Genomic DNA, 83071 nt, shown 5'->3' with positions numbered 1-83071 from the left:
TCGGACAGACAATCAAACCAACCGAAGTGACAATATCCATTGACAAAATCAGCTTAAATCAGAAGAATGTGATTGAATTAAAGGAATTTAATGCTGAAAAGGGAATTCAGGAATTAAATCACAAAGCAACGTCTGGTGCATTTCTTACAACCGATCCAAATAAAACCACAACAATTTTAGGTACCTATATTGATGATACTCAATATATTATAAAAGAACTAAATTTAGAAAAATCGACTAACTTTGGTGCTAGAAAAGGAGGATTTAATTTACTTAATACACCAGATGAGCTATACAAAAACCCAATGCAATTTTGGAATGAGTATAATAAGCCTTGGTTAGATAATGTGATAAAACGAGGAGATAATATTATTTTGGCTACCAGCCCTATCGATTCTAAACTATACAAAACAAATAGAATAACAGGTACCAAAGAGCTTACTGGATTTGGTAGGGAATATTATTATTTGCTTGAGAATGGTTATAAATTTGATAGTAAAACTAACCAAATGATAAAAGGAAAATAGATTATGACATATCACTTTGATTTGATTATTAAAGAAATTTTTTTTGATTTAATTAAAAAGAAAAAATTAGAGGTCACTCTGGTTGATAATCAAACAGTTATGTTTAAGTCAAGAATTACACAGAATTATGTTGAATTTATTATGAGTCGAGATGGCGTCGATGTACTTTATATAATGCCAATTAATGAAATAAATGAAATACAGTATAATATTGGAGAATATATTTCCAATAAAATTTTACCTCAAGATAGGTTATATATTGATTTACATTACGAAACCTTTTTTGACAAAATAATTATTGAATTGAAAATACTAAATAATACTTTTAAAAGATTGGAAGGATTTATTTTTTCAACAGATAATTCTTGGTTAGAAGATTATAAAAATTCTCCTTATTTTGAAGAGCCTAGGATAATGAATTTTAACAATACCCAATAGGCAAATTAAATGAAAAATATAACTTTATGGTTAGAGAAAATAGAAAGTTTTTTAATAAATAATGGTGGTTCGGAACTTTATTATTTATTGAAGGCTATGTGTGAAACAAATAAAATAAATTTCTTAGAACTTATTTCTGATGCCTCAAAAGGATTAGGTGAAACTGTCTCTGAAGACATAGCTTATGTGTTAGATCAAGATTTAGATGACCCTAAAAAGTTTGAAGGAGCTATCTTTATTTTTGGAGACAGTGAAGGTTTTCCTATGCCTATAGAATTATTTATTTCTCTAATGCAAAAAGTATCGGAAGTACATATTCAAACACATCCTAATGAAAAAGATTCGATAGAATTTTATATGAATAAATTAAGAGAACGTTATTCAAAATAAGGGATAAATCCTCATATAGTAGTGGGAAAAATCAACCATTTATTGTTAAACTTGCAAATCAAGTTCAACAATCAACTTGCCCTGCTCAATCTTAATGATAACAGGGCTCCCCATATAAAATCCCATTTGCTCCAGCCACATGCCTTTAATGGTCAGTTGCGGTCTGGGGTTGGGCTTTGTGCCTTATGGAGCTGGTGCGTTGTTTGTGGTTGATTTAGCATAAATACTAGATAATTACTTTTACGGTGACCAGATTAAAGAAACGGTGCAGCACAGGTTGTGAGTGGTATCATGAGTCTTTGCGTCGCAGCGGCAGTTGGTAGAGCGGGGGTGGGGGCGCCATTAGCGGCGGTAATTGGCCTTGTGGCATTAGATAATATTCAGGCTGGTGCGCGTTTAATGTGGAGTAACGAGGTTACCGCGACCCACGGTGGCGAGTTGATAGAATGGTCAGGCTTATTGGCTAAAGGTTATGGTGAAATCGCCTATACACTGATTGATATTGGTTTAATCACCAAAGCCTCATCGGTAGTCAAAATGGCAACACAAACCGAAAATGTGATTAAACTGAACACAACAACCGCCGTAAAAGTCGGACAGACAATCAAACCGACCGAAGTGACAATATCCATTGACAAAATCAGCTTAAATCAGAAGAATGTGATTGAACTAAAGGAATTTAATGTTGGAAAGGGGAATATTAGTTCAGAAAAAGCTTTAAGTGTCAGTGAAAAAAGAGCTATAAAGGCACTTGAAGAACAAATACAGTTGCATGAAAAAAAATTAAAGGAATACATAAAAGATCCTTATTCTTTTGATAATAAAGACTTTTTAAAAAATGCTCCAAATGATGAAGTTAGGCAAAATATTATAAATAGTAGAATTAAACATTTAGAACATGAAATAAACACTTTTAAAAAGAATATAGATAAAATAAAAAAAGGGAAAGATTAGTTATGGGTATTGATTTAAATAAGATTGAAATTATATTTAATTTAATTATTGATAAATTGAAAAAAGATGGCATTCATAAAATATCTCTTGATGATGATTTTTATTGGAATATTCCATCAGATTTACTATATGACCCTTATAACAAACCAAATCAATTTGATATGGGACAACTAAGTGAAGATTATGATTTTTTATTAAATTCAATTGAGAAAGATATTATCATAAATGGAGATTTGAGAAAATTATCTTATCTTTTAAGATACATAGCAGATAAATTAGATCAATAAAACTAGATTTTCAGTAATGTTTAATCTTTTATTTCAATGTGTTCAACTATGCACAAGAAAACACCATAAAAAGATTGGATTATTATAGGTTATCTATATAACTAATAGTCAATGAATTGCAAATTCAATAATCAACTTGCCCTGTTCAATCTTAATGATAACAGGGTAGCCGACATAAAACCCTATCTGTTCCAGCCACCTGCCTTTAATGGTCAGTTGTGGTCTGGGGTTGGGTTTTGTGCCTTGTGGCATTAGATAATATTCAGGCTGGCGCCCTTACACCGGTTCTACTAACTGCCGCTGTGACGTAAAGACTCATGATACCACACTCACAACCTCAGCGGCACCGGTTATTCTCGGCAGATTTTCCACCACCGTTTCTTTAATTTGGTCACCGTTAAAGCAATTACCTAGTATTTACACATTAAAACGATTAGCGGTTGCTTTGAATGTCACCAGCAATTATTGCCTTGAAGGCACTCAAGGTGAAGCGGCTAAAGCCAGATTTGAAGATAGCGAGTTTTTAAAACTGTTTCAGAAGATTAAATCGTGATTAAGCTATTTTTAGATACTTTTTTACCAAGAAACAGATTCAACAGCTGACTGAATAAAGCACTGAAGTATAACAACAATCAACTACTATTGCTGTTCACAATTAACAATTAAGGGCAGATTGCTTTGAGCAATTTGGCTTTTATGTAGGCTGCCTGTTAGTTATCATTAAATCAAGCAAGGTAAGCTGGTAATAGAGATTGATTTGCAAATTTAAAAAAATGGTAGATTTCCCCCATTACTATGTGGTGATTATTCAAGGAATAAATATGAACAAACAACTAGATAAAATAAGTAAATTTTTAAGCTATATTTTGAGACATCAACCAGAAACTATTGGTATCACATTAGATTCTGATGGTTGGATCAATATTGATAATTTAATCATGCAAGCTAATCAACATGGAAAACCACTTACCAGAAAGTTGATTGAGCAAGTTGTTAAAACAAATGATAAAAAACGTTTTACGATTTCGGATGATGGTCTAAAAATACGTGCAGCACAAGGACATTCAACTCAACAAGTAAAGATAAGCTATATAGAACAGATGCCACCAGAGATTTTATATCATGGCACTGCAACCCGATTTATTGATTCCATTAAAAAACAAGGATTAGTCGCTGGCAGTCGCCATTATGTCCATTTATCTGGTGATGAGAAGACAGCTAAAAAAGTAGGAGAAAGACATGGTAAACCAGTAGTATTAAAAGTAAATACTCTGCAGATGTATCAACAAGGCTTTAAATTTTACTTGGCTGATAATGGTGTTTGGTTGACTAATGCTGTTCCTAATACTTTTTTAATATTTGACTAAATCTTATCTAACACTGATCGTTCTATTTAATATGTTGGGATGATTCTTCTTTGGCTAATTTAAACCAAGTTGAAAAGTTATCTAAACGGTAACGTTTCTTCAAAGATGGTTTTTACTCACGACAGCCATTAATCACCGGCAACTGAACTAATACCACCTGTTCTTGATATAATGCGGTTTTTAACGTATCCGAGACTTTAGCCGGGATTTTTGTCATAATAACTTTGATAAGGCAGACCGACTTGCTGTAGGATAGGTAAAAGTCTTTACAACTTTGGGGGCTGATAAGAGAAGGTTCTTGATGCCTGATCTCCCTCCCACATTAACCACTGCTTTTTTAACATCAGTTGATAAAGATTCATAGGCTTTGCTATTCCTTAGCGCGTTTATTATTAGAATGGTAGTTATGACTCTTTATACACGAATTCGGTTAGTTATAGTATGCCGCTTAGTGAAGGGCAAGCAAAAGACAGGCGCGACTCTACTTTTACCCTAATTACATAAAGTTATTTTATATGATCTGCTCCCATTTTAACGGAGATTTTTTAATAATAAAAAAGTGTCTCTGATGGGGCAAAATAGGATCGCCAATTTAAACAAGCTACAATTAACTTAGCAGAATAACGACATTTAATCCCATTGAGCTTAAAATATCGATAGCGTTCAAGTTTTTTGGTGGAAGCTAAAACAATCAAAATCACAGCAACGAATCATTATATTAGAATTTTATTTGATAATAATCATGAAATAATGATAACGAGAGAATGTATTTTGTTCATCGGACACCCATTTTGTTAAAATGAATGTCGATGCATAATAAGTAGCTTTCAGATTCAACTTAAACTTCTACAGTCAAGTACCGAAAAGGATTATTCCGCGACAACTGTAAAACGTTGTTTGATATGCTTAGCATTTTCAGCTTCGTCGATCATGGCAATGGCATAATCGGCATAGCTTATTTGGCTTTGTCCTTGCGAATTGAATAAGGCCTGCTCACCACCTGCTTTGTAGCGACCGGTTCTTGCGCCATCAGCAATAAACTCAATGGCTGGGCTTAAATACGTCCAGTTCACATCCTGACATTTTTTTAATTCATCTAGTGCTTTAGCCATATTATTGGCTAATGGTTTGAATTCATCAGGAAATTCTGGGGTATCAACTAAACGAATAGTATGTTCTGGATTAACATATAAACTACCCGCACCGCCAACAACTAATAAACGATTAGGTTTACCGCTTAAAATATCAGTAAGATGTTTTAAACTGGTTTGATGTTGAGGCAGTGATTCAAGACTCCATGTGGCAAATGCATCAACAATCACATCAAAAGGTTTCAAATCTTCATAAGTAAGTTCGAACAGATCTTTAACGAGAACTTTTGCATTAGGATCGACATGCGAATTTGGATTACGAACAATCGCCGTCACATCATGCCCACGCGCAATTGCTTCTTTAACGATTAAACTACCTGATTTACCACTCGCACCAATGACCGCAATTTTCATGGTCTACTCCTTTAATATTATCAAAATAAAATTTTGGTTAACACTTTTTGACTTAACATGTTGATCAAAAAATGAATATATTTAGATTAATATTCAAAGTTTCCATTGTAAAGTAGGTACCATATAGTAATATAGTATCTATTTAGTAACTATTGCTGAATTTTAAGGAAATTATCAGCGTGTTAAGTAATGAAAATTTACCACCTTGCCCCGTAGAAACCACATTAATGCTAATGGGCGATAAATGGAAAGTCTTAATTGTTCGTGATTTATTAACAGGTACAAAACGTTTTGGTGAATTAAAAAAATCACTTAATGGCGTGTCACAGAAAGTATTAACGCAACATTTACGTGCTATGGAAAAAAATGGTTTAATTACTCGCAAGGTTTATGCCCAAGTACCACCTAAAGTGGAATATACTTTAACCGATGTTGGACAAAGTTTAAAACAGGTTCATGATGCTATGTTAGAGTGGGGGAAGGCTTATAAATTAAAAAAAGAGTATTAAAAAGGGGAAATCAACTTTGTATTTTACCCATACCAAAATATCAGTTAAGACTGATTGTTTCACAACCTATTTCCCGCGATAATATTAATAATATAGGTAACAACCAAAATTAAATTCGCCTGGTTTGGAGTCTGCTTCTCGACCAATAAGGAAGATACGTCTAAAATATTCCTGATCAGTTGTTGAAGTGAAATATTTTACATATGGACTCTTCCAGCGAAAATCGTTAAATTCAGCCGGAGTGGGTTTAGCTCCGATTGATTTGGCAAATTTCTCCATATCACCTTTAGCAACGGCAAAGAAATCAAAGCCATAATGATAGTTTCCTAAATATTTAACAGTTTGAAATGTCACATTCAACATTTTCAATGGTTTGGCAAAGTGATATATATAATTTGGATTGTACTCACTAATTTTAGTAACCGTAATCCCTTCTTTAGCAAACGCCCCAGGGGAAGTATTAAATATTAAAGATTCTGGAGACTGATGACATAGCAAAGTATCTTTAAATTGATTCATGATGGATTTAGCTTTATCTGCCACTATGCTATAGCCTGATACCGTAAACATGAGAAGTGTATAGACTAAAAATTTATTTTGTGATTTCATGTTAAATTCTCAATAGTTAATTAAGCATAAAGAAATTTTTATTATAAAAACAAGTTTTTCGTTCGGTTTAAAATAGCATTTTATTTGTTAATGCGACTATACAAGGTATCTAATACTTCTCAAGTATATTCAGCTTTGTAATTTTGTATTCGATAATTTTTAAATGCATAAATAAAAATCTAACCCAGATTTTTTAATAAATCTTTTAATATTAAATGAAATTCAAGTGATTCTATATCTATCCAAAATGTTATCTTTAAGTAAATTTTCAATTTGTTTGAAAATTTTATTTTAGTATAAATTTGATGAATAGCATTTAGATGTTAATTTTTAAACTTATTTATTATCAATTAAAAGAGCATTGTTGAAGAATATTTCTCTATTAAAATTTAATTTATGAAAGAAACTATAAGGCATAGCATATTTTTCATCTAAAAAAGTAAATCGCATTAATGTTAAAATCATCGTAGATACTCAGTATTTTTTCAGAGTTTCTCTTAATTTATTGAATTTTAGTATTCATAATGACAATTTTTTGTTTTCCTCTTTTGGATCATTGATAACGGTGATGCTAAAGTAAATGAATTAAATAATCTAAGCAGTTATAATCAATTGATATAATGCTGATTTAGATTCGACTGTCAATCAGTTAATAACTAATCCCTAACTGACAACATATTATATGTATTCGATAAGATCCTACACCAGAAACACAAAATAGCTGTTTATTATGTCAAAAATGGTTAGATTATTAGTGAAAATCATTATTGTCACAATAACTGGAATAATTAAACTTTACAAAAGTAATAGTATTCGTTAAATAATGCAGGGTAAATAAGAGTTTAATTACAAACCATTAGCAACCAAGTTATAAGAATGTCAATGCAGGGGAATTGTTTATGATGACTTAGCGGTTAGAAAAATAAAAACAGCTTGTTATATATTCAAGATTGCCAGACTATACACCTCAATTATCATTACCATGTAATTGAAAACATCACATAACTTCACAAAAGTAATAGTATTCGTTAAATAATGCAGGGTAAATAAGAGTTTAATTACAAACCATTAGCAACCAAGTTATAAGAATGTCAATGCAGGGGAATCGCTTATGATGACTTAGCGGTTAGAAAAATAAAAACAGCTTGTTATATATTCAAGATTGCCAAACTATACACCTCAATTATCATTACCATGTAATTGAAAATATCACATAACTTCACAAAAGTAATAGTATTCGTTAAATAATGCAGGGTAAATAAGAGTTTAATTACAAACCATTAGCAACCAAGTTATAAGAATGTCAATGCAGGGGAATTGCTTATGATAACTTAGCGGTTAGAAAAATAAAAACAGCTTGTTATATATTCAAGATTGCCAGACTATACACATCAATTATCATTGCCGAGCAATTAAAAAACCCATACAACTTCACAAAAGTAATAGTATTCGTTAAATAATGCAGGGTAAATAAGAGTTTAATTACAAACCATTAGCAACCAAGTTATAAGAATGTCAATGCAGGGGAATTGTTTATGATGACTTAGCGGTTAGAAAAATAAAAACAGCTTGTTATATATTCAAGATTGCCAGACTATACACATCAATTATCATTGCCGAGCAATTAAAAAATCCATACAACTTCACAAAAGTAATAGTATTCGTTAAATAATGCAGGGTAAATAAGAGTTTAATTACAAACACTCAGCAACCAAGTTATAAGAATGTCAATGCAGGGGAATTGCTTATGATGACTTAGCAGTTAGAAAAATAAAAACAGCTTGTTATATATTCAAGATTGCCAGACTATACACCTCAATTATCATTGCCGAGCAATTAAAATCTTCATATAACTTCACAAAAATAATAGTATTCGTTAAATAATAAAGGGTGAGCAAGTGGTTTAGAGATACCAAAACAGCTATTTATCCATTAAAGATTATAAAACTATAAACATCAATGATAATGTCACACGAAAAAAACATGTAACTTTACAAAAGTAATACATTTAGTTAAATAATAAAGAACTATTTATGAGTTTTGATATTAATAATCCAGTAACCAATCCAGAACTTAACGATGCATGGCAAAGATATGATGAACAACCGACATCTGAAAAAATAAAACAGCTCTTTTTAATACGTTAAAAGCTGCTAAATTATTAGTGCCAATTATTATGGAATTACCTGATAATATTAAACGCAATAAAGATAACTCCCTTACCTTACAGCAAGGTACGATAATTTCATTTGTGGCAATCAATATTGTTAACAATGAATCCTTTTTTCCAATATTTATGAACTGGGATGAATTAAGAAAATGGCAAAATGTTGCAGATCAACAAACTCCAGTCGTCAACTTAACCGATTACCAAGCAATACTTGACGAATCAAACGGATATCATGGTATTGCAATTAATCCGTTTGGTAAAAGTTTCATTATTGATCGTGCTATGTTAGCGTGGGGAAGTGCTTATAAATCAAAACAAAGTGCTAATAAATAGGTTTATACATAAGTAATGTTAGTAAACTAATAGCATGATCTTCATTAAGCAAAAAAATTATGGCTAATTAGCCTCAAATTTAGAACATATGAAATAAAATTCATCCGGCTTTGAATCTTTATCCTGACCAATAACGATTGTATCTGGGTAGAGATTATTGTCGGTAATCGGGGTAATTTCCTTTCGGAATATGTCGGTATCATCCAAAGGAATGGGTTCTTCACAGCTGCGTAATATAGGGTTAACCTCAGTCAATTTAGCGAACTTGTACATATCACCTTTGGCTTTAGCATAAAAAGATGTGACAAAATTATCGCTTTCATAACGAATCATATTAACCCATACATTCTTAACTTTGATAGGTTGCTCAAAATAGTATTCGATTTCATTTATACTATCTCGTTTTTTTATAGTAATTTTTTGTTTTGCAAGTTCAGCAATGATCTTTTTATCTTCTATGGCAAAAGGCTTTGACTGACATAATAAAGCTGATCTAAATTGTTCTGTTATAGTCTTCGTGTCATCACTAGACGCATAGCCAGATAAACTCAAAAAAAATAGCGTGTAACCTAAAAGTAAATATGATTTTTTCATAATTCATTGTCTATATGAGGTTATTAATGCTTTGTTGATTCTGTTTTATTCCTCTGTCAAATCTCAATCTAATTATAAATGAAGAATAAGTAATAGTTAATAATTTTGATATTAACTTACTAGCCACCCTATCGCCATTTTGTTAAAACTATATTACTATGATTTAATTGATTTTCATTATAAAAATTGATTATGAATAAGCCATCACCGAATTTAACCATTAAAGATATTGCCAAATTGAGCGGGGTGAGTAAATCCACTGTTTCGCGAGTTATTAATCACGACCCAATGGTGAAGGAATCGACACGTAATAAAGTGATGGCAATTGTTGAACAATATCAATTTACCCCATCCAAATCAGCTAGAGCAATGCGTGGTTATGGTAATAAAGTGATTGGTATAATTGTTACTCGCCTTGATTCCATATCCGAAAATCATGCAGTTCGAAACATGTTACCTGTTTTTTATGCAAATGGTTATGATCCGATTATCATCGAGAGCCAATTTAGCCCGCAAAAAGTCGAAGAACACCTGACAATGTTAAAAGAAAAGCAAGCTGACGGTGTAGTGATTTTTGCTTTTACAGGATTGAATAGCTCTCGACTGACATTTTGGCAAGATAAATGTGTGGTTATTGCTAGGCCTTTTTCTGATTATACTTGCATTTGTTATGATGATGTAGGGGCGGTAAACAAAGCATTAACCTATTTATATCAAAAGCATAAAAAAATTGGCTATATTGGTATTACTAAACAAGATCAGACTACTGGCGAATTACGCTACCAAGCGTATACTAATTTTTGTCATACTCATAAACTTAAGCCAAATGCGGTGCTTGGCAAATTAAGCTATTATTCTGGTTATGAGCTTGCCGAGTCAGTATTGGTTGATTCACCAACAGCAATCATTTGTGCTACCGATTCAATTGCTTTAGGCCTAAATAAGTTCTTATCTGAAAAAAATATCAATAATATTGTTGTTATTAGCATTGGTAGTAGTGAGCTGCTTAAATTCTTGTTTACCAAAACGATTACTGTCGATCTTGGTTTTGATAAAGCTGGTACTTATGCTGCAAACGAGTTATTGCAAATACTACAAAGTGGAGCAAAACCTAAAATTATTACGGTTCCTTCCCAAATACTCATTTAACTATTTTTGAGTGATATATTGCCTAAATTGTGAGGTTTATCACAAAAAGGGAACGTTCCCATTTATTTAAATAATAATTCAATTTATGCTTAATTGTTACCAAATTAGGGTCGAAATAATTAAAAAATTTTGGCTTAAATTGAAAATAAGGAGACTTAACAATGGCAAAAGCACCTAAAGTTTCAACAAAATCAATTATGCAATTGATTGAACTTGTTGGAGGAAAAGAAAACATTGCTAGTGTTACCCATTGTTTGACAAGATTAAGGTTTGCGCTTGCTAATCCCAAATTAGCCAATGTTGAAGCGATTGAAGGATTGTCTTTTGTCAAAGGATGCTTTAATAATGCCGGGCAGTTTCAGGTTATTATTGGAACGGATGTTGATAGTTATTACAAGTTATTGATTGAACAATTAAATATTGACGAAGCGACCAAAGAGCAAACAAAAGCCGCAGCTAAACAAAATATGTCATGGTTTGAACGGTTAATCTCAAATTTAGCTGAAATTTTTGTACCATTATTACCTGCAATGATTGCGGGTGGTTTATTACTCGGCTTGCGTAATGTAATTGGTGAAATGCCAACTATTAACGATAAACCGCTTACTGACACGTATACTTGGTTGGTACCTATACATAGTTTCCTTTGGTTACCGTGTGAAGCGATTTTCCACTTTTTACCGGTGGCTATTTGCTGGTCTACAGTCAAAAAAATGGGCGGTTCTCCTGTGTTAGGGATTGTTTTAGGCATAACATTGGTTTCTCCACAACTGATGAATGCTTATAATCTAGGGAAAATCGTTCCTGACGTGTGGGATTTTGGTTGGTTTACGATTCAAAAAGTCGGCTATCAAGCACAAGTGATTCCATCTATTTTTGCCGGTTTGGCATTGGGATGGATCGAAACTCGATTACGTAGAATTGTCCCTAATTACCTAACTTTAGTGATTGTCCCAATCGTATCACTACTATTAGCCGTCGTCCTTGCACATTTTCTTTTAGGACCAATCGGACGAATGTTAGGCAATGGTATTGCTTATGTGGTTAAATATTTAATGACTGGTGATTATGCCTTCATTGGTTCGGCAATTTTTGGATTCTTTTATGCACCGTTGGTTATTACTGGAATTCACCATACTACATTAGCTATCGATATGCAGATGACAGAAAGTATGGGCGGTACACCGATTTGGCCAATCATTGCTTTATCCAATATTGCTCAAGCTTCAGCCGTTGTTGGCATCATTTTGATCAGTCGAAAACATAATGAGCGCGAAGTTTCCATTCCTGCTGCTATATCCGGCTATCTAGGTGTTACTGAGCCAGCTATGTACGGTATAAACTTACGCTATAAATTCCCAATGTTTTGTGCCATGGTCGGTGCGGCTAGTGCTGGATTAATCTGTGGTTTATATGGTGTATTATCTAATGGTATCGGTGTGGGGGGATTGCCCGGTATCTTATCAATAAAACCTGTTTATTGGTCAATTTATGCCTTAGCAATGCTAGTAGCGATTATTGTTCCAATCGCATTAACTATCATTGTTTATAAAATAAAACAGAAAAAAGGCACACTAAATATCCAATAATGATTATAAATAGTAATTCACCCATTTTATGTGAATTTAATTTTACTGATTAAAAATAAAGAGTAAGCAATGAATAAAATAGATATCCCGTGGTGGCAAAATGGTACTATCTATCAAATCTATCCCAAAAGCTTTCAAGCCAGTGGCGCGGGTTCAACGGGGGATTTATTAGGCATTATCAGCCGATTAGATTATCTGAAAAATCTGGGCATTAGTGCGATTTGGTTAACGCCAATTTATCCCTCTCCGCAAGTTGATAATGGTTATGATGTATCGGATTATTATGATATTGATCCGGCTTATGGCACGATGGACGACTTTGAATTATTGGTGAAGCAGGCGCATGAACGTGATATCCGGATTATGATGGATATGGTATTTAACCACACTTCAACAGAGCATCCATGGTTTAAATCGGCCTTAGATAAAACCAGCCCATTTCGATCGTTTTATATTTGGAAAGACGCCAAAGCTGACGGATCAGAACCCAACAATTGGCGATCTAAATTTGGCGGCAAAGCCTGGCAGTGGCATGAGCAATCAGGACAATACTATTTACATCTATTTGCAAAACAGCAAGCCGATCTCAATTGGGAAAATCCAACCGTCCGCCAAGAGATTAAAAACGTCTGTCAATTTTGGGCGGATAAAGGGGTTGATGCATTAAGGTTGGATGTGATCAATTTGGTTTCTAAACAGCAAGACTTTCCGGATGACGTACAAGGTGACGGACGAAAATATTATACGGATGGCCCGAAAATACACGAATTTTTACAAGAGTTAAGTCGGGATGTTTTTCAACCTAATGGTTTAAAAACAGTGGGTGAAATGTCGTCTACTACGCTTGAAAACTGTCAAAAATATGCCGCATTGGATGGCAAAGAGTTGACCATGACGTTTAATTTTCATCATTTAAAGATTGATTATCCAAATGGGGAAAAATGGACGCTGGCTAAACCCGATTTACTTGAACTCAAAAAGATACTTGGCTATTGGCAAATGGGTATGCACGGTAAGGCGTGGAATGCGATTTTCTGGTGTAATCACGATCAACCTCGCATTGTGTCACGTTTAGGTAACGAAGACCAATACCACAGCGAATCGGCCAAAATGCTGGCAATGATTCTTTATGGACTACAAGGCACGCCGTATCTTTATCAAGGTGAAGAAATTGGGATGACCAATCCCCATTTTACCGATATTTCGCAATATAAAGATGTGGAAAGTCTTAACATCTATCAAGAAAAAATTGCCGAAGGGATGTCAGAGTCTGATATGTTAGCGATTCTTGCCAGTAAATCCCGAGACAATAGCCGAACGCCAATGCAATGGGACAACACCGCCAATGCCGGATTTAGCCAAGGTAAACCTTGGATTGAGGTGGCAAACAATTACCCGAAAATTAATGTGATGGCAGCGCTTGACGATCCTAATTCCATTTTTTATTGCTATCAAACTTTAATCAAATTACGAAAAACATACCCGATCTTTATTTTCGGTGACTATCAAGATCTAACGCCTGATAATGCTGATTGTTGGTGCTATGTCAGACATTGGAATAATCAAACGTTACTTGTGATAGCCAATCTGACCGAAAATACGGTTAAATGGCAATTGCCTAAAGCATTGGAAAATAGTTCTTGGCAAAAGTTGTTGAGTAATTACTCAAATCAAACAGTGCTCGAAGGTGAAATGGTATTACAGCCTTATGAAGCAACGTATTTGTTGCACGAAAATAATTAGCAATTTTTAACATACTAAAATTAACGCAGAATTGAATGGTTCAGCTGGGTCTGGTGAGTTATTTTTCTGCTGGCTTATGCAAACAATAAATATGTTTACCATGTTTATTGTTTGGCAATTTTTGATTATAAATTAACGCTCGTTTCAGCTCTGAGGGTCTTAATCCGAAACTTGCAACACAAGTTCGGCTAAAGTGAGCTGAATCGGCAAAGCCCATATTATTAGCTAACGTTGTTAAAGTTGCCGATGCGTCAAGCGTGTTAATAACATCACGCAATCTTTTCCATAACAGGTAGCCTCGGAAATTGATACCTAGATTTTCTCGAAATAGATGTAAAAAACGACTTTCGGATAAATAAATTTTATCAGCAATTTCTTTTGAGGATATCTGTTTTACCGGCAATAACGAAATTATTGAGGTCGCTTTAACTATGCGACTATCTTGCCGACAAAGACAACTTGTATTAGGGCGATATAATAAATTAACAATATGCTCGATATCGAATACCTGTTTATTTTCAATAGTATGTATAAAATATTTTGCCAGTATTGAGGCTTCTTCACGCGATAAACGATAAATAGGATCGTTTTCGGTAAAATGTGACAACAAATGAAAATAAGGCGCGTCGGGTTCGAGTAAAAAATTGATAGCGCAAGTTGTATTTAATTTATGTGACAGATTTGAACGAATAATAAAACCAAATTCACGATACTTTTTATCTTCTGTTTCTAAACTTAAAAAAATATCGTTTAGTGATATCGTTAATTGTAAACAAGGATGGCGATGAAAATCGGTATTAACGTTATGGAGAAAGTACAAAGTTGCTGAGTCTTGTTCATCTAATTGAATCACTGAATCAATATGCAAAATCCGCTCTCCTGCTTATTTTATATCTGAATACTATACCACTGATTGATACTTTACTCCTGCCACAAAATAAAAATCACGTTGATTTAATTAGCCAAGTATCAATTAACCTTCACCGAAGATTTTGCTAACCATACTATACCAATTAAACCTAAAAATATCATACCATATAGCCAAAAAATTTCATTAATGCCAATTAATAAACCTTGATTGGTAATCTGTTGTGCCAACATAGCTGATACTTGCATGTTAGATAAATCTAGTTGATTGAATTGTTGATAAGTGTAATTTAATGTTTGGGAATTTTGATAAATTATATCAGTCAATTGACTATGATGAATCACTTCACGACGCTCCCATAAAGTAGCGGTTAACGAGGTACCAACTGATGTCGACAACGTTCTAAAAAAGTTAAAAATACTGCCGGCAATTGCTAATTTATGAATGGGAATATCAGATAAAATAATAATATTTAAGGGCATAATAAAACACGCTATCGCAAAACCTTGATAAAACTGCGGCCATGCTGCATCAGCAAAAGTCATGTTTGATTCAAATGTATATGCTCGCCAAAAAAAACAGAGTGCAAACACAATAAAGCTAAACGTCACCACTTTACGCATATCAACATTTGAAGCAAATCGGCCAATTATTGGCGCAAGAAAAATAGGAACCAAACCAATTGGCGCCAACACTAAACCGGCGTAAGTTGCAGTATAACCAAACACACGTTGTAATAATTGTGGTTGAATAACCAGCGTGCCAATATGGAGTAAAAATGCCAAACTGATACAAATTGTGCCAATGGTAAAATTTCGGGATTTAAAAACGGATAAATCAATAATTGGATAATCTGTTGTTTGTTCCCAAATAATAAAATAACTAATAAAAACAACAGCTAATACAGAAAGAATAATAATCTGATTAGAATTAAACCAATCAAGCTCTTTTCCTCTATCTAATACCAGTTGTAAACATCCCACGCCAGCTATAAATAAAACTAATCCAATCCTATCAATGGGTAATTTGCTGGTAGCCGTTTCACGATCTTTTAATAAAAGGTGAACACCAAACCAAATGATGATCCCGAAAGGAATATTGATTAAAAAGATCCATCCCCAAAAATAATTATCACTAATCCAACCACCTAGAATTGGACCACAGATTGGCGCAATAATAATTGTCATTGACCATATGGCTAATGACATATTTTTTTTGGCCGGCGGGCAATACGCTAATAGCAAGCTTTGCGATAGAGGGATGATTGGTCCAGAAACCATACCTTGCAATAATCTTGAAAAAATCAGCATTGCTAAACTATTTGAAATACCACAAAGCCAAGAGGTGACTACGAAAAATAAGATAGAATAAGTAAATAATTTCACTTCACCAAAACGCTGAGCTAACCATCCCGTTAAGGGGATCGAAATAGCATTAGCAACGGCAAAAGAGGTGATAACCCACGTTCCTTGCGAATTTGAAGCACCAAGATTACCCGTAATGGTTGATAACGCCACATTAGTAATTGTTAAATCCAAAATCTGTAAAAACGCGATTACCGCTAATAAAATAATTAGTAAGATAAATCTGATGCCAGTTAAAGGCAATGAGGACGCTTTACTTTGATTCATTGAATAATCTGCGTAGCGTAGAAATTGGTTTTTACAATATCCTCAACGAGCTGCTCAAATTCAGTTTCATCAAAAGAAAGTGAATCCGTTTGATATTTTATCGTCTTCGCTGGAATATCGGTTAAAAGCTTACCTGACGTATCATGCGTATCCACATTAACATTCATTGATAAGCCTATACGTAATGGAAATTGTTTAAGTTGCGCTTTGTCTAATTCAATCCGTACCGGTAAACGTTGAATCACTTTGATCCAATTTCCTGTCGCATTTTGTGCAGGTAGCAAAGAAAAAGCGCCACCGGTGCCCATCGCAATACCACTTATCTTTCCTTTATACTCAACTTTTTCACCATAGTAATCACTTTCTAAGGTAACTGGTTGACCGATACGAATATCGTTTAACTGTACCTCTTTAAAATTTGCTTCTACCCATACTTGATCTAATGGAACAATAACCATTAAACGCTCACCTTTAGTCACTTGTGTACCAACTTGGACACTTCGCCTCGCGACATACCCAGTTACAGGTGCGGTGATTTTGGTTCGCTTTAAGTTAAGCCAAGCTTGTTTTAATTTAAAAATTGCTTGCTGAATACTTGGTTGTTCTAATAATGGCGTTTTCATTAGTAGCGCATTATTAATGGCTAATTCATGCTGAGATATCTTTAAATCATTAATAGCAAAATCGACATCTTGCCTTGCATGAATAATCTCTTCTTTTGAAATGACTTTTCGTGACCAAAGATTCTCCCGGCGTACAAGATCTTGCTTAAGTTTGTCTAACGTGACTTGTTTTAACTGAATGCTGGCTGAAAGTTTTTCATTTGTGATCTGAATTTGATGCAACTCTCTAATCGCTTTGATTAACGCATTTTTGGCATAACCAAATTCATTTTCTGCATCAACTGCATCAATCGTTGCTATCACATCATTTTGTTGAATAAAATCGTTATTATCGACATTAATCGTTAATATTCCACCATTTACTTGCGCATCAACCGGGACCTGATTACCCATAACATAGGCATTATCCGTTGATTGATTAAATCGACTAAACATAAACCAATAAACGCCATAAGCCAAAGCAAAAAAAAGAAATAATAGCGTTAATATAATCAGCTTCTTTTTACGTTTAATTGGGTGCGGTGGCGAATCTATCTCTTTATCCATACTTTTATCCGTCTAACTACAACATAATTGAGGGTAGAAAACAGTAGTATTAGATAGATAATTGGCTTTGTCTTGAATAAAGTAGCTAACTTGATTTTAAATTGATATAGCTGATTTATTTGAATGAATCTTGGTTAATATATCGACTATAGGATGTAGAAAGCAAAAACAGCAGTTAAAATTCTATAATTGCGATTTTAAAGAGAAATCATTTAACGTGCTTATTGAAACGGTATAGACTCCTCAATATTTTTTACAAATTAAATAGTTTGGGTTATTTGTGTTTTTTCTTTTTCTGTCATCTTGGTAATTTCCTCTAAGATAAAACAATTAGTATTCGAATTGCATGCATTACTGTAAAACAATTATGGAAATTGATACTAAAGAAGTTCAGAAGATTCTTGGAAAGAAAACGGTAAAAGCTCAAAAGTAATAAGTATCAAAAATGCGAGCTTGCTCGTAAAATAATAAACTTATTATTGTTATGTATATAAACACAGTTATAATGTTTGGCACTTTTAGTAGTAAGGAATACATATATCATGAAATATGCTTATGAAGATATGAGTGATGAACAATTTGAAAGATTAGTTGTTATTATTTGCCAGCATATAATGGGTATTTCTACACAAGGATTTGCTAAGGGTCCTGATGGTGGGAGAGACGCTAAATTTATTGGTACTGCCGAATTATTTCCCAGTAGAAGTTCACCTTGGGTTGGAACAACAATTATTCAAGCCAAACATACTAATGGCTATAATCGTAATTGCTCTGAATCTGATTTTTATAATAAAGAAAAGAAAACTAACCCCAATACCGTAATTGGTGGTGAACTGCTTCGTATCAAAAAGTTAAAAGATAAAGGTGAGCTGGATAATTATGTCTTGTTTACTAATCGTCGTTTAACTGGTAATGCAGAGAGTGAAATATGTAAAACGATTTCAGACTATATTGAAGTCGATATAGCATCAGTAAAGATCATAGATATTAATCAGATAGAACTTTATCTTAAACGATATCCTGAAATAATGAGAATCGCTGAGCTAGATCCTATCGATAGTCCGTTAATTGTTAGTCCTGACGATTTAGCAGAAGTTATCCAGGCATTTGCAAATCAAGCGCGAACACTAGAAAGAAGTATAACCAATATCAATATAGAGCGAACCACTTACGCTAGAAAAAATCAGCTAAATAATATGACTGAGGCTTATGCTAATGAGCTTAAGCGGCGTTACTTAAAAGACGTTAATGAAATTGAATCTTTTCTATCTTTAGCTGAAAATACTGCACTACGTGAACGTTATGAACTTGCAGCAGAAGAGTTTTGCTTAAATATTATTGCAAAAAGAAAAGATTATCAGACTTTTGATCACATAATGAATTACTTATCAAAGTTATTAGTTGATAGAGAGCCAATTTTGAGGCAAGCTAAACACAAACGATTAGTGAATGTCATGTTGTTTTTTATGTATTGGAGTTGTGATATAGGTGAGAATGAAGATGCTAAGACCCAATAAACATACTCACCCGGATAAGACTATTATTAACATGTCTTTTTTATTACTTTATTATATTAAGAAAAAGAGACTAGAAAAATATGATGGTTTATTAGAATATGCTAAAAAGTCAGTTGAAGGTGGTCAATTTTTATTTCTACCTGCACTTAATCTTCTTTTTTTATTAGGGTTAGTTGAGTATCATGCAAAAACTGACTCAATCGAATATGTGGGGATAAATGAAACTATCTAAATTATATTCAAATAAACCAGATTTATTTGAAACTATTATTTTTTCATCAGGTTTGAACGTAATTCAAGCTGAAATTCGCTTTCCTGAAAATAAGAAAAAAGATACCCATAATTTAGGTAAATCGATATTAGGCAAATTACTTGATTTTTGTTTTTTATCTCAAAAAAAATCAGAATTCTTTTTATTTAAACATGAACAACTATTTAAGCAATTTGTGTTTTTTTTAGAGTTGGTATTAGAAGATGGTTCTTACCTCACTATTCGTCGCAGTGTTACAGATGCAACACGTATCAGTATAAAGAAACACACCGATTCACACCAAGATTTTACGCAATTAGCACATTGGGATCATGAAAATGTACCATTTGATAAAGCGAAAGAGATTTTAGACAGTATATTAAATTTTTATTTGATTAAACCATGGCAATATCGCAAAATTTTAGGTTATTTATTACGTTCTCAAGATGATTACCGTGATGTTTTTCAATTAAGAAAGTTTGCCTCTAAACATAAAGATTGGAAACCTTTTCTTGCTCATATTCTTGGTTTTAATTCTGATTTAATTGTAAAGCATTATGAACTAGAAGCTAAACTTAAAGATGCACAAGATAGAGAAACGATAGTAAAACAAGAGTTAGGTGGTTCAATTGAAGATATAAGCCGGATTGATGGGCTTTTATTATTAAAACAGCAGGATGTTAATGAGCGGCAACGCCTGTTGGATAAGTTCGATTTTCACTCAGTGGATCAAGCAAAAACTAAAAAACTCATTGATGAATTAGATTTGCAAATAGCTACATTGAATAAAAATCGCTACTCATTGGATTTTAATCGAAAAAAGATAGAATTATCTTTACAAAAACAACAAATATTATTTGATCCTGATGAGGCTGAAAGCTTGTACAAAGAAGCCGGTATTCTTTTCCCTGAACAATTAAAAAAAGATTTTAATCAACTTATTAAGTTTAATCGCGCTATTACAGAAGAACGCCATAAATATTTAAAAGAAGAACTATCATCAATAAAAAAAGAGCTAACAAATATTAATCAAAGATTATTGCAATTAGGTGAAGAAAGAACACAAACTTTATCATTTTTAGGTGAAACAGATATTTTTGATAAATATAAACAAATATCTAATGATTTAATTACCTTAAAAGCTGATATTGCTTTTTTAGAAAAACAAAAAGAATTTATTCACAAATTGCAAGCTCTTAAGACCGAAATTAGATTATTAGATAAGCAATCTCAAAAAGTTCGGATTGATATGGAAAAAGATTTAGATACGCAAAATAAACAGGAAACAAGTTTATTTTCCGAGACTAGGTTGTATTTTAATCGCATTGTTGAAGATGTTATTTCTCGTAAAGCGTTACTCAGCGTTAATATTAATCAAAAAGATCATCTCGATTTTAATGCTGATATTTTAGATGAAACGGGTCGCTCAACAAGTGCTGATGATGGTCATACTTATAAAAAATTGTTATGTGTCGCTTTTGATTTAGCTATAATACGTAGTCATCTTAAAGATAATTTTCCTCGTTTTGTTTACCACGATGGAATATTTGAATCTTTAGATGACAGAAAAAAGATAAATCTTCTTAATGTGATAAGACAATACTCTAATTTAGGTATTCAACAAATTATTACTGTAATTGATTCAGATATTCCGCTTGATAGCGATATTTTCTTTGATAAGAATGAAATTGCATTGATATTACATGATGAAGGGATACAAGGACGATTATTTAAATTACCATCTTGGTAATTAAATTAATACGAAACATCATTGAATAAATTTAATTACCACTGTTTTTTGTTTACATTGCTTTGAGTATTTACTAATCAAAATATAATATAATTTAGCTTTTTTATAGCTTCTCTTATTAAAAAACTAGGGCTTGTAGTTAATTACATCTAATTTCGAAAAAAAATTTTTTTTATTTTTTTTTCATTTTTTATCATTTCTCTAATGGTAATTTTAATGGATTCATTCAATTTTTTAAACTTTTATTATTTCTTATTTACTAGAAATATTAAATAAAAATAAAAGATAACATTTTTTCTGTACAACCATGGGATAGATGATTCTCGCTAAAAAAGTGGACATATATCACCGCTATCATATGTCTAAAAAATCATAGAAGAAAAAACATCATGGTCAAAAATGTCAACGCTGAGTTCAAACAACAAGCGATCGATTATGTTCTATCAAATACATATCTTTCTATCAGTAAGCTAGCCAACCACCTTGGTGTGAGTAAATCCACCCACGATAAATGGGGTAGTCAATTCACAGCAAATAAAACTAGTCACCGAAAGCTAATCGCAGAGCAGCAACGGAATATTGGGTTAGAAAAAATAAGTAAAAGAACTGAAAATAGCGAATGAACTCCTGAAAAAGGCGCATGTTTACTTCCTTAATCATCCAAGTCGATGAATAGCGTTATATGAAAACCATTTAGTACACTATTCAATTAAACCAGTCTGCCTGTGAAAAATGTAAGTTGGTCGGGTTTTCACGCTTGGTTAAAAAAGAAGCAAAACCGGTAGCGCTAAATGGATATATCAAAAGGTATATTGGCCACACAAAGCGCGTTTAGATGCTCCAAGTGTCGTTCATGCTGCAAGGGATAGTGGCTATCCCGTACTAAAAAGATCATAAGTTGTGTTTTACACTGAATCGGCTTAGATAGTAAAGCTACTCGCAAATGTAAGTATAAAACCGAGGATGGAACTTATCATGATGTTGCACCAAATACATTAGATAGAGTATTTAATCGAGATAAGACTTATATTGCCAGAGTGACCAATAATAAACGAAGTTAACGTAATGAAATCATTCTATTTTGCATTATCGTTATCAGTAATAAATTAATATCAGAAAATAAATTTTAAAAATTTAAAGCCAATTTTAGGGTAAATATTAATGATTAAATACGTTTTATCCAATATTGGCTTTTAAGAAAACAATTATTTTTAAGTTTTAATCAGATGTTTTTAATGCATGTTTAACATCTGATAACAACGGAAAGGAACTTTGACCGCCATATTTTTGAATCGAATAAGCACTAATTTCAGCAGCAAAAGGCATAATTTGCGCAATCGGTCTATTGTGAATAATTCCCCATGCAATTCCGCCAATAAATGAGTCACCGGCGCCTGTTGTATCAATAACTTGCGGGCAAAATACCGCAGGATAATGAAGAGCTTTGTTCTCATCAGCATGAATGGCACCTTGTTCTCCTAACGTAATAATAACATTTTTAATATTATGATTACGACATAACGTATAGGCACAGCTTTGAGCATCATCAATACTGACAATATCTTGATTTGACATAAATGTCGCTTCGGTTTCATTAATAATAAGATAATCTATTTTGGCTAATATTTCGGTTGGAATATGTCTGGCTGGAGCATTATTTACAATGATTTGGCTGCCATAGAATTTTGCGCGCTCAATAGCATATTCAACCACATCGACAGGAACTTCGGATTGAAAAATCACTAATTTAGTATGTGTAAAAAAGGTATCTTTAATATCATTTTTAGTTAGTAAATAGTTAGCTCCTTTTATGATCGTACTACAATAATCGCCAGATGCTAAGATTTGGACAATCCCAATTCCTGAATTCGGACCTCTTTGATAAATATCATCTGTTGCGATATTATTATTTATTAGTGATTTTAATAGTTCACCTCCATATATATCATTACCAACACAGCCAATAAATTTTACGTTAAGACCCAGTTTTGCACATTGAACCGCTTGGTTTGCACCTTTACCTCCTGGCATCATTAATAATTCATTACCAATAAAAGTTTCACCGACATAAGGTAACCTATCTTGCTGAATTAAAATATCATAATTTAAACTACCAATTACTACTACATCATGTTTCATGGCAACTCCTTACTTAAATTGTTTTTATTCTCAGCAGAATTTGTATGTATTTTCAGATTTATACTGTTATTTACTAGTCAATGTTTCTAATTAAAAATTCAGCTGAATGATGTTTAAATCACCATTTTTTTAACGTTTTAAAATAAAAAAACATCGTTAAATTTAAATCTGAATGAGTACTCCTTTACATAATATGTAAAGAGTTAACCAATCACAAAACCTAAAAGTTTTTAAACAAAAATGTTACTAGAAATAAAATATCGACAAGATTTTAGCCGGGTTAATTTTATTTTTAGTAACATCTAACAACCTTCATTTACCTCCATAAAAATATTGGTTATAACAAAAAAAACACATTACAAGAGGTAATATAACTATGAAATTTTCTTCGCGTATCAATTCATTTCGATCTCGTCCAGATCTTTATCAATCACAAAACACTATGACAACTTGTGATCTTATAAATCGCATGGGTCAAGTAGAAGGTTTGACACATATTGAATTAAATTATCCTGAACATTTTATTAATCAAGATAAACAAGCTATCAAAAAGTGTATTGAAGATAATAACCTTAAGATGGGGGGGATCGCATTACGTTACAATAAAGAATTTATTGACGGTGAATTCACCAATCCTAATGAAACGATCAGAGAAAAAGCTATACAAATTACATTAGATGCTGTAGATATGTGCCGTTTCTTGGGCGGAAATACAGTGACATTATGGTTTGGTTATGATGGTTATGACTATTGTTTTCAACAAGATTATTTTTGCGCTTATGAATTACTTGTCGATGCGTTACGTCGGGTAACTTTACCTAATCCTGATATGCAATTCAGTTTTGAATACAAGCCATATGAACCGCGAACTTTCTCATTTATTGGCGATTGTGCGGCAACACTGTTATTAATAGAAAAAGTCGGCTCACCGAATTTAGGCGTTACTTTAGATTTTTGCCATATGATTATGAAAAAAGAAAATCCTGCTTTTTCTCTGTTTTTAACTTCAATGCAAAAACGTTTAGTTGGATTTCATCTGAATGATGGATATGGTTATTGCGATGATGGTCTAATGCTGGGTTCTGTGCATTTAATGCAAACATTAGAATATATCTATTATGCTAAACGCGTTAATTTTTCCGGTCTTATTTATTTTGATACTTTTCCAACCCGTGAAGATCCTGTGGCCGAATGTACACAGAATATCAGAATGTATCAGAAAATATCACGTTTTATTGATCAAATCGGTATGGACAATATTGCTGATATTATTCGCCATCAAGATGCAATAAAAGTACAAAAATTATTAATGACATTAATTGGTGATAAATAACGCTATACCAAATTATTCTCAAGGTGCAAAAGAGATAAAGGGGATGAATTTGAAGCGTCCCTTAAAGCAAGTAGTCTGTCATAAAAATAATAATATTTGAAATACTTAAATATTAGGCATCTTAGAAAAGAAATTAATATTACTATTTTTAGTTTGTCAAAATAAAGTGATGGAATCGCACCTGAATATAACTTGTGTATAAACATTTTATCTCGTTTTATATGATACAACCAAGTTGCTTGGAGATTACTATGTTTGATAAGTTAGGATTACCCAAAAATTTGCTATGGGGTTATATTGGGTTAACAATATTTATGATTGGCGATGGCTTGGAACAGGCTTGGATATCTATTTGGTTGGTTGAAAAAGGACTTTCTGTTGCTAAAGCTTCCTATCTGATTACGGCTTATGGTGTGACAGTTACGCTGGCAGCTTGGATTACAGGAGTGCTAGTACAAACACTTGGTCCGAGAAAGGTGATGTTTTTTGGCGTTATTGCTTTTGTAATTGGTAGTATTGGTTTTATTGGTATTGGTTTACGCAATATGGAAATGATGGTGATGCTACCTTTTTATGCTATCAGAGGAATTGGTTATCCGTTATTTGCCTATTCATTTCTTGTCTGGATTAATTACAGTTCACCAATTAATCGTCGTTCAACGGCGGTAGGCTGGTTTTGGTTTACTTTTTCTTTAGGGTTAAGTGTTATTGGACCTTGGTTTTCAGCCATGGCACTACCAATCATGGGTGAGAAATCTTTACTCTGGACTGGGATGATTTTTGTCATTATTGGGGCAATATTAGCGATTTTAATCAATAAAGATACAGTGGCCGCAGAGGAGATTCATCCATTTAGTATCGCAGAACTAGTAAAAGCAATAACTATTTTAAAACGTCCAGTGATGTCAATTGGATTAGTCGTTAAATCAATTAATGGAATTGCACAATATGGATTGGCAACATTTTTGCCACTTTACTTAATCAGTTTTGGTTATTCCAAAACGGAATGGTTACATATGTGGTCATCAGTGTTTTTAGTCGCGATTTTTGCCAACTTATTTTTTGGCTTTTTCGGCGATCGTTTTGGTTGGCGAAATACCATAATGTGGGTGGGAGGCGTTAGTTATGCTATCGTTTTAATTTTTGTTTGGTTAGTTCCGCAAATTTTAGGTCATAACTTTTATATCATGGCGGTTGTACTATGCTTATGTGGTGTCACCATGGCTGGCTATGTACCGTTATCTGCTTTATTCCCAATGTTAGCCCCTGATAACAAAGGCGCGGCTATGTCAATTCTTAATTTAGGTGCAGGATTAGGAGCATTTATCGCACCAGCTATCACAGCGGTTTTTTATCCAATAATTGGGGCTGGCGGCGTTATTGGTATCTATTCGGGACTTTATATTCTTAGTGCAATATTGACACCATTACTTAAAACACCAGATGAATTGGTAGCAAAAGAAGACGTCGCCGTAAAATAATATAATTTGAAAATTGGGTAGTAAATAGTTTTATTAGCATAATACTAGATTTAACAACCAATCTAAAAAACGACGATGATTTACTGTCGTAAAGTTTAAAAAAATTGTCAGCTGGATTAATACATAATCCAGCCCGAGATGCGCCATAAATATATATAAATGGGGATTATTCTGAATTAAAAAGGGTATTAGAATAAATTCCCTAGGAACAGATTTATCGATAAACAGTTATGACTTTTAAACAAACACATAAATACATAGTGAATATTGGGTGGACTTAATGTTTGTTTTCAGGATAACTATTTTATTATGCCTTTTATGTTTTGATTATATTGACTTTACTTGTATGTAATCAGTGTTATTGAATATATCACTCATCAATAAAACTAGGAAATGTTATTTTAAAGTTCGATCGGTAGCAGAAGGGATTTGAAATTTGTCAATATTATTGCGATGGTTTTATACCAATATTGAAAATAATTAACATGGTTAAACCATCATTCTCGATGATGGATAACTAATTATAATCTTTTATTTTTTACCGCATTTTGAGTTTTTAATAAATTATTTTGAGTACTTGAATTTTTTTGCATGGCTAATATGGTAAATATAGCGTCTAGTATATTTAACAATACAATTCTGGTAGTCGCATTTTCACCAGTAATAGGATGATTTTTTACTGAACATATCAAAGGATGGTCTGAAACAAAAGTGATTGGACTATTCACATAATTGGTCATACATATTGTTGTAGCACCATTATTCTGGGCAATTTCTAACATATTAACGATATCGGCTGTTTTTCCTGAGTGCGAGATACCTATCACAATATCACCTTTTTCTAATAACGATGCTCCCATTTGTTGCAAGTGGGAGTCATGGTACACAATAGAGAAAATACCAATTTTTAACAGCTTGTGGCAAAAATCTTCACATATGGCGCCAGAACCACCACATCCAGCCATAACGATTTTGTTATTATCTTTAATGTTTACTAATAATGACACTATCTGTTTAAATTGTTTCATATCAATTAAGGATAGTGATTCTTGCAATGCTAAGATTGAATTCAAAAAAGTTTGTTCTAAAACATCTTCATAGCGAGTGATTGATTCGGATTTTTGCTGTTCTTGCTCACTCAGTGAAATGGCTTTTTTTAGATCATAAAAACCGCTGCATCGTAACTTTTTCGCAACTTTAGTAATACATGCCGTACTTACTTTTAACTGTTTTGATAGTTCAATAATGCTTATGGCTTTTAAATTTTCATAATTATTTACAATAAAATTCGCCACTAAACGTTCTTTTTTACCTAAAGAAGGAATGAGAATTTTAGCATATATAATAATATCATTACCTTTAAGATTTTTAGTCATATAGATAAACCATATTGTAATATTGACCTATTATGATAAAGCCAAGGCAATTAACCTTACTATTGCATGTCATCTAATTGTTATTAAGTAATAACTTGTTTATAAATATATCAAACTAAAAATACTTTTAACGGTTAATAATGACATAATGATGATGTCTGATTTAAGCATTAAAAATGATTATCACTCTAACTAAAATGCCAATTATCTAAAAAGTAAGTTATTTATAATTCAAAAATATTGAAAAAGAAAATATTTAATTTATTTATTACTTAAAATTAAATTTAACCTAATACTTCATAATAAAAAAATTTATTTTTGGTAATATTTTAAGTAAAAATGGCTATTACGCCTTTATCTGATTAAATGATAAAAATAATCACCAAATTTTATTCAGGTAACGTTCTTATTTTCGTTGCTATATGACATATTTATAGATGGCGAATTCATTAACTAATGGCTAAAGGATTATAAATTGATATTTATATGAGAATAAAATGATATTAAATATTAATACACCTTAACTTTCGCCATTTTTATTCATCGATGGCAGATTAGGGAAATCTTGTCAATCGAGATACCATGTTTTACATATCGAAACCAACAATGCAATCGCTTGTGTAGTATTGGGTTGTTATAGGTAAGGTTGAGGATAGTAATGCGGTTTCAATGTCAGCAAATAATGATTTGGCCATATTTATAATCTCATTATAGCTTAATTGACCATTTTTAATGGCGAGCAGTTCATCACGACTTACGCATTTATTGGTAATGGTGCCTTTGGTCATTATTTCGTGAGCAACTTGTAATAAGCGAATGGTATGCATCATATTTTTAGCATCAAAATCATTACCGTTTTCAATATTGCTACGATAACGCTGTTCATTACGTTTAGCAACCCATTGCCAGTAAGCCTTATAATCACGACAATGCGATGAAAAACCATCACGATTAAAACTTAAGTAAGCATTTACTGGGGGGCCTACTTTTACCGACGACGAGCACAGTTCGGTCGAATCATCATGCTGAATAATGCCATGATAATCACAATCCCCAGATGCATCTTAAAAAAGCGCATATAAATCTCGACTATGTGGCACATTCACTAAACCACATAAGTGTTGTTCAAGTTGCTTTTCATTAACCAATTGGTGAGAGGGTAAGCATGCTGACCTTGAATGATATAACAAAAATCAAGGACAGTTTAACGTTTCACCTCGACGGGATTATTAATCTTTTTATTCAATTCTTTAGCTTTTTTAATTTGTTGTACATGTTAAAAATTCTATTTTGACATTATATCATTAATACTGAATAAGGTAAATTTAATTAATTTAACCAATTAATCGTAATTTAATTCATTCACGTGAACCGCGACTAGCAATACGATATCGTATTACGAGTTTAACAATTAATAATGATGTACATAAAAACCTATTTTTTATTAATATCAAAAATTCTTTACTGTGTTGATGAATTCCTATTCCAATCCTCTGCGGGCAATATACTCAAACCGGTATTGGAATCCTCTTAAATATTGAACGCTATATTCAAATATTTCACCATTTATTAACTCACTGGTAGAACGTTGACGTATTACAGGATGATTGGTTTTAATATTTAAATGCTTGGCTATCACATCAGTAGCTAAAACCGGTTTTAAATCTTGTCGACTATGGGATATTTGGTAGCCTTTTTGTTTTTCAATATAGTGATATTTTGATGTTTGCATCACTTCCACACTTAAATCTGGAAAGAGTGAAAGAGGCATATAACTTTGTTCCAATATTTCTGGTTCATCATCGATTGTTCTAATTCGTATAATTGAGAATATCATCGTACCCGCTTCAATTTTTAGATGTTCTGCGATAGCCGATGGTGCTGGTTCTAATTGAAAATGTATTACTTTTGTACCAGCTGTACGTCCTTGGGCGGTAATATTTTCGTCGAATCCCTTTAATTGAAAACTATCATATTTGGCCGGATTATATTTTACATACGTGCCACTTCCTTTGATACGCTGAACTAAACCTTGATTTTCAAGTTGTTCAATAGCTTTTCGAACGGTGACTCGACTTACATTATACATATCTTGTAAAGATTGTTCGGTTGGTAATACATCATCAACATCTAATTCACCGGAGCGAATTTTTTGTTCAAAAGCTTCAGCAATTTGTCGGTAAAGTGGTTTACTCACGGTATTTTCTCTAGTATTAAATTTGTATTATTTTAACATTGAATAATTCAAATAGCATATACAAAATAGCCTCATCTTATTAGCATTTCTTACTTTACCATATACATAATTTCCTAGCTTATAACTTATAACAAATGAAAAAATTTTGTGATCTTTTTCACATTTGTATTAAATTGGTATTATTTAGTTAGATACTTATTGGTAACATATTGAGTGTGAGTTTTATTTAACAAGTATAATTTAGGAAGCATACTATGAAAAAGATTAATTTAACTGTTGTCGGCGCTGGTAGTACTTATACATTAGGTATTATGCGAAGTTTGGTTACAGAGAAAGAAAGCTTTCCATTAAAAAGGGTAGTTTTTTATGATATTGATGCTGCTCGACAAGAATTAAATGCAAAAGCAACGGAAATTATGTTTAAAGAACTCTATCCCGAAATTGAAGAGTTTATTTATACCACTGACAAAAAAGTTGCTTTTGAAAATTCTGATTTCTTTTTTATGCAAATTCGTTCTGGCGGTTTAAAAATGCGTGAACGTGATGAGCAAATTCCTTTGTCACATCAATGTGTCGGTCAGGAAACTTGTGGAGCAGGTGGTATGGCTTATGGATTACGGTCAATTGGCGATATGATTGAATTAGTTCGTGAAATTCGCTCTTATCAAAAAGAAGCTTGGATTTTAAATTATACTAATCCAGCCGCAATCGTCGCAGAAGCCTTAAATAGGGAATTTCCGGATGATAAGCGAATCTTAAATATCTGTGATATGCCAGCGGCGATCATGGTGAGTTATGCTAATTTGCTCGGCTGTGAAATTTGGGATTTTGTACCTGAATACTTTGGTTTAAATCACTATGGTTGGTTTACTAAAATTAAAAATAAACAAGGTGAGGATTTAACTCAACGTATTAAAGATATTATTTTAAAAGATGGTATCAAAGCAGTTGATGCGGTGATTGCTAACGATGCCTCTTGGCAAGCAACATTTAAAAACATGGAAACCATGTTAAGAGATAATCCTGAGTTTTTACCAAATACTTATTTACAATACTATTTATATCCAGAAAAAATGGTAAGTAAAGAAGACATTAACAATACCCGAGCCCGCCAAGTCATTAATGGTCGTGAAAAAAACGTATTTGCAATGTGTAGACGCATTATTGAAAAAAATTCCATTGCTGGTGAAGATGTTCATGATGACATCCACGGCCGTTATATGATTCGAGTTGCTGCATCACTTGCCTATAACAAAGGTGATATCTATCTGGTGATTGTGCCAAATAATGGTGCTATTCGTAACCTACAAGATGATGCGATGGTAGAAGTACCATGTATGCTGACTTCAGATGGTCCAAAAGCATTTGCAATTGGTACTATTCCTACATTCCAAAAAGCCATGATTGAAATTCAATTAGGTTATGAAAAATTAGTGGTTGATGCGTGGTATGAAGGTTCTAAACAGAAATTAATCAATGCATTAACACTTAATCGAACTGTTGTAAATGTTCCGAAAGCCAAAGCCATTGTTGAAGAGATTTTAAACGAAAATAAAGACTATTTGCCACAGTTCTTTAAATAATTTTTATATCATTACTGGGAGTAACACTAAGGTTGAAATCAATGCTTAGTGTTATTCTTAAAAATGCACATCACTATTTCCAAAATAATAAAATCAATATATTAATAAAAGGTTAATGTATATGAGAAATACAATTCAACGTTTTGGTGCAGCAATGTTTGTTCCTGTTTTACTTTTTCCCGCTGCGGGCATTTTATTGGGACTAACGGTTGTTTTACTTGATCCTCACTTATTTCCTTTTGCAGTAGAAGGCTCTACTTATGTGAAAATTGTTGGTATATTTCAAAAAGCATCTATGGTTTTGTTTCAAAATATGCCAATGTTATTTGCTCTTGGTTTACCAATTGCATTAGCTAAAAAGGCATCCGGCCGTGCGGTATTGGCTGCTTTTATCTCTTATTTAACATTCAACTATTTTATTGGTGGAATCATTGATGTTTGGTCTGAGCAGCTCGGTATCAATTATCAAGCTGGTCAAACAGGATTAACCGAAGTTGGCGGCGTATTAACTTTAGATACTTCTATTGTTGGATCGATTATGACTGCTGCTTTTACCGTTTGGATGCATAATCGTTTTTTTGATTTACGTTTACCTGATTGGGCGAATATCTTTACTGGGACACCATTAATCGTAATTTTTTGTTTTCCTTTAATGCTTATTTTAGCAATTTTGACGGTGTTGGTGTGGCCGCCTATCCAAAGTGGAATTCAAAGTTTACAGATTATTATTTTAGATTCTGGTGCGATCGGCGTTTGGTTGTTTACCTTTTTAGAACGTATTTTAATTCCGACTGGTCTACATCACTTTGTCTATGGTCCGGTCTATTTTGGTCCAATTGTTACCGATGGTGGTACTGTCAATTATTGGATTTCTCATATTTCTGAATTTGCTAACAGCGATGCACCATTAACCGAATTATTCCCACAAGGTGGATTTATGTTAATTGGAATGGGAAAAGTATTCGGTTGCTCTGGTATTGCTATGGCTATCTATGCTACGGCTAAGCCAGAAAATAAGAAAATGGTTGCCGGACTGTTAATCGGTGCAACGCTAACGGCTGTGTTGACGGGGATCACGGAACCAATTGAATTTACCTTTATCTTTATTGCTCCGATGCTATTTTTGGTACATGCCATTTTGGCAGCAACGATGGCAACAATTATGTACCTATTTGGTGTATCAGGAAATTTCTATTTAGGTGTTGTCGATTTTCTTTTCCAAAACTGGTTACCACTAGGGGCAAATCATTGGGTAACGTATGTTATTCAAATTGCTATTGGCTTAACTTTCACTGTCATTTACTTCTATGTGTTTAAATTCCTCATTGTTAAATTTAATCTTATGACGCCAGGTCGTTCCGATGCTAAGATCAAACTCTTTACAAAATCTGATTACCAAAAAAGTAAACGCGAGGATGCGCATCATGCTGAGTCTGACACAAATGAGCATGATGTCGTGACACAAAAAGCCATCGCCTTTCTTGAAGGATTGGGTGGTAAAGAAAATATTAAACACATAACTAACTGCGCAACACGGTTACGTATCCAAGTAGATAATCCTGAATTGGTTGAGGAAACCGCTTATTTTCAAAGCCATGGTGCGATAAATGTTGTCTACAAAGGTCAATCATTACAAATTATTGTCGGTTTAACGGTACCGCAAGTTAGGGAAGAAATGAATATCTTAATGAAATAAACAATGTTAAGCAATTAAGTCAATGAAAATGTATTACACGATACAGTAAATAGTTAGCCGGAACTAAAATAAGAGGCGTTTTTAGTTCCGGTTAAACAAGAAGGGAGGTGGGTTATTTTTTATTTAAATCATTTTTTGTTGTATTTCGTTGTGGATGTTAAAAATTCCCTTTCAGATGAGATTATTATCATCAATAATTAGATTTTAGCTAGTTTATTTTTTACTCAAATAGTGAGTCAGCATATTCTCCATGCCCTGAATCGTAATATTATTTAGCACAAAACGAGGTTGAAGATTCGAGAAAATAATAACTTTAAAAGAAAGCACCACCCTAATCAGATGATAAGTAAGATCATTATTCAGAAAAATTAAAATGATGTTTAATCAGTACTGATACTTGAAATTAGTACTAATAGTGATATTATAAGTGCACATATAATATTTGCACTTACATATAATAATATCGGAACATTCTATGAATAAAAATAACATTTGGAGTAAATCTTTTGAGTTAAATGTCAATAATACGCCAGAACAAATTTGGCAGGTATTTGTCGATACTGCTAACTGGAAACAGTGGAATCCAGGGGTAAAATCAATCAAGATTGAAGGGCCATTTGTGTCAGGAACATGGTTTTCAATGGAACTTCCTGATGGTGAGATCGTCCGTAGTCAGCTTGTTGATGTAGCTGAAGAAATACATTTTATTGACGAAACCTTAATAGGTGAAACACGGGTCCGAGTCGAACATCGGATAGAAGTAGTGAACCCAGGTCAGAGCAAATTTATCTATGCTATTCATACACAAGGTCCCGATGCGCAGGCTTTCGGAGAAGGTATTAGCTCAGACTTTCCAGATGTGATGGCTGGTTTAGCAAAATATCTAGCTGATAAGATGGTTTGATTGTATGTCATCTAAATCTAACAAGCCTCTTCCAAGTTGTTTTGAAGGACCATATGACAGCCCTGGTTTTTTGCTATGGAGAGTGTCAAATAGTTGGCAAAGGGAACAGCGAAATGCTTTGCAACACATTGGACTGACACACACACAATTTGTTGTTTTAGCTGTAGCTAGTTGGTTTTATGAAAAGGAGCCACTGACACAAGCTCGGTTATCACAATTAACCGGTAGTGATCCAATGACGACTTCTCAGGTTGTTCGTGTGCTTGAAAAAGCGGGATATTTTGAGCGTATTCCTCATCCACAAGATACCCGAGCCAAAGCGATTTCAGTAACAAAAGCAGGCCTAAACATTGCGGCTAAGGCAACGTTAGTTGTTGAAGAGACAGATAAGAAATTTTTTATGCGACTAGGTGAAAAGAATTTATCCTTGATTGCATTATTCAAAAAACTTCTTTAAATCTCCATAGTTAAATTGTTTTCAAGTTGGCATATACGTGCCAACTTCGACTTGTACTCAAAGTAGTTTGTTTGATTTTGACTGTTAAAAAAGTTTAACTGTGGGCGATTTTCCGTTTACTTGGTCGCTTTTATAACAAACCTTCTTCATGCTAGACACCAGATTGCTGGAAATCATCACAATATGCGCTTTAGCAGTAAGTCAATAGAGTCACAATACGTTAACTATCTAATTCGTAAATTATTTTATGTCTAAAAAATAATATTTATTTGTTCCCTAATGAAAAATCAGTTCTTATTGAACATTTTCAAACTCACTATTACCAGAATTTTTTCTGGCTATGTTTTTTGCTATGGATTCTCATGGGATGGTAGAACTATTGTTATTGCAACCTTAAGCAATATAATAATTTGGTGATGTTTAGACTAGTGACTAAATGAATCAATTACATAAAATATTATTTATCAACTTGTATTATCTGTTTTGATTTACAAGAATCTTAATTAATAATTAAAACGGTATAGACTTCTGAATAATTGTAACAAAAATACAGCCCAAAAAGTCAGCTTGCGGAATTGTTTATTTAATAACAGGCCAGCCTAAACAGAAAAGGCTGTAATTGATTTTACAAGGTGATAATATGGATATTAAATTAACCAAGCATGACAAACGCTATTATTGAAGGCACAGACGATGTCTACAGTATTATGCAACGTGTGTTATTGCGTGATAACCAAATTGACCACCTAATCATCACCCCTAAATCCTATATCAGCTTTCGCAGTACCAAACTTATGGACGAGTTAGAACAAAGCCTAAAATACGTCCCAACTTATCAAGTGGTTGAACGCATCCGCAAGGAAGAAAAATTGATTGCTAAAGAGAAGTTGGCGGTTGAGAAGGATAAGACAAAAACAGCTCAACAAAAAGCAAAAGAAATAAAAGGAAAAGCTGAGACTGAAAAGAAAATATTGATTAATGCTTTGTTGGATAAAGGTGTTTCGGTTGAAGATATTGCTAAAATTTTGGGGATTAAGGTGAAGGCGGTGGAGAGGCTTATAAAAGATAAATAACATTCTAGAACCTTATAATAAAAGATTCAGAATGTTATACAAAACAATCATTAGTACTAAATATTAATTCTAACTTGTTGCTTAATCTTTATAGGGGATAACGTCTGATATCTTTGTACAATGTTATTATATAGCTCAGGTGTGTTATCAGCTTTTACGCTCACAACTAATACGTAAGGCAATGGTTCTAATTGCTTAGTATCAATAGACATTCCAGCCTCTCTTCCATAATAAATAACATCAAAACAAGGATTATTAAGAGTACCTTTTAGAAAAGTCTGTGTTTTATGTAGGGTTGTTTCCCATTTATGCGCATCTTCACGAAGCTCTTGCTCTGTAGAATATACACCCTTTAAATTGAAAAAAGATTTAGTACTATTTTGTATATCCTTATCCGTTCTGAAAACTACCACTAACCCATTTCTTGTATAATTTAGTGGATGTTCAGCATCTACAGCAGATGAAAAACAAAAGGTTGCTTTAATATGAACTTTGCCATTTATCGGAATACTTGGAAATGGTATAGGTATTCTCACATGTTGTGATGGCGCTAATTCATCTTGATATATTACTTTTACTTCATCATCACCACAATACAACATTTCATCTAGATTAGTTGGAAATCTCCCCCATCCAACCTCTTTTTTATCATGAGAACTATTAGAGGTATGATGAATTAATAATGTTTTAGCTGTTAAAGGAGTAATATTATGTTGTAAACTCGCAGCTAAACCAATTGCTTGCCGTAAAACAAATGGAGAGGCAAAACTAGTGCCAGCTGTTTGAGAAACACCGCCTAAATAAGGATTATAAACCGTGAAAGGTTCTTCTACCGACCCTCCAAATGCAACGCCATCTGGTTTAACGTATCCAGGGCTTCTTCCTGGCCCAACACAACTGTAATCACAGCGATTCCAGTTATCGGCTAGTGAATCTGCAGCACCAACAGCTAACGCGTTAACTAGATCAGAAGGTGGTTGAATTCTATTTAAAGATGTTGGTAATGATCCATCATTCCCTACCGCAACAGTACATAATGTTTTACCATCAGAAAAATATTGTTCGAGAACTGATGTCCAAACATGCACATCATCATCGTCAACGGGTAATCTTGGACCTAAACTTAAATTTACATATTGGTAATCATTCTTTTCCAATACCGATTTAATTCGAATTAATACATCAAATAAATCAGAATCAGTACTAATTGAATCATCTAAGACTCTATAATGGTCAATATTCGCATATGGTACAGATAATTCTTTTTGACCATTAACAATAGGTCCAAATAAAACGGTAGATGTCACATCTTGACCATGATTTAACAAATCAGAAGACGCGTTTGCGATCGGATTACACTTAATTTCATTAACCCATTTATTATAATCATTACAACCAATTCCTCCATCAAAAATAGCGACTTTAATACTCTTATCTAAAGCAGAGGAGTCAGGTAATAAAAACTTTTTCGTTGTATCGGTAGTTCTGGTAAAAACAGGATTATTGATTCGAAGAGATGGAAGATCTCTCACAGTACGCAAAAAAGTAAATTCAGCAACATGATTAATAACTTCTGGTGTAGCAATCATCGGCAAAAAGGATAATCCTTTAACGGATAAAACCCGATTCATATCGACTTTAGCACCACATAATCCTGCATAACTTGCAAAAAGTGGCAGGATATTTTGATAATCATCAGGTGTATGAATCGCAACCTCAATCTTTCTCTCTATTTGAGATGGATCAATATGTTTAATCTTATCGTTATTATTAAAAAGCTCTATTTTTTCTATTTTTTTTATTTCATTCTTTAATTTTTCGGTTAAATCATTCGATTCTAAGTGATCGTGTAAAGTTTGGAATGACTTAACGGAACCTGCAATATATAAACAAGCACTAGATAATTCACCAGTTTCATTTGATTTTTTTATTTTTTTAGAATAGCCCCTTGGTACTATATTTACAGATTTACTACCAATCATATTTAAAGAAAATGATCGTAACAACGCTTGAGGAAAATAAGTTTTAGAAAGGAACGCAGGGTGTAATAGTAATTTAGCAACAACGTTATTGTTTGGTTTAGCTTTATCCAAAATTTTGTTCGATACATTTATAAAATCATAAAGTTCTTTTAATATAATTGGTCTATTTTCCTCATAAGTATAAGGACAGTTTTTATCACCACCACCATGTTTTAATTCAACAGGTGAAGACAAAGTCTCACCATAACCTAATAAAAGATTTTTATTATTCATAAACTATTCCTTACTATTTTTAATTATTTTACTAACAGTAACTCTTGCAATTTTTAGTTCTTTGGCTATTTGTCGTTGAGAAAAACCATCAGCATTCATCTCTAATACAATATGTTCTAAAGCTCCATCCAAATTAAGTTCTTTCAATAAACCTCGATAGATAGATATACCTTCCAAAACCGCATTTCGTTTAGCATGATTAATAGAACGTTCAACTACTGCAAAAGATTGCCCTACATACTTGTCGCTTATAGAGTTTGAAATATATGCGGGAATATCATGAAATAATAAATATTCAGTAATTAATTCTTTTGAGGGCAAATCAAAATGGATAATTTGATCAAATCGTCGCCAAACAGCTAAATCTAATAACTCACAATGATTTGTTGCTGCAACAAGAATAGACGTTGTAGGCCAATCATCAATAGCCTGTAGTAGGACTGTTACTAACCTTTTTAATTCACCAACATCCGAATAATCATCTCTTTTTTTAGCTATTGAATCAAATTCATCCAATAATAAAATACACGGAAATGATCTTGCGTAATCTAAAACGGCTTTTATATTAGAGCCTGTTTTACCTAAAAAGCTACTCATGACATTAGCAAGATCTAGAGTTAAAAGTGGTAAATTCAAGTTTTGAGCTAGCCATTTTGCTGCTAATGTTTTCCCTACACCAGGAGGACCTTCCATCAATAAAGATTTTGAAGGAGAAAGCCCATTTTTAACTAAATCTTCCCTTTTCTCCCATTCTAAAATAATTCTTTTTAGCGAAGTTTCTACATTATCAGTCCATAGTGGCTTAGTCTCCAAAACTACTGGATAGTTTTCTACTAATAATTTTTGCCTACTATCAGCATCAACAGGAACTGGCGGTTTGTTAGATGAAAGCCCTTTTAAAGGCGTGACAGATATATTTTTGACCAACAATTCATCTAAATTTTTTGCTAACTCAGGAGAACTTGATTTAACTTTTCGAATAAGTACACGAATTCTCATCGTTAAGCTGTCTCTATTTCCCTTTAATCCATCAGTTAACAAATCTAAGAAAATATCATCTTTTATATTAATCATACAGAACCACTCTTAAGCCGAATTTGAAATAATTTTATACCAACTAGAAGAAATATAAAACCAAAATAGGCTAAATAAATAAATAAAAGTACCATTTTTTTATATATTGAATCCATTTAAACAAAATATGATTGAATTTCGAACATCATATTAACTGTCTAATATATATTCGTGTTCATCATTATTTATTTTAATAAATAAATTGCAAATTACATCACAAAAAAATCTCATCCCTTAATCTTTACCTCAATAATCCTATTAGCATATAAATCAACTGACATACCTCAAATCTGTCAAATATCCGCCATTACGCCCCACGCGCAGTGGAACGGGGAGCCGGAGGGATTGGTCTGAACCCCTCGCTCGCCTGAACACCTGAACTTCAATATTGCACGGTGGCTTTCAAGGCGAAATCCATTGCAATAACCTAAAGGGAGGATCTGTAAGGATCTTATTGAACAGAATACTAATGCAATTACAGTGCTTAGTAAGTTTGGCAATTTAAAGTTGATAGTAGTAAAGATTAAATAAAATCGAGGATCGCTCCTCGATCATTTTTACCCCTTCACACCCACCACTTGCCTTAATTGATGCATTATCTCGACCAATGCATTTTGCGCAGCCATAACAGCATCAATATCTTTGTATGCCATTGGGATTTCATTAATCACATTAGCATCTTTTCGACATTCGACATGTGCCGTTGCTTTGATTTGATCTTTAATGGTAAATCTGTTTCTCGTCGCTGTTGGGCTTATCACTCACTACACAATATGAAAAAACTATCTGCTTTGACCAGTCATTGTTAAATATAGCTTTTTGCGATTTCGAGAACCAAAAAACAGAAGAGTAATGATGCCGACAGGCTGAAAAAATATTTGGTGGGCTGAGTTGGGATGAGATTCAACAGCCCCTAGAGCAAATTAGAGATCATGCATTAAAGACCAAATAATTGCTTCACCATTTGTTGATTGTATTTATCCTGACCACGCCAATAAGTGGCATATACCCAATCGTGTTTTCCCCTTGTTGGGCGTTCATAAGAAGCGGGTTGTAAAATTCCCACACAAGCCAAAATCTCAATAATGGTATTACGTTCATCCTGATTGGATTTAAAGTTAGGTACATCCGTCAGTTTATCACTCAGTGAACCCGGATAATCATCTTGCTGACAAGATGCAATAATGGCTAATATCCCTTTTAAAATAGCTATATCATCTTTGGTCGGTTCAGAGATTGCCTGTTTGGTGAATTGCATGAGATCAAAGTAGGTATAAAGTAAATCACCATGACGCACTCCCCCCCACTTTATTCGTTCAAAGTTTAAGATATTTAAATCTGCTTTGACGTAGTTTTCATTACCTATCATGCCATATTTGAGATCTCGGCAGACCTGACACGTATAGGATGAATGACTCATTTGGCCATCTTGATAAGATTGACCAGACACGACTGGCGTATATTGATGCGCTGTCATTAATTTGGCGATAAAGTATGATGCAATACCTGAGCGCCAATCAAGTCGTCGCGTTGATAAGCTGCTCAAAAAGGCCTTGGCAACGTGTTCAAGTGTGATTGTGGCGACGATGTTTATGATTTTATTGACACAATCATCGTGTGATATGGTAATGGGATCAAACATTAATCCTTTTTCTTTCGCATACGCGAAGTCGCTAGGCTCTGTTTTTATCTCTTTTCTGTCTTTCCAGCCATTTTTCCAATAGGTTTGAAACAGAATCTTTTTTGCTTTTTTGTCCATTTAATCACCGTATATTATCTATTTTATATTGAATTAGCACGAGTAAGCCCTCTAGCCATTGAGTTTAACTCATTGCGATAAATGATCAGATTCAGCAGTGATGTGATGTTTTTTACTGCAATTAGCTTCGAACCGTCATTCAAAGTCACGTGCTAATCTTTAGCAAGCAAATAGTGTGTTAACACTTGCCTAAGCCCAAAGCCAAATTTCGAAAGCATAGGAAAACCTTCCCAATATTTGGATTGAAAAATACAAATCATCACCCAAAATGATCTGCTGTTTTTTGCATATCAATCTGCCAAGGTTGACCATCAGTAACACCTTTTAAAGATTTAAATAAACTTCATCAATTTATCGGTGAGTTTGCTATTTTAAAGCAAATGAGCGAGTCATAAAAATAAATTTATCAGACTTACTATATCAATTTTGTCCTTTACAAATAAATAATCAGCGTATAGAATTCATCCGCTTTCCTGAATAGTGCTGCTGCAGGAAAACAGTAATTATCTTCTCAATTTGAGGAGACGCTTTTTTATTGTTTTCTAGGTGGCTATTATGTCTACATTTTCCCGTTTACAAAAACGTTTGTCCCGTCTTGGGATTGAAAGTCATTTTAATAATGATATTTATACTTTAAATAAAGAAAATACTTCTGCTCAGATTTTGTTACCGAGTCCATTGCCATTAGAGCAAAAAGCGGTAGAACAGCTACTGAACTTTGCATCTGTGAGCGTTCCTAATAGTGTAGGGAAAGTTTGCATGGCTCGTGCTACACCTGATTTTCATCCGGGTGCGGTTGCGCCTGTTGGTAGTATTGTTGCAACTACTCAGGATTTAATTATCCCGGCAGCAATTGGTACCGATATTAATTGCGGTATGCGTCTTTTTACCACGGGTTTAAGCTTTGATCAGGTGTGTGAACAAAAATCGACAATTATTGCACAATTAAAACGTGTGTTATTGCAAGATGAACGTGATGTACCTGTTACTTCGCAATCTTTTCAAGCATTATTCGATCAAGGTCTTGGAGCATGGTTATCGGCGTTACCGCAGCAAGGTTTGTGGAATTCAGTTAATTATGAACGGTTACACGCAGAGCTTAATAAAATATCGGGTAATCACTTAATTAAGGCAGATAGTCAGTATGCACCTGAAGCCTTTTTTGAAAAGCGCGATATTATTCGCCCTGCGAGTTTAGGTACAGTCGGATCTGGCAACCATTTTGTCGAGTTACAAATTGTTGATGATATTATCGATCGACATTTAGCTTATCAATTAGGTCTTGAAAAAAGTAGTGTCGTCGTCATGATTCACACCGGATCGCGTGATGTTGGTTTTTACATTGGTCAGCGTTGGCAAGATAGAGCAAAAGCTTTATGGCCGAATAATGAAAAGCAACCAAAATCAGGATTGTTTGGTTTAACAGATAGTCACGCACAGGCCTATTTACAAGCTATGGGCGTTGCTGCGCGTTATGCTTGGATTAATCGAATTGTGATTACCGAATTGATACGTAAATCGCTTGCAACTATTTTTCATCAAGATGATAGTCAACTTGTGGTCGATATTTCACACAATATCATTTTGCCTGAACATGAGATGAATATTCATCGTAAAGGGGCAACGCCTGCTTATGCTGGTCAGATAGCTTTAATCCCTGGCTCAATGGGTGATCACTCTTATGTGGCAGTAGGTAAAGGTAATGCAGATTGGTTATGGTCTTGCTCACACGGTGCAGGTCGAGCAGAAAGACGACAAGCTATGCGTAGCAAAAAAGTCGAATATGATAAGGTTAATTTGCCATGGCAATGTATTACCTTAAAAGAAGAACGGCTACGTGAAGAGGCGCCCACAGCCTACAAACCGATCACACCAGTGATTGAAGCACAACAAAACGCCGGTTTGATTCAAACAGTGGTTAAACTTAAACCGTGGATTACGTTTAAAGTATAGCCATAAAGTCAAAACTACACCGACTTAGGTTGGTGTAGTTTAATTTTGCTGTTTTGACGTTGATTTTCCTTCAGCAAGGAAGGATTTTTTAGATACCTGCTTGAAATATAAAATATCTAGTCATAAATTTATTGATAACTAATTAAAATAAGGAGCTATACAATCTAATTTTATATTATTTATAATTATTTTGTTGAAAATGACGGTTTGTGAATGGCTATATATTGATAACTCAAGGTATTCTTTACTAATTTTGAAGCTCGAATTAATATTATTATTCATATAGCTATGTTCTTTTACCGCATTTAGATCAGCCAAATCAATCGACAATTCTTTTATTTTTTCACCACGATAATAGTGATCTTTATCTATTTTTGTAAAAATGCAACTCCCTTTCAGTAGGTTACGCAAGGTGTTCCATTCATACAAGGTTATGCTATTTTTTGTACAAAGATCGAAATCTTGCATATTATGAATTAATATAAAACGACTATTTTTAGAGAAATCATTTTTTCTTATATATGATTTTGTTAAAGGAGTATTTTGAAATGCGGTGATAAGTTGCTGCTTGATTAAATCATCATTGATAATTTTCCTTAGTGCGGTTAACTGATTAACGCCTTTTTCAAGGATTTCACTACTAAATGTGTTTAGTTCATTTCTAAAGTTAGTTGTTAGAAAATTTACCGTGTGTTTTAATTGACAAAAATAAATAAGATCTGTTTTTTTATCATATATAACAACATCGACATCATAATTAGCGATCCTATTTTGATATTTATTAGTTCGTTTGAAACCTTGACCAATGATAAATCTTTCTTGATCAAGCTCTTTGCGAAAATAAGGAATTAAATAGTTAATTTCAAACCATTTTTGATGTGCTCTTAACGCTTTATCTAACAATGATTTGGCGTGAATATTGAACATGTAGTAAAGATTGAAATTTTTTAAGTTAAGCCAATCATTCACCTCCGTTCTTTCTAATACTGTATTATAAAATCCTGTTCTATTGTCAATATCGGCAACTAAGTTGTCAATTTCATTTTGATTAAACCTAGCTTTAAGAATATCCGCATTATGAATTTTGACTGGTTTTAATTCGATTTTATTTGGTGTTGAACAATGATGAACTAAATAGCAATATAAAAAAGTTAACAGTTGGGCTCGATTAAAAAGTTGTTGGAATGAATAAGAAAGCGGCGTATCAAGATATTTGATATTAATGGATAAGGTTTTATCGATTAAATAGTTAGTAATATTTTTCAGTGGTTCACTATTTTTTTGTAATTGAGATAGTCCTAAATTCTTGGTTAATTCATAGAGAGTTAAATAATCTGATATACAACTATATTGATTGCAAAAAGTTCTAAACTGTTTTATTAAATAAGCATCTAAATAACATTCTTTAATTTTGAGATGAAAGTGTTTTGAATTATCGATAGGTTGTATAATTCCCGCCACCTCATATACTGCAATGGTCGCATAAATATACAAACCGACTAATGTATCTTGCCCTTGTGATGATAATTCATCAAAGTTAAGGTTAGCTTTTTCGAGATCTTCCGAAATTATTTCTTTGTACAAATTTAATTGCGCTAAGAAATTTGCTTCTTCACCTGTGTTGCTATCATTAAGCTCTAAATAAATTCCACAAATATAAGTTTGGTAGCAATTAAATTTAGTTGTATTAAAAACAAAATGTAACACAGACTGTTTATATCGTTTTACTATTTTTGCTAATGATTTACTAACATATTTATCGATTAATTTATTCGAGCATTGCCAAGGTGAATATAATAACCCTTTAAACAATGTGTTGATTTCAGGGTTACTATTTTGCTTATTGGTGATTATTTCTAGCAAATCAATTTGTTCTTGACGCATTGATTATTTTTTCTTTTTGTTTTTATTGTTTTGTTCGCGTTCAACTTGAATTTTTTCAAGTAAGGATGCAGCTGAATTTTCACCCGTAATTAAATCAGGATTTTTAGTGCGCCATTGGGCGGTTAATTCACCACGAAACGCTTTGGCTAAAATTGATTGAGGTAAATGATTCACTTTTTCTAAAGCTGTATTAACCTGTTGTTCAATTTTATCAGCATAGGCAAATAATTGTTCTACACGACGGACGATTTCGTTTTGTTCTTGTATTGAGGGGTAGCTAATAATAAGTCTTTCAATCATTGATTTAGTTAGGGCTTGTCTCGTTGCGCCATAATTTTCTTTCACTATCCATTTTTGGATTTCTGGAGATGCCAGATATATCTGTAAAAATTTAGGGAGTAATTTTTGTTTTTTACATCTTATGATAGAAACATGTTGATTAACTCTACCTCCAACAAATAATTGTGGAGCTATGTTTACTCTACCTATAGATGCTCCAGTTATATTCAAAAGTATATCATCAGGTTGTATTTCAACATTAGCTAATTTTTTAGCTTGTTCATCATCAATATATGCTAAATCATCATATTTAATATAATTTGAATAAATATTCATTGATCTAACTAATGGTATCCCTTTATTTTTATATACATTATTACCACCTTTAGGGGTAGAACCCGAACCAATTTTGGTAGTAAGTTCTTTCAACGAGCTTTTTTTCCAAAATTGATACTTATCAGAATTTGTAGAAAACTCGCAAAAACAAGCATCCGATAACACTGACTGCCGAAACTGTTTTAGAAGTTCGGGAATTTGTTCAAGGCGTGATTTTGTTTCTTGTACTTGGGCTAGTAATAAATCAAGTTTTTCAGCTATGATTTTTTGTTCATTTATTGAGGGAATTGGAATGTTAATCTTTGAATATTCTTTGAACTTAAGATTACGAAGATTATTACTTCCTCCTTGATAATTGGTTACCTCCCCAGATAAATAAAATTTATTAAGATAATAATTCAGATATGTAGCACTAATATTCTTTACTGGTCTCATTAAACGTAAGAAATTAGTACAAACCGCGGGGTAAGGGAAGTTATTAATAATAGATTGAGTGATAAGCACGGTTCGACCAACAGGCTGATCTGGTCCGCCACCTGATATTTCGAGTAAAATATCATTATTATTTAAACAACGAGACATTAAACTTGATAATTTTATCTTTCTTCTGACTGCGGTTGAACCATAATCATTTTTCCAGTTTTTGAATTCGGATCCTCGTATACAAGAAACCATCTTGTAATCATCATCCTCATAACTTTCGTCTTTTCCCCAATCACCACCGATAATATGTGTGAAAAGTTTTTCTAAAGTTATATTAGCCCAATTCGTTTCTAATAAATCCATTGTTATATACCCCCTCCCAAAGCACTCAACAAACTCTCCAACTTATCCAAAGCAACTATTAACTCATCTTTAGCTTGCTTGGCGAGTATGGCTGGTTCTGGGAGTTTGGTTGCATCCACACTATTTTTATCTTTTAACCAACTGATATCGAGTGAATCCTGTTTTATGTCAGCAATCCAATCGCGGCTAAAACAGCGCCATCTTGATTGCGCTAGTTGATCATTAACTTCTATGTTTTCTTGACTGGCTGACGAGTCTGCTTCGATACCGTCTGAACTGAATGACCATTCACCTTCCTGTCTTGGGCTGGTGCCGTCGGGATTGATACCATAAACGGTTTCAAATGATTGTAAATATTGCTCAGTGAATGGTGTACGTTTACCAAAGCTAGGCATGTTGGTACGTAAATCATAAACCCAAACATTTTGCGTACAGTTTTCTTGTTGCAGTTCGTCTGTTACTGAGCCCTTAGTGAAAAATAGCACATTTGTTTTTACACCTTGGGCATAAAAAATCCCGGTCGGTAAGCGTAGTATTGTATGTAAATTACATTTATTCATTAAATCGCGACGAATATCAGTCCCTTTACCCGCTTCAAACAATACATTATCAGGCAATACCACGGCAGCGCGACCACCGGGTTTTAAATTACGGTAAATATGTTGTAAAAAAGCTAATTGCTTGTTGGTGGTCTCATAAGTTAAATCTTTACGAGTAATACTGGCATCGCCACCTTTACTGGTACCAAATGGTGGATTAGCGAGAATAATATCCGCAGGTTTTAGGTCTTGCCCAACTTGACCAAGTGAATTGCCTAATAAAATTGCACCATCATTACCGCCTTCTATACCGTGTAATAAACAATTCATTAAGGCAAGTCGACGAGTATTTGGTACTAATTCAACACCAATAAACGCTTCGTTTTTTTGAAAATCAGCATCTTTAGCATCAAGATCATAATAATCGTTGGTTTGTTGCCGTAAATACTGATCTGCTGCGACAAGAAATCCTGCCGTTCCGACAGCAGGATCTTGGATGATATGTTTTATTTGTGGTTTAATACACCGCACCATACAATTAATCAGTGGCCTTGGCGTAAAATACTGACCAGCACCGGATTTTGTTTCATTGGCATTTTTTTCTAATAATCCTTCATAAAGATCGCCCAGCCCATCCTTTTGAATACTAAACCAATCAATTTGATCTAATGTTTTGATCAGTTGTGCTAAATGGCGTGGTTCTCGTAATCGAGTTTGTGCATCGGCATAAATGGCGCTTATTAATGGGTCATTATGTACTGTCACTTCAATGTATTGTTCTGGATTTTCAGGATCGATTTCTTGACGCTTACCTGTTGATAAGGCTAATAACATGGCTTTATAATCATTTAATAGGGTAATACCTGATTTATCATTGAGATTAGTCCAACGACACCCAACAGGTAAAGGATGTTTTTGCAAAATCCCTGCTTCGGTATTTTCATGTACCATTTTAATAAATAATAAAAGTACTAATTCAGTTACATAATCTGAATAGTTAATACCATCATCACGCAATACATCACATAAATTCCACAGTTTTTGTACAATATTGTTATTAGTCATTTTTTATCCCAAGTTTATACTCGTATACTTAATAGGCAAGACCAGTATTTTCATCGCCATTATGAATTAGAGTAAATGTATATTTTAGCAACTTCAAGTGACTTTGCTATATTATGCGGTAAGTGCTGACCAAATAGCCTCGCTTAATTCATCTAATACCGTATCAAGTTGATTGCCCAATATTTTATCAAGCTGCTTAGCACCACCACTATCAGTAAAGCGTTGATTAATAAATTCTTTATCAATAACGATCTCAAAGATAATTTGTTTGGCTAAACGATCTAACCAATTGCGTTGAGCCGGTGTCCAACTATGGCTTTGGTAGATTTGTTGCATGGCTTGTTTAACACGTTGTTCAAAAGGAATTAATGGTTCGCCCAAGGCAGCACGTCGGATATAACCAATAATACTCGCTGCAATATCTTGATTAGTTTGATTGCGTACGGCAGTGCGTAAATTAGCTTCGGAATAACCTGCACCATCCAATAACAGTTTAACTTCTTTCAATTGCGCACGGGTTAAATCACGTGGGCGGTTAACAACCACAGACAACGCAGCACTTTCATTTAATTGATTATGAATGAAATGATTAAAACTGTCTAAATAATCCTCGGGTTTTTGGTGAGAGCCATAACTTTGCGAGCGTTCTCGAAGATGATCTTCATGTTGAGAAATGAGTGGTAAACGTTCACTACCAAGCAATCGATTGACTTCATTTAATTGATTAATTAACCCATGATGTTGTTTGATAAAATTCGCAGCAGATTCAGGACCAATTTCATGTAAATAATTATGTAGTTTTTTCGGTTCAACATCCCATAAGGTTTGTAATTCATCTAACTTTTGTCTTAATTCAGGTTTATTTTCTGCTTTTTGCTCTGCCTTACGCAAGATTCGCATTAATTTTTGATTTAATTGATTTAAAATTACATCAGCATAAGTTTCACCCGCCATATCGCCTGGTGTTTGTAATGCTTTAGCTAATAATCTAGGATCACTTAGTTCCTCAATTAATTGTTCAAGGGGGATATTAGGATCTTTAACTAACGGTTGCATAGTATTAACGTCTTTTAGTGCGGCATAAATATCAACCGGATCATATATTCGAAATACCGTTTTACCTATGCTATCACATCGTCTTGTTGCGCGACCAATCATTTGTTCATATAAGATACGGGATTTGACTCGGCGCATAAAGACTAAATTACAAATCTTAGGCACATCAATACCCGTTGTTAATAAATCAACAGTGATAGCTATATTGGGATAGCGTTCATTTTTAAATTGTTTGATTAATTGATTAACTTTATCGCTCTGCCCGGTAATCTTAGCGACAGCAGCTTGATTATATTCACCATTATAGAGATTCTTAAATGCATCATCTAATAAGCGTTTAACCATATCTGCATGCAGATCGGTAGCACAGAAGATTAATGTTTTTTCTTCACCAAACGGATCGAGTTCATTCACCAATTGTTCGCAAATTACTCGGTTAAAGTTTTCATTTATAACCCGACGATTAAACGCGTCGACTTCAAAATTAAGCTCATCTTCTAATTCAGCGGTTTCAACTTCACCGGTTTGCGTATTGATGGCACTGACTTTTTCACCTTTGGTAAACGTAATCCCATTTTGTGTTAATAAAGTTTGGTAACGTATTGGTGGTTCATGATCGATTAACCAATCATCCGCTACCGCTTCTCGATAGGAATAAATATAGACTGGTTTACCAAAAATATCGCTAGTATGTTTTGCGGGTGTTGCCGTTAGCGCAATTTTTACCGCATCAAAATAATCTAATACTCGACGGTAACTTGATAAATATTGCGTGGCGTCACGTATTGCCATCTCACCTTCTGTCATTTCTTGATCTAATGTATAACCACGGTGCGCCTCGTCAATTATAATACAATCAAACTGATCGATTAAAGGTGGATTATCGCTCATAAAAATGCGGTTGACCATTGCTTGCACGGTTGCCACTTGTATTCGTGTTTCAGCTTCAGTAGCCATAGAACCAAGCTCGGCTAAGTTATAAATTTTAGATAAAGTAAGGTTTTGTTCTAATGGCGCTTCATTGAAGGAATCTATTGCTTGTTTTCCTAAAGCGGTACGATCGACTAAAAATAGAATTCGTTTAAATCGTTCAGTTTTTAAAAAGCGGTACATCAATCCTATAATTGTGCGAGTTTTACCTGTTCCTGTTGCCATCGCAAGTAAAGCGGTTCGTATCCCCTTGGAAAGGGTATTTTCTGTCGCAACAATTGCTTTTTCTTGATAATCCCTTAATTGCAAATAGGCAAATGGTTCTTGTTTTAGTTGTTGTTCAGCGTTTTCTCGACTACGATTAAGTAGATCTAAGAGTCCTTGTGGTGAATGAAAAGATAATAAAGGACGCTTTAAATTGGCGCCATCACGAACATCACGAAACCATGTTCCTGACTGTTCAGCTAATTGCTTAATGTATGGACGACCATTACAAGAATAAACAAAAGGAATTTTGTAGTGGCAATCTGATTCATCAGGCCAAGCAATCGTTCTTTTTTCAAGTTCCCATGCACCAATCAATGGTGGTAATACTTGGAAGCCTTTACTATAACGTTCAGCTTGACCGATTTTTCCGGAAACATTTTTATTCTTTTTCTTAGCTTCAACAACTGCAATTGGTGTTAATCCCGCAAATAAAACATAATCAGCCGATCCTTTTTCGCCTTTATGTTCTGTCGGCCATTCGGCAATGGCTAAATATTTATTTTTTTCTGGGCGAGTACCCTTTTTATAATTTAACTGTTCGGTGTCAGCTTGCCAACCCGCTTCAATAAGCTGCATATCAATTAAAATTCGTGTGAGTTCTTCGCTTAATTCTATTTGTTGACTTGCTTTTTTAGCTTTCTTACTTATTGTATTACGAGATACTTTTTGAGCTTTTACATCTTGTAGAGCAAGTGCTTGTTGTAAATCCTTAATCTTTATTTCATATTCTTTCTGTTGTTTGAGTAACATTGCCTCATTTTCTTGGGCCTGTTGAGATAAGGATCGCGCCTCTTCATCCATTTTTAACGCTAACGTTTCAAATTCAGTCTTTTCTTTAGCGAGTAATTCATTAAATTGTTGACTGGAATTGAGTTCAATATTGGCTTGTTCTAGTTCTATTTTAAGTTTACTGATTTCTGACTGTAAACTGCGCAAGTGCTCGCTAGGATCAGCAAGTGGTTTGAAAGGTCCTGGTTTAAATTGCACACCAGCTTGACTAAAAGATTGGTGAAACCATATCGCTAATTTGTAAGCAACTAAAAGTCCATCTTTTGCTTCTTTGTGCTTGGTTTTAAATTGATGAGTAGCTTTATTCCCTTCAATACGTAATGTATGAAAAAGATTACGGATAATGGGTTCCAATTTGAGTTCATTACTAATCTTATACAACAAATCAGACTGAGAAGTGCGTTCATTAAATTCAATACCAGCCTTGGCAGCAATATGTTGTGCCATTGCTTCAGCTAATTGCCGTAATTTTATTAATGTGGTATTAGGATCACTGCTAAATGCTCGCTCTGCTGTACACGCTAATTCGACAAACAGTGGATCGTGTTCAGCTAAAAAACCAAAATTCGATTGCTCTTTAATTATTATCATTAAGCACTATCTCCATTGACGTTATATCCCTTTCTCTTTTTTATTATCGCAAATTTTGTCTAATTTTATAGCTATTTTTATTTTTTGACGCACAAAATAATCTCTACGAATTTTTTAAGCAATATGGATAAGAATGAGTGTTGCAAACCGACGCCCAGCAGTTAACCTAGCACTTAACAACTTATCTTTAATATAAAAATAGAAAAAACAGCCTATTAGTAAGTTCGCAAAAACAGTTAATATTTTGATTACTTAGGTGAGTATGATAAAGACAATTATCTATAATTAATTGTTTATTCTAATAAATTATTTAAATAGCATCAGAGTTAAATGAAAATCTATCATCGTATGCGAAATATTAACGACTAAGTGTTTTAGTGATCGTGTAGTTTATCAACATCAGCATGTAAATACGCTGAATAAATATGATATTGCCAAATATACTATTCGTTCTCGTGATAATAGTAAAAGAAAGGTGAATCACATTCATCAATTAATCTCGATAAATGTGATTACAGTTGTGGCGAATTATTGCGGTGATTTTTTGATTTCGGTAAATAGTTTAAATCCTAATATAACTAAAAAAGCAGCACCGGCAATTAAACACAGCCAAATTACCCAATTAAGCATTGTACTTTTATCGTTTTGTGATTCTATGCCAGTTTTACCAGCAAGTTTGAAGATTTTACCAATATGTGCTTCTGGTAAATCTGCTATTGATTGTGTTTCGGGAACTAATACACGTTGAGGTAATGCTACACGGGTTGCTTGTGTTGAGCCCCAAGCTAAAGTAAATGGTCCATTGTCACCACTATTGAAGATTAGATTGATACGATTACGATAAGCGATAATGTTAGGTGCAGTCGTAAAACTAGCATTGATAGCTTTTATTTTTAATTGTTTCATTGTTATATTCGCATCGTGTAAGATGATTTTTTGTGGTTCATCTTGATCACCATTACGACGGATTATATAGTCATTAAGTTTATGCCACGATTTATCTTTATCACTATCGGTAGCTTTATAAAAGATGCTGAGCGGTAAAATGGTACGCGAACTTTGTAATTCAATAGTAATTTCATTTACCGGCTGTGGTGAAGGTAGTTGATAAATAGCTTCTTCATGATCGGATGCAATTAAATCGAACTTAAGCGGATATTGAACTTGTTGAGGAATTCTGATTTTCGATGTAAATTCAATCTGTTTAATTGTCGGAATTATATACTGATCTGAAGTTAAAGTAATAAGCCAATAACGTATCTGGTCGTTACTTTGTGCGGGGATATCAATCGTGTGTACTTTGAGGGATTGATGATTATTCTGGTCAGTTAATGACATTAAAGGGATGTTACTACTAGCTATTTGCCAATTGTTTAAATCATAACTGTAAAGCAATTTTGCTTTCGCTTGCCAATTAGGATTTTCGTTATCATCAAAATCAAGCGTTAGTTGACGGATAGCGCCAGACTCTAATTTGATGTTATCTGGAATTTGCAATAAATAATTGGCTGTGAATATATTTTTACCCTTCTTTTTATCAACATTAATCTGAATATCTTTGCTATTAATATTAACATGATATTGATCAACATCTAATGAATCTTGCGAGCTATTTTGGGGTTTTTTGGGTTGTTGGTCCAGAGCGTAAATGATCACAGGAAACGTTTGGATGCTTTCTTTTTGTTCGTACTGATTGGCTAACGCGAAAGGAACCGGTTGCTTTTTGTTGTTAAATATTCGCACATCATCTAAATGTGTAGATGATGTGTGAATATACACATCTTCAGGGATATCAATACGACTATACATGCTTGTCTCATTGGCGGTTTCAATTATGGCACCAAAGAGATAATTATCTAGCGTATCTTCAGCTTGAGTTAATCCACTAAACAATAGTAATGCATACATTAATCGTTTTTTCATAATTTATTTATTCCTCATTAGATAGCTGTTTTATTTTTGGAGGCACCGGAGCCAAATAACCTATTAATAACATTAATAACGCCACGCCAATAAAAGCAAATGCACGTAACAATCCATCGAGTTCAACACTATCTACAAATATTAATTTAATCACCACAACTAATTGGATGAAGACACCGGTGTACCATAGTTTCCGGTTTGAATAACGGTGGCCAGTAGTTACTAATGCGACGGCAATTAATGTCCAAATCAATGACAATGTTGCTTGAACAATATTTGAATGCCATAAAAAATAAAATGACCAATCAATATTGAACCACTGACTTAAGCACCTTAATACCAGACTATTTGCCCATAAAAAAGTGAGCAAAGTTAATAATATTAAAATGATATTTGGTAATGATGCACTTAAGTTCGCCATGTTGGTTGATTGGCTATTTATTCGCAAATGGTTTTCAGCTAATTTTAACCAGACACCGAGCATCATTAAGGCAAATATTGCGCTTATCTCCAGTGGATTAATAAATGGTATATAGTACCAATTATTAATTTTTCCGTTCATAAATATACCGATTAATAACTGATAGACTAAATATAGAATTATCGGAGTTAAACCAATTAACCAATAGGTTTTAGCAAGATACGGTGTTGTAATAATACGTCGTTTAACTAACATGTAGAATAATAAAACAATACTACTATTGGTTGCCAGTAATACGCTAAACTCAACCGTTGCTAATCCCATTGGTAATAAAATAAACAATAATTCTATTCCATCGAATAACCAATCCAACGTTATCCAAAATAGACTGATATGTAATGCCAATAAAAGCCATTTTGGCAATACAATATGGCGTTTTACTGAAAGATATAAATAAAAATATGCATTTAAGAAGGCGATTGGCCAGAATAAATACCAAAGACTGCTGTTTAATACCGTGTCATCGAAAATAAAACGAATGATTGTTAGGCGTGAAATGAAGAGAATAGGCCAAAGGATGATAACCGCATTATTGAGAATACGCCAGTTAATTTTCTGACCGATGATATACCATAACCATGTCGAAATCATAAAACATAAAGTAATCGCTTGCAGTTTTGCGGTTATTTCGTTTATTCTCATAATACTGCTTACAATCCAGATAATCCACGTTATGCCGGCAAGGGTTATAAATAATAATTTTATTATCTTGGTTGAAAAGTCTAACGGTTGATAATAATGCCATAAACATGCATTAAACAACATATAGATGCTTATACAACCAAAAGCGATAATATAGGGGCTGTTCTCTAAATAAGAAGAAAGGTATATACTTCCAGAAAAGAAACCTAACAATGTAATTAAGGCACCACACCACGCTAAACGGGGCTGTTTTTGTGTAAGCATAGCCCAACTTAATGCAGAACCTTCAAATAACCAAATCAAAGCTATCCATTGAGGATCAAATGCCAGTGCAACGGTCAGATTGCTAAATGAAAGACCGATTGCTAGTCCGTATAAGGATACTGTTTTGGTAAATAGTGGATAACGGCGTAATATAATGTAAGAGCCAGTAAGATAAAATAACCCAAACCCAAGCGCTGAAAATGCTGGACCAAATTCCCATTGTTTAGTAATGGCATATTGTAATAAGAAAGCCAGTAGCGGTGTACCTATCAGTAAGATTAGATCGATAATGTTTTGATTGGATTCTTTATTTGCATAGCGAACAGACAGTAATACTGCTAAAACACCATAGATCAACATATTAGCTAAAATAAAAAACTGACATTCGGCATAAAATTCTGGACGAAAGTTATTATAACCCCATATTAAAGATACTATACAGGTAAAGGCAAAACCAATTAAATTTAGTATTCGCCATGATTGCCAGTGGGCGATGATGAGAAAGCTACTAGAAATCATTAAATAATAACTAAATAGGGCTATATGGTTACCGGAATTTGTGGATAATAAAATGGGTGCAAGATAGCCACCAACACTAGCCAGAATAGCTAAACTGATTGCTCGTTGTAATACCGCAAATAAAACACTCGTTCCACATATGACGAGCAGTAAAATATAGGCGAATGTTGAAGGAATGAGTTGATAAAGTTTGAAAGCAGCGTATATGGTTAGATATAAATCACCAATAGCGCCTCCCTGTAATATTAATGCGTAAAGTTGTTTCTTTTGACGTAAACGCCAACCAAAAGTTAATAGTACAATTCCTAAAACAAAAGCGCCTAATATACGAATCTCTGGTGACAATAATCCATGATCAATACTATATTTAAACAGATAAGATAGACCGAAGAACAATATGATAATGGCGACTTTGGCTACAACATTACCTTTAAACAGCCATGTAATAAAATAGTTAATAAAATCAGGTTCTTGTTTTTCTTGGGAATTAAAACCCTGTTGATGCATAGATTGCTGTTTAGGGGGAATTTCATCATTTAATGAGTTGATAATTTCAGATTCTTTTAATGACAATGATGGTGTTTTTCCAATGATTGGCTGATTGTCAGTATTGGTTTGAAGCGAGTTATCTTCTAATTCTATCGGTGTGTGGACTATTGATTCACTGCTAATTTTGGGTTCAGGAATCGCCGTATTTGCTATTTCCGCTGTATCCGTAATCTCTTTTTTTTCACTTATCTCAGATGGGTAAATTTTCTTATTTAACTCGGTTAATTGCGTTTGTATCTGGTTAATTTGCTTTTTTAAGTAAGATAAGTTGGTGAATACATTACAAGCCATTATTATAGCAATCAAACTTAATATTATACTGAGTATATCAATATCATATCCCATCATCACTTTCTCATATGTTATTCTGGATAGTAATTCGCCATTTTAATGCACAATGATAAATAAATAAATCGATTTACAATTTTATTAAAGATGGAATTATCTAAGAAACATGAAACATAAATAAAAAAGATAAATAACCTTTTTAAAATCAGAATAAATTTTATTTCTTACTAGCAATTTCCTGCTGTAAAAAATAGTGAGAAGACGGTATTTAAATTAAGATAATCAATTTCGCTTTATATTTGATGTCTTATTTAGATTTTTTGAAAAAATTTAATTGGTATAATTCTTATTTGTCCCATAAAGTCCCTTAATATGATGTTATAGTTATTCTGATTTCATAGAAAATATATCAAGTTTTATTAATTAAAAAATAATCAGAAAGAAGTATAAAGATGAATAAGAAAGCAAATCATCCAGCAGATATGAAAAACAAAAATAAAGGGACACAATAAACAAATAAACTTATGATAAAAACCAAGGAAACAAAGGCAAATAATTGAATCCTAATCAACAAAAATAATTAATATTAGAGGCTGGTCTTGATAAATTTTACTATCATCTCTAAATTTAAAGCTAATTTTTAATCATTTTTGTTATTTTTTTGGATATTTTTTTCTTGTCTCTCTCAAATTCTGGACTGAAATCTTCGTCGCTTAAACATTGCGGTTTTGTTAATCCCTTTTTTAAAATCAGGGGGTTAGTAAGATAACGGATAAAAACAGATAACTGTTCTAGTGTATGAGTTTTTTGTTGTTCCTTCTTTATTTTGCTTGCAAAATTGCAGAAATAATTTTCTGCTATTTGATTGGCATTTACGCCACTTAATACTTTGATGTTTAAGCTATTATCAAGCCCATTATATACCCATATCAAAAACGGAATGATGTTATGAATAAAGTGCAATCTCATTGTTACAACTAGGGGGGAGAAGTTGTTTGTCCTTTTCTAAATGATGATATCAGTCATTTTTTGTTGCAGTTTTGATATAAATTAAACCATGTAAACAATATTATATTATTTTGTGGGATTGCTTACAAAAATTTTAATCTGTTTACTGAAGGTAGCTAAAACCAGGTCATAAAATTTGCTGATTGGTGTCGATCGAACATGGAATCTAAGATACCGCTTAAGTATTAGAGGTGTTGAGTTAGCAAATTTGAGATAGAGAAATGTATCTGTTTTCTTATCTTTAATGATTTGATTTTTTTAATTTATCAAATATCTCTCAGAATTAAATTAAATATTCTTAAATTAAAACTTGACCTAATAGCATTCATTTCATACAATGCATTCGATTCATGAATCGAATGAGTTAAATTATTAAACAAAGGAGATATAAAATGTTATTAACTACTAATATTAACCAAGTTATCGAAAATATAAAGAAATTTCAAATTGAATTAAATAAAAAAAATGGAAAAAATGATCTAGTTAATGCTTTAGGTCAATTTACAAATTGGTTTGCCCATAAGGATGAATTAGGAAATTGGATATTTGCACCAAGTAAGTTTATAGGTTATCAAGAAATGTCTTTAAAGGAATATGAAAATAAAAATCAAAATAAGTTAGATGGTAGACAAACAGACGCAATATTAAAAAAATGGAAAATTACTCCATCAAAAGAACAAGATAAAGAATTAAAAGAAAAACTATGTCTATTTTTAGATCGTTATCAAAAACGAATTAAGACGACCGCCAAAGTCTATATATTAAGTGAAAATCAAGATGGAGAAATAGAGCAAAGTAAAGCTCTCATAACAATACTTAAAACTTGGGATAAAGATACGCAAAAAAAGGTTATTAGCGATATAAATATCTATGAGCAAAGTCTTAGATAGTTTAGAAATAAACATATGTGTTTTTTATTAAAATGACTAAAATGCTTTTTTTATATTGTAAAAATTAACCTCAGTAACTCACTAATTTTTGGGGCTAATTGTTATAATATTGCATCCTAAAAAATGAACAAGGGGATTATTAATAATCTCCTTTTTTTGGTGAGTTTACTTTATAACTCGGTCAATTCACGATTTTTAAAATTATAAATACATTTTAATAGACCAAGTTTCTGTTCAAGAGATGTGTGGAGCTGTGATTCAGATCAATTTTACCTATCACGTTTTTAAATCATGAGCTGGATTATAATAATTTTGAAGTTTGATTTCTAATGAATTTTGTTGACTAGTCAAACAAGATGAAAAAATTATAATAAGAAAATTTAGATACAAAAAACTAGCTTTCGCTGGTGTTTTTGGGAATTGGTGTTCAAATACATAATAGAAGCGCATTTTCTAAGTTTTGATATAATAGTAATTTGGCAGGACTTTTAGAAGCTAGAATGTATATGCGGTAATATCCTTAACTTGATAGGTATAGTTGGTGGTATCGAATATAGATATCAAAAACCTATCAGTGTTAGGGATTTTTTCAGCACGGTTATACCCAAAAATATTATCTTTTTATAAATTTAATACCTTATTAAAAAATTCATTTATTTCTAACAATAAAATTAGCGTTTCTTTTTTCATTAAATAGGAGACAAGCAAGCTAGTAAGAAACAAGCTTGAAATACTGACAATTAGAGATCAATACAATAATTTCAAGTTTCTTAAGGAAGGGCTGTTTTTTATTTAGATATAAACTTTAAAATCAACTTATTTTAAAAAACATTAACTTGTTGACTGATTGAATGTTTACCTTATACTATGCGCAATTGTTTACCGGCAGTACAAAAATGTTCAACTCCTCAAATCTTCTCAATTGTGTACTCTTTCCAATCGTTAAGCCTAATTATTCAAAATTAAATCGCCAATTAGAAAATAAAGTGATTGTCATTACCGGCGCTAGCTATGGAATTGGTGAAAGTCTGGTTAATCTTTTAGCCAATATTCAATGCCATCTTATTTTAGTTGCTAGAACACATGATAAATTGATAAATATACAGCAGTCATTAGCTCACAAAAAAGCTAAGATTGATATATTTTCGGTTGATTTGCGCGAATCGGAACAATTGGATAATTTAATGACTAATTTACAGCGATACTCTGTTGATATCTTAATCAATAATGCTGGCAAATCAATTTGTCGACCAATACTGCAATCATTATCACGTATGCATGATTTTGATAGAACGATGAAGTTAAATTATTATGCACCGGTCAAACTCTGCTTGGCGTTAATTCCCCATTTACAGCGTAATCAAGGGCAAATTATTAATGTTTCCGCCATAAACGTACTTTTAGCCCCAATGGCTAATTGGGCTGCTTATCAAGCCTCAAAAACGGCCTTTGACCAATGGTTAAACTGTGCAAGGCCAGAATTGGAAAATCAGAAAATAAATGTTTCAACAGCTTATTTACCTCTTGTTAAAACACGAATGATTGAACCTACTAAGATATATAAGAGATTTCCTGCCTTGCAAGCTGATGAAGCTGCAGCCATAATTTGCCGTTTATTACAAACAAAAAAACATCAATATAAACCATGGTGGACCATTATAGTTCAACTTGCCTCATTATTTTTTAATAATATTTGGGTTAAATTGAACCGTTATTTTTTGAAGAAAAAGCTATGATAAAACTTATTAAAGCGCTGTATAAAAAGAAATTATTAACTTTATTAGGCATTTGGCACTTATTAAATAGCGTTCATATTGTTGGTACCAATTTAATGGCGTTGCTTTATGTTCGTCAAAAACTTTCTCCTAACCAAATTGCTATCGATGAGAACGGCACTGGCACTGATTATCGTACCCTTTTTAATCAATCTCAGCACCTTGCCAAACAATTAGCGATTAATTTTAAAATAAAGCGTCATCAAAAAGTCGCTATTATAGCGCACAACCACCTACTCTTAGTTCACACTTTATTTGCAATGACAAGATTAGGCGTTGATGTTTATCTTATCAATACTGAACTGTCGACAAATCAACTTAAGTCCATTCACGAAAATGTCGGTTTTGACTGGATAATTCACGATCCAGAAATAGCGTGTTTATCAAATGTAAAAAGCTTACCCATTTATCATGAAAGCCTTATGTCAATTCACTCTCTATTAGCTTCAACCTCGACAATTGATGTAAAAATTAAAACGACCCACTTCTCAAAAATTACAGTTTTAACAAGTGGCACAACAGGCCGTTTTAAATTAGCAGCACGCGATAGTAAGGCACAAAATTTTATTAGCCCATTTTGTCAACTACTGGTGAAACTAAATCTTTTCCGTTATCAAAAAATCTATATTGCAACGCCTATTTATCATGGGTTTGGCATGGCAAGTTTATGTATTGCTGTGTTATTAGGTGCAACAATGTTTTTAACAAAAAAATTTGATAGTCAAAAAGCATGTAGGTTAATTGCGAGTAACCAAATAGAAGTGGTCACACTTGTTCCTTTAATGTTAAATAGGATGTTGAAATGCTCTAAACATCAACTCACTAGTTTAAAATGTATTATTACTGGAGGAGCGCCAATTACAGCAATATTAGTTGATCAAGTCATTGCTACGCTTGGAAAGATATTATTCAATTTGTATGGCACATCAGAAGCAGGTGTTTGCATGATTGCCTCGCCCGATGATCTCTCTATCAAACCTGAAACCATTGGTAAACCGCTGAGAGGATTATCAACTAAATTACAGAAGCAAAACAATGCATCACAAAAACACCATGAGCTGTTTATTAAATGTGCTTGGTCAACTGTAGGCAACTATTGGGTTTCAACAGGAGATTTAGTCTATCAAGATGCTGACGGTTATTACTTTTTAGCAGGTCGAGTTGATGATATGATTGTTTCAGGTGGTGAAAATGTTTATCCATATGAACTTGAACACTGCTTATCAACTCATCCGGAAATTAATGATGTAACAGTGATAAGTGTGCCGGATGAAGAATTCGGGCAAAGATTGGTCGCCTTTATTGTTTTAAATCCTAATACCGAACAATCCGAAACTAAAATACAGGACTGGCTTAAATCAAAAATAGCCCGTTATCAGATGCCCAAAAAAATCATTTTTATCGACGAACTACCGATGACAAGCGTTGGAAAAATAGACCGTAAAAAATTACAACAGCTGTTTTTCACTCATTCTAGTAATGTATAAAATATAGTTAGATATCTTCTTTTTTCTTTGTTTTATATAATATTGCAAACATCATCTTATTAGATGGTAAAAAAGCGGCAAACTAATAAAATAATAAAATTAGACCAAATATTATTAATGACAAATCACCATAATAACTAAGTTTTATCGGCAAAAGTGTAGTTCTGATTGGAATTGTTAGAGACGTGAAGAAAAACTAATGTTAACTTCTCTTTTTGTACTATTTTTTGTTATGATTTTTCTTAATGTCTCCGAAAATCTATTTCCTGAGTGGATAAATAATATGACCAACAATAGAACAAATCAGCCTTTGATCTTTTAGATAAAAAATATCATCGTTATCTTCATCTTGTTCGCCGATAAAAAAGACCCAAGCTTTATCTTTCTTATTTTCTTCTTTTGCCTGCTTTGCCTCGTCTTGAGCGGCTTCGAGTTCATGCAATAACATTGTTTTTTTTGCTTGAGACCATGTAGAGTAATCGACGTGAATTTTATAAGTACGTTCTGGTTTATTGTCAGTCCAAATTCCAGCAGTCAACGGTATAATCAATAACTCATCATTATGTATGATTTTATTCCATTGCAATGGAGAATAAAAAATTTTCTTTTCGTTATATTTTTTAATCGCATTATTTTCAATTTTTTTGAAAATTGTCATATAATTATAACCAGAAACTCCAGGAACATTTAAAGACATATTACGATCGTAAGGAAAGTTGACAAAAGCTCGACATATTGGACGAATAGTATTAGCTGCCCGTCTGGATTTTTTATTAAGAACATCATTTAGATCTTGGTTTTTACTATTTGCGTTAACTGATGAGGATGCCTTTTTGCTATTTGGATTGACTAAATCCCCCACATGCTCTCTTTCATCAATCAGAACCAATCCTGAAGGCGATAATCCAGGCGTGTTTTCTAATTTATCTTTGATACTCTGTTTTTTTCCTATCCCCTGATTAATAATTTTCTCTTCTGCGTCTGCATCACAATTTTCAGCATGAGATTGATTTGGATATTTAGAGAAATTTGGACGCAATTTATTTTTTTCGCCCCATGAACGGGGAACCATATCAATACCGCAACCCCAACATTCATAACCTTTACGGTTAACAACATCTAACTTGCATAAATCCTTAGCTTCAACAATTTGTCTTGTCAATTTATCACGAGCAGATTCCATATTATTTCCCTTTCCTATATTTAATAATCGTTGTATTGGATAAATGCTAGAAAAATTTATCGGAGCAACCGTTACTAATTCCGCATTATTTTTCATTTTGTGTAAATAAAGTATCGATTTATGATGACATCAAACTCATATAGGAAATACCTTTTACTAAACCTCCTCAAAGTAATCACTATCAATTTGCTTTACTTCATAAGTCTGCTTTGTTGAAACCCCAACATTGTGATCAATCATTAACTCAGCTAACTGACTACCATTAATTAAAATAATTCTTGACTCTAAATGTGTTACGTAATCAATTGCTTCATTACTAAAATTGGAAGTTGTAATAAACACGCCCTTTCTAGCTTTTACACCCTGTAGTGCACCTGCAAATTTTTGTATTTCAGGTCGGCCGACAGTACCTTCCCACTTTTTAGCCTGTAAATAAATCATGTCAAGTCCAAGCTTATCTTCTCGGATGATCCCATCAATGCCACCATCTTTTGCTATGCGAGTTGCCTCCCCTGCATCACGGCGAGAGCCACCATAACCTAAAGCAAGCATAACGTCCAAGACTAACCGTTCAAAAAATGCAGGTGAACACGTTTTAATTGAACTCAGTAGATCAGTGACAAGTGAGCCTCGAATTTCTTGATAGGATGAATCCATAAGTTCTGTCGGTGTGTTTTCTGATTCAACGTTAATTGGCTTTGTTTGCGTTGGAGTGGCAGACGATGATTGTTTAAATGATACAAATTCTGGTATGTGCATTAACTCTTCATTTGTTAATCGCGTAGGCTTGCTTTGTAAAAACTTTAATCCCAATTCACTTATTTGCCAAATACCTCGTTTAGCGTTATCAATTAATCCTGCTTTTTTCAGATAGGTTTTAGCCCAACCAATTCTATTTTCAATAATCGCTTGATTGCTATTAGGGAGTAATTGATTTGCTTCATCAGGTGTTAAGTTGAATAGCTGAATCAAATGATCATACGTTTGCCTTGTCGTATGCGCTTTTCCATCGGATAACCATTCTAAAAGTGGTAGCATAAGCGTTTGATAATCGGGAATAGCCATTTATTTCTCCTTAATATAATGGATGATATTTTTAAGCTTATAACAACCATCTATATCGGTCCCATTAAATTCAACTTATTCATATCAATAGAGAAAAAAACTCTATAATCTGTTGTATAACGTTACAAAACGTTATGAGTTGAATCGAAAAAACCAAAGTTTGTCGTAATGGTTAGATTAAAACTTATTTAAAAAATTTAATTTGAAAAAATCCCTGCAAACAACGTCATCTTAAAGATCATCTGTTCGTGAAAAAATAAATTGTTTCAAAAACTGTTCAATGCGAATATTGAGCTTAAATAATGATATTGTGATGCCGTCTTGTTTTTCAAAATAGGCTTTCGCCTTTGCTTTATCGACCGTTTCTTTTAAGGCATCGAATCGACCAAAATCATTGAGATTATTCTCATTCACTCTATCGCTCATTAACTTTAAAAGTAGTCTTTTATCTAAACCAAACGCATCAACCACCATATTCACTTGCGCATTTTCAGCGTTATCTTTGTAAATATTGATATAATCCCTAAAAGTGTGACCGTCAATTAAACGCGCATCACCACGTTGTAAATCATGTAAAAAAAGTTTAGCGTACTTTTGCTCACTTTGAGAAAGTGAAGCAAATGACTTATGCAGCTCATTTAAGGTGTTTTCAATATTGATTGAATTTTGATTCAGCTCTTTCAAATATTTATCAAATCGACTATTCATATAGTTGGCATCGATTTTACCGGTATCGATTTCCGTTAAATAACCACTGACATCAAAAGGGACGTCCTCCCCTCTCGCACCAATGCTTTCGCCTTTTGCAACTAACTCTCTGTAACGTAAAATGAGACTCAAGTAAGTTTGTTCGTCTATAGCTAATGTTACCTCATACGGTTTATCCTTTTCAGTAAAGAAGTAGATCGACTGTTTCCAATTAAATCCTTGTATTTTTGCTGCTTCTAAGTGTTGATTAAACGTATTAAATAATTTTGCAAATTTAGCACAAGCATCGATATCCTCTGGCAGTTTTTCAAAATTATCAATACCTGCGTTAATAAACAGCTCACGAATATCTGCGACAAATTCATTCATAGCTTCAAGGTTGCTTGCCAACTTATCAACAAATAGACCAATTGGCTTATCACCAGAGTAGAGTTTTACCGCATCGTTGATGTGCCGTTCCATAGTGTGAGGGTAGCGATAATAACGAATGATGCCATGAGGTTTATCGGGACCAAACAGACGATTAGTGCGCGAGAACGCTTGAATAATATGTTGATTTTCAAGCACCTTATCTAAATATAACGTATTAAGCCATTTAGAATCGAAACCGGTAAGCATTTGGTTTACTACAATCAATAAATCTAACTGTTTTGCAGGCTCAGTATGTATATGTTTGTATTGTTTTTTATGAGCAAGACGAGTCGCTAAATCTTTTTTGAAAGCAGCATGGCGGGCAAAATCAAAATTCTGATTGTAACGTGCGTTATAATCGGCCATTATTTCTTCTAAACCATCACCTTTAAAGGTTAGGTCTCGATTTTCATCACCACTGTTATCAATATGTGGATCAAATAAGGCGGACACTTTCAGTTCCGGTTTGGCTGCTTTTAATCGTCGATAATAATCAATGGCTTCGGCGATACTGCTAGTAGCTAAAATAGCATGAAACTTATTGCCTTGACTGCGCATATCCCACTTATCTAAAATGTCACTAACAACCTTTTCTTGATGTGCATCAGATAAATATAGACTTTTCGGTATATAGTCTTCAATACCTTTATGATATTTACCAGTAGCATCTTTATAACCAGCCATGGGCACATCATTGGTAAAATAATGAAGCTTTTGCTTTTTTATGGGATCATTCATGGCGTCAATATAGATGGTGCCTTTAGCTTGCTCAAGCGCTACCTTTTCCCTCAAATCAATGTCTCTAAACGTAGAAACTTTATAGGGGTCAAAACCCAGTACATTGCCATCGCGTATACCATCGGCGATACTGTAACGATGTAGTTCGTTACCAAACACGTCAGCGGTAGTATTGTGATTAATCTGATTTTCCTCATGAATCGGTGTGCCAGTAAAACCAAAAAAGAGTGCCTTAGGGAAAGTTCTTTTTATTCGGACCAACATGCCTTCTTTATCTTCATTACCGCCACTCATCGTTGATCGATGTGCCTCATCGATAATGAACACTAAGCGCTTGGTACGAATTTTTTCAATATCGGCAGAGTTAGTAGCTGTCCCTTCATCGTTAACCGCTTCAAAAATATTACTCATTTTTTGAATAGAAGTAACAATTAAAGTATCGGCTGGATTACTACTTTTTAATTTGGTAATGAGCGTATGGGTATCTTCCGTAGCTTGAACGTCTTCACCATCATTGGCAAAATTGCGGTACTCTGCAAGGGATTGTGTACCGAGTTCAACACGATCCATTAAAAAAATTACTTTATCGGCATCTTTGGATTGAGCAATTAACTGCGCCGATTTAAAACTGGTCATGGTTTTACCTGAGCCAGTAGTATGCCATACATAACCACCGAGGCGATCTGAATTATTTGCAGTATTACTAAGTTGTTGCCAATTGGTTTTGGCAACTTTGTCCGATATTGCATTGGCAGCATAATACTGATAACTACGCATCACTTTAAGGATGCCATCGTTATCGTCAGCAACAGTGTAAAAACCAATCAATTGGTGTGCCATAGGAATAGACAACAAGGTCGAAGCAATATCTTTCCAATGATTCATCGGCTCATTATTAAAATCAGCCCAGTGAAATTGATAATCAGGGTTAAAATTGCCATCTGCCCCCGGATTGGCAAAGTATTTCGTTTCCTCAGGCTCCATAGCCACAAATACTTGGATAAGCGAAAACAGCCCGCTAAATATCCCCTCTTTGCTGTACTTTTCAATTTGGTTAACAGCTTGGCTAACCGGAATACCACTGCGCTTTAGCTCTACATGAATCACCGGCATTCCATTAATGAGTAACATAACATCACCACGACGGTCATTACGCAAAGGGCTACCACGTTCAAATTTAGGTTGTTGCACAATTTGGTAACGGCTTTGACCAGCGGCAATTTCTTGGCGGTCGTAAATTTTTAAGCTGACCTCTTTACCGAAATGCAAGGTATCTAATGGGTTATCTCGCTTGATGGCAATGGTTTTACCGTTGATTAAGCCATTTAGTTTAATCGGTGTTTTAAGCTCTTTGATTTGCTCAATGATTTGTTGCATTTCAGTATTGGTTAAGGGCACATCATTTAACCGATCCTGTTGGCGATTATTTTCAAACAAGATAGTTGCCCAATTTTGCAACAATTGCGCCTCAGTTTTATTTTTAAGTATTTCCTGTTCCCACCCTTTTTGGGTAAGGACATCAATAAAGGCCTGCTCAAATTGGGCTTCAGTTTTAAAGGTTATCATTGTTTCTCCTTAAACAAACATTTTGCTCAAGCAGGCTTGCTTGATATTATTGAGTTTGGTGATTTGTTGTTGGTGTTGGTTGATTAAGGCATCAAGTTTTTGAACTAATAATCCTATTTTTATTTGCTCATCAATAGCTGGAAGTGGAACCTTTAATTTATAAAAATCCTTTAAGTTATAATTAGCTCTACCATCTCCGGTAGAGACATTCATTGCAAAATTTTTATGAATATCCGTATTAAAAAATACACTTAAATAATTTGAATCAACAATATTTTTATTTGGTCTTGAAACAATCGTTGCAAATCCTATTGAACCTTCCTCTTTTTCAGTAACAACTGCTGACGTACCGACATCCCCTGTATGAACAGTTATAACATCACCCAGCATTAATTTTCTACTTGAGTTCTCATCCGCAAATTTTTTATCTAAATAAATTGGACTATCCGAAAACTCAAATCTATTATTTTTTATATCCGAATTTCTTATCAATAATACCCCCTGATTTCTATATGAAGTAGTCATTGTTGTCACCAACCCTATGAAAACTTTAGAAATTTCCTCTATTCCTTTATTTTCCCACTCCCCACTAAACCCTCTAAAACGAATTTCTGGAATGATTTTCCCTTGCTTGGGAAACATTTTTTCCAGCATGGCTTTTTTAATATTGCAAAGCTTATCATGCTTTTTTTGGTGTTGGTTGATAAGGTTATCGAGTTTTTGAAAGTAGTTCCCGATTTGGGTTTGTTCTATATCTTCAGAAGGTACGATAATGTTTAAATCTGATAAGTCTGAATTTCTTATATGGACAACAGATTTTCCTTGCGCCTTAGAAGAGAGTTCTTTTTTTACACGTCCATTTGATAATACTAAGGCTAAAAAAATTGAATGAATATTTTTGTTGGGTAAGACAATATTCAAATCTCCTCCAAGAATTACATTTTTCATTCTAACGACTGCAGCCCTTGATATATCCTCAGATGATTCACCCGAAGCAGGAACGATAACTTCTCCTCCAATACTTTTAGTGGACTTATCTTTTTCCGTTACAAATGTGTCGACATTTGTAATTACTGTTTGATAATTTGTATAAAGTCGTCCATATAAAATGATTGGTGATCCACTTTCAACTAAATCTCCTTTTGAATATCCTTGTCCTTTAGTAAATTTAGCATTTTCACCTAAAATAAGAGAATTCCACTCTCCGTTAAACCCCTCAAATCGTATCTCTGGCAACTGTCTATCCACACTCATCTTATTCACCCTTTAACAAGCTAGCGAGTTCGTCAAGGCCCTGCATATCAAACTCATTACCAGTGAGTTCACCTATCATCTGTGCCAACTCTTGCTCGGTGGTTTTAATTTCATTAGCTATTTGCGAATAGGTCACGGCATATTTATCGGCAAGTGCTTGTACTTGAGTAGTGAGTTGGTTAATTATTACGTTTGGCATTGTGGCAAGTTCACTGCATAATGGGGTAATCCATTTAAGGCATAGTAGATTGTTCACCTGTTCATCAGTTAAACTTTCAAGAGTCGTTTTGGTTGTCAGATGCAACTCAATAGCGGCGTCTTTAACTGTTTTCTTTAATGTTTTTTCTTCGTCAATCAACCGACTAGCTTGAATTATTTTGTGCTCATAGCTTTCTTCAACAAACTTGATTTTGCTCTCTTTTTGCTCTTTTAAGAAGTTTTTGGCGGCCTTACTAACTTCGGTGTTGGCAAAACCATCTTGGCTCTCTTTAATGGTATCTTGTTCTTTTTCTTCTTCGGTGAGCGATTCTAGAATCTCTTCCAGCAAACTCGCAATTTCAGCTAAGCGAGTTTCCTTTTCAGCTAATGCTTGTAAAGCATCGTTCAAATAAGTCTTTTGCACTAAATCAAACGGTAAAATATGACCTTTCCAGCCGTCTTGTACGTCAATGTCTTGACCGTTTTTTTTCTTGATCACCATATTGGCATCAACTTGTTTAGTGGCCGAAAAACCCTCTGTTTGCATCATTTCTAAATCAGCGCTGATGATTTGCCATTGATCACTTAAAAACTGATAAGCTTGATATTTGTCAATTAGGTTATTTGACGCTAAACGGTTAAATAATTCAGTACTTAACGCCGATTCACACTGATTACGTTTAACACTCTGCCAATTTTCAATTAATTGCGTTTGTAAGTATGTATCAAAACCGTTAAAGGCTTGATTATAGGTATCAATAAATGCCAACACTTGTGGATGCTGCGCAATAGTGACATTGACGACTTGTTTATCGATAGCTAGCTCGCTATAAGCCGCTGATTTAGCAGCAAAGAGTTTGTTACGCAGCGCTGGAAAAGTTTGCCAATAGTGCTGTAATTCAGCAATTTCACTGTTAGGTATACCACCCAGCATTGTGGCATGTAAATCCCAGTTTGGTGTCGCTTCTGAAGAATCCACATAGCGAGGAATATTAAGGTTAAAGTCGTTAGCGCGTATAGTATCCTTGCTAACAAGTTGCGAGAATTTATCGATACTTTCACGATTAATCACCGCATCTGTAATACGTTTGATATCACTGATTTGCAGTTTGTTATTTTTTCCTTCTTTAATAAAATGTTTCGAGGCATCAATTACCAATACGTCAGTATTTTGACGTTTTTGCTTAAGAACTAAAATTACCGTCGGAATACCGGTACCAAAAAAGATATTTGCCGGCAACCCGATAATCGTATCAATATGATTCTGTTCAATAAGTTGCTTACGAATCTCGCCCTCTTCACCCCCTCGAAACAAAACACCATGAGGAAGAACAATCGTCATAATGCCATCGGGTTTTAAATGGTATAGATCATGCAACAAAAACGCAAAATCGGCTTTGGTTTTAGGAGCGAGCCCAAAACGAGAATAACGCGGATCGCTTTCTTTAAAACTTGGATCCCAGCTTTGGGAGTAAGGTGGATTTGATACTACGGCATCAACATGCAAAGGGTCATATGAACCTTGTGGGTCACTATCGTCAACATAAGGCCAATCTTCTTCCAATGTGTCGGCATTACGGGTTTTAATGTTGCTGGCTTTAATACCCCGCATAATTAAGTTCATACGAGTAAGATTATAAGTGTTCGCTTTTAATTCTTGAGCATAATAGGTAATACTGTCTTTATTTTTGCCGTATTTCTGGAACGCCTCACCGATATTAATTAACAGCGAACCTGACCCCGATGTTGGGTCGTAAATTTTAATAGTATTTTTATGTTTTAATTCATGAGCGATGATATTTGACATCAGTACTGAAACTTCATGCGGCGTATAAAACTCACCAGCTTTTTTACCCGCATTCGCCGCAAATTTTTCAATCAAATATTCGTAAATATAACCCAGCACATCGTACCCCTGATTAGCATTCATTGGGATACTTTTGATTAATTGAAGTAAATCGCTGATAGCTTTGGTACGTTTACCAGCACTTTCACCGAGCTTACTTAAACCGGTTTCTAAAGTGGTAAAAATTCCCTCAAAGAGCTTTTTATAGGTTGGTGAAATTAAACGGCTAAATGCTGATAGTGCATCACGTACATTAGATTCATCAAATTGATATTTGGGATTAATCCAGGTTGAAAACAAGTTATCATAGGCAACAAAATAACCTAAGTTATCTTGCACGAACTTTACCGTATCTTTATCGGCTTCAGTAAGCGATTTGATATCGTCTGGTGTCATGCCTTCTTTAGAGACAAATTGTACTATCTGATCACTTAAATATTTATAGAAAATAAAACCAAGAATGTAATCTTTATATTCATTCGCCTCGATTTTCGAACGCATTTGGTTGGCAGATTCCCAAATCTTAGCAGCCAATTGTTGTTTATTCATTTTTATCCTGTTTGGTGATGTTATCGAAATCAGATAAAATCTAACAATTATCTTTACAATATAAATTTTGATAATTTTTATCAAAATGAACTAATTTTTAAAATTGAATCGTTTAGGCGCCATAACGCCAATCCGCAATGTTTTATCTTGCTAGCCGAGCTAGTTCATGCTTTTGACGAACAACCTAATTGACTTATTTTGAGTATAATAATACAGGTGAATACCTCAAAAATCCATAAACGCCATTATTAGCCATATACCATAAATAAGTTATTTTATATGTCGCTATTATCGTTTTTTTGAATTGCTGCTTAAGCTTTTTGACACTATTTATTTTATCTAAAATAATGGAACTGATATGAACGCTAATTAGAACTAGTGGATTAATCTTATTTTAGTTTATTTTTTAAAGTGAATTTCCAAGCATTATAACTATCATTGGTAATACAACGAAAATGCTTAAAAAAGATAGAGAATATATTTAGCGGAATTTCAAACACAAAAAAACCAGCTTTCGCTGGTGTTCTTTTTTTTTGGAATTGGTGCCCGGACGCGGAATCGAACCACGGACACGGGGATTTTCAATCCCCTGCTCTACCGACTGAGCTATCCGGGCAACAATGGATGCATATTAAACATGATTAACTTTAATTCGTCAATCCCATTTATTTATTATTTTCTAAAAATATTGTTTGATTGGTTGAAAAATAACACATTGACCATTTTGTGTCTATTTATTGGTTAAATATTGTGTTAATTGGCAGTGCAATACCGTGTTTAAACTTAATTAAAAGCGTTTTAACAATAAAATGACTTTACAGTAAATTGGATTACGTTATGCTTATCAACAATTTTAATTGTAATCGTTTTATACAATGGTATTAAAGACTCAAATTAAACCTAAACCTTATAATTTGCGGGCTATTTGTAGCCAAATTATTTATGATGTTTTAGATCAAGGTAGTTCATTAAGTAGTGCTTTATCGCAGCAAGCGAATAACATCACTGATAAAGATCGAGCATTAGTGCAGGAGATCTGTTTTGGTATTATGCGCGTATTACCAGAATTGGAATTTTATATTCAATCATTAATGGCGAAACCACTTACTGGTAAAAATCGTATTATTCATTATTTATTGATGGTAGGAATATACCAGATTCTTTATACTCGAGTGCCTGAACATGCGGCAGTCGGTGATACGGTCAATGGCGTGAATGTACTTAGAAAGCCAGCATTAAAGGGCATGGTTAATGGTGTTTTACGCACTTTTTTACGGGAGAAGGCTGAATTAACGCAGCTGTTTTTAGCTAAGGGAAATGCTTCCTTGCATCCAAGTTGGTTAGTAAAGCGAATTAAGCACGCCTATCCAAATGATTGGCAAACGATTATTGATAATAATAACCAAAAACCACCGATGTGGCTGCGTGTAAACCGACAATATTATTCTGTGCCAGATTATCAAATGTTACTGCAATCACAGAATATCTCATCAACAAGTGATCCACAGCTATCTAGTGCATTACAATTAGATGTGCCGGTTGGAGTAAATAAGTTGCCAGAGTTTGAGCGAGGTGTGGTTACGGTACAAGATCGTTCCGCGCAACAGGCCGCTTTTTTGCTTGAGCCTCAAAATGGTGAGTTAATTTTAGATTTGTGTGCCGCTCCTGGAGGGAAAACTACCCATATTTTGGAGTTGGCGCCGCAAGCAAAAGTGTTAGCTGTTGATATTGATCCAGAGCGAGTGAAACGGATTGATGAAAATCTTAGTCGTTTGAAATTGAATGCGCAAGTCATCGTTGGTGATGGCATAGCGCCGGAACAGTGGGCCCATGGGCAACAATTCGATCGCATTTTATTAGATGCGCCTTGTTCAGCAACTGGCGTGATTCGACGTCATCCTGATATTAAATGGTTGCGTCGTGAAAGCGATATTGCTGAGCTGGTTCAATTGCAATTTCAAATTTTAACCAATATTTGGCCATATCTGAAATCGGGTGGCACATTAATCTATGCGACGTGTTCGATTTTGCCTGATGAAAATCGTTTACAAATTGAGCGCTTTTTAGCTATTGTGCCAGATGCGAAATTAGTAAATGATATTATTCAGTATTTACCTACCATAAATGGTGGTGATGGTTTCTTTTATGCTAAATTAATCAAAACTTGAACAATTCATGCGCAGTAATGTATAGATTGTGGCAATCTCTGCTATGATAATCAAATTATACTAATAATTTTTAGTAATATAGATGAAAGAACTAATATTTAGCTTTATTATTATTATGAGTTTGATGACTCTAAATGGTTGTAATGCTTTAAATAATTATAAAAAAGATCTCAACCATTATGAACAGCAGTTTTATGCTGATGATTGTCATTATTCAGATATCAAAGATAAGATTGAACGTGATCCGTTGTTATGGTCATTAAATGGTGGTGCGTTAGCTTATCATTGTGGTGATTATCAGAAAAGTATTGAATTTTTCGATACGGCAGAAGCCATTTTTAAACAACAAGAATTAGAACTGGAAATTAAAGGTGCTGAACGTTCGGTTTTATCCATTTTAATTAATAATAATATTAATAATTATCGTGGCGAAAATTATGAAAAAATCATGATGAATGTTTATAAAGGTTTAGACTTTATGCTATTAGATGATTTTGATAACGCGCGTATTGAATTCAACCGGGCACTTGATCGGCAAAGACGTGCCGGTGAATATTTCCAAAAAGAGATTACTGAAGCTTATCAGGAATTTAACCGCTCTCGTGTGCGTTCTGAGGTGTCTATGCTACCAAATAGTTCGTCAGAAATCACAGATTATGAGGGAGACATCACCGCACAAAGTATTTATCCAGATTTTATTAATCCATTTGCCACCTATATGAGTGGATTATTCTTTTATTTAGATAATGATTACAGTAAAGCGAGTGATTTATTTAAACAGACTTTACGCATGTTACCAAATCAGCAACAAGTTAAACGAGATCTGAACTTAATTGAACAAAATTCAACCAAAAAAACGCATTATGTTTGGCTTATTTATGAAAATGGGCAAGGTATGCTTAAGCAGTCGTTTACCTATGAATTCCCAGCCTATTTATTTACTAATAAAGTTGTGTCTGCTCAAGTCAGTTTACCAACCATTGAGCAACGGTCAACGTCTTATCCTTATCTATTATTGAATGAGCAAAAGACCACTGAAATCGCTAATATGGATAGTATTATTCAAATTGAATTTAATAAAAAGTTGCCAGCAGTTTATACTGATGCGATGCTGAATATGGCGAGTAAAGTTGCGATACAATATTATTTAGAGGACAATTTTGCTGAATATGGCGGGAAATGGATCGGTTTATTTTATCAACTTGCGACAGATAAAGCTGATATACGACAATGGCGAACATTACCAAAAAATTTTCAAATTGCCAGAACCAAATTGGCTAACCAACCGATCAATATTTATAAACCAGATGGCTCAATATTAACCACAATAGCACCATTATCAACTGATCGTGATGCAATAATTTACATTAAATCGGATATAATCGATCACTTTAAGGTTCATATTATCCAAAAAAATATCAATTACCATCAATGAGGCTATATTAATGAAAATAACAAAACCATTTTATAAAACTATAACTGCTATAACCTTAGGACTAACACTAACTTTAGTGGGGTGTTCTTCTAATGTTGAATATGTCACTAAGGATAATGCTGAAGATGCGGTTACATTAGGACTTGATAATCAAGACTTTGAGCAAGCCGCTCAAGAGTCATTAAACTCATTGTTGACAAGTAATGCACTTAATAAACCCGGTGGTGGTCGTTATGTTGTGGCAATAGGTAAAATGATTAATGATACGACCATCCGCATTGATACCGATATGCTAGTTAAGAAAATTCGTATTGGTATGTTGCAATCTGGTAAAGCTGTCGTTACAACAGCAGTTGCTGGTGATAATAAAAATGTTGATGACTTAATTTATGACGTCCGTGAATTGCGAGATAATGATGAATTTAAACAACAAACCATTGCAGGTAAAGGAACATTATATGCACCAGATTTATCATTAACAGGTAAAATAGCCCAACGTATTGCTCGAACTGGTAAAAATAAGCAGCTAGTAGAATATTACTTGCAACTTACTTTAACGGATATTAAAAGTGGTTTAGCTTATTGGGAAAATGAAAGTGTGGTACGCAAGTTAGGAAGTAATAAATCAACAGCATGGTAATCGGATTAAATCATGATGAATAGAATATTAAAATTAAGTATGGGGTTTATGGCTACGGTTATTTTATCAGCGTGTAGTGCGCAATCAGAAAACCTAGCGTCTTCTGATGAGGCACAACAAACTACGGCGTATTTAGCAGAAATTGCTGATGAAACAACACTTTTTGAAAATGGATTGGGTCAACAACAAACAGAACGTTACAAACTAGTGGTTTTGCCGGCTCAAATCGATGATGCTATTGAACAAAATCAATCATCGGTTTCTTCTCGTCAGCTTTCTGAAACGGTAACACACGAAATAACGAATGCTTTGCATGACTCACATCGTTTTGAGATATTAAATTTTGATGAGCCATCAGATTTAGCATCTGATCAAAACACTAACAATACGATTTATTCTAACAATCGAGCTCAAGCTGAATTTTATCTTAAAAGTACCTTGAGCCATCTTAATGCTGAAGAGACTGTACGGATATTAAAAGCAACCGGTCAAGGTGTTGAGGAAAAACGCGTGTCAGCAAAACTTGCATATCAACTTATTGAATCTAAAACAAATAAAATTGTTTTCAGTCGAACATTACATTATCAGTTAAAAAGTACAACCTATGGAGAGCATTTAACCACCACGATGAATAATACCATCCGAGTAATTGCCGAGCTGGTGACCCATGAATTGCTCAATGAAATTTATCCTATTCGGGTATTAAAAGCAGACAGAGAACAAATAATATTGGATCAACCTTTAGCGGTTGATACGCAATGTGATGTAATTCGGATCGGCAAAAAGATAAAGGATGTTTATACTAATAGCGTATTGGGAAATGAACAAACTAACGTCGGTAAGTTGTTAATAATTCAAACAAGCAGTGTGCTAAGTTACGGCAAAATTCTTGAAGGACAAGTGGCTGAAGGCGATATATGTAAAATTATACCAGTAAGTATGCCATCAGCTCCTGAATTGGTAATACGCAACGATAGTGGTGGTGTAATACTACCTTATGATTGAAGGTTTTATAGTCTAATATTATGATGAATGATATTTTAATTTATCGATTATTGATGTTAATCTGATTAAGGAATTAAAATATCGTTATTTTATGACTAAATACATTTGGTCTAATTACTTAATTTATATTAATATATTTAAATGTTTTATCAGTTAGGCATGAACATGAGACAAGTACTCATCATGCTAATGATGAGCTTTATGGCAACTTATAGTTTTGCCGATGATAAAGCGAAGTTAGCTCCTTATTTATCCTTGTTACCTGATGGTACTGATATTTCGATATTGGTGCAATCCGTCGAAAAAAATCCAACTACAATTTTAAGTTATCAAGATGGTCAGTTTAGACAACCGGCTAGCTTGCAAAAATTAATTACTGCATTAGCCGCTCAATTAGAATTGGGTAATGATTTTCGTTTTATCACCAAGATGTTAACGGATGGAAAAATTGAAAATAAGCAATTGAAAGGTAATTTAGTTATTCAAATGAGTGGTGACCCGACTTTTACTCGGATACAGCTTGGTGAAATGCTGACCGTATTAAAATTAAAAGGAATAGATAAAATAAGTGGGAATATTATTATTGATACTTCAATATTTAATGGTCACGATAAAGCATCAGGATGGTCATGGAATAATTTAACCGCTTCGTATAATACAGCGCCTTCGGCGATGCTCATCGACGAAAATTATTTCTATGCTGGAATTTTACCGGGTAAAAAAATTGGTGAAAAAGCCACTATTTCTGTATCACCACTATACCCAATAACATTGACCAGTGATGTGCGTACTATTGCTAAAGAGTCCCAATCGTTAGCTGATAAATATTGTGAATTAGATATTATTCCTAGGACCCAAAATCATTATCATTTAACAGGTTGTATAAAACAGAGTCATAATAAAAGTTATTTCAAGTTTGCCATCATGGATCATCTTGACTATTTTAGCAAAATTTTAAAATCCCAGTTAAAAGAGAAAAATATACAATTTAACGGAAAAATTGGAGAAACTAAAAAACCACTGAAAAAAGCCTTAACACCATTGACAATTAATCAATCTGAACCATTACCAGAATTGTTAACGATGATGTTAAAAAAATCTAATAATTTAATCGCTGATACTTTATTTAGAACGATTGGCGCTCATCATTTTAAAGTACCTGGAACATGGAAAAGTGCCAGTGATGCGACGAAAGAGATTTTATTGACTAAAGCAAATATTAATTTAGAAAATGCGGTATTAAATGATGGTTCAGGGCTATCGCGATTAAATCTTATTGATGCCAAGAAATTAATGTCAATTTTACAATTTATCGCAGCGAATGATGAGACGTTGCATTTAATTGATAAACTGCCAATTGCAGGAGTTGATGGTACATTACAATATCGTAAAAGTTTCACTGGTAAAGAATTTAAATCAGTCATTTATGCTAAAACAGGACATTTAGAAGGTAATTATAATTTAGCCGGTTTTATAAAATTAGAAGAGCATAAATACATTGCATTTGTGCAATTTATTACTGGTTACAATTATGTGAAAAACAATAATGAGCCGACTAATACTGCCATTATTAATTTCGAAAAAGCGCTTTATCAAAAATTTATTCAGAAATGATTTATCATTATGAAGATAAATCTGCTTGAGTTGATTTTTATCGAGTGTGATTGATCTATTATAACCAATTAGTAATAAAAGATGTAATTTGGATAGTTTTTCAAAGATACCACGATGAATATATCGATGTTATACATTCATCGTGTTATACATGATTAACGCATAGTTACAAATTCTTCGGCTGCAGTTGGATGGATGGCGATTGTATTATCAAAATCTTTTTTGGTTGCTCCCATTTTTAATGCGACAGCAAATCCTTGCAGTATTTCATCCATACCATAACCGATTCCATGAATACCGACGATTTTTTCTTCTTCGCCAACACAAACTAACTTCATTTTACATGGTTGACGATGTTGTGTGACAGCGGTGTACATGGCTGTAAATGTTGACTGATAAATTTTTACATTGTCTTGGCCGTGAGCATATATAGCCTGTGGTTCTGTTAAGCCGACGGTTCCAATCGGTGGATGGGTAAATACTACCGTTGGGATGTTGGTATAATCTAAATGTTCATCAGGTTTATTATTAAATAGACGTTCAGATAGTCGACGCCCAGCAGCTACGGCGACAGGGGTTAAAGCCGCAGCTTCGGTATCATCGCCAACTGAGTAGATCCCTTTAATATTAGTATTTTGATATTTATCGACTTTAATAAAACCTTTTTCAGTTAATTCAATTCCTGTTGATTCAAGATTGATTCCGTTAGTAGCAGGTTCTCGGCCAATAGCCCAAATTAGGCAATCAATTTCACATTGTTTACCATTCTGTAGGGTTAATGTTAACGAGCTATCCTGATTTTTTGCCACAGATTTTGGTATTGATTGTGTATGGAGTTGATACCCTTCAGTGCTAATCACTTCCATTAATGTATTAATAATTAATGGATCAAAGGTCCGCAATGGTGTGTCGTTACGAATAAATTGATGTGTTTCACTTCCTAATGCGTGAAGCACACCGGCAATTTCACAAGCAATATAACCCGCACCAACTACAGCCACACGTTTTGGTTGTTCCGTTAACGCGAAAAAACCATCTGATGTTATACCATGTTCGGCACCAGGAATATTAGGAATAATTGGTTTACCGCCTACGGCAATCAAAATGTGATCAGCACGATAGTGCTTACCATTCACTTCTAATGTTTTCGCATCGATAAATTTAGCATAACCATTAATGACGTCTACATTATTTTTTGTTAATACTCGATCATAAGATTGATGAACTCGGTCAATATAAGCGGAACGACTAGCAACTAGTTTTTGCCAACTAAAATGTTTAATTTCAGTATCAAAACCATAATCAGGTCCATAATAGTTGATTGCTTCAGCAATTTGTGCACCATACCACATAATTTTTTTGGGTACACACCCAACATTTACACATGTACCACCTAGAGCTTTTGCTTCAATTATGGCACATTTCTTACCATATGAAGCTGCACGATTAATTGAAGCAATACCACCACTGCCACCACCTATCGCAATATAATCATAATGTTTTATTGTCATTATCTAAATCCTGTGTTTAATAGTTTTCTAACTATGTCATAAATAGAACAATAAAAAAAGATACAATATCAGAACAAAACGATAGATTAAAACGATTAATAAACCATTAATCTATCTCTATTCTGCAACTAGTTGTTCAATTAAGCCATGACCTATATTACTGGGGTCAAGCTTTTCACGTAACCAAGGAAGTATAGTTGCCATTTGTTGTTGTAATTTCCATGGTGGGTTAATCACAATCATGCCTGAAGCTGTCATACCTTTCTGATTATTATCCGGTTTAATGGCTAACTCAATTTGTAGAATATTTCTAATTCCAGAATTGGTGATTTGGTTAATCATTCGTTGCGTTTGAGAACGATTTATAACCGGATACCAAATTAAATAACTACCGGTGGCAAAACGTTTATAACCTTCCAGTAGTGCTTTAGGTAGATTTTGATAGTCATCCTTTATTTCATAAGAAGGATCAATCAAAATAATGCCGCGACGTGATTCAGGTGGCAGTTTTGACTTCAATTGATGGAAACCATCTTCTTTAAGTACTTTTGCTCGTTTATCTTTAATAAACTCTTGCCTCAAAAGAGGATAATCGGTTGAATGGAGTTCAGTGAGATTAAGTTTATCTTGTTCTCTTAACATTTGTTTGGCGATAAGTGGTGAACCGGGATAATACTTTAACTTTTCAGTACGATTATAATATTGAAGTACGGATAAATAGGGCATTAATAATTCCGGACAGTGATCTTGTAGCCATATGCGTCCGATACCGGCGAGATATTCTTCTGTTTTTTCAGCATATTCACTTTGCAGTAAATATCGTCCCGCCCCCGAATGGGTGTCAAGATACAAAAATGGTTTTTCTTTTTCTTTTAAATAATTGATACACAATGTTAAAACGGTATGTTTCAATACATCGGCGTGATTGCCAGCGTGGAAGCTATGACGATAACTTAACATTTTGGTCTCATTCTAAATTTAGGTTTTTTAATCATCAAATACAGGTTTGTTTGTATCATAATATTGCTTATTAAATATTGGTTAATAAAATTAATAGGTTATCTATTCTAATAGAATAGTATTTTTAACTATAAAGTGTAAAACATTATTCTGAATTGTTAACATCATTCTTATTGAGTTGCAATAACGTATGGCATAACTTGCAATAATATTTCGCCTTTTGGTGTTGGATACGATTGTGTCTAATTGTGGTCAACCAATAATCCTGACATTGGCAAATATAACGATAGCGTTTTTTTTGTATTGATAACGGAATGGTAAATTCATGTGTGCATTTAGGGACGCAATTGAAAACAGCCTGCATCACAAATTGCCACTCTTTGCCATGTGGGCTAACGCGACCGTATTGTTGATATACGATAAGGTGCGCTAATTCATGAGGTATTACTTCATAAATAAAATCTAGCTTATGTTCGATTAACATTATAGAGTTAATTTGAATTTGCCATTTACTTAATATAGCGCTACCAGCAATACTACCTTTATTTTTATACTGAATTAAGGGCTCGTTAATGTCTGTTTTAAAAAACAAATTTGCAAGTGATATATGTTTTTTTAAACATGATATCACTTGATTATGTAACAAAATAGGAACCTTGGAATGATTCATTAGCCGCATCGTTATAAGACTTTCACAGTGATGTCGTGAAAGTAATTAATTATTGTTTATTTCAAATTTGCAGCATCACGTAATAACTCTGCTTTGTCAGTACGTTCCCATGGGAATTCATCACGACCAAAATGTCCATATGAGGCCGTTTTTTGATAAATTGGTTGAATGAGATCAAGCATATTGATTAGTCCATATGGTCGTAAATCAAAAAACTCTTTAACTAATCCAACAATTGTTTTATGCGGGACTTTTTCAGAGCCAAAGGTATTAACATAGATAGAAGTTGGTTCTGCTATACCAATCGCATAGGATATTTGTAATTCGCAACGATCAGCTAAACCGGCTGCCACAATATTTTTAGCTACATATCTTGCTGCATAAGCTGCTGAACGGTCAACCTTAGAAGGATCTTTCCCTGAGAATGCTCCACCTCCATGACGAGCTGCGCCACCATATGTGTCGACAATGATCTTACGCCCTGTTAAACCACAGTCGCCCATTGGACCTCCAATGACAAATCGTCCTGTCGGATTGATAAAATATTTAGTACGTGAAGTTAGCCATTCTGCTGGTAAAACCGGTTTTATAATTTCTTCCATCACAGCTTCTTGTAACACGTCTAACGTAATTTCTTCTGCGTGTTGTGTTGATAAAACGATAGCATCGATCCCTTTAATTTTGTCATCTTCATAAATTAAGGTAATTTGACTTTTGGCATCAGGTCTTAGCCAAGGTAATAAACCGTTTTTACGAACTAATGCCTGACGTTTCATTAATTCATGAGCAAAGCTAATCGCAGCAGGCATCAAATTAGGCATTTCATTAGTAGCGTAGCCAAACATAATTCCTTGATCACCTGCACCTTGTTCTAAAGGATTTTTTCTGTCAACACCTTGATTGATATCAGGGGATTGCTTACCGATCACATTTAATACTGCACATGAGTTAGCATCAAATCCCATTTCAGAACTGGTATAACCGATGTCCTGTATAGTTTTTCTGGTTAATTCTTCAATATCAACCCAAGCCGAAGTGGTAATTTCACCACCAACTAAAGCCATACCTGTTTTAACATAGGTTTCACAGGCTACTCGAGCTTTTGGATCTTGCTTGAGAATGGCATCTAGTACGGCATCTGAGATTTGATCTGCAATTTTATCAGGATGGCCTTCTGATACAGATTCAGAAGTAAATAAATATTCTGACATGATAATACCCTCTTAAATTTTAAATGGGCGCGTAGAAAGACGATATTTATTATTATCTATCTAGCAGTTTTAGCGTCTAGATGGCTATTCTAATCAACTCAGTATTAAAAAACCAGCTAATTTTAGAAAATTTCATGGTTAAATTTCGTTAATTAAATAGATGACCAATATTAATAATTGTATCGATAGTACATGTTTTTTAACGAATGGATCGAGATTGGTTAGCTGAAAAAACATCAATTAGAGGTGGAGTATTGCATTAAATTAAAATTTGCTTAGCATATACGTAACGTACAATTTTCGATTTTTCTATTATGGTTAAATAGGCGATGTAATGAGTAGAGTGCCTAACATACTTATTTTTGATTCGGGTATTGGTGGAATATCAGTATATAATGAAATACAGCAAAGAATTTCCAATGCAAACTATTTTTATTTATTTGATAACCAAGCATTTCCTTATGGTGATAAATCAAACGCGTTTTTAATAAAACGCGTGAATAAAGTCATTCGCGCAGAACTTGCGCTTTATCCGATTGATCTTGTTGTTATTGCCTGTAATACAGCCAGCACGATATGCCTACCATCACTAAGGCAAGCTTTTTCAATACCAATTGTAGGCGTCGTTCCTGCAATTAAGCCCGCAACAACAATCACAAAAAATAAATGTATTGGTTTATTAGCAACAAAAGCAACCATACAACGGCAATATACTCAAAACTTAATTTCTGAATTTGCCCAAGGCTACCATATTGAATTACTAGGTTTATCTGAATTGGCATTATTTGCTGAACGTAAATTAGAAGGAATCGCTGTAGATATGCTAAAATTAAAAAATCTAATGCAGCCATGGTTACAACTGACGGTTCCCCCTGATACCATTGTACTTGGTTGTACTCATTATCCTTTTATAAAAGATGAATTGGCAACCTTTTTTCCATCAGCCTCATTTATAGATTCAGGTTATGCGATAGCTTCACGAGTCTATCATTTATTGAAAGACAATTTTGATTTAACAAAATTGAATGGTAATAAAGGAATTAATAAAGTAAATAGTACGTTATTTAATCCACAAGTGGCTAATGTGCTCAAAAGTATAGCGAAATATAATCTTGTAGAATATCAACATCTTAATGTTAATGATGTTTAAATACTGCACTTTCAGAAATAAAATTGCATTTTGTACTTGATCAAACTGAAAAGGGCGTTATAATGCGCAATCCACTGATTGATTGAGAGCGACGAAAGGAATTCTGATTCAAACAGTATGTAGAAGAAAATTTTAAAAAAAGATAAAAATTTTCTTGACGGATAAAAAAGGATAGCGTAGTATACGCAACCCTTGAGACAGTAAACCTAGAA

62 protein-coding genes, 1 tRNA gene and 2 pseudogenes are annotated in these 83071 nt (G+C 33.7%); 32 read left to right on the top strand and 33 right to left on the bottom strand.

Annotation, left to right across the window (positions count from 1 at the left end):
- The 3 genes from JMI89_RS11410 to JMI89_RS11400 form a co-directional block, all read left to right on the top strand.
- Positions 1-527: hypothetical protein (locus JMI89_RS11410; protein WP_220680127.1), on the top strand; the 527-nt coding region annotated here is incomplete at its 5' end.
- A 3-nt stretch (positions 528-530) separates the two neighbouring features.
- The gene (locus tag JMI89_RS11405) at positions 531-965 is read left to right on the top strand and encodes a hypothetical protein (RefSeq protein WP_220680126.1); all 435 of its coding nucleotides are present in this window, start codon (positions 531-533) and stop codon (positions 963-965) included.
- 9 nt (positions 966-974) lie between these two features.
- Entirely contained in the window at positions 975-1355 is a 381-nt protein-coding gene (locus JMI89_RS11400; protein ID WP_220680125.1) for a hypothetical protein, read from the top strand.
- A 45-nt stretch (positions 1356-1400) separates the two neighbouring features.
- Here the strand turns inward: JMI89_RS11400 and JMI89_RS12155 are convergent.
- Positions 1401-1520 (bottom strand): annotated as a pseudogene (locus tag JMI89_RS12155) (SymE family type I addiction module toxin); the annotation flags it as partial.
- Between the two features lie 126 nt (positions 1521-1646).
- Here JMI89_RS12155 and JMI89_RS11390 point away from each other — a divergent pair.
- Together JMI89_RS11390 and JMI89_RS11385 are read left to right on the top strand one after the other, a co-directional pair.
- Positions 1647-2309 carry a hypothetical protein gene (locus JMI89_RS11390; RefSeq protein WP_220680123.1) on the top strand — a complete coding sequence of 221 codons (663 nt, stop codon included), beginning with the start codon at positions 1647-1649 and terminating at the stop codon, positions 2307-2309.
- A 2-nt stretch (positions 2310-2311) separates the two neighbouring features.
- Complete coding sequence (locus JMI89_RS11385) at positions 2312-2596, top strand: hypothetical protein (RefSeq protein ID WP_065633440.1); 285 nt, start codon at positions 2312-2314, stop codon at positions 2594-2596.
- 108 nt (positions 2597-2704) lie between these two features.
- Here the strand turns inward: JMI89_RS11385 and JMI89_RS12150 are convergent, their stop codons facing one another.
- On the bottom strand, positions 2705-2848 hold the full coding sequence (locus JMI89_RS12150) for a SymE family type I addiction module toxin (RefSeq protein ID WP_187756223.1): 144 nt from the start codon (positions 2846-2848) through the stop codon (positions 2705-2707).
- A gap of 569 nt (positions 2849-3417) precedes the next feature.
- On the opposite strand from JMI89_RS12150, the gene JMI89_RS11375 reads away from it, so the two are divergent.
- A complete protein-coding gene (locus tag JMI89_RS11375) occupies positions 3418-3963 on the top strand; it encodes an RNA 2'-phosphotransferase (RefSeq protein WP_187756222.1) in 546 nt (181 codons plus the stop codon).
- Positions 3964-4832: 869 nt separating this feature from the next.
- On the opposite strand, the gene JMI89_RS11370 is transcribed toward JMI89_RS11375, so the two are convergent.
- Positions 4833-5468 (bottom strand): NAD(P)-dependent oxidoreductase, encoded by a 636-nt coding sequence (locus tag JMI89_RS11370; RefSeq protein ID WP_187756221.1) that lies wholly within the window; start codon positions 5466-5468, stop codon positions 4833-4835.
- A 227-nt stretch (positions 5469-5695) separates the two neighbouring features.
- On the opposite strand from JMI89_RS11370, the gene JMI89_RS11365 reads away from it, so the two are divergent.
- Positions 5696-5977, top strand: coding sequence for a helix-turn-helix domain-containing protein (locus tag JMI89_RS11365; protein WP_187756234.1), 282 nt, complete (start codon positions 5696-5698; stop codon positions 5975-5977).
- An 84-nt stretch (positions 5978-6061) separates the two neighbouring features.
- Here JMI89_RS11365 and JMI89_RS11360 read toward each other — a convergent pair whose 3' ends face one another.
- A complete protein-coding gene (locus JMI89_RS11360; protein ID WP_220680122.1) occupies positions 6062-6586 on the bottom strand; it encodes a hypothetical protein in 525 nt (174 codons plus the stop codon).
- A 2176-nt stretch (positions 6587-8762) separates the two neighbouring features.
- Here JMI89_RS11360 and JMI89_RS11355 point away from each other — a divergent pair.
- A complete protein-coding gene (locus JMI89_RS11355; RefSeq protein WP_246415132.1) occupies positions 8763-9089 on the top strand; it encodes an SseB family protein in 327 nt (108 codons plus the stop codon).
- A gap of 63 nt (positions 9090-9152) precedes the next feature.
- Here the strand turns inward: JMI89_RS11355 and JMI89_RS11350 are convergent, their stop codons facing one another.
- Positions 9153-9683 (bottom strand): hypothetical protein, encoded by a 531-nt coding sequence (locus JMI89_RS11350; RefSeq protein ID WP_220680121.1) that lies wholly within the window; start codon positions 9681-9683, stop codon positions 9153-9155.
- 192 nt (positions 9684-9875) lie between these two features.
- Here JMI89_RS11350 and treR point away from each other — a divergent pair, with 192 nt between their 5' ends.
- The 3 genes from treR to treC all read left to right on the top strand — a co-directional run bounded on the left by treR (position 9876) and on the right by treC (position 14164).
- On the top strand, positions 9876-10832 hold the full coding sequence (gene treR, locus JMI89_RS11345; protein ID WP_065733630.1) for a trehalose operon repressor TreR: 957 nt from the start codon (positions 9876-9878) through the stop codon (positions 10830-10832).
- Positions 10833-10993: 161 nt separating this feature from the next.
- Positions 10994-12421, top strand: a complete 1428-nt coding sequence (gene treB / locus JMI89_RS11340) for a PTS trehalose transporter subunit IIBC (protein ID WP_220680120.1) — start codon at positions 10994-10996, stop codon at positions 12419-12421.
- A gap of 69 nt (positions 12422-12490) precedes the next feature.
- Complete coding sequence (gene treC / locus JMI89_RS11335; RefSeq protein WP_220680119.1) at positions 12491-14164, top strand: alpha,alpha-phosphotrehalase; 1674 nt, start codon at positions 12491-12493, stop codon at positions 14162-14164.
- A gap of 58 nt (positions 14165-14222) precedes the next feature.
- On the opposite strand, the gene JMI89_RS11330 is transcribed toward treC, so the two are convergent.
- From JMI89_RS11330 to JMI89_RS11320, 3 genes are all read right to left on the bottom strand, one after another.
- Positions 14223-15032, bottom strand: a complete 810-nt coding sequence (locus JMI89_RS11330; protein WP_220680118.1) for a helix-turn-helix domain-containing protein — start codon at positions 15030-15032, stop codon at positions 14223-14225.
- A 101-nt stretch (positions 15033-15133) separates the two neighbouring features.
- Positions 15134-16663, bottom strand: a complete 1530-nt coding sequence (locus JMI89_RS11325) for a DHA2 family efflux MFS transporter permease subunit (protein ID WP_220680117.1) — start codon at positions 16661-16663, stop codon at positions 15134-15136.
- A complete protein-coding gene (locus JMI89_RS11320; protein ID WP_220680116.1) occupies positions 16660-17832 on the bottom strand; it encodes an HlyD family efflux transporter periplasmic adaptor subunit in 1173 nt (390 codons plus the stop codon). Before JMI89_RS11320 ends, JMI89_RS11325 begins: the two co-directional genes overlap by 4 nt.
- 542 nt (positions 17833-18374) lie before the next feature.
- Here JMI89_RS11320 and JMI89_RS11315 point away from each other — a divergent pair.
- The 4 genes from JMI89_RS11315 to JMI89_RS11300 all read left to right on the top strand — a co-directional run bounded on the left by JMI89_RS11315 (position 18375) and on the right by JMI89_RS11300 (position 21972).
- Positions 18375-19349 (top strand): ABC-three component system protein, encoded by a 975-nt coding sequence (locus tag JMI89_RS11315; RefSeq protein WP_220680115.1) that lies wholly within the window; start codon positions 18375-18377, stop codon positions 19347-19349.
- Positions 19333-19581, top strand: coding sequence for an ABC-three component system middle component 8 (locus JMI89_RS11310; RefSeq protein WP_065558016.1), 249 nt, complete (start codon positions 19333-19335; stop codon positions 19579-19581). The genes JMI89_RS11315 and JMI89_RS11310 overlap by 17 nt, the downstream gene beginning before the upstream one ends.
- Positions 19568-21349 (top strand): DUF2326 domain-containing protein, encoded by a 1782-nt coding sequence (locus JMI89_RS11305; protein WP_220680114.1) that lies wholly within the window; start codon positions 19568-19570, stop codon positions 21347-21349. The genes JMI89_RS11310 and JMI89_RS11305 overlap by 14 nt, the downstream gene beginning before the upstream one ends.
- 389 nt (positions 21350-21738) lie before the next feature.
- A complete protein-coding gene (locus tag JMI89_RS11300; RefSeq protein ID WP_220680113.1) occupies positions 21739-21972 on the top strand; it encodes a helix-turn-helix domain-containing protein in 234 nt (77 codons plus the stop codon).
- A 595-nt stretch (positions 21973-22567) separates the two neighbouring features.
- Here the strand turns inward: JMI89_RS11300 and JMI89_RS11295 are convergent.
- A complete protein-coding gene (locus JMI89_RS11295) occupies positions 22568-23488 on the bottom strand; it encodes a ribokinase (RefSeq protein WP_220680112.1) in 921 nt (306 codons plus the stop codon).
- 376 nt (positions 23489-23864) lie between these two features.
- On the opposite strand from JMI89_RS11295, the gene JMI89_RS11290 reads away from it, so the two are divergent.
- On the top strand, positions 23865-24821 hold the full coding sequence (locus JMI89_RS11290; RefSeq protein ID WP_187756204.1) for a sugar phosphate isomerase/epimerase family protein: 957 nt from the start codon (positions 23865-23867) through the stop codon (positions 24819-24821).
- 251 nt (positions 24822-25072) lie between these two features.
- Positions 25073-26302, top strand: a complete 1230-nt coding sequence (locus JMI89_RS11285) for an RbtT/DalT/CsbX family MFS transporter (protein ID WP_220680111.1) — start codon at positions 25073-25075, stop codon at positions 26300-26302.
- Between the two features lie 521 nt (positions 26303-26823).
- Here JMI89_RS11285 and JMI89_RS11280 read toward each other — a convergent pair.
- From JMI89_RS11280 to JMI89_RS11270, 3 genes are all read right to left on the bottom strand, one after another.
- Positions 26824-27678, bottom strand: coding sequence for an SIS domain-containing protein (locus tag JMI89_RS11280; protein WP_187756202.1), 855 nt, complete (start codon positions 27676-27678; stop codon positions 26824-26826).
- A 587-nt stretch (positions 27679-28265) separates the two neighbouring features.
- Positions 28266-28508, bottom strand: a complete 243-nt coding sequence (locus JMI89_RS11275) for a hypothetical protein (RefSeq protein WP_187756201.1) — start codon at positions 28506-28508, stop codon at positions 28266-28268.
- Between the two features lie 650 nt (positions 28509-29158).
- Positions 29159-29875 (bottom strand): GntR family transcriptional regulator, encoded by a 717-nt coding sequence (locus JMI89_RS11270; RefSeq protein ID WP_187756200.1) that lies wholly within the window; start codon positions 29873-29875, stop codon positions 29159-29161.
- A gap of 254 nt (positions 29876-30129) precedes the next feature.
- Here JMI89_RS11270 and JMI89_RS11265 point away from each other — a divergent pair, with 254 nt between their 5' ends.
- The 5 genes from JMI89_RS11265 (at position 30130) to JMI89_RS11245 (ending at position 35588) form a co-directional block, all read left to right on the top strand.
- Complete coding sequence (locus JMI89_RS11265; protein ID WP_187756199.1) at positions 30130-31458, top strand: 6-phospho-alpha-glucosidase; 1329 nt, start codon at positions 30130-30132, stop codon at positions 31456-31458.
- Between the two features lie 121 nt (positions 31459-31579).
- Positions 31580-33154: an alpha-glucoside-specific PTS transporter subunit IIBC gene (locus JMI89_RS11260; protein ID WP_220680110.1), complete on the top strand. Its 1575-nt coding sequence runs from the start codon at positions 31580-31582 to the stop codon at positions 33152-33154.
- Positions 33155-33629: 475 nt separating this feature from the next.
- Positions 33630-34058, top strand: coding sequence for an SRPBCC family protein (locus JMI89_RS11255; protein ID WP_220680109.1), 429 nt, complete (start codon positions 33630-33632; stop codon positions 34056-34058).
- A gap of 4 nt (positions 34059-34062) precedes the next feature.
- The gene (locus JMI89_RS11250; protein ID WP_187756196.1) at positions 34063-34515 is read left to right on the top strand and encodes a MarR family winged helix-turn-helix transcriptional regulator; all 453 of its coding nucleotides are present in this window, start codon (positions 34063-34065) and stop codon (positions 34513-34515) included.
- 662 nt (positions 34516-35177) lie between these two features.
- Positions 35178-35588: a helix-turn-helix domain-containing protein gene (locus JMI89_RS11245; RefSeq protein ID WP_220680108.1), complete on the top strand. Its 411-nt coding sequence runs from the start codon at positions 35178-35180 to the stop codon at positions 35586-35588.
- Positions 35589-35644: 56 nt separating this feature from the next.
- On the opposite strand, the gene JMI89_RS11240 is transcribed toward JMI89_RS11245, so the two are convergent.
- From JMI89_RS11240 to JMI89_RS11225, 4 genes and pseudogenes are all read right to left on the bottom strand, one after another.
- Positions 35645-37843, bottom strand: coding sequence for a S8 family peptidase (locus JMI89_RS11240; RefSeq protein ID WP_220680107.1), 2199 nt, complete (start codon positions 37841-37843; stop codon positions 35645-35647).
- Positions 37844-37846: 3 nt separating this feature from the next.
- Positions 37847-38917: an ATP-binding protein gene (locus JMI89_RS11235; RefSeq protein ID WP_220680106.1), complete on the bottom strand. Its 1071-nt coding sequence runs from the start codon at positions 38915-38917 to the stop codon at positions 37847-37849.
- A gap of 557 nt (positions 38918-39474) precedes the next feature.
- Positions 39475-39675: pseudogene (locus tag JMI89_RS11230) on the bottom strand (RtcB family protein); the annotation flags it as partial.
- Between the two features lie 179 nt (positions 39676-39854).
- Complete coding sequence (locus JMI89_RS11225; RefSeq protein WP_220680104.1) at positions 39855-40676, bottom strand: hypothetical protein; 822 nt, start codon at positions 40674-40676, stop codon at positions 39855-39857.
- 555 nt (positions 40677-41231) lie between these two features.
- Between JMI89_RS11225 and JMI89_RS11220 the strand changes: the two genes are divergently transcribed.
- Positions 41232-42629 (top strand): RtcB family protein, encoded by a 1398-nt coding sequence (locus JMI89_RS11220; protein ID WP_220680103.1) that lies wholly within the window; start codon positions 41232-41234, stop codon positions 42627-42629.
- Positions 42630-42767: 138 nt separating this feature from the next.
- On the opposite strand, the gene JMI89_RS11215 is transcribed toward JMI89_RS11220, so the two are convergent.
- The 7 genes from JMI89_RS11215 to JMI89_RS11185 all read right to left on the bottom strand — a co-directional run bounded on the left by JMI89_RS11215 (position 42768) and on the right by JMI89_RS11185 (position 56786).
- Positions 42768-44513, bottom strand: coding sequence for a hypothetical protein (locus tag JMI89_RS11215; protein WP_220680102.1), 1746 nt, complete (start codon positions 44511-44513; stop codon positions 42768-42770).
- A gap of 3 nt (positions 44514-44516) precedes the next feature.
- Positions 44517-45914: a restriction endonuclease subunit S gene (locus JMI89_RS11210; protein WP_220680101.1), complete on the bottom strand. Its 1398-nt coding sequence runs from the start codon at positions 45912-45914 to the stop codon at positions 44517-44519.
- 2 nt (positions 45915-45916) lie between these two features.
- Positions 45917-47518 (bottom strand): N-6 DNA methylase, encoded by a 1602-nt coding sequence (locus JMI89_RS11205; RefSeq protein ID WP_220680100.1) that lies wholly within the window; start codon positions 47516-47518, stop codon positions 45917-45919.
- 111 nt (positions 47519-47629) lie between these two features.
- Entirely contained in the window at positions 47630-51151 is a 3522-nt protein-coding gene (gene hsdR / locus JMI89_RS11200) for a type I restriction-modification system endonuclease (protein WP_220680099.1), read from the bottom strand.
- A 528-nt stretch (positions 51152-51679) separates the two neighbouring features.
- The gene (locus JMI89_RS11195; protein WP_220680098.1) at positions 51680-53074 is read right to left on the bottom strand and encodes a DUF3999 family protein; all 1395 of its coding nucleotides are present in this window, start codon (positions 53072-53074) and stop codon (positions 51680-51682) included.
- A 7-nt stretch (positions 53075-53081) separates the two neighbouring features.
- Complete coding sequence (locus tag JMI89_RS11190) at positions 53082-55877, bottom strand: DUF2339 domain-containing protein (protein ID WP_220680097.1); 2796 nt, start codon at positions 55875-55877, stop codon at positions 53082-53084.
- A gap of 573 nt (positions 55878-56450) precedes the next feature.
- Positions 56451-56786 (bottom strand): hypothetical protein, encoded by a 336-nt coding sequence (locus JMI89_RS11185; RefSeq protein ID WP_220680096.1) that lies wholly within the window; start codon positions 56784-56786, stop codon positions 56451-56453.
- A 431-nt stretch (positions 56787-57217) separates the two neighbouring features.
- Here JMI89_RS11185 and JMI89_RS11180 point away from each other — a divergent pair, with 431 nt between their 5' ends.
- The 3 genes from JMI89_RS11180 (at position 57218) to JMI89_RS11170 (ending at position 60977) form a co-directional block, all read left to right on the top strand.
- Positions 57218-57715 (top strand): hypothetical protein, encoded by a 498-nt coding sequence (locus tag JMI89_RS11180; RefSeq protein WP_220680095.1) that lies wholly within the window; start codon positions 57218-57220, stop codon positions 57713-57715.
- Positions 57716-58611: 896 nt separating this feature from the next.
- Entirely contained in the window at positions 58612-59451 is an 840-nt protein-coding gene (locus tag JMI89_RS11175) for an SDR family NAD(P)-dependent oxidoreductase (protein WP_220680094.1), read from the top strand.
- Entirely contained in the window at positions 59448-60977 is a 1530-nt protein-coding gene (locus JMI89_RS11170; RefSeq protein ID WP_220680093.1) for an AMP-binding protein, read from the top strand. Before JMI89_RS11175 ends, JMI89_RS11170 begins: the two co-directional genes overlap by 4 nt.
- A 259-nt stretch (positions 60978-61236) precedes the next feature.
- On the opposite strand, the gene JMI89_RS11165 is transcribed toward JMI89_RS11170, so the two are convergent.
- From JMI89_RS11165 to JMI89_RS11140, 6 genes are all read right to left on the bottom strand, one after another.
- Complete coding sequence (locus JMI89_RS11165) at positions 61237-62160, bottom strand: hypothetical protein (protein ID WP_220680092.1); 924 nt, start codon at positions 62158-62160, stop codon at positions 61237-61239.
- 156 nt (positions 62161-62316) lie between these two features.
- Positions 62317-63225: a restriction endonuclease gene (locus JMI89_RS11160; protein WP_220680091.1), complete on the bottom strand. Its 909-nt coding sequence runs from the start codon at positions 63223-63225 to the stop codon at positions 62317-62319.
- Positions 63226-63456: 231 nt separating this feature from the next.
- Positions 63457-66648: a type I restriction endonuclease subunit R gene (locus tag JMI89_RS11155; protein WP_220680090.1), complete on the bottom strand. Its 3192-nt coding sequence runs from the start codon at positions 66646-66648 to the stop codon at positions 63457-63459.
- 9 nt (positions 66649-66657) lie between these two features.
- The gene (locus JMI89_RS11150; RefSeq protein ID WP_187756181.1) at positions 66658-67902 is read right to left on the bottom strand and encodes a restriction endonuclease subunit S; all 1245 of its coding nucleotides are present in this window, start codon (positions 67900-67902) and stop codon (positions 66658-66660) included.
- Between the two features lies 1 nt (position 67903).
- On the bottom strand, positions 67904-70495 hold the full coding sequence (locus JMI89_RS11145) for a type I restriction-modification system subunit M (protein ID WP_220680089.1): 2592 nt from the start codon (positions 70493-70495) through the stop codon (positions 67904-67906).
- 540 nt (positions 70496-71035) lie between these two features.
- Positions 71036-71111, bottom strand: a tRNA-Phe gene (locus tag JMI89_RS11140).
- 259 nt (positions 71112-71370) lie between these two features.
- Between JMI89_RS11140 and rsmB the strand changes: the two genes are divergently transcribed.
- The 5 genes from rsmB (at position 71371) to dacB (ending at position 77357) form a co-directional block, all read left to right on the top strand.
- Entirely contained in the window at positions 71371-72663 is a 1293-nt protein-coding gene (gene rsmB / locus JMI89_RS11135) for a 16S rRNA (cytosine(967)-C(5))-methyltransferase RsmB (RefSeq protein ID WP_220680088.1), read from the top strand.
- Positions 72664-72745: 82 nt separating this feature from the next.
- A complete protein-coding gene (locus tag JMI89_RS11130) occupies positions 72746-74098 on the top strand; it encodes a COG3014 family protein (RefSeq protein ID WP_220680087.1) in 1353 nt (450 codons plus the stop codon).
- Between the two features lie 10 nt (positions 74099-74108).
- Positions 74109-74738 (top strand): penicillin-binding protein activator LpoB, encoded by a 630-nt coding sequence (gene lpoB, locus JMI89_RS11125; protein WP_187756177.1) that lies wholly within the window; start codon positions 74109-74111, stop codon positions 74736-74738.
- A gap of 12 nt (positions 74739-74750) precedes the next feature.
- Positions 74751-75743: a hypothetical protein gene (locus JMI89_RS11120; RefSeq protein WP_220680086.1), complete on the top strand. Its 993-nt coding sequence runs from the start codon at positions 74751-74753 to the stop codon at positions 75741-75743.
- Between the two features lie 165 nt (positions 75744-75908).
- Entirely contained in the window at positions 75909-77357 is a 1449-nt protein-coding gene (gene dacB / locus JMI89_RS11115; protein WP_220680085.1) for a serine-type D-Ala-D-Ala carboxypeptidase, read from the top strand.
- 155 nt (positions 77358-77512) lie between these two features.
- Here the strand turns inward: dacB and gorA are convergent, their stop codons facing one another.
- From gorA to metK, 4 genes are all read right to left on the bottom strand, one after another.
- Positions 77513-78868, bottom strand: a complete 1356-nt coding sequence (gene gorA, locus JMI89_RS11110) for a glutathione-disulfide reductase (protein ID WP_220680084.1) — start codon at positions 78866-78868, stop codon at positions 77513-77515.
- 117 nt (positions 78869-78985) lie between these two features.
- On the bottom strand, positions 78986-79828 hold the full coding sequence (locus JMI89_RS11105; protein ID WP_220680083.1) for a 23S rRNA (adenine(2030)-N(6))-methyltransferase RlmJ: 843 nt from the start codon (positions 79826-79828) through the stop codon (positions 78986-78988).
- Between the two features lie 145 nt (positions 79829-79973).
- Positions 79974-80498: a SprT family zinc-dependent metalloprotease gene (locus JMI89_RS11100; protein ID WP_220680082.1), complete on the bottom strand. Its 525-nt coding sequence runs from the start codon at positions 80496-80498 to the stop codon at positions 79974-79976.
- 56 nt (positions 80499-80554) lie between these two features.
- Positions 80555-81709, bottom strand: a complete 1155-nt coding sequence (gene metK / locus JMI89_RS11095) for a methionine adenosyltransferase (protein WP_187756171.1) — start codon at positions 81707-81709, stop codon at positions 80555-80557.
- Between the two features lie 334 nt (positions 81710-82043).
- Between metK and murI the strand changes: the two genes are divergently transcribed.
- Complete coding sequence (gene murI / locus JMI89_RS11090) at positions 82044-82859, top strand: glutamate racemase (RefSeq protein WP_220680081.1); 816 nt, start codon at positions 82044-82046, stop codon at positions 82857-82859.
- Positions 82860-83071 lie beyond the last annotated feature (212 nt).

The sequence above is a fragment of the Frischella sp. Ac48 genome, assembly GCF_019641635.1.
Taxonomy (GTDB): Bacteria; Pseudomonadota; Gammaproteobacteria; order Enterobacterales; family Orbaceae; genus Frischella; species Frischella japonica.
This window is presented reverse-complemented; position numbering and strand designations above follow the sequence as displayed.

Excerpts from the sequence above, each read along its gene's own strand:
- JMI89_RS11405 (WP_220680126.1), top strand. The coding sequence starts at position 531 with ATGACATATCACTTTGATTTGATTATTAAAGAAATTTTTTTTGATTTA.
- JMI89_RS11400 (WP_220680125.1), top strand. The coding sequence starts at position 975 with ATGAAAAATATAACTTTATGGTTAGAGAAAATAGAAAGTTTTTTAATA.
- JMI89_RS11390 (WP_220680123.1), top strand. The coding sequence starts at position 1,647 with ATGAGTCTTTGCGTCGCAGCGGCAGTTGGTAGAGCGGGGGTGGGGGCG.
- JMI89_RS11385 (WP_065633440.1), top strand. The coding sequence starts at position 2,312 with ATGGGTATTGATTTAAATAAGATTGAAATTATATTTAATTTAATTATT.
- JMI89_RS12150 (WP_187756223.1), bottom strand. The coding sequence starts at position 2,848 with ATGCCACAAGGCACAAAACCCAACCCCAGACCACAACTGACCATTAAA.
- JMI89_RS11375 (WP_187756222.1), top strand. The coding sequence starts at position 3,418 with ATGAACAAACAACTAGATAAAATAAGTAAATTTTTAAGCTATATTTTG.
- JMI89_RS11370 (WP_187756221.1), bottom strand. The coding sequence starts at position 5,468 with ATGAAAATTGCGGTCATTGGTGCGAGTGGTAAATCAGGTAGTTTAATC.
- JMI89_RS11365 (WP_187756234.1), top strand. The coding sequence starts at position 5,696 with ATGCTAATGGGCGATAAATGGAAAGTCTTAATTGTTCGTGATTTATTA.
- JMI89_RS11360 (WP_220680122.1), bottom strand. The coding sequence starts at position 6,586 with ATGAAATCACAAAATAAATTTTTAGTCTATACACTTCTCATGTTTACG.
- JMI89_RS11355 (WP_246415132.1), top strand. The coding sequence starts at position 8,763 with ATGGAATTACCTGATAATATTAAACGCAATAAAGATAACTCCCTTACC.
- JMI89_RS11350 (WP_220680121.1), bottom strand. The coding sequence starts at position 9,683 with ATGAAAAAATCATATTTACTTTTAGGTTACACGCTATTTTTTTTGAGT.
- treR (WP_065733630.1), top strand. The coding sequence starts at position 9,876 with ATGAATAAGCCATCACCGAATTTAACCATTAAAGATATTGCCAAATTG.
- treB (WP_220680120.1), top strand. The coding sequence starts at position 10,994 with ATGGCAAAAGCACCTAAAGTTTCAACAAAATCAATTATGCAATTGATT.
- treC (WP_220680119.1), top strand. The coding sequence starts at position 12,491 with ATGAATAAAATAGATATCCCGTGGTGGCAAAATGGTACTATCTATCAA.
- JMI89_RS11325 (WP_220680117.1), bottom strand. The coding sequence starts at position 16,663 with ATGAATCAAAGTAAAGCGTCCTCATTGCCTTTAACTGGCATCAGATTT.
- JMI89_RS11320 (WP_220680116.1), bottom strand. The coding sequence starts at position 17,832 with ATGGATAAAGAGATAGATTCGCCACCGCACCCAATTAAACGTAAAAAG.
- JMI89_RS11315 (WP_220680115.1), top strand. The coding sequence starts at position 18,375 with ATGAAATATGCTTATGAAGATATGAGTGATGAACAATTTGAAAGATTA.
- JMI89_RS11310 (WP_065558016.1), top strand. The coding sequence starts at position 19,333 with ATGCTAAGACCCAATAAACATACTCACCCGGATAAGACTATTATTAAC.
- JMI89_RS11305 (WP_220680114.1), top strand. The coding sequence starts at position 19,568 with ATGAAACTATCTAAATTATATTCAAATAAACCAGATTTATTTGAAACT.
- JMI89_RS11300 (WP_220680113.1), top strand. The coding sequence starts at position 21,739 with ATGGTCAAAAATGTCAACGCTGAGTTCAAACAACAAGCGATCGATTAT.
- JMI89_RS11295 (WP_220680112.1), bottom strand. The coding sequence starts at position 23,488 with ATGAAACATGATGTAGTAGTAATTGGTAGTTTAAATTATGATATTTTA.
- JMI89_RS11290 (WP_187756204.1), top strand. The coding sequence starts at position 23,865 with ATGAAATTTTCTTCGCGTATCAATTCATTTCGATCTCGTCCAGATCTT.
- JMI89_RS11285 (WP_220680111.1), top strand. The coding sequence starts at position 25,073 with ATGTTTGATAAGTTAGGATTACCCAAAAATTTGCTATGGGGTTATATT.
- JMI89_RS11280 (WP_187756202.1), bottom strand. The coding sequence starts at position 27,678 with ATGACTAAAAATCTTAAAGGTAATGATATTATTATATATGCTAAAATT.
- JMI89_RS11275 (WP_187756201.1), bottom strand. The coding sequence starts at position 28,508 with ATGATGCATACCATTCGCTTATTACAAGTTGCTCACGAAATAATGACC.
- JMI89_RS11265 (WP_187756199.1), top strand. The coding sequence starts at position 30,130 with ATGAAAAAGATTAATTTAACTGTTGTCGGCGCTGGTAGTACTTATACA.
- JMI89_RS11260 (WP_220680110.1), top strand. The coding sequence starts at position 31,580 with ATGAGAAATACAATTCAACGTTTTGGTGCAGCAATGTTTGTTCCTGTT.
- JMI89_RS11255 (WP_220680109.1), top strand. The coding sequence starts at position 33,630 with ATGAATAAAAATAACATTTGGAGTAAATCTTTTGAGTTAAATGTCAAT.
- JMI89_RS11250 (WP_187756196.1), top strand. The coding sequence starts at position 34,063 with ATGTCATCTAAATCTAACAAGCCTCTTCCAAGTTGTTTTGAAGGACCA.
- JMI89_RS11245 (WP_220680108.1), top strand. The coding sequence starts at position 35,178 with ATGACAAACGCTATTATTGAAGGCACAGACGATGTCTACAGTATTATG.
- JMI89_RS11240 (WP_220680107.1), bottom strand. The coding sequence starts at position 37,843 with ATGAATAATAAAAATCTTTTATTAGGTTATGGTGAGACTTTGTCTTCA.
- JMI89_RS11235 (WP_220680106.1), bottom strand. The coding sequence starts at position 38,917 with ATGATTAATATAAAAGATGATATTTTCTTAGATTTGTTAACTGATGGA.
- JMI89_RS11225 (WP_220680104.1), bottom strand. The coding sequence starts at position 40,676 with ATGGACAAAAAAGCAAAAAAGATTCTGTTTCAAACCTATTGGAAAAAT.
- JMI89_RS11220 (WP_220680103.1), top strand. The coding sequence starts at position 41,232 with ATGTCTACATTTTCCCGTTTACAAAAACGTTTGTCCCGTCTTGGGATT.
- JMI89_RS11215 (WP_220680102.1), bottom strand. The coding sequence starts at position 44,513 with ATGCGTCAAGAACAAATTGATTTGCTAGAAATAATCACCAATAAGCAA.
- JMI89_RS11210 (WP_220680101.1), bottom strand. The coding sequence starts at position 45,914 with ATGGATTTATTAGAAACGAATTGGGCTAATATAACTTTAGAAAAACTT.
- JMI89_RS11205 (WP_220680100.1), bottom strand. The coding sequence starts at position 47,518 with ATGACTAATAACAATATTGTACAAAAACTGTGGAATTTATGTGATGTA.
- hsdR (WP_220680099.1), bottom strand. The coding sequence starts at position 51,151 with ATGATAATAATTAAAGAGCAATCGAATTTTGGTTTTTTAGCTGAACAC.
- JMI89_RS11195 (WP_220680098.1), bottom strand. The coding sequence starts at position 53,074 with ATGAAAAAACGATTAATGTATGCATTACTATTGTTTAGTGGATTAACT.
- JMI89_RS11190 (WP_220680097.1), bottom strand. The coding sequence starts at position 55,877 with ATGATGGGATATGATATTGATATACTCAGTATAATATTAAGTTTGATT.
- JMI89_RS11185 (WP_220680096.1), bottom strand. The coding sequence starts at position 56,786 with ATGAGATTGCACTTTATTCATAACATCATTCCGTTTTTGATATGGGTA.
- JMI89_RS11180 (WP_220680095.1), top strand. The coding sequence starts at position 57,218 with ATGTTATTAACTACTAATATTAACCAAGTTATCGAAAATATAAAGAAA.
- JMI89_RS11175 (WP_220680094.1), top strand. The coding sequence starts at position 58,612 with ATGTTCAACTCCTCAAATCTTCTCAATTGTGTACTCTTTCCAATCGTT.
- JMI89_RS11170 (WP_220680093.1), top strand. The coding sequence starts at position 59,448 with ATGATAAAACTTATTAAAGCGCTGTATAAAAAGAAATTATTAACTTTA.
- JMI89_RS11165 (WP_220680092.1), bottom strand. The coding sequence starts at position 62,160 with ATGGAATCTGCTCGTGATAAATTGACAAGACAAATTGTTGAAGCTAAG.
- JMI89_RS11160 (WP_220680091.1), bottom strand. The coding sequence starts at position 63,225 with ATGGCTATTCCCGATTATCAAACGCTTATGCTACCACTTTTAGAATGG.
- JMI89_RS11155 (WP_220680090.1), bottom strand. The coding sequence starts at position 66,648 with ATGATAACCTTTAAAACTGAAGCCCAATTTGAGCAGGCCTTTATTGAT.
- JMI89_RS11150 (WP_187756181.1), bottom strand. The coding sequence starts at position 67,902 with ATGAGTGTGGATAGACAGTTGCCAGAGATACGATTTGAGGGGTTTAAC.
- JMI89_RS11145 (WP_220680089.1), bottom strand. The coding sequence starts at position 70,495 with ATGAATAAACAACAATTGGCTGCTAAGATTTGGGAATCTGCCAACCAA.
- rsmB (WP_220680088.1), top strand. The coding sequence starts at position 71,371 with ATGGTATTAAAGACTCAAATTAAACCTAAACCTTATAATTTGCGGGCT.
- JMI89_RS11130 (WP_220680087.1), top strand. The coding sequence starts at position 72,746 with ATGAAAGAACTAATATTTAGCTTTATTATTATTATGAGTTTGATGACT.
- lpoB (WP_187756177.1), top strand. The coding sequence starts at position 74,109 with ATGAAAATAACAAAACCATTTTATAAAACTATAACTGCTATAACCTTA.
- JMI89_RS11120 (WP_220680086.1), top strand. The coding sequence starts at position 74,751 with ATGATGAATAGAATATTAAAATTAAGTATGGGGTTTATGGCTACGGTT.
- dacB (WP_220680085.1), top strand. The coding sequence starts at position 75,909 with ATGAGACAAGTACTCATCATGCTAATGATGAGCTTTATGGCAACTTAT.
- gorA (WP_220680084.1), bottom strand. The coding sequence starts at position 78,868 with ATGACAATAAAACATTATGATTATATTGCGATAGGTGGTGGCAGTGGT.
- JMI89_RS11105 (WP_220680083.1), bottom strand. The coding sequence starts at position 79,828 with ATGTTAAGTTATCGTCATAGCTTCCACGCTGGCAATCACGCCGATGTA.
- JMI89_RS11100 (WP_220680082.1), bottom strand. The coding sequence starts at position 80,498 with ATGAATCATTCCAAGGTTCCTATTTTGTTACATAATCAAGTGATATCA.
- metK (WP_187756171.1), bottom strand. The coding sequence starts at position 81,709 with ATGTCAGAATATTTATTTACTTCTGAATCTGTATCAGAAGGCCATCCT.
- murI (WP_220680081.1), top strand. The coding sequence starts at position 82,044 with ATGAGTAGAGTGCCTAACATACTTATTTTTGATTCGGGTATTGGTGGA.